Here is a 115,343-nt window from a genome sequence, read left to right as displayed (position 1 = left end):
GACGGTGAAGACTGACAAGGGAGAGTACCAGGCTCCCGGCATCGTTCTGGCGGTGGGAGCCAATCCCAGAAAGCTGGGCTTTGCGGGCGAACGGGAATATCAGGGTCGCGGCGTTGCCTACTGTGCTACCTGTGACGGTGAATTTTTTACGGGAATGGATGTCTTCGTCATCGGCGGAGGATTTGCGGCGGCGGAAGAGGCTGTATTCCTGACGAAGTACGCGAGAAAGGTTACGATCATCGTCCGTGAGGAGGATTTCACCTGTGCGAAGGCCGTAGCGGACAAGGCGAAAAATCATGAGAAGATCGAGGTACACTACGAAACGGAGATTTTAGAGGCGGCTGGAGACGGACTGCTTCGGCGCGCTCGTTTTAAGGACAACGCATCCGGGAAGGAGTGGAGCTACGAAGCACCGGAAGGAACCTCCTTCGGGATTTTTGTATTTGCCGGATACGTCCCGGATACGAAATGGCTGAAGGGTCTGGTGGAGCTGGATGGACAGGGCTATATCATCACCGACCGGGACCAGAAGACGAGTGTGGATGGCGTCTACGCGGCCGGGGATGTCTGCGTAAAGAATTTGCGTCAGGTGGTGACCGCTGTCTCGGATGGAGCCGTGGCTGCGACTTCCCTGGAACGGTACGTTTCGGAGACATACGAAAAACCGGAGCTGGCCGGATGGAAAGCGGATATAGAAGAAAAGCGGACAAAGAATGTAGAACACACCTCTGTTTCTGACTTAAACGACGGTGTATTGATTACCGGGGAGATGAAATCCCAGCTTGCGGACTTATTTTCCGGGCTTCAGAATAGAATAGTCGTTGAGGGTGTCCTCGACGGCAGTCCCATGGCGGATGAAATGGAGCAGTTTCTTGAAGAACTCGGCGATATTTCGGATATGGTGGAATGCAGATCCCGCCGTGAATCGGATAAGGGCAAAGAGGATGAAGAGTATCCGGTGCTCCGCATCTTAAAGGAGAACGGAGATGAGACCGGGATTCGTTTCTATGCGGTTCCGGGCGGCCATGAGTTCAATTCTTTTGTTCTCGCAATCTATAACGCGGCCGGGCCGGGGCAGCCGATTACGGACGAAGAGAGAACCCGGATCGGGAAGCTGAAGGGACCGGTGAATATAAAGATTGCGGTCTCCCTGTCCTGTACCATGTGTCCGGCCACGGTTATGGCGGCGGGCAGAATCGCCGCGGAACATGATGGTGTGGAGGCGTGGGCCTTCGATCTGGCCCATTATCCGGAGATGAAAGAAAAGTATCAGATTATGAGTGTGCCGTGTACGATCATCAATGACAGGAAGGTGGTATTCGGCAGAAAAACAGTGGATGATCTGCTGACGGTTCTGGAGGAATCCTAAAAGGAACGGGCAGATGAAAGGAGAATGAATATGGACTATCTGGAAATAGAAAAGGTTATCGGACGGGAAATCATTGACTCAAGGGGAAATCCGACCGTGGAGGCAGAGGTATGGCTCGCTGACGGAACCATCGGAAGAGGCGCGGCGCCGAGCGGTGCATCTACCGGTGAATTTGAGGCTCTGGAGCTGAGAGATAAAGATAAGAAACGTTTTGGCGGAAAAGGCGTCAGGAAGGCTGTCGAAAATATCAATACGGTCATATCCGGTGTCCTGACAGGCATGGATGCGTCGGATATTTACGCGGTCGATCACGCCATGATCCAGGCGGACGGAACGAAGGACAAATCAAAGCTGGGCGCCAACAGCATTCTGGCGGTCTCCATCGCCTGCGCGCGGGCCGCGTCCATATCCATGGGAATCCCGTTATACCGTTTTCTGGGCGGAATCTCAGGAAACAGGCTTCCGGTGCCGATGATGAATATCTTAAACGGCGGCGCTCATGCGGCGAATACCGTTGATGTACAGGAATTCATGATTATGCCGGTCGGCGCTCCCACATTCCGTGAGGGACTCCGCTGGTGTACCGAGGTATTCCACTGTCTGGCGTCTATTTTAAAAGAGAAAGGCCTGGCTACCTCTGTCGGTGACGAGGGTGGTTTCGCTCCGGACTTAGGAAGCGACGAGGAAGCCATCGAGCTGATCTTAGAGGCGGTAAAACGCGCCGGATATGAACCGGGACACGATTTCGTTCTGGCTATGGATGCGGCTTCCAGTGAGTGGAAGAGCGGAAAAAAGGGCGAGTACCTGCTTCCGAAATGCAAGAAGCATTTTACTTCGGAGGAACTGATCGGACACTGGAAACAGCTCTGTGAGAAGTACCCGATCTGGTCCATCGAGGACGCTCTCGACGAGGAGGACTGGGAAGGCTGGAAGAAGCTGACGGCCTCTCTGGGCAGCAAAGTACAGCTGGTCGGCGACGACCTCTTCGTAACCAATACAGAGAGACTGAAGAAGGGAATCGATTCCGGATGCGGCAATTCCATTCTGATCAAGTTAAATCAGATCGGCTCCGTGTCGGAGACGTTAGAGGCTATCAAGATGGCTCATAAGGCCGGATATACGGCGATCGCTTCCCATCGTTCGGGTGAGACGGAGGACACGACCATTGCAGACCTTGCGGTGGCTCTTAATACGTGCCAGATTAAGACAGGCGCGCCCAGCAGAAGTGAGCGTGTGGCGAAGTATAACCAGCTTCTCAGAATTGAGGAAGAGCTGGGCGAGACGGCTGTTTACCCTGGAAGAAATGCATTCTGCATCAAACGGTAAAATGCGGCCAGTAAATTAAGAAAATAAAGAGAACGGCTGACAGAAGACATCTCCTGGTTCCTATAAAACGGAATGGAAGAGGCGGCTTCTGCCTGCCGTTCTTTTTATGGATCGTCCTGATGAATGCGGCTGAGTGAAGGCTGCATCTGCATTTCAATGTGACATTTGCCGCAGACTATGGTAAAATGAAAGGAAAATTGGTTGAAATACAGAAGTTGGAGGCACTATGGTCTGGATTTATCGCGCTTTTTTTGAACCGGGGACAGGGGGCAATAAGAGAGAGACTGAGCATGAGCAGGGACTTTTGCTCCTGCGGAGAGCCTTAAGGGAGCAGTATGGGATTGACGGTGGAGATGGCCGAAAGCCGGATCTGATTGAGGGAGCACACGGAAAGCCATACTTAAGGGAGTATCCGCAGATTCAGTTCAATATCAGCCACTGTATGGGACTGGCCGTGCTTGCCGTCGGGGATTGCTCCGTGGGAATCGACGTGGAATATGTGCGGCCGTACCGGGAGCCGCTTTTAAAGAGAGTGCTTTCTGAGGCGGAGCTCCGACAGATGGAGGCAGCGGGAGAAGCCGGGCGGGAGGAGCTGTTCTTCCGGTTCTGGACTCTGAAGGAGAGCTGCGTGAAAGCGATGGGATGCGGTATTACTGTGCCTCTGCAGGACATTTCCTTTCAAATTGGTGATGACGGGGGAATCACATGTGAAAAGACCGGATGGAAGTTCCGTCAGTGGATTCTGGCAGGGGGGTATGTGTTATCGGCCTGTGTATCGGGGGAAGGGGAAATTCGTCTGGCAGAACAGGAGGAACGGCCTTGAACGGTGAGAAAAAGGACTTGCGTTACAGCAGAACGGACAGGCTCCTGCAGGAGGCATTTTTAGAGCTTTTGAAGGCCAAATCCGTCGACCGGATTACGATCAGGGATTTGACGGAACGGGCGAGGATCAACCGCTGTACGTTCTACCATCATTACCAGGATATCTATGATCTGCTGGAACAGATCGAGGATGGGGTCATGGAGCACGTGCTGGAAATGATGCGGGGCTTCCATCCGAACCGGGAAGAGGATGTCAGCCGCCGTTATTTTGAGTGTTTCTGTCAGTATATCTATGAAAACCGGACCGTATACTGCGTGCTGACCAATGGCCAGGAAAGCCGGTTCATCAAAAAGCTTCTGAGGATGATCTCGGAATACATGGCGGGATTATCCGGGAAGGAGAATGACGGCGACAAGCTGAGCCGTGAGTACGCGGTTGCCTATTCCATCGGAGGAGTGGTGGGCGTCCTGCATAAGTGGATGAAAGAGGATTTTGAAAGCCCTCCCGAGGTGGTGGCCGGATTTATCAGCAGCGTATTTCTAAATGGGATGAAGGATATTCTGTGAGAATAGTAATAGAAGTCAGGAAAGAAGCGGTTTCGGGAATGATACTCCCGAAACCGCTTCTTTCAAGTATCTGCATTCACTCATACGCTGCAGAAGCGTTTGCCTTTTGTGACACGGCGTAATGTTCGATATAGTGCAGTGCGTCTCCTACCGTTGTAATCTCGAGTAAATCACTGATGTCCATCTCAATCTGAAAGTGCTCTTCGATGTCTCCGATCATCGCTATAAAATCCAGAGAGTCAAATTCTAAGTCTTCAACGAAGCGGGAATCTCTGGTGATGGATTCCGGGCTGACATCCACATACTGGGTGACGAGTTCCTTTAACTGCTTATACATATTCATTCCTCCCTGATTCGCCGCCGGAAACTGTCCGATGGTTTGAATTTGAGTCCAAGTTTAAGCAGATTTCCTTCAAATATCAAGCAACAGATTGGAGAAACTGTTGCTTAAACAACAGATTTGGGAAAGTGTTGCATATTGTCTCCTCAGAAAATGATCCTGACGTAGAGTAAAGAGTCTGACGAGCCGGACTCTCGCGCTGAAGTGCAGCTGCTTCAGCTGCCATACTTCCTTAGCGCGGAGCACTTTCCTATTACACAAAAAAGGGAACCGTCTGTTCCGGCTCCCCTGTGTTTTATTCCTGTTGACTGAGTACCTCTGCGTTGATGCCCATAATTTTCAGATATCCATCTTCCGCTAAGGAAAAGAAGAGACCGGGCGATCCGGATTCGCTGCCTACGAAGATGCCTGCCTGTGACGGTGTCAGACGATCGGGATCGACACCGGCGACCGCCTGAAGCATGGCGTCTGTAAAAATGTCGTCCTTCTGGGCCTTCAGACCGGCGGCATCTGCGACATCCAGCCCCTCCGTGTTGGCTTCTGTCGTCACGTAAACGGGATAGGCGCAGAGCCGGGCCAGCGCTTCGATATCGCGCTCCGAGAAAATATGCTGAATCTGTTCGGCAAAGCCTTTATAGTCCGATTCTTCCAGGGACGCAGCCCGGCTGCCGGGGACTTCGGCATTCGCTTCTGCTTGGCGGGGGCTGTCGGAGTCTGCGCTGTTGGCGTTATCGCCGCCGGAGCCGCTGCTGCCGGAGCTGCCGCTGCTGGAACTGCCGCTGTCGGAGCCGCCGCTGCCGCCGCCAGACTCTCCGGACCTCTCCTCGGACTGATTCTCCGCAGACATGCGCTGAGTCATCAGCTGTATCTTTTCGGCGGAAGCACTGCCGCTTCCGGCCTTCTTCACTTCCGACTCCCTTAGATCGATCGTCACCTCATCTCCGGCCAGCAGATCCCCCAGTTTCATTTCCGTCAGTTCTTCTGTGCCGAGGCCGTAATAGTATAACTGGGCGTGGGAGCAGTCGATAAAGCAGCGTTCCCCGAACAGGGAATCGCCGCTTGCGCCGCCATTATCCGCATCCTTTACGTAAAGTCCGTTCCGGCCTTCATCGGTTTCCAGAACAATGGCATTATTGCCGAGATAGAGCGGGTCTTCTTTAGGCTGGCAGCCCGTCAGGCACAGCAGGGCCGCGGCGGCCGCAGCGGCAGTCAGTAAGCGGATATTTATCATGGGGCAGATTCTCCTTTGTAATGACAGGTTTGATCAGTTTATCTGATCCGTTACCTTCATTTTAAGGTCTGTCCATACCGATGTCAACCGAAGGTTTTCGGGAGGACTGTTTTAATGGGAACCGGCTCTCTGAGATCATGAGCCCAGCCAGTGTCAGCACGATTCCGCATACGGACTGCCAGGTGATAACCTCATGCAGGAAGATTAAGGACGTGATCACCGTAATCACCGGAACCGCGTAAATGTAGACACTCGTCTTTACGGAGCCCAGAGCCCGTACCGCGAAGTTCCAGGTGACAAAGCAGAGCGCGGAAGCGCCGAATCCCAGGAAGAGAATATTGAGCGCGTTCTGCATCAGCATGAAACGAGCCGGAGCGATCCGGAAAGGCAGGAAGAACAGCGCCGGTACCATGAAGAGGAGGCCGTAGAAAAAGGTTCTGCGGGTGCTCTCGATGGTTCCGTACCCATAGCTTCCGATCTTTTTCGTGAGTATGGAGTAGGCCGCCCAGGTGATGGCCGCCGCCAGGGCCAGAAAATCTCCTTTGGGGCTCAGCTGTACACCGGTATCCTTCTGGAAGCTTAAGAGGGAGATTCCAAGCATGGCCGCCGCGAAGCCGGTTAAGAAACGGCGCCCGGGCTTTTCTCCCTTCATGAACAGCCAGTCGAAGAGGCTGGTGAAGAACGGGGCCACGGAGATGATAATGCTCACGTTGGCTGCCTGGGTCAGGGTCAGTGCGAAGTTTTCCATGAGGAAATAGAGGGTGACGCCGCAGAGGCCGGCCGCTGCGAAGAGCAGCTCCGCTTTTCTGTCTCCGGTATGGAGGAGGCGGGGGGCTGCGATCCACAGCGCTGCGTACCCGATAAAAAAGCGGAAAAACAGGATTTCCAGCGGTGTAAAGGATACCAGCAGAACCTTGGTTGAGATAAAGGTGGTTCCCCAGATGAAGATGGTGACGGCGGCCGCAAGATGGCCCGTCATGTTAGACTTTTCTGACATTTGTTTATTCCTCCGTGCCGGCGGTGGTGTCCCTGCCGGATTCTGTAAATATTTTCTGATACTGCTTCGGAGTCAGCCCTGTGAAATCCTTAAAAAAACGGGTGAAATGACTCTGGTCGGTGAAACCGGCCCTGGCGGCCGCGTCGATGGGAGGTACCGCCTGCTCTAACAGCTTCTTCGCCTCTTCTAAGCGGATGGACTGGAGATAGCGGTACGGGGATACTCCCGTCTGCTTTGTAAAGGTATGGAGCAGCCACGATTTGCTCAGATGAATCTGTTCGGTCAGCTCTTCCAGCGTGATATTTTCGGAATAATGTTCCTTTAGATATTCACACGTATCGGCGATGGCGCTGTCCAAAAAGACTCCGTTATGCTCTTCGTAAGGAGCGCTGTGCTCCTTAAGGATCTGCTCCAGCAGGAAAAAGAATGCTTCCTCTTTTTCAAAGGGGGACGCGTCGGTTACAATGGCATTGTAGACATCGGCCAGCGATGTGGTGATATCGCTGTGATAGACTACATTTACGGTGAATTGTGGGACAAATTCTTTTCCAGTGATGTCGGCGGCCGCTTTTTTCATGACAGGCACGGGTATGTTTAACGCCCTGTAGTCCAGCAGCTCTCCGTTCATGGGAGAACAGAAGTGATTGTCTTTGGGATTAAAGAGGATCAAATCCCCTCTCGACAGATCGTACTCGGATCCGCGGCACCACAGATGGCGGCAGCCGCCTTCTATAAAGCCGATGACGTAGCATTCGTGAAAATGATTGGGGAATTTCTGTACGATGCCGCTCAGCTGGTATGCCTCGATACCGAGACAGCTGTCGTAGAATATATGGCGTTGTTCCTGTGATGTTGTCATGGCGTGCTCCTTTCAAACTTTTTTGATTTTATCACAATAAAGTAAAAAAGTCTTGTATGATGTTGCAAATCTAGTACTGCACTGCATAAATTCCTTAACTTTACAGGTTTACTTATGAAATCCTGAAAAACTGGAAAGAATTCATTAGAAAGAGAGTGACAAAAGATTGAAAATTTGAGAGTAAACGGTAATATGGAGGAACTGCACATGAAGACCATGACAGATAATTTTATGATTTCTTTTTTACAGCGATTTGACGAGCACCCGTTTGATGTGAAGATCCATGGGAAAACCCATCATATCGGAAATGGAAATCCGACCTTTGTGGTGGATTTAAAAGAGGATATCGAGGGGAAAGAGCTTTTGACGAGCACCTCCCTGGCGCTGGGCGAGGCGTATATGAAGGGAAATTTAGAGGTGGAAGGGGATTTGTTCGAGGCTCTGGACTCATTTTTGGGACAGATGGACCGATTCTCCACAGACCGATCCAAATTAAAGAAGCTGATGTTTACCTCCCAGTCAAAGAAGAATCAGGAGAAGGAAGTCACCTCCCATTATGACATCGGCAATGATTTTTACAGCCTGTGGCTGGATGAGACCATGAGCTATTCCTGCGGTTACTTTAAACATGAGACCGACACCTTATACGAGGCGCAGTGCAATAAAGTGGAGCGTATCCTGGAAAAACTCTGTTTAAAGAAGGACATGACCCTGCTCGATATCGGATGCGGCTGGGGGTATCTGCTGATCCGGGCTGCGAAGGAGTACGGTGTAAAGGGGCTTGGAATCACCTTAAGCCACGAACAGCAGAAGGAATTCGAAGAGCGGATCGAAAAAGAGGGATTGACGGGACAGATTGAGGTAGCGCGGATGGATTACCGCGAGCTGGAGAAGAGCGGCAGACAGTTCGACCGGGTGGTCAGCGTCGGGATGCTGGAGCACGTAGGGCGGGCGAATTACGAGCTGTTCGTAAAAAATGTGGATTCCGTGTTAAAGCCGGGCGGGCTCCTTCTGCTTCATTATATCAGCGCGCTCAAAGAGTATCCGGGGGACCCGTGGATCAAGAAATATATCTTTCCGGGCGGCATGGTGCCCAGCCTTCGGGAAATAATCCATTTATTCGGCGACTACCGGTTCTACACCCTGGATGTGGAAAGCTTAAGACGCCACTACTATAAGACCCTGCGCTGCTGGGAACAAAACTTCAGCGGCCACAGGCAGGAGGTGGAGGAGAAGATGGGGACTGAGTTTGCGAGAATGTGGGAACTCTATTTAAGCTCCTGTGCCGCGACCTTCCACAACGGTATCATCGACCTTCATCAGATCCTTGTCTCCAAGGGCGTAAATAACGAGCTGCCCATGACAAGATGGTATTAACTGGAAATGAGGAATTCTCTCAAAAAAAGTGGTTGCATTTTTAGTTAGCATATGCTAATATATATTCAGTTAGCAAACACTAACTACATGTGAATATTCTATACATTAACCCTCTGGGTTTTCCTTCATTGACCCGTGAAGGAATCATGACTCCTATGAGAACCGCCTCTGTTACCGCATGACAGAGGCGGTTTTTCATGTCATAGTAAAAGGGGGATGCGCACTCCGTGCTAAGGAAATATGGCCGCTTTAGCGACCGCGCTCCGGCGCGCCAGTCCGGTTTACCGGACTCTTTATTCTGTCCTGCAATGATTTTTGCAGGCAGCGGAGTATTTGAATCTTGTGTATTGATATGCAGAAGAAATAATGATAAAATAGTGAAACAGTATGAGAAAGCAGGGATTGATTGCAGATTTCCGGAAAGGAACGGCAAGAAGGGATAGAACCAGAAAGGATGGAATACAGATGAAAAAGGTACTGATGATGATACAGGAATCGTGTCCTTACTGCCGGCAGGCACTTCGCATGATGGATGAACTGAAGGCGGAGCGGCCGGAGTTTCAGGCAGTCGAGGTGAAAATTGTGGATGAGAACAGGGAGAAGGCGTTTGCGGATTCCCTGGACTACTGGTATGTACCGACGTATTTCGTGGATGGAGTAAAGGTGCATGAGGGTGTGCCGACCGTAGACAAAGTGCGGAAGGTTTATGAGAGAGCGCTTGACCTGTGAGAGGAGGGCCGGGAAGCGGGGGAATTTGCTGCTGACTGAGTGATCGTATGGTATGATTCCCGTGGACATCGAGTGACTGGATAGAAAGGTACATAATTGTGACGTTATATGAGTAAAGGGAAGAAAAACTGGCTGATGATCCTGATTTATGCGGGACTTATAGCTATGTGCCTCGGCATCGTCTGGTTTGTGGGAAAGATCTCCTCACCGACAAAACCGGGCAGAGAAAGCAGCAGCGAGACGACGATGGTGCAGACCGGAGAATCGCAGGAAGAGGAACGTGAAGAGGAGGAGAGCGAGAGCGCGGAAGCGACGCCATCCGAGGCGGAGACACAGGAAGAAAGCAGGCAGCAGGACGAAAGCGGGAGATGGTACGGCGGCCGCACAGAGACGGTCCGGCCGGAGATAGAGGAAGAACTGCCGGTGGAAGAGTACCGGCCGCCTTCCATAGTAACGGTCTCTGATATCCATTATTTCGCCCCATCCATGACCGATTACGGCGAGGCGTTCGACGAGATGGTGAAACGGGACGATGGAAAGCTGGTTCCTTATATTTCCCAGCTGATGGATGTATTTACGGAAGAGATGACAGAGCTTATGCCCGATGCCGTGATTCTGAGCGGTGATTTAACATTGAACGGCGAGAAGGGGGCTCATGAGGCGCTTGCGGAAAAGCTGAAGGTGCTTGCGGACCAGGGCGTGCGGGTCCTCGTGATTCCGGGAAATCACGATATCAATAATCCCAACGCTGCCTCCTATTTCGGAGAAGTGAGGGAGGCGGCGGAATCGGTCAGCGCGGAGGAATTCCTGGACATTTACCATGAATTCGGATATGACCAGGCGATCAGCAGAGATGAGACCTCCTTAAGCTATATCTGTGAGCTTGACGAGAAAAACTGGCTGATGATGCTGGATTCCGCCCAGTATGAGCCGGTGAACCTGGTGGGAGGAAGAATACGGAGCACCACCGTCAAATGGATGGAGGAGCAGCTGGAAGCGGCGAAGGAACTGGGGATCTCGGTAATTCCCATAGCCCATCACAACCTGCTGAAGGAGAGTATTCTGTATCCTGTGGACTGCACCCTGGAAAACAGCGATGAGGTTATAAAACTGCTGGAACGGTACCGTGTGCCGGTCTTCATCAGCGGACACCTGCATCTGCAGCGGACCAAGAAATACAAGCCTGAGCCGGGAGAACCGGAGGATGCCTACCATATCAGTGAGATCGTGGCGGACTCCTTTGCCATTCCGCCCTGCCAGTACGGAATCCTGTCATGGGGAGACGGCGGGCAGCTTCGCTATACGACGAAGGAAGCGGATATGGAGCGTTACGCGGCGGCTCACGGCCTGACCGATGAAAACCTGCTGAATTTTAAGGAATACGGAACCGATTTTCTGGTGGGCGTGATAAGCCAGCAGATCTATAAGAAGATGAGCAGTCTGCCGGAGGAGCATATGCGCAAGATGGCGGAGCTGTACGGCCAGCTGAACCGTGATTACTGCGCCGGGACGCCCATCGACGTGAAAGAGATAAAATCAGATGAGGCATTCCGCTTATGGGAGCGTAACCTTCCGGACAGCCGGATGTTCGAGGAGATCGACGATATTCTGCGCGATACCAGGAAGGATCACAATACGTGGGATTTCCCGGGAGAATGGTAAAAACTTCCTTTACAAATTATTTCATATCGTGCTATAATGATGAAATAAAATTACATGCGTGACAGGAACGGAGGAAGAGGAGCCATGCAGGATCATATCAACGTTTCGGGAGTCCTGTGTTCTTCTTACGATACCTTTTTTGAGGCGGAAAAGAAGATTGCGGATTATATACTGGAGCACAAAAGTGAAATCATCGATATGACTGTCGCGGAGCTGGCTTTGGCAAGCGGAACCAGCGACGCGACGGTATCGCGTTTTTGCAGGCGCTGCGGATTTAACGGTTTTCATCATTTAAAGATTACTCTGGCGAAGGAGGTGGCGGAGGAACGCGGGAAATCCGTGGAGGTATCCAACGATATCAGCCGCGATAATATCGCGCAGTCCCTCCAGAATATCCTGGCCAACAAGGCGGCGGAGCTGACACAGACGGTGTCCATGATGGACCCGGTTCAGCTGGGAAAGATCCTGGAACTGATTGAACATGCCCGCACGGTGCAGCTGGTGGCTGTGGGGAATACGATTCCGGTCGCCTTAGACGGCGCCTTCAAGTTCAATCAACTGGGCATTCAGGCGGTATCGGGTACGATCTGGGAGACACAGATGGCGTTTACCTGCAATATGGGGCCGGAAGATGTGGTGATCATCATATCCAACTCCGGTTTTTCCAAACGGCTGATGACGCTCACCGCGGTGGCGAAGGAGAATCACTGCAAGATGATTGCGATCACCAACAACGCCGCCTCGCCGCTGGGTCAGGCCAGCGATTACCACATCACAACGGCGACCAGGGAGAAGCTGCTTTTGGGTGAGTTCTGCTTCTCACGGGTATCGGCCACTATGGTGGTCGAGATTCTCTATCTGTTTCTGGCTGTGAGCAAGAAGGATTCATACGACCATATCCGACGCCATGAGATCGCGATTTCCGAGGACAAGAATAACTGATCCGGCGAAACGGGATTATACGAAAAATATGGATATACCATCTATCTTTTCCAGCAGGCATTGAAAACAGGAGTGAGTGTCAGGGAGTATACGGTGAACATGCCGTACCGGACATTGGCTCCTGTTTTTTTCGTGGAAGGAAAATATTGTTCCCATGACAGGAAAATCCCGTCCTCATAAAAGGAAACAAACGATGATGCATGAAATCAGCAATTATTGGAAAAATACATAGTAAAAAAGTACAAAAAACACGCGGGGAAACAGGGAAAATGGAATGGAGATTTATGGAAATTGACGAAACTTTATAAGAAATAATATTTCTTGTGAAAATGTATTGACGAAAATACTAAATCATAATATAGTATAGCAGAGGGAAGAAATAAAATTTTATAATAATGAGGAGAGGTGACATATGATTTACACAGTGACATTTAATCCGGCTTTGGATTATGTAGTAAAAGTAAATCACTTCACGCTGGGAATGGTCAACAGAACCGTGCAGGAAGACATTTATTATGGGGGCAAGGGCATCAATGTATCGGCGGTACTGAAGACGCTGGGCTTTGGGAGTACCGCGCTCGGGTTTGTGGCTGGATTTACGGGAGACGAGATTGAACGGGGAGTGAAAAATCTGGGATTCCAGTCCGATTTTATCCGGGTGGAGAACGGTATGTCCAGAATCAACGTAAAGCTTAGATCGGAAGAGGAATCGGAGATCAACGGCACCGGTCCGGAGATTACCGGAGCGGATGTGGAAAAGCTTTTTGAAAAGCTTGAGAAGCTGAGGGCGGACGATGTCCTAGTCCTGTCGGGAAGCATCCCGCATTCCATCGACGACGGAATCTATGAGCGGATCATGGAGCGGTTAGACGGAAGGGGCATCCGCATCGTAGTGGATGCGACGAAGGATTTGCTGATGAATGTCCTTCCCTATCATCCATTTATGATTAAACCGAATAACCATGAGCTGGGCGAGATGTTCGGTACGGTGCCAAAGGATGAGGAGGAAATCATATATTACGCTAGACAGCTGCAGAAAAAGGGCGCGGTGAACGTGCTGGTCTCCATGGCGGGGGACGGAGCCGTCTTAATTGCTGAAAATGGAGCGGTATTTTCCATGGGAGTTCCAAAGGGAACGGTGAAGAATTCTGTGGGCGCCGGAGATTCCATGGTGGCGGGATTCATCGCCGGATATCTGGAAAATGGAAATTACGAGCACGCTTTAAGGCTTGGAAGTGCCTGCGGAAGCGCCAGCGCATTTTCCGAGGGGCTGGCCTGTAAGGAAGATATTTTGAAACTTTATGAGGAATTACGATAGGAGGGGTTTTTAGATGAGAATCACGGAATTATTGAAAAAAGAAAGTATCGAGCTCGGCGTAAAAGTCTCTGGCAAGGAAGAGGCCATTGATAAGCTGATCGGTCTGATGGCGGCTGGCGGAAGGCTGAACGACAGAGCCGGCTATAAAGAAGGCATTCTGGCCCGCGAGGCGCTGGGAAGCACTGCGGTAGGCGAGGGGATTGCGATTCCTCACGCCAAGGTGGCCGCGGTTAAGGAACCGGGACTGGCAGCCATGGTGGTGCCTGATGGCGTGGATTACGTAGCGTTTGACGGTTCGCTGGCCAATTTAATCTTCATGATTGCGGCGCCTGAGGGCGAAGCGGATGTTCATCTGGAAGCGCTGTCCCGTCTGTCCACGCTTCTTATGGATCCTGACTTTAAGAATGATTTGATCCATGCGGAGTCAAAAGAAGAATTTTTACAGCTGATCGACGACAAGGAATCCGAGCGCTATGAGAAGAAAGTGCGGAAAGAGGAGAAGATAGCGGAGGACGCGGCGCCTAAGGTCCAGGAGCCTTTAAAGAGCGCAGCCGGATACCGTGTCCTCGCAGTGACCGCGTGTCCTACCGGCATCGCCCACACCTTTATGGCGGCTGAGAATCTGGAGCAGCTGGGAAAGAAGCTTGGCATTCCTGTAAAATCGGAGACCAACGGAGCCGAGGGTGCGGCTAACGTTCTGACGAAGGAAGAGATCGCCGCTGCCGACGGAATCATCATCGCAGCAGACAAGAATGTGGATATGGCCCGTTTCGATGGTAAACACGTAGTGAAGGCCTCTGTCTCCGACGGAATTCAAAAAGGTGAGGAACTGATTAAAAAGGCTGTGAGCGGCGAAGCTCCCGTCTACCACCATACAGGTGCCGCTGCTTCAGAGGAGGGCGGAGAGAGCGAGGGCATCGGCCACACCATTTATAAGCATCTGATGAACGGCGTCTCCCATATGCTTCCGTTCGTGATCGGCGGCGGACTTTTAATCGCCCTGGCGTTCCTGTTCGATGATTATTCCATCAATCCGGCTAATTTTGGTAAGAATACACCGATAGCGGCCTATTTAAAGACGATCGGCGAGCAGGCATTTGGCATGATGCTTCCGGTTCTGGCCGGTTATATCGCCATGAGTATCGCGGACCGTCCCGGTCTGGCGGTTGGTTTCGTAGGCGGCATGGTGGCAAAGATGGGAGCCACGTTCATGAATCCGGCAGGCGGGGACGTGAACTCAGGATTTTTAGGCGCGCTTCTGGCTGGTTTTATCGGCGGTTATATTGTTGTCCTGTTAAAGAAAGTATTTAAAAAGCTTCCAAAATCTCTGGAAGGCATCAAACCGGTTCTCTTATATCCGCTGCTGGGCATTTTCCTGGTCGCGGTGGCAACAACATTTATCAATCCGTTTGTCGGTGCGATCAATGACGGTCTGACCCATTTCTTAAACGGCATGGGCGGCACCAGTAAGGTGATCCTCGGAGCCGTTGTCGGCGGCATGATGTCCGTAGACATGGGCGGCCCGGTCAATAAGGCGGCATACGTGTTCGGCACGGCGCAGCTGGCGGAAGGAAACTTCGATATTATGGCAGCGGTTATGGCGGGCGGCATGGTTCCTCCCATTGCGATCGCATTGTGCAGCACATTCTTTAAGAAGAAATTTACGGAGAAGGAACGCCAGTCCGGTCTGGTAAACTATATCATGGGCCTGTCCTTTATATCCGAGGGCGCCATACCGTTTGCGGCATCAGATCCTCTGCGCGTGATTCCGTCCTGTATCATCGGTTCGGCCGTGGCAGGCGGGCTTTCCATGGCGTTGAACTGTACGCTGCGCGCACCTCACGGCGGTATCTTCGTACTTCCGACGATCGGAAATCCGTTCGGCTATCTTGCCGCGGTTGTGATCGGATCGGTGGTCGGCTGTGTGATACTGGCGGCGCTTAAGAAGAATAAGGCTGGAGAGGAATAAGCCCGTTAAAAAATCGAAAAGGGAAAGATCAGTTGGGGAAAACACTGGTTTTTCCCTTTTCGATTACAATCTTGTCATCCGCGCAGCTCCCAAATGTTTCCCGTGCCATTTTGCCAGCAGGATGGTATAATTGACAGAAAAAGAGAGAATGCGGTACGTTCACATCAGGTGGGGATCGCATGGGAAGGCAGGAGGAAGATGGCTGAGTTCGAAGAAAACGGGAGCGGGTCCATTTGCAGCTTAAAGCAGTCCATCACAGGCAGTCCTTTCTGTTTTTTTGGTGGGATTAAGCGGAGAGACAGAGAAAGGAAATGAGAGAATGATAACAATAAAGCGAGTGAGCCTGGATATTCCGCGGGGACGCCGGATTCTGGCGGTCAGCGATATCCACGGCCATGTCCATTTTTTGAAAAAGGTGCTGGAAAAGGCGGGGTTCTGTGAGGATGACGAGCTGATAATCGATGGTGATATCATTGAAAAGGGACCGTATTCCTTAGAAACGCTCCGTTATGTCATGGAGCTTGATAAAAAACCTAACGTCCATGTGATTTCGGGGAATGTGGATTCATGGCAGCTGGAGCTGATTGGAAGCCGCGAACCAGAGCGGACAAGGGCACTGGCGGAATTTATACGAACGGCAAAGAAACGATGGGGAGGAAGTCTTTTTCTGGATTTCTGTGAGGAAATGGGGATCGGGCATCCGCAGACGGAAGCGGAGACAGCCGCTGCCAGGGAAAAGGTGATAGCCCACGGGCAGGCGGAACTGAAATTTTTATCAGAGCTGCCTTCCATCGTGGAAGCGGGCAATTTTATTTTTGTTCACAGCGGCCTTCCTGAGCGGTGGGAGGAGATGGATGGGCAGGAGGCCACTCCGGTTCTGAAGTTCGATGACTTTCGAAACAGGGGCGGAAGCTTCGACCGGTGCGTGGTGGCAGGCCATTGGCCCGTCTGTCTCTACCGCCATGAGGTGGCGGAATTCAACCCGTTTTTTGACCGGAACAAGAATATCATCAGTATCGACGGGGGCTGCGGCCTGAAGCGGGATGGACAGCTTAACTGCCTGATTATTCCGGATGCAGAGGGGACCATGGAAGAAGTCAGCTGGACCTCCTACGGGGGATTCCCGGAAATGACGGCTGTCGACAGCCAGCAGGAGAGGAAGGCCCGGATATCGGTCCAGTACACGGACAACCGTGTGGAACTTCTGCCAGGGCAGAGTCCGGGTGCGGGGCTGGTGCGCCTTCGCCACCTGACCACGGATACCGTGCTTGACGTACCGGAAGACTATTTATATGAGCGGGATGGGACGCTCCGGTGTGACGATTTCTGCGACTATCATATGGAAGTAAAGGCAGGAGAGCGGGTGGAACTGGTGGAGACTGGCGCCATGGGAAGCCTCATTAAGAAGAACGGGGTCAGCAGCTGGTACCACGGAAGGCTGGAGCCGGTATAGAATAGAGGAGAAAACAATATGAGCGAAGCTGGTAAGAAACAAACGGAAGGCGAAACCACGATCAGCGAAAACAGGGCACTGTCCGGCGTACCTGTGATGGAAAGGGAGGTAACCGCACTTCTGGAAGAGATATCCTCGTGCCCGGAAACGGCAGCGGTGGCAGTGGGCGGCTCCAGAGCCACGGGAAAGGCCGACAAGAAGTCGGATTACGATATCTATGTGTATGTGGAAATGGAGATAGCAAAAGAGCGGCGTAAGAGTATCCTGGAAAAGTACTGCGGCGTCATGGAGATCGGAAATCACTATTGGGAGTCAGAGGACAACTGCACGCTGAACAATGGTGTGGACATCGATATTATTTATCGGAAGCTTCAGGATTTCGAGGGAGATGTGGCAGCGGTTGTGGAGCAGTACCGGGCTTCCAACGGCTACACTACCTGTATGTGGCATAATCTTGCCACGTGCAGGATCCTGTATGACAGGGACGGAGCACTGGAAGCAATGAAGAAGCGTTTTGATGTCCCCTATCCGGAGGTGTTGAGGGCTGAAATCATTCGGAAGAACAGAGCCCTGCTAAGCGGCGTACTCCCGTCTTACGATGCACAGATACGGAAGGCAGCGTCCAGGAGAGACCTCGTCAGCATCAATCACAGGACGACGGAATTTCTGGCCAGCTACTTTGATATTCTATTTGCCATGAACAGGCAGACCCATCCGGGGGAGAAACGGCTCGTGAGTCTCTGCAAAGACAGATGCAAAAATTTGCCGGACCGGTTTGAGGAAAATCTGAACCATTTATTTTCCGTTATGTACGATCCTGACGGGGCTGTCAATGATGTGATCGCCTGTATGCTGACAGAACTGGACCAGGCTTTGCTGAAAGCAGAAAATGGGCAGCCGTAAATATAGACCACAGACGAATACGGGAAACTTAAAAATCCCGGGCGGCGCTGAATGCGTGCCCGGGATTAAACGTTCCTGTGTTCTTTTTTGCATATCCCATCTATTTTATGAGGTGAATTCCTTCATCTCTTCGATCTCTTTTTCCTGAGCATCGATGATGTTCTGGGCGAGAGTCCTGATCTCCTCGTAATTGGTGTACTCGAGGATGGATTTGGCCATGTCAACCGCCATCTGGTGATGCATGATCATGCCCTCAGCAAATGCATGATCGAGGCTGTCGGTGCCGGACTTACTCATGGAATGGTCGTGCTCCAGCATCTTGTCGTATTCGTCTAAATATGCGCTTTCCTGGTCTGCATCGTTATGGCCTTCCGCCTCATACTTTTTGATCAGATCCTTCATCTGCTGAATCTCTTCTGTCTGAGTGGTTTTGATGTTTTCGGCCAGTTTTTTCAGCTTTTCATTGCTTCCGCCGTATTCGAGGTAGCTGTCGGCCATATCGATGGCGGACTCATGATGAGGAATCATGCCGTTTAAAAAGTCGATGGATGCATTTCCTGTCTTGGGGATGTTCTCCATGTCATGCATCATGTCCATCATGATCTCATCCTGGCGCTGTAAGTAGCGGTTGGTGTCGTCGTCAGAGGCTGCATCACTGCCGCCGTGGCCGTTATGGTCCATACTGTTTTTACTTTCCGCCGAACCGGACGACTGTTCCGCGGTCTGGCTGCTGCTTTCCATCTCCGTCGGTGCGGGTGGAATCGGCGCCTTTTTTCTGCTTCCGGCCGCGGCAAAGGCGGCTATTGCAAGGATAACGATGGCGGCAATGATTCCAGTCGCCCAGTATTTCATATTTTTGTTCATAATCCCATTTCCTCCATTTCTTATCGGTAATCTTAGTATGAGGTAGTGATGGAAGGTTTATGCACGATGGAAAATCTAATCTTGTGCAGGAATGGATGCTCTGGTAAAATAAGGATAAAAAGGAGGCGTCTTCTATGCGAACCGAACAGGAAATGTATACAATGATAATCGATACGGCAAAGGCGGACGACCGCATTCTCGCCGTTTATATGAATGGATCCCGGGTGAATCCGGAGGCGGAAAGGGATATTTTTCAGGATTATGATATCGCCTTCGTCGTGAGGGAGACGGAAAGCTTTCGGAAGGACAGAACGTGGATCGACCGGTTTGGAGACCGCCTTTACATGCAGTATCCGGAGGAGAACGACGAGTTTCCCTCGGATGTGGAAAACTGCTACGGATGGCTTATGCAGTTTGCCGATGGAAACCGCCTCGACCTTCATGTACAGACGCTTTCCTACTCCCTGCAGATGATGGAGGAGGACCGGATGTTCCGGATTTTGTATGATAAGGCTGGCTGTCTGGCTGAAGCGCCGGAACCGACGGCGGAGCAATACCGGGTGAAACGGCCGGAGGAGAGCCAGTTTCTCTTTGTATGCAATGAATTCTGGTGGTGCCTGAACAATGTAGCGAAGGGACTGTGGAGAAAAGAGGTGCCGTATGCGCAGGACATAGTGAACCTCCATGTGCGCCCCCAGCTCATTACGCTTCTGTCCTGGAAGGCCGGGATTCAGACGAATTTTACATGCAGTGCGGGGAAATCCGGAAAGTATCTGTACCGCAGCTTATCACAGGAGGACTGGGACCGGCTGATCCGGACGTACGCGGGCGGCAGGCTGGATGAGATGTGGGAGGCGGCCGATACCATGTGCGTGCTGTTTCATGAGACTGCTCTTACGGTGGCAGAACAGTTGGGATTGCGGTACGATGTGAAGGAAGCGGAGGCGAGCCTGGGGTTTTTCCGTCATGTAAAGGGACTGCCGGAGGATGCGAAAGAGGTTTTGTGAGTTTGTAAGTTTTATAGGATTACAAGTGATTTTCCGCTGCTGAATAAGGATTTTGGCTGATCTGAAATTATAATCAGAGCGGAAAATCTTTCTGCTTTTTAACATTGATATAATGATTATAGAGCCTGGCAGATATCAATGTTCACGATATCAAAGAATCGTTTTATATTTCTTGCAATTTCTAACCATATATGGTAACCTGTAACATACAACCAACAAGGCTGCCGGTTTATTCAAATGATTCAAAATATTTTCGTTTATTCTTAGTAACGGCATATCGCCGGAGCAATTCCAAAAAGTAAAATTTAATAAAGTAAGTTATAACGGCAGATTGCGTAAAATTGGCTCCTGTACTTGTATTTTACACAGTATTTTTATATAATCATACTGAAGGCCCCATAGCCTCTCTGCGTTGTAAAAGGAACAGGAGGTGTGCATATGGGGAAAAGAGATATTGCATTAGCCAGGTATTTTGAAGACGAGGACCGGTATGCGGATTTGATTAATGGTTTTGTGTTTCGTGGCGAACCAGTCATATCCGGCGAGAATATTTTAGATAAAAATACTCGGATAACAGGTTTTGTAGTAATAGCGTTGGAACATCAGGATCAGATTCACTACAGTATGCCAGTGCGTGTAATGCTTGAGGACGCAGCCGGATATGATGAGCAGATGAGGAGAATCCAGAAGAAGAACCAAAAGGTTAAGGGGCTGGATAAGGGGGAGTTTCTCGGCAGTTTCAGGAAGGAAGACAGGTTAAACGCTGTTTTTACCATTGTTCTGTACTATGGTGAGAAAACATGGGATGGTGCAAAGGACCTTTATTCGCTTATTAATTTCGATGAAGTTCCGGAAATGCTGAAAGATCTGTTTAACAACTATCGTCTGCATGTTCTGGAGGTCAGACGTTTTAAAGATATCGACCAGTTTAACACTGATTTGAGGGAAGTATTCGGATTTATTGGCTTTTCCGGAGATAAAACTGCGGTACGTAATTATGTCGCAGAAAATCAGGACAGCTTTGAACAGCTGAGCGAAGATGCCTATGATGTAATTGCTGTCATGGCTCATTCGAAAGAACTGGAAGACGTAAAGGAAAGGTACAGAGAGAAAGGCGGGAAGATTAATATGTGTGAAGCCATACGGGGAATGATTGAAGACGGCAGACTTGAGGGAAGGCGTGAAGGTGAATTAAAGGCAAAGCAGATTGTTGCCAGAAATATGTATTTACGTGGAATGTCAGAGGAGGATACGTCCGGCCTGTGTGAGGAAGATATAGAACTGGTAAGACAATGGTTCCATAAGTGGAGAAAACAGGACACGCGGTAACGCAGAGGATTAAATTTGTCAGTAAGGAGGCATAAATTATGAAAACATATAACTGGGGAATCATAGGAACCGGATTAATAGCGCGGGAGATGGCGTCGGCCCTGACTGCGTGCCGCGGCGCCGTCTATGGTGTCTGTGGAACGAGCAGAGAGAAGGCGGAGTGTTTTGCGGCGGATAACGGAGTTCTGCACGCGTTCGCGGACGCAGATGCACTGCTTTCGGATGAAAATGTGGACATTATATACATAGCAACGCCTCACAACATGCATTTTGAATTCATCAGGCGGTCGGTCCTGGCTGGAAAACATGTTCTCTGCGAGAAGGCCATTACGGTGTCGTCCGCGGAGATGGAGGAAGCGGCTGCGCTGGCTGAGGAAAAGGGTGTGGTGGTAATGGAGGCCATGACGATTTTTCATATGCCTCTCTATAAAAAGCTTAAGGAGATCGTAGCTTCGGGGGCGATCGGGCCAGTGAAGACGATTTCCGTCAATTTTGGAAGCTGTAAGCCTTACGATGTGACCAGCCGGTTCTTTTGTAAAGACCTGGCCGGGGGAGCGCTTCTCGATATCGGAACGTACGCCGTGTCCTTTGCCAGGTATTTTCTGGATGAGAGACCGGATACCGTTCTGTCAGCCGTGAAGCGTTTCGAGACCGGAGTGGACGAACAGTCCGGAATTGTGTTCATGGGCGAGAACGGACAGATGGCGGTTATCACGCTCTCCATGAGGGCCAAGCAGCCAAAACGCGGCGTGGTAGCCGGAGAACTGGGATATATCGAGGTCGCGGAGTATCCGAGGGCGGACCGCGCTGCCATCGTCTATACGGCAGACGGACGGAGAGAGGAGATCGCCTGCGGCAACAGCAAGAAGGCGCTGGAATACGAGGTGGAGGATATGGAAAAAGCCGTGTCAGAGCACCTTGTGTCAGAGAGCATGGCCCTTTCCAGAGATGTTATGTGGCTTTTAAGCGGTGTGCAGAAGCAGTGGGAAGAGCAGGACGAACAGGCTGGAACACAGAAGTAAGGACAGAATATGGAGGACAAAATCATGTATCAGTGTTGTATTTTTGATTTGGATGGAACGATTATCAATACACTGCATTCTTTAAAGAAGACGGTGAATGAGACGATAAAACAGTTTGGCTACGGCCCTATTGATGAGTATCACGTCAGGTATTTCGTGGGAGACGGTTATAAGAAGCTGGTGGAACGGACACTGGTTTACTGTGGGGACACAGAGCTTACGCACTACGAGGAAGCGCTGACGGTCTACGACGAGATGTTCAAGAAATACTGCTTATATCAGATGGAACCGTATGCAGGGATGCCGGATTTTTTAAAGATGCTGAAGGAAAAGGGAATCAGGATCGCGGTGGTGACAAACAAAGCCCATGACCGAGCCGTTGAGTGTGTGGAGACCGTCTATGGTCCTGGCTTTTTCGATAAGATAACCGGGGAGGGAAAGGGCATGAAGTGTAAGCCGGACCCCGAGGGCGCCCTTAAGACGGCGGAGGAATTCCATGTGGAGCCGTCGGAATGCCTCTACTTTGGAGATACGAACACCGACATGAAGACGGGAATCAACGCAGGTATGGACACCGTAGGTGTGCTGTGGGGATTCCGGGACAGGGAAGAGCTGGAAGCCTTTAAGCCGAAATACATCATCAGCCATCCGGATGAAATCAGATCCCTGTTTAACGAAACAAGCGAGAATTCTCCCGCCTTTGCAGGGGAATGATGAAACAAATAAACAATGAATAAAATTAAAAAAAGACAGGAAACTAAAGAGAGATGCTCTGAGCTGAAAGAGAGGTCTCTCTTTTTTGCTGCATAGGGAAGCTCTTTCTGTGCAGCAAAAAGTCCCGGGGACGGCGCGTTACGCTTTACCGGGCGTCCTGCTCCGGTGCAAGAGCCTGGCCAGCCGGCTCAGAAACGATATTTTACGGGATAACTCATCAATCCAAGGAGGAAACATGGCAAAGCACTGGAAATGGGGATTTGTGATACTGGCCGCTGTATGGGCCGCACTTTTCGGAAACATGCTGGGGTATGCCTGGAATGTGACGCATCGGGAGGAGCCAATACCTGAAGTGCCAATGGAACAGATCCAGAATACGAATATAAGCGAGGTGGCCCAGGAGACGATGGACCGGTTCTGGACGGTGGCTGTGTTTGGGGTGGATTCCAGGGAAGGAAAGCTTGGAAAAGGCACGCGGTCCGATATGGAGATGGTATTAAATATCAATCTGGAGACTGGAGAAATCCGAATGGTGTCGGTTTACCGGGACACCTACGTTAAGATTGATGAAAAGAATAAATACGATAAGATCAATCAGGCCTATTTTGAAGGCGGTCCGGCTCAGGCCATATGGGCGCTGAGCGAAAATATGGACTTAAATATCGACGATTACGTTTCCTTCAGCTGGAAGGCCGTGGCAGATGCGATTAACCTGTTAGGAGGGATTGACGTGGAGATCAGTCCGGAGGAGTTTAAGGTCATCAATGGCTTTATTACAGAGACCGTGGAGTCCACAGGAGTCGGTTCCCACCATTTGAAGAAGGCGGGAATGAACCATTTGGATGGGGTGCAGGCCGTAGCGTATGCAAGGCTGCGGAAGATGGATACGGATTTTATGAGGACAAAACGGCAGCGGCTGGTGGCGGAGCTGGTGCTGGAGAAGTTAAAGCAGGCAGATTTGGGAACTGTGCGTCAGCTGGCATTTTCCATACTCCCTTCCGTGTCCTCCAGCGTGGGGATGAAGAATATTCTCTCCCTGGCGGGCACTGTGTCGAAATTCCATTTAACGGAGACCGAGGGCTTCCCATTTGAACTGAAGGATGCACTGGTGGGAAAGAAGGACTGCGTCATACCGGTCACTCTGAGAGACAATGTAATCCGTCTTCATCAGTTTTTATTTGACGAGGAGGACTATGTGCCGTCGCAGCAGGTGGAGGAGATCAGTGAGCAGATCGAGCTTCACACCAAAAAAAAGTAAGTGTTCAGCTTCCGCAAAAGCCATAAAAAGTAAAAAAACACTTGAAAAAACAGTTAGCATATGCTAATCTATATGAAGTTAGCAACAACTAACTTATGGCTTTCAAAAATCTGGATAGATAAAATAAGTTTACTCCGGGGATAATGAGAAAGCGGAAGGAGTGAAACGGATGTCAACAGACGCAATTATGTCATATATTTCAGAGTGCAGCCACGCAGGAAGGCTGGAGTTTCAGGTTTCCATCCAGTGCGCCCCCGTATTAAAGGGAATTAAGGCGTCTAATCTTGTGACCATGGCAAAGGGATCGCTGCAGACCGTAAGAAGCGCCCTTGCAGGCACAGAAATTACTGCGGTCATGCTGGCAGCCGGTGACAGGACAGAGGTTCTGTTTCTGTACCGCTTCCCCATGCTGAAAGCACTTCTGGCAAATAAGGAAATAAGAAAATTTTTAAAATCCTGCGGATATGTGCAGTTTGATCTGGCTTCCATTCTTATGGGATTAAAACGCAAATATACCGCGTATCTGGCCGGCAGCGGAGAATTTCCACACGAACTGGGCGTTCTGCTGGAATATCCGGTCGAGGATGTCAAGGATTTTATCCGTTACAGCGGAGAAAAATTCCTGTTTACCGGTTACTGGAAAGTATATCACAATCCTGCGCAGGCCAGACTTAAATTTACCCGGTATGACCGGGCGAGAGAGGCCGCCATGCAGCAGATCATAAATGGAAGCCGCCTGTATGAAGTGGCGGTAAGAAAAGGAGAATAAAACATGAGCGATATTTATGTAGTATATTTTAGTTCAACAGGAAATACAGAGGAAATGGCAAAGCACGTTGCAGACGGAATCGAGAGAAAGGGTGGAAACCCGATACTTACAGAGATTGGAAGCGCAGATCCGGATCACTTAAAGGAGGCTTCCGCCTTTGCACTCGGCTGTCCTGCCTGCGGCGCAGAGGAGTTAGATGAGAGCATGGAGTCCTTAATCGAGGAGATATCCGGTTCTCTGGAAGGCAAGCACGTCGGGCTGTTCGGCTCCTACGGATGGGGCGGCGGCGACTGGATGCGCGAGTGGGAGAAGCGCATGGCGGAGCGCGGCGCGAAGATCGTCGGCGGTGAGGGCGTCATCGCTCTGGAATCCCCGGACGGAGACGCGGAGAAGCAGCTTAAGAACCTGGGTGAAGCGCTGGCGGAGCTTGGCGCTCAGGCTTAACCTGAGATTAAGATTAATGCCGCCGGACTTAATAGTTGGCCGGCAGGAATTGTTTCAAATAATTCCTGCCGGCCATTTTTTTTAGGAGCATTTGGCAGTGCTTCCTACGGTGTATTTGGCTCCAGCACCACGAATGACTGCGGTTCCAGAACGATTTGTCCGTTCTCCCATCTGCCGCTGCCGATGGAGTAGATGGCAGACTTCTGACCATCAGAAGGTACTGTGACTGTCTCGCCTGACGGATTGACCGCAATGGTCAGTGCGCCGCGGCGGTATACGAAGGGCATCGCTCCCTTTTTAGCATAGAGCGGCTCAAATTCCGCGTCGGCCTGTAAATCTGCCTGATCATGGCGCAGGGCCAGCAGGGCTTTTACGGTGTGGAGCAGGGAATCCGGATTGGATTCCTGATTTTCCACGGTGGGCGCGTCGGAGGCTTCATCAACTGGGAGATAGAGGCTGTCTTTATCCGCATCGGAGAAGCCCGCATTTTTTCCGCTGTTCCACTGCATCGGTGTGCGGGAACCGGTTCGGAAGTAGCCGCCTTCCTTTGTCGCCAGCTCTAAATAGCGCATTCCGATCTCATCGCCGTAATAGAGATAGGGAACGCCCGGCATGGTAAAAATGAACGCAAAGGCCAGCTTCAGCTCAGTCTCATCCAGATTATAGCGGGGACGGAGTGTGTCGTGATTGCAGGTCAAAAGACAGAAGTAACCGTCCTCCTTCGAAGCTTCATATTTGGGCAGGTAATCGTCTAAGAACCTTGTAATATCTCCGTGGCTGTCCTTTTTGAAGAAGCTGTGGTCCTCCTGGCTCTCATAGTCGCGCATCAGGGTGCTGTAACCATTGCCGCGTCCATTTAAGAAGAAATCCATGTGGAAGCCTGCCTTCAGCGCGAGCCGCGGATTGCCCCATTCGGAGACCATGGCGGCTTCCGGATAGTCGCTGTCCAGCATTTCCCTGACATCTCGCCAGATGGCACAGGTGCCGGTCTTTTCCTCATCGTCGTTCTTCACCAGGGAGGCGGCCATGTCCACACGGAAACCGTCACACCCCCGGTCGAGCCAGAAACGCATGACGTCCTTCATGGCCTCTCTGGTGGCGGTACAGTCCGGATGATCGGTGGGGAGCTGCCACGGCTCCTTCGGATCTAAGAAGCCGTAGTTTAAGGCCGGCTGGCATTTAAAAAAGTTGAGTACATAGACGCCGCTGCGTTCGCTCTCTCCGCCGATATACGGAAAGCCCTTGGCGCCCTCGAAACAGTGATTGGTCCAGATGTAGCGGTTGGAGTATTCGTTGGTCTCCGCCTTCTGGCTCATGGTAAACCACTCGTGTTCCTCGGAGGTGTGGCCGGGAACGAGGTCCAGCAGCACGCGTATGCCCCTTTTGTGGGCCTCCTCAAACAGATGGTACAGATCTTCGTTGGTCCCGTAGCGGGGGGCTGCCTTCTTATAATCCCATACATCGTAGCCCGCGTCCTTAAAGGGGGAGTCGAAACAGGGATTGATCCAAAGGGCATTGCAGCCCAAGTCCCTTATGTAGTCCAGCTTCCCGGTGATTCCCTGAAAATCACCGATCCCATCCCCGTTGGTATCCTGAAATGACTGGGGATAAATTTCGTAAAATACTGCGTCTTTTAACCATTGCGGCATGACCATTTCCTCCTTTTAATGTAACAGCTCAGATGGCTCATTCATAATTCCTGTTTACGATGCTATTGACATCTGCTATATTGATAATATACTATAAAAAAGAAAGGAAATCTTGCAAAATAATACCGGATAGTAACACAATTCTATGATAATGGGGAGGATAAATGGAAATGGAGAGAACGGGGCTTAAGACTGGGAGCACAGGCGGCCGGATGCCGGACTATAAAGAGAAGACAAATCACGGGGATGCGCTGATGCCGGTCCGCTATTACCACTGTTCCGTGCCGAATTCGTACAGAAATCTCTCCCTGCACTGGCATGAGGAGATGGAGATCACCCTGATCCGGTCGGGGGCCATCTATTACGATATCGATTTTGAGACATTTTCGGTGGAGGAAGGGGATCTGCTTCTGATTTCTCCTCACATGCTCCATTCTGCCCATGAGATGCCGGGAAAGGACATGGTGTCGGACAGCCTCGTGTTTCATCTCGACTTCCTGGGCTACCAGGTTCCGGATGCCTGTACCCTGAAGTTCTTAAACCCGGTCCAGTCCGGGAAGCTGCGTTTTCTTCCGGTCGTGAAGCCGGGGACAGCTGGCTATGAGGAGATGAAGGCGTGTTTTGTCCTTCTCTTAAAATGCTTTAATGAGAAGCAGTATGGGTACGAGCTGTACACGAAGGAACTGCTCATGCGGTTTTTCCGCCTGCTGTACCAGTACGGATGTGCGGCGAAGCACGAGGGAAGCAACGGAGAATCCGGCGCCGAGGAGAAGTTAAAAGAGGTTCTTTCGTATATTCAGTCAAATTACAGGGAAACGTTATCCATAGAGGAGCTGGCATCGGTCTGCCATTTCAGCCAGACTCATTTTATGAATTTCTTTAAGCGGTATGCAGGCATGACCTGCATAGAGTATATCAACCATTACCGGATCACCAGGGCGGCGGCCGATTTGGTGGAGACGGAACGGCAGGTGATGGATATTGCGCTGGAAAATGGCTTCCGGAACATTTCTTATTTTAATAAGGTATTTAAGGAACGGTTCGGAGTGACGCCGGGGAGCTACCGGAAAAACAGCCTGGAAAACCTTTCCCTGTCCTGTAAAATGTGATATACTATGCAGATGGAATCAGATAGGAGACGTAATGAATGAAGAAAAATAGAAGAATCCCGCGGAAGTTCTGCATCGGAACCGTGATTCTGGCTATGATTTTAACGGGATGTGCCGGGCGGCAGATTCCTTCAGCGGAGCCGGAAGCAGAGGGCGGGAAGCTGAATGTGGTGACAACGCTGTTTCCTTACTACGATTTTACCAGGCAGATTGCCGGTGAACATATTAACCTGACCATGGTGGTTCCGGCAGGCATGGACAGCCATTCCTTCGAGCCGACGCCGGCCGACATGATCACGATTCAGAACGCCGATGTGCTGATCTGCAACGGCGGAGCCATGGAACACTGGCTGGAGCGGGTCCTATCGGCGGTCGATACCTCCCACATGGCTGTCATGACGGGGATGGATTACGTGGATACCGTTCAGGAGGAGATTGTGGAAGGCATGGAAGAGGAGGCGCATGGCCACGACCACGACCATAGCGTTGACCACGACCACAGCCACGATGACCTTTACAGCCATGATCTGTATGACGACGACGGCCATGGAGAAGAGATCGAATACGACGAACATATCTGGACCTCGCCTGTGAACGCCATGAAGCTGGTGAAGGGCATCGAAGAGACCCTGGCTTTAGCAGATCCCGGGAACCGGGCGGCCTATGAAGCGAATGCGGAGAGCTATCTGTTGAAGCTTGAGAAGCTGGATCAGGAGTTTCGTGACGTGACAGCCAATGAAAAGAGGAACATGATAATCGTGGGGGATAAGTTCCCTTACCGTTATTTTGCGGATGAGTATGGTTTGCGCTACAGGGCTGCATTTTCCGGATGCAGTACGGATACGGAGCCAAGCGCCAAAACCATCGCTTACCTCATCGATAAGATGAAGACAGAACAGATTCCGGTCATCTACTATCCGGAGCTGACCAGCCACCGGGTGGCGGAGATCATCTCCGAGGAAACGGGCGCAGAACCGCTCTTACTGCATTCCTGTCACAATGTGACCAGGAGGGAATTTGACAGCGGCGTGACCTACTTAGACTTAATGGAACAGAATGTGATTAATTTGAAAAAAGGACTGGAATAGATGAATTCATTGATACAATGCAGCCATGCGGATTTCGGCTATGAAAACCAGGATGCCGTGGTGGACGTCACCATGGAGGTGAATCCTGGTGATTACGTCTGCATCGTCGGAGAGAACGGTTCCGGAAAGAGCACCCTGATGAAGGGAATGCTGGGACTCTTAAAGCCGACGAAGGGCACCATATCCGTGTCGGATGAACTGAAAAAGAGCGGGATCGGTTATCTCCCGCAGCAGACGGCGGCGCAGAAGGATTTCCCGGCTACGGTCGGGGAGGTCGTACTGTCCGGCTGTTTGAGCAGGCGCGGAAACAAGCCTTTCTATTCAGGAAAGGAAAAGGCGCTGGCGGAAAAGAACATGGAGCGGCTGGGAATCGCAGAGCTGGCAGGCCAGTGCTACCGCGACTTATCGGGCGGACAGCAGCAGCGGACCCTGATTGCCCGGGCCCTGTGCGCCACGGACAAGCTGCTGATCCTGGATGAGCCGATTACGGGCCTGGACCCTTCGGCAATCCTGGAATTTTACGAGATTATCCGAAAATTGAATCAAAAAGAGGGCGTGGCGATCTTAATGGTATCCCACGATATTGCAAATGTGGTGAAGCAGGCGAAAAAGATTCTTCATTTAAAGAGAGAGGTGCTGTTCTACGGCACGACGGAGGAGTATTTGAAGAGCAGCGCGGGCCACATTTATCTGGGAGGTGAGCTTTGATGGAAATGGTGAGAGAGATGCTTTCATACCCGTTCCTCGTCAGGGCCTTGGTGGGCGGAATTCTCGTCTCGCTCTGCGCGTCCCTTCTGGGTGTGAGCCTTGTGCTGAAACGGTATTCCATGATTGGGGACGGTCTGTCCCACGTGTCCTTCGGCGCGCTCTCCATCGCGGTAGCGGCCGGATGGTCCCCCTTAAAGGTATCCATCCCCGTGGTGGTTCTGGCGGCGTTCTTCCTCTTAAGGATCACGGAGCACGGGAAGATCAAGAGTGACGCGGCCATCGCCATGATATCGGCGGCGGCCCTTGCCATCGGTATTATCGTCACCTCCATGACGACCGGTATGACGACCGATGTGAGCAGCTACATGTTCGGAAGCATTCTGGCCATGAGCAGGACGGATGTCAGCTTAAGCGTGATCTTAAGTGTCGTGGTTCTGGGGCTGTTTCTGATCTGTTACAATAAGATTTTTGCAGTGACCTTTGATGAGAATTTCGCCAGAGCCACGGGAGTGAACGTCTCGTGGTACAATGTGCTCATTGCGATTCTGACGGCGATCACCATCGTCCTTGGAATGCGGATGATGGGAGCGATGCTGATTTCCAGCCTGATTATCTTTCCGGCGCTCACATCCATGCGGCTCTTTAAGAGCTTCCGCGGCGTGGTGCTGTCCTCCGGCGTGCTGGGCGTGGTGTGCTTCTGTATCGGCATGGTGATGTCCTACCGGTTCTCCACACCGGCGGGAGCCAGCGTCGTCGTCGTCAATCTGGCGGCATTTCTGCTCTTTACAGGGGCAGAGTGGGCGCTTAAATTCCGAACCGGCGGAAAAAAGCCGGAATTAAGTGAAAATACGGAAGCAGAAAGGCAGTAGCAGCAAGATGGATGAGAAAAAATTAATTCATGCCCGGCGCCATGTGAGCCAGACACAGTTTATTGCATATGGATTTTTCTGCGTTATCATAACGGGAACACTTCTTCTCATGCTTCCCTTTGCCAGCCGCGACGGACAGTCGGAGCCATTTTTAAACTGTCTGTTTACGGCTACCAGCGCGTCCTGTGTGACGGGCCTTGTGGTGGCGGATACCTGGAGCCAGTGGTCCTTATTTGGCCAGCTCGTCATCCTGACCATGATTCAGATCGGCGGTCTGGGCTTTATCACGGTGGGCGTCTTCATATCCATCGTGCTCCGCCGTAAGATCGGGCTGAAGGAGCGCGGACTCATGATGGAGAGCGTCAATACCCTGCAGATCGGCGGGGTGGTGCGCCTGGCAAAGAAGATTATCATCGGCACGTGTATCTTTGAGGGAACGGGCGCGGTGCTTCTGGCAATCCGCTTTATCCCCCAGTTTGGTTTCTTCCGGGGACTGTTCTACGGTATTTTCCATTCCATATCGGCCTTCTGCAACGCGGGCTTCGACCTGATGGGAGGGCAGACACCGTACAGCTCTTTTGTGGCCTATTACGATGACTGGCTGGTGAACTTCGTCATCATGTCCCTTATTATTATCGGCGGTATCGGCTTTATCGTCTGGGATGATTTAAGCCGGAATAAGCTGCATTTCCGAAAATATATGCTTCAGACGAAGATTGTACTCGTCACCACCGCGATCCTGGTCTTCGGCGGAGGACTGCTGTTTTATCTGCTGGAGAGGAATCATCTTCTGGTGGGAATGAATACCAGCGGAAAGATCCTGACCTCCTTATTCAGCTCCGTGACGGCCAGAACGGCCGGCTTCAACACGACGGACACGGCGGCCTTAACCGATGGAAGCAAGCTGCTGACCATCATCCTGATGTTCATCGGAGGAAGCCCTGGCTCCACTGCCGGCGGCATCAAGACGACGACCCTGGTGGTCCTTCTCTTGTGCGTACATTCCAATATCAAGCAGACGTACGGGATCAATATCTTCGGCCGGAGGCTGGAGAACGACGCGGTCAAGCGTGCCGGAACGATTCTGACGATCAACCTTTTGCTGGCAGTCACGGCGTCGCTGGCCATCATGGCGATACAGCCGCTGGGATTTTCCGATATCCTGTTTGAGACGTTTTCCGCTATCGGCACCGTCGGAATGACCACGGGAATCACGAGAGCTCTGCATCCGATATCGCGCTGCATCATCATTCTTCTAATGTACTGCGGCAGAATCGGAAGCCTTTCCTTTGCCCTGGCCTTTGTCCAGTCCAAGAGAAAGCCCCATGTACAGCAGCCTGCGGAGGCGATCAACATCGGGTAAGCCCGCAGCCGGTGCCTGGAAGTGAAGAGATCATGTATTGAATAATATGCTGCGAAGCAAAGGAGAATATCATATGAAATCAATTTTAATCATAGGAATGGGACGGTTTGGCCACCATCTCTGCGAGAATCTCGCCATGCTGGGAAATGACGTCATGGTGGTGGATCAGAAGGAAGAGGTGTTAGAGGACCTGCTTCCCATCGTGACCAGCGCCAAGATCGGAGACTGTACCAACGAGGCGGTCTTACGAAGCCTGGGAATCGCCAACTTCGACATCTGTTTCGTCTGTATCGGAACGAATTTCCAGAGCAGTCTGGAGATCACCAGCCTTGTAAAGGAGCTGGGCGGACGCCGTGTCATCAGCAAGGCGAACCGCGACATTCACGCCAAGTTCCTTCTCAGAAACGGCGCGGATGAGGTCATCTATCCGGACCGTGACATTGCAGAAAAGATGGCGGTCCGCTACAGCGCCAACCACGTATTTGACTACATTGAACTGACACAGGAATACTCCATCTACGAGATTCCGCCTCTTCCGGAATGGATCCACAAGACCATCCGCGAGGCCGATATCCGCAACCGTTACCACATCAGCGTCCTGGGCATCAAACGCGAGGGAAAAGCCCAGCTCATGCCCCCGGCCGACTATGTCATTCAGGCGCAGGAGCATCTGATGGTAATTGGAAAAAAGATGGATATTGACAATATCCTGGAAAAGATGAAATGATGTGCTCAAGGTTCGAGTAAATGATATCGCCGCCCCACCGGTCAGCTTCTGGTGGGGCGGCGTTTTTGTGTTTCATAGGAAAGTTCATCCGATATGGCCGCTGAAGCGGCCGCGCTCCGGCGCGAGAGTCCGGCAAGCCGGTCTCTTTATTCTGTAACAGGAACCTTTGCTATAAGAATTTTAAGTTGCTGGACTGCCCCTCGGTGGTGTAGGTGGCGATATTTTTCACATATTTGCCGGGGGAGACTCCCATGATTTTATGGAACACCTTGACGAAATGGGAGTAATCATTAAATCCGCATTCGTAACAGGCGTCTGTGATGGAGGCCCCCTGTTTTAAGAGGATTCCGGCGTGCTGGATGCGGCGTGCGATGATGTAGTTCCACAGGGATGTTCCGGTATAGTTCTTGAATATATGGCTCAGACGGGAACCGCTGATATTCAGTGCGGCGGCGATCGTCTGTATGGATATATCATGGGTCAGATTGTTATTGACATAGCCCAGGGCCTGGCGGATTATCTCAGGGGATACGTCACCCGCAGAGGCGAATTCTGAACGGATGGCCTCATTCGCACAGAGGAGAATCCAGGAGAGACAGGACCGGATTCGGATATCATACCCGAATTCTTTTTTGTTTAAGCTGTTGATAATGGTATCCACACACGCTTCGTATTGCTGAAGCTGCCGGCTGTCCAGATGGCAGGGATGGTCCGGAGTGAACTTCCGAAAACAGGCGAAGAGATCTGTTTCCGGGGTTGACAGGGAGGCGGCAAAGCTTTCTTCGAAATGGACAGGCATACGCTCATAAGGCGTCTCATCGCTGATGAACAGGCCGTGTATGTCATTCGGACAAATGAAAATCAGATCGCCGGGCATAAGGCGGAAGGTGACATCATTAATAAAATAGTCTACATTACCGCTTTTAAACAGCAGAAGCTCGTATGCATTGTTGTGCATATGCAGGGTACGGTCCTGCTTCTGGCAGGTGCGGTGATGGGAAATCAGCAGCTGGTTAATGGATTGTGTGGTGATTTCAAACATTGGAAGCTCTCCTTTCTGACGATATGCGCAGCATGATATGACATAAATATAGCATAAAAAACAATATTATGAAAAGAAAATTATGATATGATAAGTCATATGGTTAATATAGACAAAAAAAGAAAGATGAAAGTGGAAAAGATGGACATAATTATGAACTCGAGAAATGATATGGTTCAGCTGTTTCTGGATTTTATAAGGCCGCTGAAAGCATTTTACAGTCCGAAGAGGGCATTTCTTCATGTGGGGAATACAGGGGCCCATTACGGTGAAAAGTCGGCCAGGATGGAAGGATGGGCCAGGGTGCTCTGGGGATTGGGGCCGCTCTGGTCAGCGGATAACTCCGGGCTTTCCGCAGAACAGCAGGAGGAGATAAGGGAGTGGCTTGTACTCTATCGGACCGGTATCATCCATGGAACGGATCCCGGGGACAGCGAGTACTGGGCCGACATATTTGATTATGATCAGAAGATGGTGGAGGTGGCGGCGCTCGTATTTTCGATAACGGTCAACCGCGGGGAACTGTGGGACACGCTGACTGACGGCCAGAAGGACAACCTGTACCGGTGGCTGAGACAGATGAATGACTACGACATGCCGAAGAATAACTGGAGGTATTTCAGAATTCTCACGAATATGACCTTTCGGCTGCTGGGGCTGGAGTGGCGGGAAGATAGAATGGAGGAGGACTTTGCGCTGATCGAAGGCTCCTATACCGGCGATGGCTGGTATTACGACGGCAATCCGGGCCAGGTCGATTATTATGTGGCATTCGCGATCCACTATTACGGACTGATCTACGCACAACATATGGAGGCGCTGGAGCCAGAGAGATGCCGGATCCTAAAGGAACGCAGTACGAAGTTCTTTGATGATTTTGTCTACTGGTTTGCGAATAACGGGGAAGAGATTCCTTTTGGAAGGAGCCTGACCTACCGTTTTGCACACAGCGGCCTGTTCGGAGCGATGGCCTACGCCAGACTCGATGTGGATTACGGCGTGCTGAAGAATCTGGTTTTAAGGAATATCGAGGTGTGGATGCGGCGCCCCATTTTCGACAACACGGGGATTTTGAGCATTGGGTACGGTTATCCGAATCTTTTGATGAGTGAGAGTTACAATGGATGCGGTTCCCCCTACTGGTGCAATAAGGCGTTTATCGTGCTCGGACTAAATGAGGACCATCCATTCTGGACGGCTGAGCCCAAGGTGTACCCTTATGAACCGGTGAAATATTTAAAGCACCCGCACATGATTGTTACCCATGATGACAACGATCACGTGCTGGCTTACGTGACGGGGCAGCATTTGGGGCTGGATCACGGCAGGGGCGCGGAAAAATATGAGAAATTCGTATACTCCAACCAGTTTGGCTTCAGTGTTTCGAGAGGGACCAGCCTGGAACAGGGGGCGTTTGACAATACTCTGGCATTTTCCGTAAAGGGAGAGAACCGTTACTGCATGAGATACGGCCAGACAGACTTTTCTTCGGATGAGGAGAAGCTTTCTGCAAAATACAGCCCGTTGACCGGTGTGGAGGTAATAAGCACAGTGGTTCCCTGCTCCCCCTGGCATGTGCGGATTCACCAGATTACCAACTGCGTACCGGTTACGGCAGCAGACGGCGGTTTTTCCATTGCTCGGGAGCGGTGCTTTGAAGTGACGGAGGGAGCCGGGACGGGCAGACTGGAAGCGGAGAATATCGAAATCACGGAAGCTTCTGCATTTGTAAGGGCTCCATGGGGAGTAAGCGGAATTGTGACCGAAACTGAGGGGACGACAAAGCTTGTGACGCCGTTTCCGAATACCAATTTATTCTATAATCTCACGGTTATTCCGACCGTGACAGCGGAACTGGAACCGGGCAGCCATTTACTGATTACCAGTGTGTTCGCAGACCGCTCCGCCAGTGCCGGGGAAATGGCCGGGCAGAAGCCTTTCGTGAGTGTGGAAGAGGGAAGCGTTACAATTGCATACAGAGGCAGGACAGTGACTGTCCCCCTTTTATGACATAAGAAACAAGAGAAAGGAGAATGCAATGTATTTATCACAACAGGATGCGGCATGGGCTGCTGAGACAATGGAAAAAATAAAAATGAAGATGAAGCCTGTGACAGAACGCAGCCGCGGCAAGATACCGTATACCACGGTGGACGGCGTCTTCGATGACCGGTCCGGAAGCCGGGATATCTCCTGGTGGACCAACGGCTTTTGGGGCGGTATGATGTGGCAGCTTTACGCTCTGACAGGTGATGAGCTCTACCGGGAGACGGCTGAGGAGCTGGAGACGAAGCTGGATGCGGTGCTGATGCGTGCAGACGGCCTGGACCATGACAATGGTTTTAAATGGCTGCCAACCGCGGTGGCGGACTACAGGCTGACGAAGAATCCAGAGTCCCGGAACAGAGCCCTGCTCGCTGCCAATAACCTGGCAGGCAGATTCAATCTTGCCGGTAACTTTATCCGGGCATGGAATGACTGGGGAGAGGATGATCACCGCGGATGGGCGATTATCGACTGTATGATGAATCTCCCGCTGCTTTACTGGGCCTCCGAGGAGACGAAGGACCCCAGATTTCAGCAGATCGCTGTGGCGCATGCCAATATGGCGCAGCAGTGTTTCGTGAGAGAAGACGGTTCCGTCAATCATATCGTGGAATTTGATCCCTTTACCGGAGAGATGGTGCGAAGCCATGGGGGCCAGGGCTATGAGACCGGTTCTTCCTGGACCAGGGGACAGAGCTGGGGCTTATACGGCTTTGTGCTGAGCTACATACATACCGGTGACGGGCATTATCTTAACACGGCAAAGAGAATCGCCCATTACTTTATGGCCAATACGCCGGAGAACGGCCTGATTCCCGTTGATTTCCGGCAACCGGCTGAATGCGCCTGGGAGGATTCCACTGCGGCGGCGATCGCGTCCTGCGGTCTGATCGAGCTTTCCAGGCACACGGAGGGCAGAGACAGCAGCCTCTATAGGAATGCCGCGGTGAAGATGTTAAAGGCCCTCGACGCGTCCCGCTGCAGCTGGGGAACGGAGAAGGATCATCTGCTGGAGCGGTGTACGGCGGCTTACCATGATAAAGAACATGAAATTGCCATTATTTACGGTGATTACTATTTTATTGAGGCAATATGGAAGCTTGCTGGTGAAGATTTGTTTATTTGGTAATACAAAAGTTGCAGTTACTGCCGATAATACGAATTATGTCATGTATTATCGGTATTTTTATGCCTAAATAGGACGGCAGCCGATTAGAAATCTGATTATTCTGACTCTTTTATCTGGAAAACGCACTTCCTTTCTCGCACAATGCAAGCTATTCCCCAATCTCGTAAAATTAAGTCCACCATAATTCGTATTATATTTCCAAAATCAAAACCTGGTTTTTCCAGGTAAAGATAAATGAAGAAAATGGAGGATTAAAAAATGAAGAAAAGAAGATTGGCAGCGGGTGTTATGGCGGCGGTTATGGCAGCAGGTATCGTTGCAGGATGCAGCAGTACAGGCGCTGGGGCCAAAGGAAGTCAGGAGGAGAAGGTGACCATTAAGGTTGCCCTGTGGGATTATTCCAATACCGAATATTACAAGACCATGTTTGATGCATTTACGGCAAAGTATCCCAATATTACCGTTGAACCGGTCGAATTCTCTGCGGATGAGTACGATAACACGGTGATCACACAGCTGGGCGGCAAACAGGACTTTGATGTTGTGTTCACAAAGGGAACACCTGCACTGAGCGCGCTGGTGGAACAGGGACACGTTCTGGCGCTGGACGATCTTATGGGGAAGGACGCCTCTTTTCAGAAGGATGCGTATTCCGGTCTTGTGGACCAGCTTCAGCTAAACGGCAAGACGTATGGAGTTCCGTTCAGAAAAGACAACAATATGATATTCTATAACAAAGACTTATTTGACAAGGCCGGCGTCCCTTATCCCGAGGACGGCATGACGATGGGGGAATACCATGAGCTGGCTGCCAAAATGACGAGCGGAACAGGAAATGATAAGGTCTACGGCGCCCATGTCCATACGTGGCCCAGCAATGTGTCTGAGTTCGCCAGACGAGTCGAAGAGTTTGACGTTCTCGATACGGACAGCTATGAAAACCTGGTGCCGTATTATCATGAGATTCTGGCCATGCAGGACGAAGAAGTTGTTCAGGACTACGGTATGCTTAAGTCCTCCAACATCCATTATTCCGGCGTATTCTATAACCAGCAGGCGGCCATGCTTCAGATTGGAACCTGGTTTATCAACATGTGCGTGGAAAATGTAAAAGACTTCAACTGGGGTGTCTGCAGCCTTCCAAACGACAAAGGAATCGGCAATGAGGCCGCGATCGGCGGCGTGACTCCGGTATCCATCGGGGCGTACGCAAAGCATCCGGAAGAGGCGTGGACCTTTATCAACTATATCTGCGGAGAAGAGGGGGCAGAGGTCCTTGCAAAACAGGGAATTGTCCCAGGCTACAACTCCGATCAGGTCAGCCAGATCTTTGATGATATTCCCAAAACATCGCCCAATGCTCCGGAAGGCTTATCAAAGTATATCGATATAGATAAGTATGTAGTGGAGCAGCGTATGGACAGGCTTGCCAAGGAAATTGATAACATTTACCAGGAACAGCACAGCGCCATCATGACAAAGAGTGTGACGGTGGAGGATGGTCTCCGGAAGATGGCAGAGAGAGTTAAGGAAGCGCAGTCCAAGTAACTGGAGAAAGGCGGACATATGAACAGAGAAAACAGCGCGGCCCAAATTTCGAAGAAACGGTCTCTGGCCAGAAAAAAGAACTTAGTCGCATACTCATTTATCCTACCTAATTTAATCGGATTTTTCATTTTTACATTTATACCGATCGTCTTTTCCCTGCTGCTCAGTTTTTGCGAATGGGATTCCGGGAATCCGGTTAAATTCGTAGGTTTAAAGAATTTTATCACGATGTTTACCAATGATACAAGCTTTTGGATTGCTTTAAAAAACACCCTTTATTATACGGTCGTGACAGTGCCTGTAACGCTGGCCTTATCGCTGTTTCTGGCCATTCTGATGAACAAAAACTTAAAGGGCCGGGTGTTTTTCCGCTCCGTTCTCTTCTTCCCGTACGTGGCTTCCCTGGTAGCCGTGGCCGTGGTCTGGATGGCATTATTCAATCCGGACCGCGGCCCGGTCAACGGGCTTTTGATGGCGCTCGGTGTGTCCAATCCGCCGAGATGGGCGGCGTCTACGACCTGGGCCATGCCGACGATCATCGGCTTGACCGTGTGGAAGGGGATGGGGTACTACATGATTGTCTATCTGGCCGCGCTCCAGGGCGTATCGGGCGATTTGTATGAGGCGGCTTCCCTGGACGGAGCAGGCAGATGGCAGCAGTTCCTTCACATTACGTGGCCCTGCGTAACCCCTACTACGTTCTTTATTCTGATGATGCTGATGGTATCCACCTTCAAATCCTATGATATTATGTATATCACGACACAGGGAGGACCCGGCGAGGCCACTAAGGTTCTGGCTTACCATATTTTCAACAGCGCGTTCGTAAGCTCCAGGTTCGGTTACGCCAGCGCGGTGGCCATGGTTCTGTTCGTCATTATCATGGGTGTGACACTGATTCAGTTTAAAGGTGAGAAACGATTTACAAGTTACTTATAAGGAGGCAGCAGTATGAAGCAGGCAGATAATAAAAATTCGGCTGTCTCTGCGGTTAAGACAGCGTTTATGTACGCAGCACTGATTATTATGGCAGTTATTATGCTTATTCCCTTTGCATGGATGCTGTCGGCATCCCTGAAGTTCGAGAAGGATGTATTTTCCTTTCCGATCGTATGGATACCGCCCGTTCCCCAGTGGAGCAACTATGCAGAAATATGGAAGAAGGTTCCGCTTCTGACGGGCTTTTTCAATACGACGAAGCTGACGGTATGTACCACCGTTTTGCAGCTGGTCACGTCGAGCTTTGCAGCTTATGCATTTGCGAAGCTGAGCTTTAAGGGGAGAGATACTATTTTCATGATGTACGTCATGACGATCTCAATCCCATGGCAGGTGTACATGGTTCCCCAGTACAAGATGATGACGTTGTTTGGCCTGACCGACAGCCATCTGGGCATTATTCTGATGCATGCGTTTACAGCTATGGGCGTATTCCTGATGAGACAATTTTTTATCGGAATCCCCAACGAACTGCTGGAGGCGGCGAGAATCGACGGCCTGAGTGAGTACGGAATCTGGGCGAGGCTGATGCTTCCGCTGTCGAAGCCGGCGATCGCCACTCTGTGCATTACCTCATTTACCTTTGAGTGGAACGATTTTATGGGGCCGCTAATCTATTTGTCTTCCCAGAAAAAGAAGACCATTCAGCTGATGCTCCGCATGTTTAACAGCCAGTATTCTTCCAACTATGCCCAGATTATGGCCGCGGCCACAGTTGCCCTGATCCCGGTCCTGATTCTGTTTATCTGTTTACAGAGGTACTTCGTGGAGGGCGTGGCGAGTTCCGGTATCAAGGGATAGAAGCTAATTCAGGAAAGAAAAGGAGACGGTATGAAATACTCTTTATTTACGGTCAGTGTACCGGAAATGACGCCGGAACAGGCGCTTAAGAAGATGAAGGAATACGGGTACGACGGTGTGGACTGGAGGGTGACGGATCTCCCAACAGATCCCGGGACAGCAAAGGAGGCGCCGTCTTACTGGAAAAACAACTATTGTACGGTGGATATCGCCACGATAGATGAGAAAGCGCAGGAATTAAAGGCGCTGTCTGATCGGTATGGGATCAAGGTAAATGCCCTGGCAACGTATTTAAACTGCGCCGACAGTGAGGCCAGGATTGAGTCGTGTATGACGGCAGCCGTGAAGATGGGCTGTAACCGGATCCGCGTCAATTCTCTCCCCTATCATAAAGGGCAGAATTACCTGGAGACCTTTGAACAAGCGGCAGCCGGATTTAAAAAGGTGGAAGTGCTTGCCAGGAAGCATGGGGTAAAAGCTGATTTTGAAATGCACATGGGGACGATCACACCGTCCGCCAGCGCCGCATACCGCCTTGCCTGCCTCTTTGATCCGCGGTATATTGGCGTGATCTACGATACGGGAAATGTGATCTATGAAGGCTTCGAGGAGTATCAGATGGCCTTTGAGATACTTGGACCGTATCTCGACCTGGTACATATTAAGAATGCGTGCTGGGTGAAAAAGAACGTGGATGGAAACGAAAAATACGTCCCCGACTGGGCCCCGTTTACAGACGGATATGCCGATTTTGAACGGTGTTTTCAAGCGCTTAAAGCGGTGGGGTATGACGGCTATGTGACCTTTGAGGATTTTTCCTCCGCGGAAAGCTCAGAGCAGAAGCTGAAGACAGATATTGACTGCATCAGGAGAATCGTGGACGCCGTGGAGCGGCAGGAGGAGGGAGCGCATGATTAGGACATTCTGCACCCATGAGATCCGAAAGGTCCGGGAATTGAGCGGCAGCCTGTGGGAATTTTCGCCCTGTACAGGTGATCTGGCAGGCAGAAAATACCGGACGGCTGTTCCGTGCTGCTGGGAATCCATGCCTGATTTTTCCTCTTACAGGGGAGTCGGCGTGTTTTCCAGAGAGATTGAGACGGAAGGGGCGTTCCGGCTGGTATTCAAGGGCGTCAGTCATACGGCAAGGGTCTGTCTGGATGGAAGGGAGATAGGCAGCCATTATAATGCTTATACGCCATTCGCCGTGGCTGTCACAGATGTGATGGCCGGAAGGCACCTGCTGGAGGTCTATGCAGATAATACGTTCGGCGAGGCCAGCGCACTCCACATACCCAATGACTACATGAGCTACGGCGGCATCAGCCGCGGTGTCCTTCTGGAGGAATTGACGGATACGTACATTGAATACATTCACGCAGTCCCGGTCATGGAGAAGGACGGCTGGAAAGCCCTGGTTTCATTGAAGGTTAAAAATTGGTCCGCGGCCGGGAAAGCATGCAGACTTTATCTGGACCTGGCCGGGATTGCCTCTGAAGCCATGGAACTGACACTGGAGGCCGGCGGGGAGAAAACCGTGGACTTTCAATTGTCCGCGGCAGAGGCGGAGGCCTGGGAGATCAAAAACCCGAAGCTCTATACAGTCCGGGCCACGCTTTCGGATGAAAACGGAGCGTTTGACGACCAGATCGACCGCATGGGATTCCGCGAGATCAGGACGGAGGGCAAAGATATTCTTTTAAATGGGAAGAAGCTGCGTATCAGGGGGTTCTGCCGCCACGAGGACCATCCGATGTTCGGATGCGCCCTGCCCTATGCGGCGATCCAGCAGGATCTGGAGACGGCCATGGATTTAGGGGCCAATGCCATCCGTACCGCTCACTATCCCAACGACGAACTGTTTCTTGATCTGTGCGATGAGCAGGGAATTCTGGTATGGGAGGAAAACCATGCCCGGGGGCTGACGCTGGAGCATATGCAGAATCCGAATTTCGAGCGCCAGGCGGAAACGTGTATCGAGGAAATGATCACGGCTCATATCAATCACCCGTCTGTCATTATCTGGGGTATTTTAAATGAGTGCGCCAGTGATACGGAGTACGGCTATGAGTGCTATAAGAAGCAGTACGACTTGATTAAGCACATGGATTTTTCCAGACCGAGGTCGTCTGCAAGCTGTAAATTTAAGACGGACATCTGTTTCGGACTTCCGGAGATTGTCTCTTATAATCTTTATCCGGAGTGGTATCATGAGACGCCGGCCAGTGAGTATGTGAAGGATATCTATGACTGGGTTCAGCGTGAGAGCGAAGGAAGCGGCAAGCCGTTTCTGGTTACTGAGATCGGTGCGGGCGCCATCTATGGTTTCAGAAGCCACACTCTGTGCAAATGGTCGGAGGAATATCAGGCAAAGGCTCTGGAGGACCAGATTACGGCGGTTCTTGAGCAGGAAGGCTGCTGCGGTATCTTTATCTGGCAGCTCTGCGACGTGAGGGTCAGTGACGAGTGGTTCGCCAGCCGCCCCCGCACCATGAATAATAAGGGGATTGTGGATGAATACAGGCGGCGCAAGCTGGCCTATGACGTGGTAAAACGGATTTACCACGCTTACGAGGATAAATGACAGGGAGAGCAGCAGGGGAAAAACGTGTTTAGAAAACGCGGCTTTCCCCTGCTGTTTTTTTTAAAGCCTGTTCCTCTTTCCTTTAAAAATTTCCGCATAGTTGGATTTATTTTCCTTATTGAGAATTATTTTCAATAAAGTACTTGATTTTTTATTTGGATTAGCATATACTAACTACTGTAAAGAAAATGAAATTGAGAATAATTTTCAAAATTAAGCAGAGGTGGTGAATATGATGCCTTTAACCATGGTAAGAACCGGCGAAGCACAGGTAATACGTAAAATCGGCGGGAACGAAGAGACGAAACGTTTTCTGGAGAATCTTGGTTTTGTAACGGGCGCAGTGGTCACCGTGGTATCGACGATCAGCGGAAATATGATAGTCAATGTCAAGGATTCCAGAATCGCAGTGAATCAGGATATGGCAAAAAAAATTATGGTTTAGTAGGAGGAAAAGAGGATGCAGACCTTGAAGGAAATTCCATGCGGCACGACCGTAACCGTGAAGAAGTTAAACGGAGAGGGCGCAGTCAAACGCCGGATTATGGATATGGGGATCACAAAAGGCTGTTCTGTATTTGTCAGGAAGGTTGCGCCGCTCGGGGACCCGGTGGAAGTAACGGTGCGAGGGTATGAACTTTCTTTGAGAAAACAGGATGCGGAACTGATTGTGGTAGAGTAAAAGATCAGGGAAGGGCGGACGCCCTATATTTTAAGAATGAGAGTTAGAGATGGCTAACTAAAGGAGGAACAAGAGTATGGCAATCCGTATTGCACTGGCAGGTAATCCAAACTGCGGAAAAACCACCATGTTTAATAACTTAACAGGCTCCAACCAGTATGTTGGAAACTGGCCTGGAGTTACGGTTGAGAAGAAGGAAGGAAAACTGAAGGGAAAGAAAGACATCATTATCACCGACCTTCCGGGAATTTATTCCCTGTCACCGTATACACTGGAAGAGGTCGTAAGCCGTGACTATTTAATCAATGAGAGACCGGATGCGATTATTAACCTGGTGGACGCCACGAATCTGGAACGTAACTTATATTTGACGACACAGCTGCTGGAGCTGGGGATTCCGGTTGTCATCGCCCTGAACATGATGGATCTGGCGGTGAAGAGCGGCGATAAGATCGACGAGAAGAAGCTGGCGGCAGCGTTTGGCTGTGAAGTGGTTGCTACCTCCGCCTTAAAGGGCGAGGGACTGACTGAAGTGGTGGACCGTGCGGTTCGTCTGGCAAATGCCAGGACCATTCAGGTGCCGAAGCATGAGTTTTCCAGAGAGGTGGAAGGCTATCTGGCCGATATCGCAGACCTCCTTCCCAATTCCGTTCCGGACCATCTGGCGCGCTGGTACAGCATTAAGCTGTTCGAGCAGGATGAGAAGGTCCTGGGTACGACCCCGCTTTCTGCCGATTCCTCGAAGCGCATCGTGGAAATCGTGAAGGATGCCGAGAAACAGATGGATGACGATGCGGAGAGTATCATCACCAACGAGAGATACGAATACATATCGAAAATCATTACGGGCTGTTTAAAGAAGAACCGAAAGGGAATGACCGTTTCGGACAAGATTGACAGGATTGTAACGAACAGAATCCTGGCGCTTCCGATCTTCGTGGCCGTGATGTTTGTGGTCTATTACGTTTCCGTCACATCGCTCGGAACCATTGTTACCGACTTTACCAACGATACGCTGTTTGGCGCATGGATCCAGCCGGCCGTTCAGGGCTTGATGGAGACCGCAGGCGCTTCTGAATGGCTCGTTTCCCTGGTTGTGGATGGTATCATCGGAGGTCTGGCGGCTCCAATCGGATTCGCTCCTCAGATGGCGATTCTCTTCCTGTTCTTATCTGTCCTGGAGGACTGCGGATACATGGCGAGAGTTGCGTTTATCATGGACCGTATTTTCCGCAGATTCGGATTATCGGGAAAGAGCTTTATCCCGCTGCTTATCTCTTCCGGATGCGGCGTTCCGGCGATCATGGCCACTAAAACCATTGAAGATGATAAAAACCGCCGTATGACCATTATGACATCGACCTTCGTTCCCTGCGGCGCAAAGCTTCCGGTTATCGCACTGGTAGCAGGTGCGATCATGGGTGGGGCCTGGTGGATGGCACCCAGCATGTATTTCATCGGAATTGCATCGGTTATCGTATCCTGTATTATTTTAAAGAAAACGAAAATGTTTGCAGGTGATCCGTCACCGTTCGTAATTGAACTTCCGCAGTACCACGTTCCGTCAGTGAAGACCGTGCTGCTTCACGTATGGGAGCGTGTATGGAGCTTCTTAAAGAAAGCGGGAACAATCCTGTTCCTCTGCTGTATGGTGATGTGGTTCCTGGCTACGTTTGGCGTGGAAAACGGCGCCTTCGGCATGGTTGAGGATATGGAAGCTTCCTTCCTCGCGATCATCGGCACCTTCCTCGCTCCGATCTTTGCTCCTCTGGGCTTCGGCAGCTGGCAGGCGGTTGCATCCTCCCTTTCCGGATTCGTGGCAAAGGAAGGTATCGTCAGCACCATGGGTGTCCTTGCCAATATGGCGGAAGCGACGGAGACTGACGCTGCTCTGTGGCAGTACGTTATGACTGATTTCTTCCACGGAAGCGCCCTTGCAGGATTTACCTTCTTAACCTTTAACTTACTGGATTCTCCGTGTCTGGCTGCAATCAGCACCATGGCGAAGGAGATGGGAAATAAGGGCTGGACCGCGTTTGCAGTTATCTTCCAGAATGTATTTGCTTATGCGGTATGCTTAATGATCTATCAGCTGGGATCATTCGCCATGGGCGGTGGTTTCGGTATTGGAACAGCCGCTGCTGTTATTGTTCTTGCTGTAACTCTGTATCTGCTGTTCCGTCCGGCTCCGAAGGCTGACAAGAAGACAGGAGCCGTAGCGGCCAGAATTTAAGCAGATGCACAGCACCATCGTAATGACCTGGAGGACGGACTGCCAGGAGACTGAATAGAAAAGAGGGATACTTATGGTAACTTGGATAGCTGCCAATGCGGCGACAATTATGATATCACTGATATTACTCGTATTGACGGGACTTGCGATCCGTTCCGTGTATAAGAACCGGGGAACCTGCAGCTGCGGAAGCAAGAGCGGCTGCGGAGGACAATGCAGTTGCTGCCATGGCTGCGCTCCAAGCCATAAGCCGCGCTCATAACGGGGAGGTTGATAAGATGAATCAGGCTGATATCCTCGAAGAGAAACGCGCCTATGTGATTCGGGAATTAAAGAAAAACGGATGCAGAATCACAAACCAGAGACAGATTCTGATCGACGTGATTCTGCAGGACGAATGCTGCTGCTGTAAGGAAATGTATTATCAGGCACTGGAAAAGGACCCCACGATTGGAATGGCCACTGTTTACCGGATGGTGAAGACCCTGGAGGAGATCGGACTGATCCAGAGAAAGAACCTTTACCGGATAGACGGAGACAGCGCCAGCGCCTGAAGGGATCAAAAACCCGGGCAGGAGAAGAGCTGACGGTGCTCAATGAGAATAACAGGAACCGGCCGTGGTACCCGTGCAGACAGCTGCAGGGCGCCGCGGCCGGTTCCTTCGTTTTCGGAATACGGGCCAGGGGTGGACTTATGGGAAAAAATCGTATATGATAGAAACGATACACACGGGATGGAATGGGGAGGAACTGCCATGTATGAGTCCGGAGAAAATTATCTGGAGACGATCCTGCGTCTGAGAGAGAAAAATGGGACGGTGCGTTCCATCGATATCGCCCACGAACTGAATTTCAGCAAACCGAGCGTGAGCCGTGCCATCGGAATCCTGAAGGAGGACGGCTTCCTTGTGGTGGGAGCGAGGGGAGATATCGAGCTGACGAAAGAGGGGCTTGAAAAGGCGGAGAGTGTCTATGAGCGCCATAAGCTGCTGACTGCATTTTTACAGAAGGTCGCAGGGGTCGGCAGGAAGGCGGCAGAGGAAGACGCCTGCCGCATGGAACATATTATTAGTGAGGAAGTATTTTTGGGAATTAAAAGATTTATGAGCGAGCAGAGCCTGTAGGTTTCTGCTTTTCTTTATCTTTGGATGTAACTTTTTGAGAAAAACGGAGTCTATATAGGTGAAGGCGGTTTCGAGTGAAGAAAAAACAAAGGAGAGACGTCCGTGGGAGTGAGATTTGAAGAAGTTTACCAGAGGCAGAAAAACGCGGTATACGGTTACCTTTCCTATATGACGAAGGATAAAGATACGGCGGAGGATTTGGCGCAGGAGACCTTTTTGAAGGTCTATCTGGGGCTTAAGGGCTTTAAGGAGGACTGCAGTGAAAAGACGTGGTGCCTGACGATTGCGCGGAACACCTTTCTTTCCTTTGCCAGAAAGAAACAGCCGGTTCTCCTGGAAGAGGCCGACATGGAACGGCTGGGGGCCGGGTATGAGAGCGGACCGGAGGAGAAGCTTTTGAAGGAAGAGAAGGCAAAACTGATCCGGGAGGTGCTTTCTTCCTTAAATGCCGACGACAGGACGATCATCCTGCTTCGCGATTATGAAAAGATGGCGTACGCGGATATTGCCAGAGTGACAGGGCTTTCGGAAACCGTGGTAAAGGTCAGGTTTCACAGGGCCAGGCTTAAGTACCGAAGCCGGTATGAACAGAGAGGAGGTGACAGCTGTGGCATGTGATTACAGAGATCGGGTACTGGAGTATCTGCGGGGCAATACCGAGGACCCGGAAGTGGAAAAGCACCTGGAGGAATGCGGAGAATGCCGCGCGCTGGTCGAGGGGTATCTGGAGAAAGGGAAGGAGCTGGACATACCGGAGGCTGGATATGGCGGTACGGATGAGGGGCTTAAGGAGCGGGTGGTCCATTTTGAAAAAGGAACCAGGAGGATCCTGGTGTTCACCCTGGTGGGATTCGTGCTGGGCTGGTTTTCCATCACTTATTTTACGGATTCCTTTCTTGTGACAAAGGTGATTCTGGCCATCCCGTACAAGGCCAGTGAGATGCTGCACAATCTGTTTCATGCGCAGCCCTACGGCTATTACAGTGGGAACGGCATGTTTACGGAGTTCAATGAATTCTTCCCGGGAAGAGGCCTTCTTACGTTTCTGGCAGAGCGGATTACGCCGGTCATGATCGGGGGCGCTGTCTATGGCAGCCTCGCCTATTTTACCGGAGATTCGAAGATCTTTACGCTGCGGCGCTATCTGAAGTTTGCAGCCGTCTGGGCGGCTGTAGTCCTTCTGTGGACGGGGGCGCTGTTAAAGGCGGACACTGTAATGGCGGCAAAGGATGACCGTATGGAGGACGTAACCGGATTCTTTCTGGCGACCGAAATCCAGGGAAACGGCTACTATGAAGAGGATGAGCCGGGAGGGATTGACACCATTTTCCGCATTCTTCGGGATGCACTTTACCAGGACGGGAATCCCCTGGAACGCTTAAGCCCTGATGTGCGGGTGCCCGAGGATGAACTGCAGCTTCAGATTTTTCTTGGAAAATATCGGCAGGATTCCATGATCTGCGAGGTGAATCCGAAGGAGCATTATCTGGTGACGGAGCACGGTACGGTATACCGGGTGCCGGAAGAATTCTCCAGATATATGGTTCAGTACCAGGAGGACTGTTTGGAGTCCTTATATGATGAATACGACGGGGAGGAGACGATGACAGATGAAGAAACTGGCGGAATGGAGAATTAAAACGAAGAAAGACTGGATCCTTGCGTTCCTGTTTACGGCCCTGATGGTCTATGTGGTGGCGGTCCGCTTTTTTCACTGGAAGATCCTCAATTTTATGCAGAAGTTCATGCCGGATAAGATGAGTACCATGAACCTGCCGGAGGGATATGGAACGGTGCTGTTCTGCGCTTTAGGCATGGCGGTGATCACGATGGCAGTGCTTGCGCTTGAGCACCAGAAAAAGAAGTATATAGCGGCGGCGGGGCTGGCCGGATTCCTGATTGCCGACTGCGCGCTGGGCGGCTTCGTATTACACTGCCGCCTGATCGTACAGCGGGGTTATGAGGAACCGGCGGCTTCCGCCTGGATCGCCTTACGTGATGAGAATGAGAATGTGAATCTGGCGTCCGGAGACGAGACTCTGGCGCGGCTTCAGATGCTGGCATTTTCCCTGGAGAGGCAGCCGGCCGAGAGACAGGCGGAGCTAAAAAAGCTGGTGAGAGAAGGGAAGCAGGCCCGTTCGTTTGTCTGGTTCTCCTTTCCGGAGAAATATTTTCACGGATACGATCCCATATTTAATATAGAAGAAGGACTGATTTATATGGACCGCGGGGATCAAAATATGGTGTTTTACAAGGATAACGGTTTCATTGAGTGCGTAGAAGAACTGAAAAACACCATGATTGAGAAAAAATGATAAAGTACAATAAGGGTCTCCGGCTTGACTTTACAGGCGGTTTGTGACAAAATAGGTAGTTGTAGTGAATGAAAAACCTGGAAAGAAAAGAGGTCCTTAAACGATATGACAAAGATTGATATTATATCCGGCTTCCTTGGAGCCGGTAAGACGACTTTTATTAAAAAACTGCTGGAGGAGGCCATCTCCGGTGAGCAGGTGGTTTTAATTGAAAATGAGTTCGGGGAGATCGGCATCGACGGCGGATTCTTAAAGGATTCCGGAATCGAGATCCGTGAGATGAACAGCGGCTGCATCTGCTGCTCCCTGGTCGGTGATTTTGGAAAGTCCCTGGCGGAAGTGCTGACCAAGTACAAGCCGGACCGTGTGATCATCGAGCCGTCAGGCGTGGGCAAGCTTTCTGACGTCATGAAGGCGGTCAGAGACGTGGCGGCGGAGATCGAGGTTACCTTGAACAGCGCGGTTACCATCGTGGATGTGGCGAAATGCCGGATGTATATGAAGAATTTCGGCGAGTTCTTTAATAATCAGATCGAGAACGCGGGAACGGTTGTTTTAAGCCGTACCGACATTACTGCCATGGACAAGGTAAACCAGGCGGTGGAACTGATCCGTGAGAAGAATCCGAAGGCCGTGATCGTTACAACGCCATGCGGCCAGTTAAGCGGCGCCCAGCTTCTGGAAATCATCGAGAAGCCGGATACGATGGCGGAAGACTTAATGAAGGAAGTTGAGGAGCACCGTCATCACCATCACGACCATGACGGCGGGGCGTGCGGCTGCGGGCATGATGAGGAAGCGTGCGGCTGTGGCCATGACCATGAGCACCACCACCATCACGACCACGATCATGAAGCAGAGGAGTGCGGCTGCGGCCATGACCACGAGCACCACCACCATCACGACCACGATCATGAAGCAGAGGAGTGCGGCTGCGGCCACGACCACCATCATCACCATGACGGCGAGGCCTGCAGCTGCGGTCACGATCACGATCACCACCATGCGGACGAGGTATTCACCAGCTGGGGCCTTGAGAATGTTGCGGCCATGAAGAGGGAAGACTTAGACCGGATTCTGGACGAACTGGCATACGGTGACCAGTACGGCGAGGTGCTTCGCGCCAAGGGCATGGTTCCTGGAGAGAAAGAGGGAAGCTGGCTCTATTTCGACCTTGTACCGGAGCAGTATGAGATCCGTGACGGATCACCGGAATATACCGGCAAGGTATGCGTGATCGGCGCAAAGCTGAAAGAAGACGAATTAAAGAAAGCGTTTGGCAGGTGAGAAGATGGAGTACACGGATACATTAGATGACGATTTTATGCCGGTGTTTCTGATCAATGGATTTTTAGAAGCCGGTAAGACCCAGTTTCTCCAGTTCACCATGCAGCAGGATTATTTTCAGACCGATGGAAAGACCCTGCTGATCGTCTGCGAAGACGGTGATACGGAGTACGATACAGAACTGTTGAAACGCACCAAAACGGCAGGTATATTCATCGAGAGCATGGACGAGCTTACGCCGGAGCGTCTTCTGGAGCTGGAGCTTCTCTATAATCCGGAGCGCGTCTTAATTGAGTGGAACGGCATGTGGAATCAGGATGACTTACAGCTGCCGGATGACTGGCGTGTATATCAGCAGATTACCATTATTGACATGTCCACCTTTGACTTATATGTGGCTAATATGAAGCCTCTGCTGTATGCCATGATTAAGAATTCTGAACTGGTTATCTGTAACCGGTGTGACGGGATCGAAGATTTATCAGGCTACCGCAGGACCCTTAAATCCATGTGCCAGAGAGGCGAGATTGTCTTTGAGGATTCGGAGGGAGAGATCGACGAGATCGCGGACGAGGATCTGCCTTACGATATGAGTGCGGACGTGATTGCAATTTCGCCGGAGGCCTACGGCATCTGGTATATTGACTGTATGGACAGGCGGGACCGCTACGAGGGAAAGATTGTGGAATTTACGGCCATGGTATTAAAGAGCCCGGAATTTCCGAAAAATTACTTTGTCCCGGGACGTATGGCCATGACCTGCTGTGAAGCCGACATGACGTTCCTCGGATTTGTCACGAAGGCCAGAGAAGCGAAGGACTTACAGACGAAGCAGTGGGTAAAGGTCCGGGCCAGGATCGCCTACGAATTCTGGAAGGACTATGAGGGCGAAGGCCCTGTGCTCTATGCGGAGTCCGTCCAGCCGGCGGAGCCCATCCGGGACGTGGTACAGTTTTAATAAAACAAGCTTAACGGCAGTGGCGGGCGGAGAGAAATCGGTATCCCTCACTGACATGAAGTCAAGCCGCGCATCTATAAGAGGTAGTCGCACTCTGTGAAATGATCGAGCGTGGATTGAAACAACGAAACAAAGATCGGGCAGGCCGTCTCAGCGCCATATTTCCTTCGTGTGGAGTGTGCGGCCCCCGGAGGGTTTTTGTCTCATAGGACAGCTTTTCTATGAAATAAAAAAGAGCCTTGAGGCGGAACTGTCATGGTCCCGCTTCAAGGCTCTTTTGAGTTTGCAGTGTTTTGTAATGAATGATAAAGCTACATCTGTGGTACCGGTGTCGGCCTGGCCGGATCGAATACGTCCGGGACGCTGAACAAGTCGCTTAAGCTGTCCGGATAGTAATACATGCGGTAGCCATCCAGATTCCGTCTGCCCTGGCGGAAATGGTCCGGTCCCAGCTGCATCCAGTAAGGCGTGCTGGCATCCACGTTGCAGAAATATCGGAATCCCAGTGATTTTAAATAGGTAAAGCGTTCATTATCATCCGTATAAGGCTTCCAGGTCCCGATATCGCTGCCAAAGGGGTAGAGAATGATATCGGTAGGACCGATCAGGGATTCCACGTTCTTTTCCCATTTATCCGCGTCCAGCCTGAAGTGTTCCATGGAGATCGTGCCCAGGTTGCGGTGGCCCCAGCTGTGGGAAGCCAGTTCCCAGCCGTGGTCTCTCAGGCACTGTGCGACTGCGGCCGCCTGTTTGCGGTCCTCCTCGTAATTGGGATTGGTGTCCTTATAAGATTCATCTGTCCGGTATCCAAGAATTCCATTGTAGCCCGTAAATGCGATAATGGCTCTTGCGCCCTTATAAGAAAATCCCGGGTGTTCTTTAATGAAGGTTTCCAGTATGGGAACGAGATCGAAATCTCCGGTGACGACGCTTCCGTCATCCTGTTCCATCTCTGTGGTGGGATAGCCGTCTTCCCCGATCACCATGCGGGTGGCGAAGCCGTCTCCCTTCATATATTCATAGTAGCACACGTCATCCTGTGACATGACGAAGGCCTTTTTCCCTTCGGGAAGCATGATGTCGCCGTAGACGAACTTCGGATTGCCGTTTTCGTCTGTCGTCTCATAGGCGAGATCGTGGACCTTTACGAGGACGTAGCCCTTATCGTACATGGACTGCATCATCTTGATAAACTCGTCTTTCGTCGTCATCATCTGATTGTATCCGCCCTCCCGGTTGTCTCCGTCGAAAGCCTTGGAGGTATCGACGATCAGAGAGTGGAAGAACACGTGGGTGACTTCCTGGGGATTGACGCGGACCAGCCGGCTCATCTGATCCGTGTAGGCGGCGACGGCGTCTGCGGCTTCCTTCGCGGAGGCGTAGCGGCTGTCGGAGGTGATCAGATTGATGGCGCCTTCATAATCGTACTGCAGGGCCAGGCTTTCCGCCTGTGTAAGGAGATCGATCAGGCCGGTGTCCTCTGTCTCCGGCGCCGTGGTGATGACCTCCGGAGGGGATGCCTCCGCCGTGGTCTGGGTAACGGATGCCTTGATCGCCCCCAGCCCCTTGCGTTGCCGGCCCAGTATAATGCCGCCCGTGACTAAGGCGGCAACCAGTAAAATTCCTATCATAATGACAATGATATTATGTAACGTGCGGCGGCGCTTTTCCTGCTGACGCCGTTCACGGTATTCTTCCATATTCATGCGATAACCTCTTTTTCCAGTGTATTGAAGGAGCTCTGGGCGGCCGGATCAGACAGATGCTTCACAGAAAGTGACACACTGCTGTACCCGAAACCGGCCCGGATACCGGACACAGTACAAACTCCTGAATCAGTATACCATACTTTCAGACAGGATGAAATCGTATCAAGGGAAAATTAAGGAAAAATTTTTGGCAAAAAGTGGCATAGGAATGGAAATCCCACCCATACAATGAAACAAAGGATTTTATCAGGGGAAATTATGAAACGATTGTTAGCTCTTGTTTTAAGCATGCTGCTTTTCCTCTGTCCGTCTCATGCCGCGTGGGGGCAGGAGCCGGACATTGCCGTGGCGTCGGACATGGTAATCCGGTCGGAAGAGGCGAAGACTGTAAACGCCGAGGGAGGTCCATCCATACAGGCGCCCAGCGCTCTGCTGATGGAAGCTTCTACCGGACAGGTAATATACGAAAAAGATGCGGATACGAAAAGGAGTCCCGCCAGCATTACGAAAATCATGACTCTGGTCCTGATTTTTGATGCCCTGGATTCCGGAAAAATAAAAATGACCGACGAGGTGGTCACCAGCGCACATGCCAAGTCCATGGGCGGCTCCCAGGTTTTCCTGGAAGAGGGGGAGACCCAGACGGTGGAAACCATGATCAAATGCATCGTGGTGGCCTCAGGAAACGACGCTTCCGTGGCCATGGCGGAATACATAGCTGGAACAGAGGAAGAATTTGTGAAAATGATGAACGAGAGGGCGGCCGGACTTGGCATGACCAACACCCATTTTGAGGACTGCTGCGGCCTGACCGATTCGCCTACCCATGTGACGACGGCCAGAGACATCGCCCTCATGTCGAGAGAACTGATCAACAAGTATCCCCAGATCCATAATTACTCCACCATCTGGATGGAGAACATCACCCACGTGACGAAACAGGGAACGAAGGAGTTTGGTCTCTCCAACACGAATAAGCTGTTAAAAATGGCGACCAACTTCAATGTGACCGGTTTGAAGACGGGTTCTACGTCTCTGGCTAAATACTGTCTGTCGGCGACCGCAGAAAAAGACGGTGTCCGCCTGATCGCTTCCATTATGGCGGCTCCTGATTACAAGGCCAGATTTGCAGACGCCCAGACGCTGCTGAACTACGGCTACGCAAACTGCCGCCTGTACGAGGATAAGGAGATGCTTCCGCTTCCGGAGCTGGTGGTGGATAACGGCGTCGTGGACAGCGTCCCCTTAAAATACGGCGGCACCTTCTCCTATCTGAGCTTAAACGGGGAAGACCTGGCTGCCATAGAGAAGGAACTGGTACTGCCGGAATCCATAGCGGCGCCGGTGGAGGAAGGCCAGAGCGTGGGCGTGATCAAATACAGCCTGGCGGGAAAGAAGCTGGGAGAGGTTCCGGTACTCACGGCTGGAGCGGTGAAGGAAGCCGGGTTCATGGATTACTTTAAGAGAGTGCTGGCGGGATTCGCAGTTTGACAGCGCGGCGCCGGAAAGAAAACGAAAAACGGGAGGAAAAGCGTCTCATGCTTTTCCTCCCGTTTTTTATAGAAGACCTCCAAACTGTAAGAACAGCGGAGCGAATACCAGGGATACAATGGTCATCAGCTTGATCAGGATATTGATAGATGGTCCCGACGTATCCTTGAACGGATCGCCTACCGTGTCGCCGACGACAGCCGCCTTGTGCGCGGAGCTGCCCTTTCCGCCGTGGTTGCCTGTCTCGATGTATTTCTTCGCGTTATCCCAGGCGCCGCCTGCGTTGGACATGAAGATGGCGGTGAGAACACCGGTCACCAGGGCTCCGGTCAGGAGTCCGCCCAGGGCTTCCGGCCCGAGAATCAGCCCGACGGCCAGAGGGACGAGCACGGCCATGAGGCCGGGAAGAAACATTTCGCGGAGCGCGGCAGTGGTGGAGATGGATACGCAGGAGGCGTAGTCCGGCCGGTCGGTCCCTTCCAGGATGCCCGGCTTCTCGTGGAACTGCCTGCGCACTTCCTCGATCATCTGGTGGGCCGCCTTCGACACGGATTCCATGGTCATGGAAGAGAAGAGGAAGGTGAGCATTCCGCCGATGAACAGTCCGACGATCACATGAGCATTTAAAATATCAATCGTTTTTAAATTGACTGCTTCCGCATAGGAGACGAACAGGGCCAGGGCGGTTAGGGCGGCGGAACCGATGGCAAAGCCCTTTCCGATCGCTGCCGTGGTGTTGCCGACAGAGTCCAGCTTGTCGGTGATTTCGCGGACCGAATCATCGAGACCGGCCATCTCCGCGATGCCGCCGGCGTTATCTGCGATAGGACCGTATGCGTCGATGGCGACGGTAATGCCGGTGGTGGAAAGCATGCCGACCGCGGCCAGGGCGATTCCGTAGAGGCCCATCAGGCGGAAGGAGACGAGAATGCCGATGCAGACCAGCAGGATCGGAATCGCGGTGGACTGCATACCAACGGCAATTCCGCTGATCACGGTGGTAGCGGACCCGGTCTCAGACTGTTTGGCAATCTTTTTCACAAAACGATAGTCGCCGGAGGTGTAGATCTCCGTGACGAATCCGATCATAACGCCCACAAGGAGTCCGGCGATGATGGCAAAGGCGGCGTTGAAGCTGCCGAAATATATGTAGCTTAAGAGGAAGGAGGCGGCCACGACCAGGGCTGTGGCGCTGTACTCTCCGCTCTTTAACGCACGGTGCGGATTGGAATTGTTGCCGGCTCTCACGATCAGGGCTCCGATGATGGACGCCACGACTCCACAGGCGGAGAGCAGCAGCGGGAAGATGACACCCGCTTCCTGGTAGAATACGACACCCAGCGTCAGAGCTGAGATCAGGGATCCTACATACGACTCGAACAAGTCAGCCCCCATACCGGCCACGTCGCCCACGTTATCGCCTACGTTGTCTGCGATGACGGCCGGGTTCCGGGGATCATCCTCAGGAATTCCGGCTTCCACCTTGCCGACTAAATCGGCGCCCACATCGGCCGCCTTGGTGTAGATTCCGCCGCCCACACGGGCGAATAAGGCGATGGAGGAGGCGCCGAGGCTGAAGCCTGCAAGCACTTCCACATCCTTTGTAATAAGGAAAAGCGTTCCGACACCGAGAAGTCCCAGTCCGACGACGGCCATACCCATAACACTTCCGCCGGAAAACGCCACGGATAAGGCCCGGCTCATACCGGAGGTCCTTGCGGCGTTGGCGGTACGGCAGTTGGCGCGGATCGCCGCGCTCATGCCCAGATAACCGGCGATGGTGGAGAAGGCGCTGCCCACCAGGAAGCAGACGGCCGTAGTCCAGCTTCTCGTACCAAAGCCGATCACGACGAAGAGGATAGCGACAAAGATGATGAGGACACGGTATTCCGCGGTCATAAATGCCCTTGCACCTTCCGCGATCGCGTCCGCAATCTCGCGCATCCGGTCATTTCCCGGGTCCTGCTTAATCACGTGAAGACGCAGAAAGATGGCGAACAAAAGGCCGATCAGGCCGATAACGGGTACAGACAGTATCATTTTTTCCATAATAACCCTCCCAATTTTCATGATATTTGTGCAAATTGATACCTGTGTAAACCATTGTAGCAGATAAACTGCGAGAATACAACAAAAAGTTTTAGATAACCTAAAAATAATTTAGAATAATTTATTCTGCAATTTAGTTGACAAACAATATTATACGATATATAATATAACCATACTATACAAGATATAATATAGAACACAAAATAATATTATACTAAACAATAAGAGAAAGGTCGAGTGAGTATGGAGACGAAACGTTTATACCGATCAGTAAAGAATAAGGTGATTTGCGGCGTGTGCGGCGGCATCGGAGAGTATTTTAATGTGGACCCGGTTATTATAAGGCTTATATGGGTAATTCTGATGTTCTTCCAGCCATGGCGTCATATGTTCCATTCGTTTGCGGGATTTTCCCTCATCGGCGGCAGCTTGGTCGTTTATTTCATCGCGGCAGTGATCATACCGCGGGCACCCTCAGATGACGGAAGCCGTTAAAGGCCGTTCGGGAGTTACTGTTCACGGCCAGTATCCCGCGAGGTGTTTTTGCCGTTTCTGTGCATTGCGAAGCGTGTTGCTGGTCACGGAGTGAACAGTAACGTTCGGATCTGACTGAATGAGAAGATAGGAGTGGGAATATGGTTTTTAACACAGGTGCAGCCCTCCTTGACGCGATCGTACTGGCGGTTGTGTCAAAGGAACAGGAAGGGACTTACGGATATAAAATCACACAGGATGTGAGGAGTGTCATCGACATTTCGGAATCGACCCTTTACCCGGTGCTTCGCAGGCTTCAGAAGGAAGAGTGCCTGGAAGTCTACGATATGGCTATCGACGGCAGAAACCGCAGATATTATAAGATTACGGAAAAGGGCAGAGTACAGCTGAATTTGTACAAAGGTGAGTGGGCAGGCTACTCCCGGAAGATATCTCAAATCTTTGAGGAGGCATTAATATGAACAGGGAAGAGTTTATGAAGGAGCTGGAATATCTGCTTTCCGATATTCCGGATGAAGATAAGGCGGAGGCCATCGGCTACTACAGAGATTATCTGGAGGAAGCCGGAGATGAGAATGAGGAAGTGGCTATCAAGGAATTTGGAAGCCCGGAGCGCATCGCGGCGATTATCCGTTCCGATCTGTCCGGGCATTTGGAAGACGGCGGAGAGTTCACGGAGAAAGGGTATCAGGATGAACGGTTCCGCGACCCGAATTACCAGGTGGCGAAGCGGTATGACCTGCCGGACGCTGTGGAAGGACAGAAGACAGAGGAACATGAGGAAAAGAGAGAGAATCAGCCGAGAACCAACCGGACAGTGAAGATCATCCTGTGGATTATCTTAATCATTGTGGCGTCTCCGGTCCTGTTTGGAATCGGTGGCGGGATGGTCGGGATGTTCGGCGGCCTCTTCGGACTGCTGGTAGCGGCTGTAGTGCTCGTGGGCGTCCTTACCGGAGTGCTGTTTATCTGTGGGATTGCACTGCTCATAGTGGGCATCGTGTCGATGGTGATTCATCCCTTAAGCGGGATACTGGTTATCGGAATTTCCGTACTGACGCTGGGATTTGCCTTTGCATGTCTGGCTTTATGCGGAGTGTTTTACGGTAAGTTTCTGCCGTTTCTGTTCCGGTCGATTGTGAACGGAATCAGTGGTTTACTCTATGGAAGGAGGAGTCGCTCATGAAGAATTTTACGAAGGCATGCCTGATAGCAGGCGGCGTCTGCATTCTGATCGGAGGTGGGATTACCACTGTGGCGGCCGCCATGGGCGGCAGACTGTCGGATGTGTCTGCTTACCATTACAGCTGGCTCGGCCATGATATCGCCGACGGCATTACCCGTGACATCAGGTCGGGGATGGACGATTTAAGCCGCGACCTGTCGGATAATTTCGACGACAGCTTTGACGAGCTGGGCCGCGAATTTGATGATATCGGCCGCAGCATCCATGACAGACTGGATGATGGGGAATTAAACGAGAGTACATTTTCTGAGATCTACGCCAGGAAGCTGGATCTGGAGGTTCGAAGAGGAAAGGCCGTTATAGTATATGATGCTCCGGCGGATAAGATTGTTGTCTCCAGTGAGGAAGATATGGCGCGCTGGAATGTCTACAGCGAAGAGGATGAACTGAAGGTAACGGTTGGGTCCAAATCCTGGGATTCCCATGATTATAAAGATACGGTGATCTATATCCACGTTCCGGCAGATTACCGTTTCGAGGAGGTCGAACTGAAGGTCAAGGCCCCGAGTAACAACAAGATAATCAACAGCGATGATGGTCCTGCCATTGTGGCGGAGGGCTTGAAGGCCGGCAAGATAGAGATCGATGCATCTGTCGGCGCAGTAAGAGTGACCGGAGCCGACACGGGAAAGCTGGAGGTTGATTCCGATGTGGGAGCTGTGCAGTTTGAAGGATCGGTAGACGGCGATGTGGACACGGAATGCAGCGTCGGCGCTGTTAAACTCGACCTGGCGGGAGCGAAGGCAGACTTTAACTACGAGATCAAGTGCAAGGTAGGCAGCATTACTGTTGGCGGCGAGGGCTTTTCCGGTCTGTCCAGGGAAAGAAAGATCAATAACGGGGCAGCCAAAAAGATGGAACTGGACTGCAACACAGGCGCGATTGAAGTTAAATTTCACTAATTCAATGGAAAACATAGAGAGAACAGAGAGGAGATTCGAAGATGGATGACAGAGAGACAAGAAGATTATATCGTTCTGATACAGATAAGATGATTTGCGGCGTATGCGGAGGAATCGGTGAGTATTTTAACGTTGACGCCACGCTGATCCGGCTCTTATGGGCGGTGCTGGCCTGTTCCGGCACGGGCGTCGTGGCCTATTTCATCGCGGCGATCATTATTCCCCGCAGATAGGAATTACGCGGATACGATTACCATTCTGGCTCCGGCTGCTTTTGCGGCCCGGAGCTTTTTTTCATTTCATAGGAACGTTCGTCCCATGATATAAAAACCCTCCGGGGGATGCGCACTCCGCGTTAAAGAAATATGGCCGCTGAAGCGGCCGCGCTCCGGCACGAGAGTCCGGCTTGCCGGACTCTTTATCCTAAAATGAACCATTTTATCCCCTGGAGGCTCTTATATACAGGTGCACCAAAAACGGAAGGGAGAGAAGCGATGAACGAAACTGAAATCGTAATACAGATGCAGCAGGGTAAGGAAGAGGCGTTTGACCTCCTGTTTGATACGTATAAGAATAAAGCGTTTCGGCTGGCGTATCTTATTTCCGGCAGTTACACAGACAGTGAGGATATTGTTCAGGAGGCATTTGTAACATGCTATGTGAACAGGGAGCAGTTGAAGGAACCCGCCTGTTTTTCGAAATGGCTGTATCAGATCATCACGAGGTCGGCATGGCGGTACTGCAGGAAGCGGAAAAAGGAACAGCCGGTGGAGGAGGTCTTTGACGAGTTTAAGGAAGACCCGTCCGAGGCGCCCTGCGAACAGGTGATCCGGCAGGAAGAAAAGGACCGGGTCTATGAGGCCGTATGCGCCCTGGACAGAAAGCAGAAGACCGTGGTCATCTTTTATTACTATCAGCAGCTGACGACGAGAGAGATCGCGGATATTCTGGGCTGTATGGAAGGAACGGTTAAATCGCGGCTTCATACGGCCAGGAAAAAACTTTCAAAGGCTCTTGAAGACATGGGATGGCAAGAGGAGGAGAAAATATGGATGAAAAAAAACTGGATTCTCTGATCACGGATACACTTGTTGAGAGGGCAGAGCGCCTTTCTGTATCTCCTGAAGTAAAGCAGCTTGTGAGACAGAAAATTTCTGAGGGAAAAAAGGAGAAAACGAATATGAAACATCGGATCAGCGGAAAAATAGTAATTCTGGCGGCGGCCCTGTGCCTGCTTGGAACCATGGGTGCGGTGGCGGCAGGAAGGGCAGCTGGACTTGTCAGCCATTCCAATGGGAACGATCCGGTCTATGGAAGCTACGGGGAACTGAGAAGTAATGTGAAGCAGGATCTGGGATATTCCGTAAAAACGGTGGAGTCGCTGGGAGAAGGATGGGATTTCCGGAGGGCTTCCATTGGGAGCGTGCAGGCTCAGGATGAGACGGGAAATGTGATCGGCACGTATCTGAACCTGAAGGTCTGTTACGGCGCCTCTAAGAAGGAGGAGGTCAGCCTGATCGTCAGACGGCCGGGAAGCCTTGTCAGCGAAGATGTGAGGCAGCCTGACGCGGCAGGGGAACACGAGGGAATCGAACTCCGCTATTACTGTGACAGGTACAAATTCCTTCCGGTTGGAACCGAGATATCAGAGGAAGACAGGCTGGCCGAGGAACGGGGAGAACTGTTCCTTTCCTATGGGTCCGATCAGACAGAGATAAACGATTACTATACCGTATCGTGGAAGGACGATGGAATCAGCTACTCCATCATGTCCTTGGATCGGAGCTTTACTGCAGATGAGATGTTTGCAATGGCGGCGGAAGTCATTGATGGGAAATAATCGTAGTTTCCCTGTCTGCCGCAGCGCCTGACGGTTCGGGGTTCAGCAGGACGGAAGTCTCAAAGACGCCGTCTTCATACCGGAACCGGGCGATGCCGTGGTACTGGTCTGCGATGTGGCGTACAGACATGGTACCGATGCCTTCCCCGGCGTGATGGGAGGAGAGGAAGACTCCGTTCTCTTCCCGGATCTCCCCGGAGTAGGAGTTGACCACAGACAGTGTGACCATGGAGCGGCCCGCCATTCCCAGCTTCATGCGGATAAAGCGTTCCCCTTCCGTCTGTTGGAGGCATGCATCCACGGCATTGGACAGTAAATTCCCCAGTATGGTGCAGAAGTCTACCTCGGGAACTGTCAGAAGAGAGGGAAGCTGGATCTCGATGGAGACGGCAACCCCGCTGCTGACGGCTGTGTTTTCATAATAGCTGATGATGGAATTGACCGCATGATTGTCACAGTACTGTTTCAGGGCGTAGCTGTCGGTCTGCTTTAAAAACTCTTCAATGTAGCGGAGGCATCCCTCATAGTCCCGGCGCTCGGCGTATCCCCGCATGGCCAGCAGATGGTGGCGGAGATCGTGACGGGCCTTCCGGGTTCCCTCAATGTTGTCCTGCAGAAGGCTGTACTGCTTCTTCTCCATCTCTGTCAGCAGTTCGGCGGTGTGAAGCTTTTCCCGCAGAACGATGTTCTGGGAAGTCTCCGACAGCAGCCGGAAGATGCAGAGCTGGCAGAAAAACATACCCGGATACCAGACCAGGGGAAACAGCAGCATGGAATTCTTATTTCCGGTCTCAATGGCGGTATAGTACGGATTGAAGCCGAGCCGGTAGAGAAAGAAAAAGGACACGGGAATAATCCATAAATAGTTCCAGATATTCATGCTTTTTGTGCTGGCGATGGCCGGATGGATACACACCTTGAAGAAGTGGTAGAGTACCGGTACGAGGAGAATATAGACGGTCAGACGGCACAAAAAAACGGTGGCGGTCTGGCTGCCGGAAAAGGAAGCTGAATGCCAGATCACACTCACCAGGTCGGAGATCATATTGGTTCCATCCAGATAGTTGCGCGCCGCAAACACCATGAAGATGGTGACGAATATACTTTCGCGAAAAAGCCAGGACAGAAAGAGGATGATAACTGCCAGACAGTAGATGGAATATAAGGTCTTAAATGAGTCTCCGCCCCCAAACAGGGGGCGGAGCAGAAAGTAAGAACCGGTCGTAACAAAGAATAAAAGAACCAGAATAAAAAAGCTCCGTACGCCGTTTACCCGTAAACGGCCCCGGAAGAACAGCAGGATACAGAAAATAATCGTCAAAAGTTCGAGCCCGACGGATAAGACGGAAAAAGGGAACTCCATTATACGCCTCCGCTCAGCCGCAGAAACTGATAGTCCGCGTAGCGCTGGTGAATTTCCTGACGGTTCTTCCGCGTAATCGGCACCCGCTCATCGGTATCCATGATAAAGTCATTCTTTTCTAAAGAAATCACCCGGTCCATGTTGACGATGCAGTTTCTGTAACAGCAGAGAAACTGGGGATAACAGAGAAGATAGGGTGAAAATGTCTCAAATTTCATGTAGGAACGGATCGTTCTCGTTTTGGTGTGAATCTGAATATAGTGATTAAAGTAATCTGTAAATATAATATCATCGAGCCGGATCTTAATCATGGTCCGGCTTTCCTTGACTTCTATGTACCGCGCGTGGCTGCGCATGGACCGTTCGCAGTATTTTAACGTGTCTTTAAATTTCTCATAGGAAAAGGGCTTTACAAGATAATCAGAAACCCGCAGTTCAAATCCCCTGACCGCAAAGTCACTGCTGTTGGTAGTAAAGACCATCAGGCAGTCCGCATCGCTGTTTCTTACCTTCTCCGCGATCTCCAGTCCATTTATTCCATCTAAAAAAATGTCGATAAAAAGCAGATCATAAGCCCCCGGCCTCCAGCATTCCATAAACTGTTCACCGTTTTCAAATAGGTCGACCTGCCTGTATATGGGATTTCCTGAATAATATTCCTTAATATAGCCGGATAACTGTTCCCTCTGTGCTGAAGAGTCATCTATGACTGCAATACGCAATGTTATCACTCTCCTTCGTTCATATAGCATACCTTTAAAATTATATCATATTATCGACAGACCTGCTGGAAATTTTGGGTAAAAACAGGGTAAATACAGTAAACTATGGTATATTTTGGTAAAATGTGTCATTGGTGCTGTCGAAAACTGGCACACAGAGCCGCCGCCCCATCCTGCAAATCAGAAAACCCTCCGGTCTGGATGTTTAAGGGGTCTCATAACGGGCATACTCTCCTTAGATTCGAGAAAGGAGCAAGCCTGTAATCATGTCAAAAGGAAAAAAGAACGAACCATTCGATCCTCACAATTTAAAACCAGAGGAAATACTTAAATTCGAAATTGCCACGGAGTTAGGTCTCAGTGACAAAGTAATCAACGGCGGCTGGCGTTCCCTCACCGCGAAAGAAAGCGGCCGCATCGGCGGTCTCATTACGAAACGCAAACGCGAATTGAAACAAGAGGCTTTAGAAGAAAAGTAAGAACTGCGCCACAGCGCTTAAGGAGAGGGGAAGGGAGACCGGAGCTGACAAACAGACGGTTTCCCCTCCCCTCTCCTCAAGCTATATGGCTAAGAATTGGATTTGTAAGGGGAAACGCCATAGGGGCCCCTGTTTAAAAAAACTTGCCACCCCCCTCGCTATCCATTATAATATACGGGAAAGAGGAAACAGCGATGGAAGAGAAAAAGTTGAGAAGTGGTTTTACCACGGGTACGTGTGCGGCCTGTGCGGCGAAGGCTGCTGCGGTTATGCTGCTGCAGCGGGAAGCGGTGGAGTGTGTCCAGGTGATGACGCCGGGAGGAACGAGAGCGGAGCTGTTGCTGCATGATGCGGAACGGACAGAGCGTTCGGCCTTGTGCGCCGTCAGAAAAGACGCGGGAGATGACCCGGATGTGACGGATCAGGCTTTGATTTATGCTTCGGTAGAGTACATAAAAGACAGCGGTGACCCGGAGAGGTGTTACCGGAACAATCATATTTTCTTAACCGGAGGCCCTGGAGTCGGGATTGTGACGAAGCCGGGCCTTGCGTGTCCTGTGGGGCTTCATGCCATCAATCCGGTACCGAGAAAGATGATCTTTGAAGAAGTGGAGGCGGTGGCGCGAAGCGCAGGCTGCGAAGGACGCCTCCTTGTCCGAATATGGATTCCGGAGGGCGCGCGTCTGGCTCTCAGCACCTTTAACCCAAAGCTTGGAATCGAGGGCGGGATCTCTGTGCTCGGAACCAGCGGGATCGTGGAGCCGATGAGCGAGGCCGCTTTAAGGGCCACCATTCAGCTGGAACTCCATATGAAAGCCGTGGCAGGGCAGCGGGAAGTGATCTTAACACCCGGAAATTACGGGGAGAATTTTTTGAAGGAGACGTTAAATCTCTCCCTGGCCCAGGGGGTCCAGTGCAGCAATTTCGTACAGGATTCCGTGAAAATGGCGGCGGACGAGGGGATGAACGGTCTTCTTTTTGTCGGCCACGTCGGAAAACTGATCAAGGTGGCCGGCGGTGTCGGAAATACGCATTCAAAGTACGGGGACAGGCGTATGGAAATTATGTGGGACTGTGCCCGGATACACTGTGAGGAGATGGCGGAGAGTGACAGGAACCGGTTGAAAGACCAGGTGCTCGCATCCAATACGACGGAGGAGGCGGTAATCTGGCTGGAAAAGGCCGGAGTCCTGAAACCGGCGATGATGACTGCGGTGGAACGGATGAAGCAGTACGTAGAAGAGTGGAGCGGGAGAACCGTGTGCGCCGAGGTGGTGACATTTACGAACGGATACGGTATACTTGGTATGACCTGCGGGGCAGAGAATATGATTGAGGCATTTCGCATTCGGGAAGAAGCAAACGAAATGCAGAAAGAATAGAAGAGAGAACAAGAACAGGAGAGACAAGCATGTCTGGAATACTATACGGAATCGGAGTCGGTCCGGGAGACCCGGAATTAATGACCATAAAAGCAGCAAAGCGGATAAAGGAATGTGCGGTGATCGCCATTCCACACAGGGAAAAGGAACTGTGCACGGCTTACCAGATCGCGCGTCAGGCGGTGCCGGAGATTGAGGAGAAAGAGTGCCTCTACCTCCCCATGCCGATGACAAAGGATAAAAAGGTGCTGGATGAAAGCCATGATCTGGCGGCCGGCGCTGTGATGGAACGGCTGGACAGAGGGGAGGACGTGGGCTTCATCACGCTGGGTGATGTGAGCATCTACTCGACCTGCAGCTATCTGCTGGAGCGCCTGTGGAGTAAAGGGTATGCGACGAGGCTGGAATGCGGGATTCCCTCCTTTTCAGCGGCGGCGGCGAGACTTGGCATGCCGCTGGTGTCCGGAGCGGAGGAGCTGCATGTGATACCGGCTACGTACCAGGTGAAGGAAGCACTTAAGCTTCCAGGCGTCAAGGTGCTTATGAAGACGGGAAAACAGATGAAGGCAGTCAAGGAAGAGATCCGCAAATGCGGGGCCAGTGCCGTTATGGTGGAAAACTGCGGCATGGACGATGAACGGATTTTTATGTCCCTGGAGGAAATTCCGGATGAGCCGGGATATTATTCACTGTTGATTGTGAGGTAGAGATGGTACATATCGTAGGAGCAGGTCCGGGAGCACCGGATCTTATTACCGTTCGTGGGAAGGAACTGATCTCACAGGCGGATACAATCATTTACGCAGGCTCGCTGGTAAATCCGGCGCTGCTGGAATACAGAAAAGAAGGCTGCCGCGTGTTAAACAGCGCGTATATGACGCTCGATCAGGTGGTAGAGGCGGTCCGTGAGACCGAGGCAGAGGGAAAGATGACTGTCCGCCTGCACACGGGGGACCCCTGCATCTATGGGGCGATCCGGGAGCAGATGGATGAATTTGACCGTTTGGGGATCTCCTATCAAGTCTGCCCGGGAGTCAGCTCCTTCTGTGGAGCCGCCGCAGCCTTGAATATGGAATACACGCTTCCGGAGATATCCCAGAGCGTGGTGATCACCAGGATGGCAGGGCGGACTCCGGTTCCGGAGCGGGAATCCATCGCTTCATTTGCGGCGCATGGGGCGACCATGGTCCTGTTCTTAAGCTCAGGCATGGTGGCAGAGCTGGCGGATGAGCTGATGCGCGGCGGATACGGCGCGGACACTCCGGCAGCCATCGTTTACCGGGCTACCTGGGATGATGAGAAGAAGGTCGTCTGCACGGTGGGAACGCTGGCAGAGCGGGCGGCCGGGGAGCAGATCAGGAAGACAGCCCTGATCATCGTGGGAAACGCGGTGAGCCAGAGCGGGTATGCCCTTTCGAAGCTGTATGATTCGGGATTTACGACGGAATACAGGCAGGGAAGTGATTCTGAGGGGGCACAGAAAGAGAGGAAATGATGAGGCTTTCGCTGATTTGTTTTACAGGAGCGGGGGCGAAGCTTGGCGCCCGGCTGTTGAAGGAACTGAAACTCAGCGGCCATGAATGCCGCGGGTACGTGCTGGAGAAGTTTTTGAACCCGTTTCACGAGACAAATGGTCTGGAACCCTTAAAATCCAGCCTTCAGGAATGGACCGGGAACCAGTTTGAGACGCGGGAGGGGCTGATTTTCATCGGGGCCGCAGGGATCGCCGTCAGGGCCATTGCACCGTGGGTAAAGGACAAGAGGACGGATCCGGCCGTTGTGGTCATCGATGATAGCGGCCGCTTTTCCATTTCCCTTCTGTCCGGCCATTTGGGAGGAGCCAATGGGCTGGCGGAAGAGACGGCGAAGCTGACGGGAGGAATCCCCGTCATCACCACGGCCACGGATATCCATGGCCGCTTTGCGGTGGATAATTTTGCAAAGGAGCAGGGGCTTTGGATCTCGGATATGAAGACGGCAAAGGCGGTGTCCGCCGATGTACTGGCCGGTGAGCCGGTGGGATTTTTCAGCGATTTCCCCGCAGCGGGAAGCGTACCGGAGGGCTTTACCCAGAAGGAAAGCTGTAAAAGAAATGTCTGGATTACGGTGAAGCGTTATCCGGAGAACCATGACTTTCTGAAGCTGTTCCTGCCGGAAGGCGGGGAGGTGCTCCGTCTGGTACCGCGGATTGTAATCCTGGGAATCGGCTGTAAGAGGGGCACGGAAAAAGAAAGAATAGAAGCAGCCGTGGAGGAGGCATTAAGCCGGTGGAACATCGAGCCGGAGAGTGCGGCCGCCGTGGCGACAATCGATATAAAGAAAGAGGAAGCCGGACTCCTTTCCTATGTAAGGGAGCATGGCCTCTCCTTTCAAACGTATCCGGCCGAACGGCTGCTGCAGGCGAAGGGGGAATTCTCCCCGTCTTCTTTTGTTAAGGAGATCACAGGCGTGGATAACGTCTGCGAGCGGGCCGCCGTAAGCCTTGTAGAGGACCTGGGCGGAGGAAGACTGATGATGAGAAAACAGGCGGGCGGCGGCGTCACGGTGGCGGCCGCGGTCCGGGATTGGAAGGTGAAGCTGTGAAGCAGACAGGAAAATTATATGTGGTGGGAATCGGACCGGGTTCCTACGAACAGATGACGATAAAGGCGGTTCGCGCTATGGAAGAGAGCCAGGTGGTGGTCGGCTATACGGTGTATGCGGATTTGATGCGGGAACATTTTCCCGGAAAAGAGTGGATCACCACGCCCATGAGGCAGGAGACAGAACGGTGCCGTATGGCAATCGAGAAGGCGGAGGCCGGCATGACGGTGGCGCTGATCTGCAGCGGGGACGCCGGTGTGTACGGAATGAGCGGCCTTATTCTGGAGCTGGTGGGAGAATCGGATTCCCCGATCGTGGAGGTGATTCCCGGAGTGACGGCGGCGTTAAGCGGCGGCGCCTTGCTCGGCGCGCCTCTGGGGCACGATTTTGCCGTGATCAGCTTAAGCGATTTACTGACTCCGATGGAGCTGATCGAGGACAGGCTTTTGCACGCGGCAAAGGCGGATCTGGCCATATGCCTCTATAATCCCTCCAGCCGGAAGCGGTCGGATTACTTAAGACGGGCGTGTGACATCATGCTCACCGCCAAGAAGCCGGAAACGGTCTGCGGCATTGCAAAGAATATCGGCCGGGAAGGGGAGTCCATGGAGCTTATGACGCTTTCCGAATTAAGGGATACATCCACTGACATGTTTACCACCGTGTTCATCGGCAATGAGAAGACAAAGGCGGTAAACGGGAGGATGGTAACGCCGAGAGGATACCGGAATGTGTAGGATTTTAATCTTCGGAGGCACTACGGAAGGCCGTCTTCTTGCCGAATACTGCCACCAGCAGGAAATAGAGGCGTACGTCAGCGTTGTCAGCGGTTACGGTGCGGACCTGCTACCGGAAAGTGAATATCTCCATGTGCTTTCGGGCCGTATGGCCGGGGAGGCGATGGAGGGCTTCATGAAGCGGGCCTCCATCCGCGCCGTCTTTGACGCGACCCATCCGTATGCTGCGGAGGCAACCAGAAATATAAAGGAAGCCTGCGGCCGCGCCAGGGTCTCCTATCTGCGGGTGACGCGGGAGTCTGCTGCAGCGGAGAATCCTGGAGGTGACAGCGGCAAAGGCCCAGCCGCAGCATTTGCATCTCAAGTCGTATACGTGCATTCCGTAGAGGAAGCCGTCTGTTACTTGAAGGACAGGGAGGGAGACATCCTCGTGACTACGGGGAGCAAGGAACTTGCCGCCTATACAGCGCTTCCGGGATATGAGGAAAGGCTTTACGTGCGGGTTCTTCCCTCCTGCGCCGCCATATCCGCCTGCGAAGACATCGGAATAAGGGGAAAACGCATCATCGCCATGCAGGGCCCGTTTTCCGAAGAAATGAACCGGGCCATGATGCGGCAGCTGGGAGTCCGCTATTTAGTGACAAAGGAAGCGGGGACAGCGGGAGGCTTTTTAGAGAAGCTCTCCGCAGCGGAAGCACTCTCCGTGACAGCGGTTGTGATTGGAAGACCGTTGGAGGAGAGAGACGGAATTACATTGGACGCGGCGAAAATACTCCTGAAAGAAGCGGGAACCGTATCCGCCAAACGGAAGCTTTCTCTCATCGGGACAGGGATGGGAGGCCCGGGCCAGATGACGCTTGCGGCCGCTGAGGCGCTGAAACGGTGCGATGTCTTATTTGGCGCCAGACGCATGACGGACGCGGCGGAGACGCTGGGAGAAGCGGCGTCGAAAATCCTGCGGGTTCCGATTTACGGGAACCGTGAAATCCTGGAATGGCTTGAGAGCCATCCGGAGCATAAAAGAGCCGGTGTCCTGTATTCCGGCGACACGGGGTTTTACAGCGGCGCGTCCGGTATGGCCGCCGTGCTCTCGGAAAAACCGTACTGCGATTCCTATGAATTCACCACTTACCCGGGGATTTCGTCCGTGTCGTACTTATGTGCCAAAATGGGACGAAGCTGGGAGCATGTGAAACTGATCAGCCTGCACGGGCGGGACTGCGACGCGGCCCAGGTGCTGGCTCAGAATCCGGCGGTATTTACGCTGCTGGGCGGGGCGCACACGGTAAAGGAACTCTGTAAGCAGCTTTTAAGAGCCGGGCTTACCGACGTGAGAATCACTGCGGGGGAGCGGCTCTCCTATGCCGATGAGCGGATTGTGACCGGAACGCCGGACCAGCTTGCAACCATGGAATTTACAAGCCTGGCTGTGGTTCTGATGGAACGGAACGAAGAGAGTGAGGGTGTCAGATGAGAGACGAATGGTTTATCCGGGGAGAGGTCCCCATGACGAAGAGCGAGGTTCGTGCCGTTTCGGTGGAGAAGCTGGAGCTTTCGCCCGATTCGGTCCTCTATGATATCGGAGCGGGGACCGGTTCCGTGTCGGTGGAGGCCGCGGCTTTTATGCCGGAAGGCACAGTCTATGCGGTCGAGAAGAAGCGGGAGGCCGTGGAGCTGCTGGAGAAAAACAGGAAAAAGTTTCAGGCGGAGCAGATTCGAATCATAGAAGGCGCGGCCCCGGAGGCTTTAGAGGGTCTGGAGGCGCCTACCCATGCATTTCTGGGAGGCACCTCCGGCAAAATGGCAGATATTCTTTCTCTGCTGCTGGCAAAGAATCCAGAGGTCCGGGTGGTGGTGAATGCGATCACGCTGGAATCCGTTTCGAAGGTGATGGAATGGACTGCCGCCCGCGGGATTGAGGCCGATATCGTTCTGGTGTCAGTTTCACGGGCGAAGGCGGCGGGCCGGGTCCACATGATGATGGCTCAGAACCCTGTTTATGTGATTTCCTTTGGGGGGAGAGAGACAGGGGGCGTGAAAGCGGCAAAGCAAGCGGTGACAGCCGAAAAGGCCTCCGGCTCAGAAACCGCATATCCGCGTTTGATGCTTGCCGCACCGAAGAGCGGCAGCGGAAAAACGATGATGACCTGCGGACTGCTGGCTGCATGGAAAAAGCGGAAGATAGAATGCCGGGCGTTTAAGTGCGGGCCGGACTACATCGATCCCATGTTTCACAAGTATGTACTGGGAATTGACGGTGGGAATCTGGATACTTTTTTCCTGCCTGAGGAAGAGGTGCGAAATCAGTTTAAGGACCTGGCAGCCGGTGCTGACCTTTCGGTGGTGGAAGGCGTGATGGGATATTACGACGGTGTCGGAGGAAATGACACTTGGGCCAGCTCCTACGACACGGCCCGCGCCCTTGACGCGCCCGTCGTACTGGTTCTGGACTGCAAGGGAGCCTCACTTTCCCTGGCGGCAGAAATAAAAGGATTTCTGGAATATAGAAAAGACAGCCGTATACGCGGCGTTATCCTAAACAGGATCTCTCCGGTGATGGCGGAACGTCTCGTGCCGGAGATCGAAAAGCTGGGAATTTCCGTGTTCGGCTATCTGCCGGAATGCGACGCGGCAAAAGTAACCAGCCGTCATCTCGGACTTGTGATTCCGGAGGAGTCCAAAGCCCTGCGGGAGCGGCTGGAACTGCTGGCTTTAGAGATGGAGAAGACCGTGGATGTGGAGGGGCTTTTACGGCTGGCAGGCGGTGCCGGGGAATGGAAGGACGACGGTGAAGCGGCGGAGGGCGGTGCGGAGGCCGTAATCGCCATTGAAGCGCCCGGAACGGAACGCATCCGGATCGGTATCGCCAGAGACGAGGCTTTCTGTTTTTACTATCAGGAAAATATAAAGCTTTTTGAGAGTCTGGGAGCCGAGTTCGTGGAATTTGATCCTATGCGGGATGAGCATCTGCCAAAGGATATTGCCGGGCTGATGCTCGGCGGCGGTTACCCGGAACTCTATGCCGAAAGATTGTCGGCCAACGGCTCCCTTTTAAGAGAAATAAAAGAAGCGGCGGCCGGCGGAATGCCCATACTCGCGGAGTGCGGCGGTTTCCTCTATCTTCATGAGGAGCTGGAGACGAAGGAGGGGGAGGTCTTTCCCATGGCGGGAGTTATCGCGGGGCGGGCATTTCCAACCGGAAAACTGTCCCGATTCGGATACATCGGGCTCGTGCCCTATGGGGACACCCCGCTTTTGAAAGAAGGGGAAGAGATCCGCGGCCATGAATTCCACTACTGGGACAGCACGGCCTGCGGCAATGCGATGAAGGCCGTGAAACCAGGCGGAAAGAGAAGCTGGGACTGCATTCATGCAGATGGCGGTCTGCTGGCCGGTTTTCCCCATCTTTATTATCCATCGAATCCGTCTGCCGCAGAGCGGTGGCTGGAGCTTTGCAGGAAAGGAACTTAAGTCATGACAGAAGAATTAAACATACGGCGGGGCGTCTCAGAGGACATTCCCGAACTGGTGCGGTTATACGACGAGACGGTCGGGCATCTGGAAAGCCATGTCAACTATCCGGGCTGGAAAAAGGGAGTCTATCCCGGAAGGGACGCGGCGGAAGAGGGTGTGGAGACAGGCACACTCTATGTGGCGGAGACTGGAGGCCGCATCATCGGTTCCATCATATTAAATGGAAAGCAGGAGGCCGCATACAACGGTGTCTCCTGGGGCGTGGAGGCGGAGCCGGATGAGGTAATGGTGATCCATACATTTCTCGTTCACCCGGATTTCAGGAAATCCGGCGCGGGGAAATTCCTGATGGAGTTTGCGGAATTGCAGGCCCTGAGGGAAGGAAAGAAGACGATCCGCCTTGACGTATACGAGAAAAATGAACCTGCAGTCCGGCTCTATGAGCGGCAGGGATACCGTTATGTGGCGACTGTGGATCTGGGACTGGGCTCCTGGGGCCTTCCGTGGTTTAAACTCTATGAGAGAACGGCGGAAGAATGCTTAAACGGGGTGTTGTCCAGGATATCCCCTCTTTCGGCAGGTGCCGCGGAACTGGCCTCTCTCACATGGAGCCATGTGGCGAAGCCGCTCTACAGCCTGGGGATTCTCGAAGAGGACGTGATAAAGATCGCCGGAATATCAGAGACCCAGCATGTTGATATCGGTAAACGGGCGCTGATTATCATGTGCAGTGATAACGGCATTGTAGAAGAAGGTGTAACGCAGACCGGACAGGAAGTCACTGCCGTGGTAACTGAAAATATGACGGATGGAAACAGCAGTGTCTGCCTCATGGCTGACCGGGCGGGAGTGGACGTGTTTCCGGTGGATATCGGAGTCTCCAGAGATCTGTGTTCCGGCGCCAGAAACCCGCTGATACGGAAAAAACTGGCTTATGGAACAAAGAATTTCCATAAAGAACCGGCCATGACCCGGGAAACCGCAGTATCGGCCATTGCCGCGGGAATTAGCGTGGCTGGGGAACTGAAGGAAAAAGGGTACCGTCTGATCGCCACCGGAGAGATGGGGATCGGCAACACGACGACGAGCAGTGCCGTGGCGGCCATGCTGCTGGATCGTGATCCGGCTGAAATGACGGGCCGCGGGGCGGGACTGTCGGACGAGGGCCTGATGAAAAAAATATCCGTTATCCGGGAAGCTGTGAAGCGGTACGGACCGGAATGCAGCGATGCCATCGATGTGATCGCCCATGTGGGAGGCTTAGATCTCGCCGGCCTTACCGGCGTCTTTTTAGGGGGCGCGGTCTACCGCATTCCCGTTCTGATCGACGGCTTTATCTCGGGTACTGCGGCGCTTGCCGCAGCAAAGCTGGCACCGGCCGCCCGCGATTATATGCTGGCCACCCACGTTTCGGCGGAACCGGCGGGCCGCCTGCTCCTGGATGAACTGGGCTTAAAACCATTTGTGGCGGCAGGAATGTGTCTGGGGGAGGGAACCGGCGCGGTTGCGTCCATCCCGCTTCTCGATATGGCGCTGGAGGTTTATACCAAAATGAGCACATTTCAGGATATTCAGATTGAGGAGTACAAGCCGCTGGCGCCTCAGACTAACTCCGGGGCACATTAGCAGTGCATCCCGGCACCACCAGGGCGTGCTGGTGCTCACAGCGAGGAGGAAGAGGATGGTAACACTGGTAACGGGAGGCAGCGGTAGCGGAAAATCGGCCTTTGCCGAGCAGGAGATTGTCAGACTGGGAAAACGGAGGCGGATCTACATTGCGACCATGAAGCCTTGGGATGAGGAGTGCAGACGCCGGATTGAACGTCACCGTCTGATGCGGGCAGATAAGCAGTTTGAGACTGTGGAGTGCTACCTCGGCTTAGAGCGGCTGAAGCTGCCTGCCGCAGGAAAAGACGGAGAGCTGACCGGAGCAGCGGAGTATGCAGTTCTTTTGGAATGCCTCTCCAACCTGGTTTCCAATGAACTGTTTGGAACCGGGGAGGACGACTGTCCGGACAGCATTTCCGCCGAATACGGTTCTGCGGCGGCGGATTCGGTAGTAGACGGAATTCTGAGTCTGAGTAGGAAAGTATCTGATCTCGTCATCGTGACCAACGAGGTGTTTTCGGCCGGCGATTACCGCAAACAACCGGTCTGCATAAAATGGGACGAAAACGGGGAAAATCCGGATACCGGAGATCTCTGCGGCTGGGATGAATCCACGGCTCTCTATCTAAAGGTTCTGGGAGAAATCAACTGCCGTCTGGGAATGCTTGCAGACCGCGTCATCGAGGTGAGCGCAGGAATTCCCGTTGTAATTAAATAATCATGTCATACAGTTGTCGTGTTTACTGTGTTACACTCATAAAAAAGTAAGGAGGCAGCAGTATGACACCATTTGATTATAAAAAAGAGTATAAGGCATTGTATCTTCCGAAGGAGATGCCATCCATCGTGGAGGTACCTTCCATGCAGTATGCGGCGGTGAGAGGACACGGAGATCCGAACGAGCCGGAAGGGGAATACGGAAGGGCGGTTGCCGTTCTGTACGGGATTTCCTACACGATTAAGATGAGCTATAAGGGAAGCCGGAAGGTTGACGGCTTCTTCGAGTACGTCGTTCCGCCGCTGGAGGGCTTCTGGTGGATGGAAGGCGGCGCGCCGGGCGTCGATTACAGGAACAAGTCCGGATTTAACTGGATTTCCATAATCAGAGTGCCGGAATTCGTCACAGAGGAGGTATTTGCCTGGGCGAAGGAGGAGGCGCAGCGAAAAAAAAGGATCGATACGAGTCTTGCGGAGCTGATTACAGTTTCGGAGGGCCTGTGCGTCCAGTGTCTCCATATTGGAAGCTATAATGAGGAACCGGCCACCGTTGCAAAGATGGACCATTATAGGATGGAACAGGGCTATGAGAACGATATTTCTGATCGCAGGCGTCACCATGAGATATACTTAAGTGATCCGAGGAAGGTTTCTCCGGAGCGTATGAAAACCGTAATCAGGCATCCGGTGAGACCGAAGATTGATTAGAGCGTATCTGGATATGAATTTTCAGACATGCTCTGGGAGAGGAAGGAAAAAATGATAGTCATGATTTGTGTTGACGACCATAACGGCATGATGTTCAACCACCGGCGTCAGAGCAGAGACAGCGCAGTGCAGGAGCGGGTGCTCCGGTGCTCGGAGAACAGCAGACTTTGGATGAACGAGTACTCCAGTAAGCTGTTCCCGGAGCCTAAACCGGACTGGCTGTCCGTCGATCCGGCATTTCTTGACAGGGCGGGAAGCGGAGAGTACTGCTTTGTTGAGGACCAGGACATTCGGCCATATGAAGATGAGCTTGAATCGATCATTCTGTTTCAATGGAACCGCAGTTATCCGGCGGATTTCCATTTTCCGGCGGATATCCTGTCTCATGGATGGACCATGACGGAATCCGAGGAGTTTGAGGGAAGCTCCCACGAAAAAATAATAAGAGAAGTGTATAAAAAAGATGAAGAGAATAAGTAATTATATTGCAGTTTTAGTCATGACGGCGCTGCTCCTTGCCGGCTGCGCCCAGTCACCGGCCCCGATTCCGGACCAGGCGCTGGCTCAGACATCGGCTCAAATGTCAGACCAGACATCGGCTCAGACCGGCGAAAGCCAAAGCACTGCCGGTGTATTGGCCAATGAGACAGAGCTTGTGGGTAGTACAGGACCGAAGCAGTTCAAAGTATCCGATATTCCCGCCTATTCGGGAGAAGCGTATGCCGCGGTAAACGGGAATGTCCCCTATTTCGAAACGTCAGATTTCACGACAGAGTCCTTCGAGACTTACAGTGATTTAGACAGCCTCGGAAGATGCGGCACGGCCTATGCCAATGTAGGCACAGACCTTATGCCGACAGAAAAACGCGGGTCCATAGGCAAGGTGAAGCCTTCCGGGTGGCAGACCATAAAATACGATTTTGTAGACGGTAAGTACCTCTATAACCGGTGCCACTTAATCGGCTTTCAGCTGACGGCTGAGAATGCCAATGAAAAGAATCTGATCACAGGTACCCGGTATATGAATGTGGACGGCATGCTGCCGTTTGAGAACATGGTGGCCGACTACGTCAAGGAAACGAAAAACCATGTCCTGTACCGTGTTACTCCGGTTTTCCAGGGTAATAATCTGATCGCTGACGGCGTACTGATGGAGGCAGAATCCGTTGAGGACGAGGGCGACGGAATTTTATTCTGTGTATTCGTCTATAACGTGCAGCCCGGAGTCACCATAGACTACGCTACCGGCAGCAGTCAGCGATCAGAGAGTGCACCACAGGAGACCGCAGCGCCCGAGGACGGCAGCACAGCCGGGAAAAAAGCTGAGAGCAGCGCAGAAAGTAAAAACGAAAGTAAATCCAGTACCGAGACCACTTATATTTTCAATACCAATACTCACAAATTTCACTATCCTTCCTGTTCCAGTGTTTCACAGATGAATGAATCAAACAAGCAGAGCTTCACCGGCAGCCGGGATGAAGCGATCGCGCAGGGCTATGAGCCGTGCGGGAGATGTAAGCCTTAATTCCTTTTTCTGACGGCTGGTATCTTTAGCTATAAAATTTACAGTTGTAGTGGGGGAGAGGCTCTGTGCCCCTCCTCTTTCCCGTCTTCACTCCAGGTCTCTCCCAAGCGTATCTTTCAGCCTCCAAATCCAATTCTGCGCCGGTAAATACGAATTGAAACTGTGATATTTTTTAAAATATTATAGACTTTATACGCCCGTGTATGGTATTATATACATAAGAAACACGTCACTAAAAGTTAATAATTGGATTGTAAAAAGTATGGTTCAATTTACTTGTATGGAGGTATATATGACAGATACAGAAAAAATTGATCAGATCCTATTAAAAATGGAAAGTTTTGCGACAAAAGACGATTTGAAAGCCTTTGCGACAAAAGACGATTTGAAGGCCTTTGCAACAAAAGACGATTTGAAGGTCTTTGTAACAAAAGACGATTTGAAAGACTTTGCGACAAAAGCAGACTTAAGGCATGAAACCAATTTGGTGTTGGAAGAGTTGGATAAAACGGAGCAGAGACTCAACCGAAGGATTGATTCAACCAACAAAGACCTGCAAGAGTTACGTCAATATGTCACAGCTGTGCGATATAACAATGAGATTGTCGAAATTCTGATGAAACGACAGGACAATGTAGAACAAAGATTGCAAAAAGTGGAAAGAAAGGTGTTGTGTTCATAAGTTGTAACAGTTCAGACGGCGGGATAATTGGCGCATAAGTTGTTTGGAACTGTAAAAGGCAGAAAACAATTGAAAATATTTACAGCTCGTGATATGCTATTACTGTATCCTGACGCCAAAAACATGCTTTGAGGCGAAAGGTTCGGCTCGAGATAGGAAATATAACATGGAATGCAGATCGCATTCTTTTCTTGCCGTACCTTTTGGGGTGCGGCATTTTTGCTTTGATATTTGAAATATTATAAGATTCCGGAGGTGTAACGATGGAAACAAGGATCGCGGTGGTGGGAATCGTTGTGGAAGCAGAGGAATCCGTAGAGGAACTCAACGAAATTCTTCATGAATACCGCCAGTACATCATTGGCCGTATGGGGATTCCCTATCATGAGAAGAAGATCAGCATTATCAGTATTGCGGTGGACGCTCCCCAGAGTATTATATCGGCTCTTTCCGGCAAGGTGGGAAAATTGAAGGGAGTCAGCTCGAAGACCGCCTACTCGGGAGTGAAATCATGAGCGACGCTGCAAAGAAGGTCATGGACTTAGCCGTGCGGCTGGCGGAGAATCACGATCTGCCGGATGACGCGCTGTATACGCTGATTACGGAACGGAATGAAGAGACAGCCCTGTTTTTGAGAAACGAGGCCAGAGCACTGTGCGAACGGATCTACGGACGCTTCGTCTATATCCGAGGACTGATTGAATTTACGAATTACTGTAAAAATGACTGCTACTACTGTGGAATCAGGAGAAGCAACCGGGAGGCAGAGCGGTACCGGCTGACAGAGGAGGAGATTCTGTCGTGCTGTGAGGCTGGCTACGGCCTGGGATTCCGCACTTTTGTGCTTCAGGGCGGAGAAGATCCCTATTTTACGAATGAACGGCTTGGCTCCATTGTGGCGTCAATCCGAGGGTTGTGTCCGGACTGTGCCATCACCCTGTCGGCAGGGGAGCGAAGCCATGACAGCTATAGACGCCTCCATGATGCGGGGGCAGACCGTTACTTACTCCGCCATGAGACGGCCGATCCGTGCCATTACGGAAGGCTTCATCCGGAGTCGATGAGCTTCGATAAGCGGATGGCGGCGCTGAAGGATCTGAAGGAAATCGGTTATCAGACTGGCTGCGGCTTTATGGTTGGGTCACCATACCAGACCGCGTCCATGATCGTAAAGGATCTGCGCTTCATGAAGGAATTCGGTCCTCATATGATTGGGATCGGACCGTTTCTCTCTCATAAGGACACTCCGTTTTGTGATATGGAAAATGGGACAGCCGAATTGACACTGTATCTGCTGTCGGTTATCCGTCTGATGATGCCGAAGGTGCTGCTTCCTGCTACCACGGCACTCGGAACCGTGACGGAAGGCGGCAGAGAGGCGGGAATCTTAAGCGGCGCCAATGTGGTCATGCCGAATTTGTCCCCGGCAGGCGTCCGAAAGAAGTATATGCTGTATGACAACAAGCTGTCCTCCGGCTCCGAGGCCGCGGAGAGCCTGGAACTCTTAAGGGAATCCTTAAGTAAAATCGGTTATGGGATTGCCGTCTCGCGGGGCGACAGTCTTGTAATATAAAAATGAATGACTGACGGAGAAGCATTTGCTGACCCGGAAGAAAGGAAGGAATCATGTATAATCCAGAATCGTTAAAAGCAGAGGAATTTATTTCACACGAGGAGATCCAGGAGACACTCGACTATGCGGAAAAAAACAAAGAAAACGTGGAGCTGATCGACTCGATCATCGAGAAGGCAAGGCAGCTGAAGGGACTCAGCCACAGGGAGGCGTCCGTGCTGCTGGCCTGCGAGATGCCGGACAAGATTTTAGAGATGTATAACCTGGCGGAAGAGATTAAGAAGAAATTCTATGGAAACCGTATCGTCATGTTTGCACCTCTCTACTTATCCAACTACTGTATCAACGGCTGTACGTACTGTCCGTACCACGGCAAGAACAAGCACATCGCCCGCAAGAAGCTGACGCAGGAGGAAGTGGCAAAGGAAGTAATCGCCCTTCAGGATATGGGCCATAAGCGTCTGGCTATCGAGGCGGGAGAGGACCCGGTGAGGAATCCCATCGAATACATATTGGAATGTATCGATACAATCTATTCCATTAAGCATAAGAACGGAGCTATCCGCCGTGTGAATGTGAATATTGCCGCTACCACGGTTGAGAACTACAGGAAGTTAAAGGACGCGGGAATCGGAACCTACATTCTGTTTCAGGAGACGTATCACAAGGAGAGCTATGAGAAGCTTCATCCGACGGGACCGAAGCACGATTACGCCTACCATACCGAGGCTATGGACCGGGCCATGGACGGCGGAATCGATGATGTGGGACTTGGCGTACTCTTCGGACTGGAGCTCTACAAATATGAGTTTGCAGGCCTTTTAATGCATGCCGAGCATTTAGAGGCGGTTCACGGTGTGGGCCCTCACACCATCAGCGTTCCGCGTATCAAGCATGCCGACGATATCGATCCAAGCGCATTTGACAACAGCATCAGCGACGACATCTTTGCAAAGCTCTGCGCATTGATCCGTCTTGCTGTGCCATATACGGGAATGATCATATCCACAAGGGAGAGTCAGCAGGTGAGGGAAAAGGTGATCCGCCTCGGTGTGTCCCAGATCAGCGGCGCTTCCAGAACGAGCGTAGGCGGTTATCAGGAGGAGATCCGGCCGACCGATACGGAGCAGTTTGACGTTTCCGACCAGAGAAGCCTCGACGAGGTGGTGCGCTGGCTGATGGAGATGGGGTATATTCCGTCCTTCTGTACCGCGTGCTATCGGGAAGGCAGGACCGGTGACCGTTTCATGAGCCTCTGTAAGAGCGGCCAGATTCAGAACTGCTGCCATCCCAACGCGCTTATGACGTTAAAGGAATTTTTGATGGATTACGCCTCCGAGGACACGAAAGCCATCGGAGAGAAGTTAATCGAGGCAGAGCTCGCCAATATTCCAAAAGACAAGGTACGGGATATCTGTAAGGATCATTTGGAAAAGATCGAACAGGGAATCCGGGATTTCCGGTTCTGAGATAGCATGCAGGAATGAATTTTCAAACATGCTCCAGGTCTCTGTCAGCGATGGCGGAGTGGACAGAAATAAATAAAAGACAACTCAGAGGACTGTGGGGTGAAGAAATATGGGACTAAGTGATACGCCGGGCGGCGAGCGCATACACATCGGCTTCTTCGGCCGCCGCAATGCGGGAAAATCCAGCATAGTAAACGCGGTCACGGGCCAGGAACTGTCCGTGGTATCTGATATCAAGGGAACGACGACGGACCCGGTCTATAAATCCATGGAGCTGCTTCCCATGGGCCCTGTGGTGATCATCGATACCCCGGGCTTTGACGATGAAGGCGCTCTCGGAGAGCTGCGCGTGAAAAAGACCCGGGAGATTTTAAACAGGGCGGACTGTGCCGTGCTGGTGGTCGATTCGGTTTTGGGAAAGACGAAGGCCGATGAGGAAATGCTTTCACTATTTAAAGAGAAACAGCTTCCATATCTGATCGCTTATAATAAATGGGAGCTGCTGGACGAAAAAGAGCATAAAGCAAAAGAGCAGACAGCGGACGAAAAATCTGTTTTTGTCAGTGCCGAGACGAATTACCATATCCAGGAGCTAAAGGAGAGGATCGCCGGCCTCGTAAAAGAGAAGGAAAATGGCTGCCGTCTGGTGGGAGATTTCTTAAAACCTCTCGATCTTGTGGTCCTTGTGGTCCCCATTGATAAGGCCGCGCCGAAGGGACGGCTGATCCTGCCGCAGCAGCAGGCCATCCGGGATATTCTGGAGGCAGGGGCCATGTCCGTGGTGGTGCGCGACACGGAGCTTTTAGCAGCGCTTAAGAAGCTGGGCCGCGATCCGGATCTGGTGATCACGGACAGCCAGGCATTTTCCGAGGTGGCCGAGGTGGTACCGGACCATGTACTGCTCACCTCCTTTTCCGTTCTGATGGCAAGATATAAAGGATTCCTGGATGCGGCGGCAAGTGGAGTGAAGGCCGTGAACCAGCTGCAGGACGGGGACCGGATTCTCATATCTGAGGGATGTACCCACCACCGGCAGTGCAATGATATCGGCACGGTGAAGATTCCGGCCTGGATTAAGAAATACACGGGGAAGAATGTCATCATCGAAACGTCCTCGGGGCGAAGCTTTCCGGAAGACTTATCCGGTTACCGCCTGGTGATCCACTGCGGCGGCTGCATGCTCAATGAGAGGGAAGTCAGATACCGCATGCAGTGCGCGGGGGACGCGGGCGTTCCCTTTACGAATTACGGTATGGTCATTGCGCAGATGAAGGGGATTCTGGAGCGAAGCATGGAAATCTTCCGGAAGGTTCAGTGATTAGTCCGGGAAAAATATTTCCGGCTTGCGGGAATAACAGCAGAGCAGGAAGGATAACGGAATCCGCGTTATCTTTCCTGCTTTTTGTATCATAAAAAAAGGACTCTTAGTACAGGAATGATTTACAGAGAAGGAACCGGCAGTGCAGACCGGGCGCTGAGGCGGTTCGTCGTCTGTGAACACGGCGGGAAATGGAAAAAAATACCATATATGGAGTTTAAGGACTACTCAGCGTGCGTTCCAAATACTGATTATTTCATGTAAAATAATAAAAGAAGTATTTTACATCAGGAAGGATTTATTTTACATGAATGATAACAGAAGTAAAAATCAGCCGCGAGTACGGAAATTTCCATCAGAGCCGACCGGGGAGAAGGGCCCGGGACGTGCATCAAAGGGCGGACGAAACAAAGAGGAACTGCTGCGTGAAATGGGGAACCGCCTGAGGCAGATCAGGCTGGAAAAGAACTGGACTCAGGATAAGATGGCGGAATGTCTCGGTATTACGAAAGCATTTTATGGAAAAATCGAGAGGGGAGAGAGCAGTATTGCCCTGGAAAAACTGGCCCTGTTGAATGAAACCATGGACATTGACTTAAACTATCTGATAACCGGGGAGACAATTCCGGTACTTCCGATCAATTTTCAGGATGTTCCCCGCGAGAAACGATACAGCATGGAACAGCTTATCAAGTATGCCGTCAGTCTGGCATCATCAAAAGAGGAGTGACAGAGAAATGAGAATTTTATCGTTGACAATCAGACTTCACGCCCCGTGGGTCCATTCTTTAAAGGAGAAGCGGATGGTGGTGAAGAGTCTGACTGCAAAGCTTCGCAATAAATATAACGTATCCGCAGCAGAGACCGATGAACAGGATATTCACCAGATTATCGTCATCGGAGTGGCCTCGATTGCTGCAAACCACGCTCAGGCCGACAGCATGGAGGAGGAGATTCTGCATTTTGTGGAGTCGAATACGGAGGCAGAGCTGGTGGAACACGTGAAAGAAGTATTTTAAAGGCAGAGATAAAAAAGAGCATTGTAAAAAACGGGCTTGACAGAAGCGGAAAAAAGGAATATAGTTACTATACTGTAAAGCTACTTAACAAGATCGGAGGCAGCTACATGAACGATTATTCGCAGATGACGGTACTTATGGAACGGATCATTCATAAATACAATCAGTGGGAGAACAGAAAACGCACGTATGGCACAAAGATGCTGCTGACCCGATCAGAGATTCACACGATCGCGGCCGTAGGAGACAATCCGGGAATCAATATCACGGCTCTGGCCTCTGCGCTGGGAGTTACGAAAGCAGCCGCCTCGCAGATGATCTATAAACTGGTGGATAAAGGCGTCGTGGAGAAGGCGGTATCCCCCTATTCGGACACGGAGGTGGTCTTAAACCTGACGGAGGAAGGCCAGAAGAATTATATCGCCCACAGGGAGATCCACACCCGCTCGGATGAAGAATCTCTCCGGCTGATTCAGGAGATGCCGGAGCCGTTCTGCGGAGAGATGATTCAGTTTCTGACCGCGTTTGAAGAAATTATGGATAAGAGATTAAAAGAAGAATAGGCTGTCACTGACAGCATTTCTTTTTTTTACTATGTTAAGTATATTTACAGTAAACCATATTAACATAGCGTTACATTGACAGCACGCCACACTAACAGGGGAAGCACATTAACATGGGAGGCACATTAACGAGCACCACACTGAGAGGAAAGCACAAGGAGGAAATCATGATGCAGGAATATCGCACAAAGGAACTTTACGCAGATTTTTATGAGAATGAAGGAAAACCGCTGGTGGTAATCATAGGCGGCAGCAGGCCGGGACTTCCGGCGCCTTTGAACAAAGATTTTTTAGAACGATTAAAGAAAGATTTTCAGGTTCTGCTGCTGGCGTACTTCGGCGCCGGTGATCTTCCGGAGAGTCTTGAGTGCCTGCCGATGGAATACTTTGTAAATACGGTATCCGCCGTAAAACAGGAGTACGGCATCGGCGACAGGGAGGTGATCGTAATCGGCCAGTCGAAGGGAGGGGAAGCAGCGCTGCTGCTGACAAACTATATGAGATCGGCTGTGACAATCGCGCTGGTTCCTTCCTGCTATGCGTTCCAGGGACTGCCCGCGGAATTCACCCTGGAGAGCTTTACAAACAGGAAGTCCTCCTGGTCCTTTCAGGGAAAAGAACTGCCCTATATCAAATTCTATTTTGACCAGGAGATTGTAAAGGAGATTATGGCTGGAAATTACTGTACGTGTTATGAAGCGTCGATAGAGAAAAACGGGAATGAAGACGCACTCATCCGCGTTGACGGATACACCGGGAAAATACTTCTGATTTCTGAGGAAAACGACAGGTACTGGCCGAGCCGGGCGATGAGTGAGCAGCTGGTTAAGAGAAGCGGAAACAGAGAAAATATGAGACATATTTCCATGAAGCTGGACGGCCATTATCTCATGAATTATGAGGAGTCTGCCGGGGAAATCGTGAAGTACCTGGAAGAGTATCTGGCCGGTAAAAGGTGATGCTCCCTTAAATTTTGAAAGAGAGAGGCTAAAAAAATTCCAGATAATTTACTAAAAAAGTTTATTTACTAAAAAATTTGAATACTTAAAATTAATGGATTGGCAAGAAACGACATTATTGTTATACTAATCCCAACAAATGCAAAGAGGCAGAAAATGGAGTTCATTTTCTGCATTTTTTGTAAATATTTGCTTTAGCGAACTAAAGCGAAAAGCATAGGAGGACTCGTTATGAGAAAACGTAGAAGTGTACTTGCAGCAATATTACTGTCCGCGATGGCTCTTACAACCGCATGTGGTGGGAGCGGCGGCACGACAGAAACGAGCGGCGGCGGGAACGTTCAGGCTGAAGCAGGATCGGAAGCGGGAAATACGGGGGAGGAAACCGTAGTACAGATTGGCCAGACCTCTGAGGTAGCCAATTTAAACCCGACGATTCAGCCGAGAACACCAGACAGCAACGTGCAGTGTATGATCTTTAACTATCTGGTTATTCCGGACGAAGAACTGAACTACGTGGGGGATTTGGCAGAAGGATGGGATGTATCGGACGACGGCAGGACGTATACCTTCCATTTAAGAGACGGCGTAAAGTGGCATGACGGAGAACCGTTTACCTCCGCCGACGTCGCATTTACATTAACCTCTCTGGCGGCACCGACCTACAAGGGCGGCGCGGACAGCCGTATCGTCTCCATCGTCGGAGCCAAAGCGTACCAGGAAGGCAGCGCAGACAGCGTATCCGGCATTACCACACCGGATGACAAGACGGTTGTTGTGGAACTGGAAGAGGCGAATGCCGCGTTTATCGGCAACATGTATACCTGTATTCTTCCGAAGCACATTCTGGAGAATGTGGATCCAGGCACATGGGATACCGACGATTTTAACCGTCATCCCATCGGAACCGGCAAGTACAAATTCGTTGAGTGGAAGTCGGGCCAGTACATCGAACTGGAGAAGAACGAAGATTACTTCGGCACAAAGCCAAGCATTGACCGCGTCTATGTGAAGTTCGGCGACGAGACAACACTGACCGCTTCCTTAATCAATGGCGAGCTGGACGTTCTGTATGGCTTAAGCGCTTCCGAGATTGAGACTGTTGAGGCCATGGGCGGCGTCAGAGTGGAAGCGTACGATATGTTAAGCGTATACTATATCGGCTTAAACCAGTTAAATGAAGACTTAAGTGATTTAAAGGTACGCCAGGCACTGGCTTACGGGATTGACAAAGATAAGATCGTAGCGACGATTTATGGAGAGACCGGTTACGTGCAGGACAGCATTTTCCCGAGCAACCACTGGACCTACAGCGACGATGTAACGAAGTATCCGTACGATCCGGCGAAGTCGAAATCTCTTCTGGAAGAGGCTGGATATACTATGAATGCATCGACCGGATTCTACGAGAAGAACGGCAAGACGCTTCATCTTACCTATGACCTCGTAACAAGCACAGACGGCAATTCCGTAGCTCAGCTGATCCAGCAGCAGTGGAAGGAGATCGGCGTGGAGATGGAGATCATCGAGCAGGATTTCTCCACACTGGCTTACACGAAGCTGTTCCCATCCGATGACAACGGCAGCCCACGCCGTGTAACGGCGGACGATTTCGCCTGCTACACCTTAGGCTTCGGCATGGAGGCCGATCCGGACGAGTACAGAATGTACTTAACCACAGCAGATGCACCGGGTACCTGGAATTTCGTTACATACAGCAACTCCAAGGTGGATGAATTATTTGAGAAGCAGCTCTACTCCACAAAACCGGAGGAGAGAGCGGCCTGCTACCATGAGATCGGCAAGCTGATCTCCGAAGATGTTCCGTGGATTCCGTTATACGGTAAAAAGAGCCTTGCAGGAGTCAGCGAGAAGGTACAGAACTTCGCAGCAGACTTCCGCGGAATTACATTCCAGATTGAAAAATGGAACATTGCTCAGTAAATCAAACACCCCGCCGCAAGCTGCGGGGTGTTTGCCCCCGCGGGCAGTCGTCAAATGGACATGCCAGCATGCCCACCTGGCTCGTTGCCTTCGCGAGAATAAATGAATGAGGTAAATGGCCCAAAGCATATTGTTTTGGGCCATTTCACCAATGGAGACCCAAATGAAATACGATTATACAGAAGTTTTAAAGGACCTGGTCAGGATTGATACCACCAATCCACCGGGAAATGAAAAAAGGGCGCTTGATTATATTCAAAAGATTCTTGAACAGGAAGGGATCGATTCGACGATTTACGAGAGCGCTCCCGGCAGGGGCAATCTCCTGGCCTGCCTTCCGGCTGACAAAGATGTGTCTGATGAAGGTGGGGCAGACTGCGCGGCGGCTGAACGGCCGCTGATTCTCCTGAGCCATATTGACGTGGTCCTGGCAAAGGAATCCCAGTGGAAGCATCCTCCCTTTGCTGCGGTGGAGGAGGACGGCTTCATCTATGGGCGCGGCACCGTGGACACGAAGCAGCTGACAGTCATGGAACTGGCTGCCCTTCTGGCGCTGGCGGAAAATGGAGAGCAAAGGAAACGGGATGTCTTTCTTCTTGTGACCTGTGACGAGGAGAGCGGCAGCGCACTCGGACTATCCGCATTTCTCGAGGAAACAGTCTCCGCAGGCGGCCGTACCATCACGGGAAAGGAACTCTTCGAAAACAGTGAGGTAATCAGTGAAGGCGGAGGCTTCCCGATCCTGGTGGGAGACACGGCTTTTTACTTATGTGAGTCGGGCCAGAAGGGATGCGGCACCGTGGAATTTACCGTGGAGGCCAGAAATGCCAAAGGCCCATTCTTCGGAAGCGGAGACGGGATGGTAAGAGCCATGAAGCTGGTGGCCGATATCGGGGCCCTGGAGCTGGAGCAGAGGAAGCTGCCTACGGTAGCGCGCTTCGAAAAACGGCTTTCCGAATGTGCGGACGGCAATTGCCACGGTGACTCGGGCGCAGAGCGCGCGAGTGATCATTTCAGAGAGGCGCTGTCCCCGGTCATGAACAATATTCTGACGGCCATGAACCGGAATACCATGACCGTGACCATGATTCAGGGAAAAAGCGTCAATCAGGTAAAGGTGATCTGCGACGTGCGCCTTCTGCCTGGTTACGGAACCGCATATCTGAAAGAAATTACGGACCGCCTGGCGGAAAAATGGGATGCCGAATGCCGGATTCTATCCTTCAGCGAGGGCTATGAGAGTCAGCCGGAGGGCGGACTGATCGGATGCCTGGAGGAAGCGACAAGGATAGAGCTGGGAGAAGACGGGAAACGGGCGGAAGTGCTTCCGTTCATTTCCATGGGATCCAGCGACGGACGTTTTCTGGTTCCCATGAAGGCGAAGGTATACGGCTACAGTCCGGTCCTTTCCTGGGACATGACCTTTGATCAGGCCGTTTCCATGGTTCACGGCGTCGATGAAAAGATTCACCGGGAATCGGTGCTGTTCGGATGCCGGGTACTTGAAAATGCGGTCTGCAGGGCGGTCTGCGGCCGGATTCACCAATGAAAATGAAATCGAAAAGAAAGAAGGGGAACATTATGGTAGACAGAAAAAATGTAGCGGTTGAAAAGATGGACCGCGCAGTCCAGATGTTAAAAGAAAATCAGATCGATATGTGGATGTTTTATTCCAGACTGAATCAGGATCCGTCACTGGAACTGATGTTCAATACCGATACGAAGAACGAGGTCCTGTTCGTGCTGACGGCAGAAGGGGATAAGATGGCGTTTGCGGAAGCGTCCGACGCGGCGGTATATGAAGCGGCCGGGATCTTTACCAGTGTGAGGACCGTGACACCGGATACGGTAATGAAGGAATTTGCAGCAGTGTGTGACGAAAAGAAGCCCAATCGGATCGCGGTCAACGATTCCACCGAGGATTCCCGCTGCGACGGCCTTGGACTGGGACTCTATAAAAAAGTATGCGGGGCTCTGGGTGAGGAACGCATGAAAGCGTTAAAGACCGGAAGCTACCGGATGCTGGAAGAGCTCCGTGCGGTAAAGACCCCCAGCGAGATTGCCATCATGGAAGAGTGCAGCCGCTTAACGACCGATATTTACGACGCACTTTTTGCGCGCCTCCATGTTGGACTCAGTGAAATCGATGTGGGAGATATTATGATGGAAGAGTGTGCGAAGCGTAACGTTATCACCGCCTTTGGAAATCCGCCGGAATATCCGCTGGTTCTTCTCGTCAAGGGAGGCATGTCCCACAGGAAGCCGAACGCGAAGAATATCTGCCTTCCGGGTGATATGCTGGTCATCGATTTCAGCATCCGCTTTAACGGCTATACCTCCGACATCGCGCGTACCATGTATTTCTTAAAGCCAGGCGAGGAGCATGCGCCGAAAGAGGTTACTGACTGCGCAAACGGGGCAATCCGTGCCGTCGGTGAGGTCATGAAGGTGATCAAACCGGGCATGAAGGGCTACGAGGTGGACGCGGTCGGAAGACAGTCCATTCTGGACAGCGGTTATCCCAATATCCCTCACTCCGTAGGCCATCAGGTAGGCCTGGAAGTGCACGACGGCGGAACGACCCTCGGGCCAAATAAAGCCAGGCTAAGCTGCCAGGGCGTCTTGAGAAAGAATGAGATCTACGCGTTGGAACCGACCGTACTTCAGCCGGATGGACTTCCCTGTGCGATCATCGAGGACGACGTAATCCTGACCGATGATGGATGCAGACTGATCAGCAAACGCCAGACAGCGTTGATCGAGATCCCATACAGAGAGGCTTAATTCATGGAAAATGTGAAAGAGACACTGATGCATCTCATTTCAATTCCCTCGGTAACCGCATCTCCCTCCGAGAAGGAGGCCGTCATCTTCCTCGAACGGATTTTGAAGGAGGAGGGGATCGAGACTGAGCGGATCTTTAAAGATCCGGAACGGTTAAACCTCCTCGCCCATTTACCGGCCGAACAGCCGGAGGAAGGGCCCCTCGTGCTGATTTCCCATGTGGATGTGGTGGACGGCGATTCTGACAAATGGAACTGGCCGGTCTTCGGCGGAGTGGAAGAGGGGGGCAGAATCTACGGGAGGGGAACTCTGGATACGAAGCATTTAACCGTCATGGAGCTGAATGCATTTCTGAACCTGAAGCGGTCGGGAAGGAAGCTGAGACGCGACGTCTGGTTCCTGGCTACCATCGATGAGGAAGCGGGAAGTAAATTCGGTATGGAGTACGTGAAAGAGGCCAGGCCGGAGCTGTTTCAGAATGCCATGGTAATCAATGAAGGCGGCGGATTTCCCCTCCGGATTAACGGAAATGACTACCTGATGCTGACTGTGGGAGAAAAGGCTGTGTGCCGGGTAAAGCTTACGGCCTCGGGCCGCGGCGGCCATGCCAGTGCGCCCGGTGACGATCAGGCCATCTTAAAGCTGGCAGCCGTGCTGGAAGAGATCTTTGGAGCGGAGGATGAGCTGTGTTTCGGAAGCCACGCGACACAGGAAACCATGGCCCGGATTCTGGGCGGCCGCACCTGTGACAATCCGGTGGCGGCCGATATCTTCGGATACGCGGGACAGAATACCATCGGTCTCCGGGATTACCAGATCGGAGACCGGAGCAATGTGATTCCGGCCGCGGCGGAAGTGGTTCTGGAATTTAAAGTGCTTCCGGGCACGAGGGAAGAGGAGATCGAGGCGTTTGTAAAACGCCATGTGAAGGCCGGTGTGCAGTATGAGATCCTGAGCTTTGAGAGGGGATTTGAGAGCAATTTCGACAATTCCGCCTTAAAAAGCCTGATCGGGGATTTGAGGACGATCAGCAGGGAGGAGGGCTTCTCCTGCGAGGTACTTCCCATGCTTGCGCTGGGACGCACGGATGGCCGCTTCTTCGGTTCGGAAGGCAGCATGGTTTACGGATGCTCCCCCCTGTTAATGGACGATTCCTTCGACGCAGTGCTTCCGAAGGTTCACGGAAATGACGAGAGCATATCCACGGAATCCTATCTCTTCGGATGCAGGGTGTTGGACCGCTTAATTGAGAAAAACTGTTTGTGAGCCGCAAAAGAGCGGCCTGCTATTACATAATATGGAGGAAAATATGAAGAACTTTGAATTTCATAATCGTGTGATCCACGACGTGACTGAGAAACTGAAAGAACTGGACATAGACTTATTTTTAATCATTACCAGCGAGGGAAGCGATAAGATGACCCGGTTCATCCCCGGAGTCGATACCGTGGGTTCCGGAGCGTTCTTCTTTACAAAGGAAGGAAAACGCTACGGAGTGGCGTCTGCCATAGACGCTCAGGATGTAGAGGAATCCGGCCTGTTCGACGAGGTGATCCGCTATCAGGACTACGACAGCACGGTTGCCGGGCTGCTGAAAAAGCTGAATCCGAAGCGGGTAGCCCTTGATTTTTCCGAGACGGATGCGGAATGCGACGGGCTGACACTGGGGCGGTATGAGTATTATAAGGCTCATATCAAGGGACAGCTGGAGTTTTTGGAGGTCAGCTCTGATTTGTTTATTCCACAGGTGAAGGCTGTAAATCACCAATAAGATCAGGAGGTTATCGATGGGAAAATACATAAGAAAACGGTTAATACAGTCAATTCCCGTGGTGTTCGGCATTACGATACTGACCTATTTCATCATGAAACTGGCGCCGGGCGGCCCCCTGGCCAATATGATCAATCCGCGTACTTCTGCGGAGTCTATCTTAAGGGCCAAGGAAGCGATGGGCTTAAATAAGCCGATTATCATTCAGTACGTCAACTGGCTGAGGGAGTTGCTGCAGGGCAATTTCGGCTACAGCACCAATTCGGGACAGCAGGTTCTGGCCATGATTTTAGAGCGCCTTCCCGCGACGCTGCTACTTACGGTAACGGCGTTTGTCATCAGCTTTGTGGTGGGAATTCCGCTGGGCGTATACTCTGCGACCCACAAATACTCGGCAGGAGATTACGGCCTTACCATCTTCTCCTTTATCGGTATTTCGATTCCCAGCTTCTTCTTCGGCATGGGCCTGATCTACATCTTCGCCATAAAGCTGAAATGGTTTCCGACGTCGGGCTTTGGCGATACCACCTTTAAGGGGACCGGGATGGCTCTGTTCCTGAATAAGATGAAGTACCTTGTCATGCCTGCCCTTGTGATGTCCCTGGCCAATCTGGCCACGGTCATGCGCTTTACCCGGTCGAGCATGGTGGAAACGCTGAACCAGGATTATATCCGTACGGCCAGGGCCAAAGGGCTCTCGGAGAAGGTGGTCATCTACCGCCACGCGCTGAAGAATTCCCTGATTCCCGTTATCACCATCTTCGGTTTATCCATCCCGAATTTATTCGGCGGCGCCTATATCACGGAAAAAGTGTTCAGCTGGCCGGGTATGGGGCTTCTGGGCGTTGACGCCATCGCAAACAGAGACTACGCAGTGCTTATGGGTCTGACTCTGTTTACGGCGATTCTGGTTCTCGTGGGCAATCTCGTTGCGGATATTCTCTATTCCTTCGTAGACCCGAGAATACGATACTAAGGAGGCTTCCATGGAGAAAAAAATTACATATAAAAAACGGACTAATCTCTTCAAGACGGATGCGTGGAAGCGGTTCAGCAAAAATAAACTGGCTCTGATCGGAAGCGTCATCATTCTTCTGATGATTGCCGCGGCCATACTGGCGCCCCTCATCGTACAGAATGATCCGTATGTGTCTTTAACCGATGCAAACGGCCTCATTTTAAAGAACAGCTCTCCTGCGAAGAGCGGCACGTTTCTGGGGACGGACAGCCTGGGACGCGATACATTCAGCCGGGTGATCTACGCGGCCAGAGTGTCCATGAGCGTTGGCGTGGTGGCAGTCGGCATTTCCACCGGTATCGGTATTTTATTAGGCGCGCTGGCCGGTTATTTCGGCGGGTGGGTGGATACCTTTATCATGCGTGTGGTCGATGTGGTCTACTGCTTTCCGGTGCTTTTCCTGGTCATTATTATCGCAACCATCTTAAAGCCCAGCATCTATAATATTATGATTATCATCGGCCTCTGTAACTGGACCGGAACGGCGAGGTTCGTCAGAGGCGAGATTTTAAGGGTCCGGGAGCTGGAGTATGTGCAGGCCTCCATCTCGCTGGGGGCGACGGATGGACGCACTATTTTCCATCATATTATTCCGAATATCATGGCCCCGATTATCGTGGAAGCCACCCTTCAGATGGCGAGGGCGATCCTGACAGAAGCTTCCTTAAGCTATCTGGGTGTCGGTGTTCAGATGCCGACGGCCAGCTGGGGGAACATGCTGATGAGCGCCAACAACTTATCCACGCTGACGCTGCGCCCGTGGCAGTGGGTGCCGCCGGGAGTCTGCATTTTCCTGGCAGTGCTGAGCATCAACTTTATCGGTGACGGCTTAAGAGACGCGTTTGACGCAAGACAGAAGAAGTAACCGCGGGACAGGAGTTTAGATGAAGAAGATACAATATGAAAAGAGGCTGTCGGGCCTCAGAGCTTACATCGAGGATCACGGCCTTACGGGAGCTCTGATCACTTCGTATGAAAATCGCAGATATTTCTGCGGATTTACAGGGAGCAGCGGTTACCTTCTCGTCACGCGTGACCACACCGTTCTCATAACGGACAAACGGTATACGACCCAGGCGAAGGAGCAGACTGTGGACTGCGAGATCGTGGAGCACAGCCAGGACCGGCTGGGACTGGTGGCGGACACCATGAAGCATCTTGGAATCACTTCTTCCGTCATGGAAAGCGGCATGACCGCCGGAGAGTATTTTTCCTTAAAGGAGCACTTGGGAGACCACAGGACCGTACTGGAGGATGAGTACTTCCTGGAGCTGCGCATGGTGAAGGACGAATGGGAAATAGAAGCCACCAGGGAGGCCATCCGGCGCGCCGAGGCAGGCTTTGACCGGCTGATTCCGAGACTTAAAATCGGTATGACGGAAAAGGATTTAGCGGACGAACTTCATTACCTGGTAAATAGAGAGGGCGCCGAGGCCATGAGCTTTGGAACCATTGTCGCCTCGGGGGCGCGAGGAGCCATGGCTCACGGATTTCCGACGAACAAGGTCATCGAAAACGGTGATATGGTGGTGGTTGACTTCGGCGTCATGTACGACGGTTACTGCTCCGATATGACGAGGACGCTGCTTTTCGGAGATATTTCCCAGGAAAACAGGAGGATTTTTAATCTGGTCCTGGAATCCGGAAAACGGGCCGTGGAAGCGGTTCGGCCGGGTGTGCACTCCAGCGAGGTGGAGGCGGCTCACAGGGATGTATTTATCAGAGAGGGGCTGGACGATTACGCGCTTCGCGGATTGGGGCATGGAATCGGCCTTCAGATCCACGAATGTCCGAGAGTCCAGATTGGAAAGGACACGGTATTGAGGCCGAATATGATATTTACCATAGAGCCGGGCCTCTATTTCCCGGGAGTCTGCGGCGTCCGCACGGAGGATGACGTACTGGTGACGGAAAGCGGAGTGGAAAACCTTTCCCATACGCCGCATGAGATTCATATTGACTAGGACATGACAGAATGCAATTTTTCGATCATGCTCAAGGAGAGGAGACCGTTAATGAGCTTATTGGAAGTAAAAGACTTAAAAACATATTTTTATACGGATGCGGGCTGCGCAAAGGCGGTGGACGGTGTATCCTTTTCCCTGGACAAGGGGAAGGTGCTGGGCATCGTGGGCGAGTCCGGATGCGGCAAGAGCGTGACCAGCTTATCGATCATGGGGCTGGTGGACCCGGTGACGGGAAGGCATGAAGGCGGGGAAATCCTGTTTCACGGGGAGGACTTAAGCAAGCTTTCGGAAAAGGAGAAGAGGAAGATCCGCGGAAATAAGATCTCCATGATCTTCCAGGAACCCATGACCTCTTTAAATCCCGTGTTTACCGTCGGCTACCAGATCGAGGAGGCGCTGATGCTGCATCTCGGTATGGATAAGAATGCGGCCCGCCAGAGGGCAGTTGAACTGCTGAAGCTGGTGGAGATCCCGGAGGCGGAAAAGCGGGTGGATGAGTATCCCCACCAGCTGTCGGGCGGAATGAGACAGAGGGTGATGATCGCCATGGCGCTGTCCTGTAACCCCGAGCTGCTGATCGCCGATGAACCGACCACGGCTCTCGATGTGACCATACAGGCGCAGATCCTGGAGCTGTTAAATGAATTGAAGGACAAGCTGGGCATGGCCATCATCTTTATTACCCATGACCTGGGCGTGATCTCGGAGATGGCCGACGAGGTGGTCGTCATGTATGCGGGGGAGATTGTGGAAAAGGCGGAGACACGCCAGCTTTTTGACAACCCCATGCATCCTTACACGGAGGGGCTCATGGCCTCCATCCCCGACATCGATCAGGAGGTGGACAGGCTCCAGACTCTGGAGGGACTGGTTCCCAGCCTCTATGATATGCCGTCAGGCTGCCGGTTTGGCCCGCGCTGCAAGTATTATACGGAAGAGTGCGGAAAGAACCACAGCCAGTTGACCCGGCTGGAAGGCCAACGAGAAGTCAGATGCAGGAGGTATCAACATGAGTGAAATCCTGATTCAGGCAAAAAATATAAAAAAATACTTCCCTACCAGTGACAGAGGCAAGGTCGTGAAGGCCGTGGATGATATCAGCTTTGATATTTACAAGGGCGAGACCCTGGGCGTGGTGGGGGAATCCGGCTGCGGAAAATCCACTACGGGCCGCATGGTCTTAAAGCTCCTCGACTGTACGGAAGGAACTGTTCTGTACAAGGGGAAAGACATCGGAAAGATGAAGGGAAAAGAGATGCGCTCTTTAAGAAAGGAGATGCAGATCATTTTCCAGGATCCTTATGCGTCGCTGGATCCGAGAAAGACGGTATTTCAGATCCTGGCGGAGCCGTTCTGGATTCACCACCCGGAGATGAGTAAGGAAGAGATCTACCGGGAAGTGGAAAAGCTGATCGAGTGCGTGGGGCTGCGTCCCGAGCATATCCTTCGGTATCCCCACGAATTTTCCGGCGGCCAGCGCCAGCGTGTGGGCATTGCGAGAGCGATCGCCCTTCATCCGGAGTTCGTGGTCTGTGATGAGCCGGTCAGTGCCCTGGATGTATCGATCCAGGCCCAGGTAATCAATCTGATGCAGGACATCAAAAAAGAGTACCAGCTGACCTACCTTTTTATCTCCCATGATCTGCGGATCATCAAGCATTTCTGCGACCGTGTCATGGTCATGTATCTGGGTAATATCGTAGAGCTTGGAACCAAAGAGGCGATCTATGGGAACCAGAGGCATCCCTATACAAAGGCGCTTTTATCGGCAGTATCCAACGTAAAGGGGCACGGCAGCAAGAACCGGATTATCTTACAGGGCGATATTCCCAGTCCGGTGAATCCGCCCAGCGGCTGCCCGTTCCATACGAGGTGCAGCTACTGCATGGATATCTGCAGGGAAAAGAAACCGGAATTAAAGAAGATGGCCGATGGCACGCTGGTAGCCTGTCATCTGGATATGGAATAAAACTACAACTATTTGGAGGATGGAACAATGAACAAGATCGTAACAGAAAACGCACCGAAGGCGATAGGACCGTATTCACAGGGAATGGTATTTGAAAATCTGGTATTTTCCAGCGGACAGATACCAGTCAATCCGGCGACCGGCGAAACAGAAGGAACCACCATCGAGACACAGGCGGCCCAGTCCTGCAAGAATGTGGCGGCGGTGCTGGAAGCGGCCGGAAGCAGCATGGAGCGCGTGATCAAAACCACCTGCTACCTCGCGGACATGGCGGATTTCCCTGTGTTTAACCAGATTTACGAGACGTATTTTGTCAGCAGCCCGGCGCGTTCCTGTGTCGCGGTGAAGACGCTGCCGAAGAACGTGCTGTGCGAAATTGAAGCGATCGCTTATAAGGAATAGAAGAGGAGAGGACCATGGCTTTATTCGATGGAAATAATATAAAACTGGATGTGCTGAAAAAATGGGCTTACAATTACCGCTGGGCGGAGGTGCCGGAGGGAACCATTCCCTTGACGGCCGCCGATCCTGACTATCCGGTGGCGCCGGAGATCCGTAAGGCGCTTCGCGATTACGTCGACAACGGCTACTTTTCCTACACGCCGAAGATGGGCTATCCGGAGTTTATGGAGGCGGCCTCCAAAGCGCTGTGGGAGCGGAAACACGAGAAAATCAGTGAGGATTGTATCCTTCCGATTGACAGTGCGGCCAGAGGGATGTATATTATCGCTGAGACGTTTTTAAAACCAGGCGATGAGATGATCGTGTTTGACCCGGTGGATTACTTATTTAAAGAGTCCTGCCTCGCTGCCGGCGGCGTGCCGGTTCTGTTCCCGGCGAAGCTGAAAGACGGTTATATTGACTTGAGCGAGCTGGAAAACTATATAACGCCAAAGACGAAGATGATCGGGCTGTGCAATCCTCACAATCCATACGGTGTTCTGTACCGTCAGGAGGATTTGGAACACATCATGAGCCTCTGCGAGAAATACGGTCTGTATATCATGAATGATGAGATCTGGTCCGATATCGTGTATCCGGAGAATCAGTTTTTAAGCATTCTCTCTCTCGGAGAGGAACGGACGGGACGTGTCATGAGCGTCTTTGGCTTCTCCAAGAGCTTTGGTATCGCGGGACTTCGGGCGGGAATGATCTACTGTACAGACAAAGCGGTGTTTGACCGCCTTGTGGATAAGTCCGCGGTGATGACTACGGCGGGCGGTATCGCTTCTGTCTCCCAGATTGCGGGAATTGCGTGCTTAAAGGAGTGTTACTACTGGGTAGATGAATTTATCGGCCATCTGGTAAAGAACCGGGATTACGCGGTGGAGAGAATCAACCGCATGCCGGTGATCCGCTGCCATAAGCCGCAGGCCACGTATCTTCTGTATGTGGATATCAGCGGTCTGGGTGTGCCTTCCTCTCAGTTTACCGATTACCTGATCGAACACGCCGGCCTTGCACTGGTTCCGGGAGGGGACGCGTTCTTTGGCCCGGGATCAGAGGGCTGCATGAGAATCTGTTTTGCCACCAGCCATGAAATTCTGGAAGAAGGCTTAAACCGGCTGGAAAAGGGATTAAAGATGTTTCTGGAAGAAAAAAAATAAGGAAAAGGTCGAGTTAATGATGCATGAAAATCTTCAGGTAATTCAAAAAATGTTAAGGAGCATCCATCAGATGCTCGGCGACAGGTATGAGGTCATTCTGCACGATTTAAGCCATGTGGAAAGCTCAATCGTGGGAATAGAAGGAAGCATCACCCACAGAAAGATTGGGGGACCGGCGACGAATTACCTGATTCAATTGCTGAGAGAGTACGGGGATGAGGCAAAAGACAGCATCAATTATAAAAACGTTATGCCTGACGGGCGTGTACTGCGTTCCTCCACCATTTTTATCAGAGACAACGATGGGAAAATCATCGGTTCGCTCTGCATCAACCAGGATCTGACGGATTTTATGGTTGCCAACCGGCTGCTGGAGCGGCTGGTGGAATTTAAGAATGAGGAGCACGAAGTGCCGAAGGAGATGTTTGCCCAGGATATTTCTGAGGTCATGGAATCCATGGTCGGCAGCGAGCTGGCCCTGGTGAATAAGCCGGTGGCCTACATGCAGAAAGAGGACAAACTGGCCCTGGTGGACGATTTGGAGCACAAGGGAATCTTTGATGTCAAGGGCTCTGTGGAATACGTAGCGGAGTGCCTGGGCGTGACAAACTTTACTGTTTATAATTATTTAAAAGAAATCAGAACGAAGCATAAGTAACCGCGTCAAGCGGAGTGGGAGTCCCTGCAGGGTAAATGGCTGCAGGGGCTCCTTCTTTATTCTGTTACTGTTGACGGCCAGCTGAAATCCTCCGCCAGGCATCGCGGTACGTGGGCGGAACAGGAGAACGAACCGTTTCTTGTTTCCTCAGTGGCAGGAACTAAAGCAGAAAAGCAGGAAAAAGAGGCGGATCGCGCAAACTACGGCGAACTCCTGAAGGACTTCACCTCCGTGTCCGCTTGAAATCTGGCTTGGAGGCCAGATTTCACCACCCCTTTTTCCTGCTTTTCTGCTTAAGTTCCTGCGAACCTCGGAAAAGGAAACGGTTCCTTCTCCTGTTCCGCCCACGTACCGCGATGCCTGGCGGAGGATTTCAGCGGGCTGTCAATAGCAGCTTTATTCTATACTGCCCGATATAAAATGTATCTGCTCTCTGTACGAAATCCCTGTTTTGTTGTATGATAATAGAGATAATTTTTATAATGGGAGGAATTGAACGATGAACTTACTGGGCAGCCTCGCAATCGCGTTTTCCATGTACTCCAGAATCCCCATGCCCCAGGTATCCTGGACGAAGGAGCGGATGAAATACGCCATGTGCTTCTTCCCGTTAATCGGTGTGGTGATCGGAGCCTTGACTTACGGTTCCGTGCTGGTGCTTACGGTGCTTAAGCTGGACTGGATGGCTAAAATATTACCGGTCCTGGTACCTCTGATTGTTACGGGGGGAATCCATATGGATGGGTTTCTCGACGTGACGGATGCCAGAGCCTCGCACGCGCCGGTGGAAAAGAAACTGGAGATTTTAAAGGACCCACATACGGGGGCTTTCGCCATAATCGGCTGCTGCGTGTATCTGCTGCTCTACGTAGCGGTTTTCGGAGAGATGAAACCGGTGCTTCTGGGAGCCTACGGAGGGATTTTTGTGATATCGAGGGCGCTTTCCGGACTTGCCGTGGTGACCTTTCCGATGGCGAAGAACAGCGGACTCGCCGCGTCATTTTCCGGACAGGCACAGAAGAAGACGGTCGCCGTGACCATGTGGTGCTGTCTGGTTCTGGCAGAAGGCTGGATTCTGTATGCGGGAGGGGCCGCAGCCGCATCGATGACAGCGGTTGGCGCCGCTCTGACATTTTTGTACTATTACTGTATGGCGAAAAAAGAATTCGGCGGAATTACGGGAGACCTGGCGGGGTATTTCCTTCAGGTGTGTGAGCTGGTACTGACGGCGGTGCTGGCGGCTGTGGCCCGGTTTGCCATATAAAGAACCGGACAATAACATGAAACGAAAATGATGACAGGAGAATATTTATGATTTTTATTACAGGCGGTGCGTGGCAGGGAAAGACGGCATTTGCGGAAACACTTGCAGCAGGCCGGGCCACGCCGGGAATAGGAGAACACGTACTGTACGCCGGTCCCAAAACGGAAGAGAGAACGCTTCCGGTGGCCAGCGGACGGAGGGATCCGTTCGAAACGGCCCTTGAGCGGCCGGTTATCAGCGGATTTCATTACTTTGTGAGAAGACTGCTCTGGGAAGAGCGGGATGTCAATGAATTTATAGCCGCGATTGAGGCGAAGAATCCGGAGGTCGTGATTACCGCGGACGAGATGGGATGCGGTATCGTTCCGGTGGACCCGGAGGAGCGGGCATGGCGGGAGGCAGCCGGGAGGGCGGCCGAAAAGCTGGCGGCAGATTCCGAAGCAGTGTACCGCATGGTCTGCGGCATCGCCACCAGGCTGAAATGAGGGAGAACAGATGATACGTTACCATATACTGGCTGCATTTGCGGGCTGTGCCCTCGATGCGCTGTTTGGAGATCCACGGAATATACCCCATCCGGTCTGCGGCATCGGTAACCTGATCGCATGGCTGGAGGCACGGCTCCGCAAATGGTTTCCGGCAAACGAAAAGTCGGAGAGAAGGGCGGGAACCGCGCTGGTTGTCGCTGTTCTTCTGATCACAGGACTTGCCTCGGTGCTCGTTCTGGCTGCCGCGTACACGGTTCATCCATTGGCTGGAGTGGCGGTGGAAAGCATGATGTGCGGGCAGATGATGGCGTGGCGTTCTTTGAAAAAGGAGAGCATGAAGGTGTATGACGCGCTGGCCGCCGGAGATACAGAGGGCGCAAGAACCGCAGTCTCCATGATCGTAGGGCGGGATACCAAAGATCTCACAGACCTGGGAATTACGAAGGCTGCGGTGGAGACTGTGGCGGAAAATACCTCGGATGGAATTATTGCCCCGCTCTTTTACATGGTGCTGGGAGGCGGAACCGGGATATTTCTCTATAAGGCGGTTAATACCATGGATTCCATGGTTGGATATAAAAATGTCAAATACATAAACTTCGGAAGAACAGCAGCCAGACTGGACGATGTGTGCAACTATATTCCGGCCAGGCTTTCGGCCTGTTTCATGATCGCGGCGGGTTATGTCCTGGAGGCGGCAGAAGGAGCCGAAATCCGTCATTACAGCGGAAGAGGCGGAATCCGGATCTTCAGACGTGACCGTTATAACCATAAGAGTCCCAACTCCGCCCAGACGGAATCGGTCTGTGCCGGCGTACTGGGGATTCAGCTGGCGGGAAACGCGTTCTACTTCGGAAAGCTGTACGAGAAACCGACTATCGGCGATGCAGACCGGTCCGTGGAATATGAGGATATCCGGCGGGCAAATACGCTGATGACGGGAACGTATGCGGCGGCGCTGTTTGCAGCGGCGGTTCTTTGGCTTCTGGTTACAATACCATTTATTAGATAATCCGGCACTGTAGAACAGACTGTAAAATGACAGAATGGAGATATACATCATGGAATACCAGCATGGAGGAGACATATATACGAATCAGGTGGAGCTGGATTACTCCGCCAACCTAAACCCGCTCGGGCTTCCCGAGGGTGTGAGAAATGCTTACATAGGGGCGGCAGACTGCTGCAGCGTGTATCCGGACAGCCGGTGCCAGGCCCTTCGAACGAAGCTGGCGGATTACCACCGGATCGGAAGGGAGGCTGTTCTCTGCGGAAACGGCGCGGCGGAGCTTATCTTTCTGATTGTACAGGCGAAGCGTCCGAAGCGGGCGCTGTTAATCGCCCCCTCCTTTCTGGAATATGAGCAGGCGTTAAAGGCCGCAGGATGCGGGCTGTCCTGGTTCGACTTAAAGGAAGAGGAAGACTTTGCCCTTTCGGTACCGGAGCTCCTCGCGCATTTAAAGGAGGCAGAGGCGGCCGGACAGCGGCCGGATATCCTGTTCCTCTGCAATCCCAATAATCCCACCGGATTTGCGGTGGAACGGGAAGCGCTGATCCCTCTTCTGGAGTACTGCGAAGAATGCGGCATTGTCTGTGTGGTGGATGAGTGTTTTATTGAGTTCCTGGATGAGCCGGAGCGCTTTTCCGTGATGAAGGAACTGCGGTCGGGACGTTTCCGCCGGCTGTTTATTCTGAAGGCATTTACGAAGCTTTACGCCATGGCCGGGCTGCGGCTGGGCTACGGCATTTCTCTGGACCGGGAACTTCTGGAAGCAATGGACGGCTGTCGCCAGCCGTGGAGTGTCTCCGGTCCGGCTCAGTCGGCGGGCGAGGCCGCGCTTGGGGAGACGGAGTATGTGAACCGGGCGAGGGAGCTGGTGAAACGTGAGCGGAGCTGGCTGAAGGCGCAGATGGAGGGCCTGGGGCTTTTCGTCTACGATTCCAGGGCCAACTATCTGTTTTTCAGGGATCCGGCGCAGGCCAGGGCCCGGACGCCGGAATCCCGCAGCCTCTATGACGCCTGCTTGAAAAACGGTGTCTTAATCCGCTCCTGCGCCAACTACCGGGGGCTTGACGGACGTTTTTACCGGATCTGCGTAAAGGACAGGGCCAATAATGAGACATTTATCCGGGTGCTGAAAAAGGCGATGGAAGAGAGGGATTAGATCAATGGCAAAATCAATTATGATACAGGGGACGATGTCCAACGCGGGCAAGAGTCTGATTGCGGCAGGGTTATGCCGGGTCTTTAAGCAGGACGGCTACCGGGTCGCCCCTTTCAAATCGCAGAATATGGCGTTAAACTCTTATATAACGGAGGACGGGCTGGAGATGGGACGCGCCCAGGTGGTGCAGGCGGAAGCCGCCGGTATTAAACCGCAGGCGGACATGAATCCGATTCTGCTGAAGCCGACTTCCGACTCCGGTTCCCAGGTCATCGTCCACGGCGTACCGATCGGAACGATGCCGGCGAAAGAGTATTTTGCATATAAAAAGACGCTGATTCCCGAGGTGGAAAAGGCATACCGGAGACTGGAGGAGGAGTACGATATCATCGTGATCGAGGGCGCCGGAAGCCCGGCGGAGATCAATCTGAAGAAGGATGATATCGTGAACATGGGCATGGCGAAGATGGCGGATGCTCCGGTCCTTTTGGTGGGAGATATCGACCGCGGCGGTGTGTTTGCCCAGCTTTACGGGACTGTGGCCCTGCTTTCGGAAGAAGAGCGGGCGCGGGTGAAGGGGCTCGTCGTCAATAAATTCAGGGGAGACAAGACCATTCTGGAGCCGGGGCTGGACATGATCGAGGACCTGTGCGGCATACCGGTTACGGGAGTGGTTCCTTATGCTGATGTGGACATCGAGGATGAGGACAGCCTGGGACACCATTTAAGCGGAACAGAAAAAGGGAAAAAGACGCTGGTGGACATTGCCGTCATACGGCTGCCCAGAATTTCCAATTTTACGGATTTCCAGGTCTTTTCCTGTATGCCGGAAGTCGGCCTTACGTATGTGAACCGTTTGTCGGATCTGGGAAAACCGGACCTGATCCTGCTTCCCGGGACGAAGAACACGATAGAAGATTTACTCTGGATGCGGGAGAACGGCCTGGAGGCGGCAGTACTGAAGCTGGCGTCCGCCGGCGTTCCGGTGTTCGGAATCTGCGGCGGCTTTCAGATGCTGGGAGAAAGCCTGGAGGACCCGTTCGGTGTGGAGACGGAAACCTACAGAGGGCGGCCGGTGGAAGGGCTTAAGCTTCTTCCGGTAAGGACCGTATTCGGGAAAGAGAAGACGAGAACCCGGGTGACCGGTTCCTGTGCCTCCGTGGGCGGAATCCTGGAGGAGCTTTCGGGCATGGAGATCGAGGGATACGAAATCCACATGGGCGAGACGGTCCGCGCGGTGCCGCCCCTGTCCTATGTGATGGAGCAGAACGGCTCTCACCTGGCCAAGATGGATGGATGCCAGAGAAATCATGTCTACGGCACGTACATCCATGGATTCTTTGACCGGGAGGGAATCGCAGAGACGGTTGTGAGCGCTCTCCTTGAGAAAAAGGGGCTGACCGCAGTGCGAAACGAAGAGTTTCATTACGCCGCCTACCGGGAGCAGCAGTACGACCGTCTCGCGGCAGTCATCAGAGAGAGCTTTGACATGGCGGCGGTTTACGAAATGATGGGAATCGACGGCAATCGCATGACGGACAGCAGAAAGGAAGATTCAGAATGATAAAGACGGAACTGGAACGGGTGCTTCCCGGTGACATAGAGAAAAGGAGCTTTGAGATTATCACAGAGGAGCTGGGGGACCGGGTCCTGGACCCGGAAAATGAACTGGTCATCAAACGCGTAATCCACACGACCGCCGACTTCGACTATGCGGACAGCTTAATCTTTTCCGAACACGCAGTGGAGCTGGCGAAGGCGGCGATTAAAGAAGGCGTCCGCTTCATCACAGACACCAATATGGGGAAATCGGGCGTCAACCGGGCGGCCCTCCAGAAATGCGGCTGTACGGTGGACTGTTTCATGGCCGATGAAGACGTGGCGGAGGCGGCGAAGCGGCTCGGAACCACCAGAGCCTGCGCCAGCATGGAGAAGGCGGCCGATTTGGGCGGAGACTGTATCTTTGCAGTCGGCAATGCCCCTACGGCACTGGTCCGGCTGTACGAGCTGATTAAAGAGGGCAGGCTGAAACCGAAACTGGTGATCGGTGTGCCGGTAGGCTTTGTCAACGTGGTCCAGTCGAAGGAGATGATCCTTTCACTGCCCGACACGCCGTTTATTGTGGCGAGAGGACGGAAGGGCGGAAGCAATGTGGCGGCCGCCATCTGCAACGCGCTGCTGTATCAGTGCATATAACGGGACTGCATAGAGACAAAATCTTATTATTTACAGGAGAGAAGGGGTATAGATCATGAATTTATACAGCATTATTTTGGTGGACGACGAGGAAGAGGTCCGCAAGAGCATTATCAAACAGATTGACTGGGAATCAGCCGGATTCAAGGTGGTGGGGGATGCCGAGAACGGAGAAGACGCGCTGGAAAAGATCGAGGTCTTAGAGCCGGATGTGGTTCTGACCGATATCCGCATGCCCTATATGGATGGCCTTACGCTGGCGGAGAAAATCCGGCAGAGGTATCCTTCCATGAAGGTGGTTATTTTCTCGGGCTACGACGATTTCGAGTACGCCCAGAAGGCAATTAAGCTGAACGTGACGGAGTACATTCTAAAACCGGTCAACGTGGAGGAGCTGACATCCATCCTGAAACGGATCAAGTCTAATTTAGATGAGGAGATCGAAGAGAAGCGCAACGTGAGCCGCCTTCGTGAAAATTACAGAAAGAGCCTGCCGATTATCCGCGAGCAGTTTTTCAACGACATGGTGCACCGGAGGCTGTCGGATGATTTGATTGAGTCGAAGCTGAGGGAATACGATATCCCGATTACAGGAGCCAGGAAATGGGTGATCGCGGCCGTCGATGTGGAAAAGAGTGATGACAGAAGCAAGAAGACGCTGTCACTCCACGAGGAGGAAGAGCTGATTCCGATTTCCGTCATGCAGATCGTGCGGGAAAAGCTGAAAAGCTACTGCCGGTTCTCCTTATTCCAGTCCACGGCTGAAGCCGAAATGGTGGTGATCGCGGCGCTCGACGACGACAATACGACGACGGGGCTCATCGATGTTCTGGGAGATATCTGTAAGGAGGCCAAACGTATTCTGGAGGTTCCGGTCACCATAGGCATCGGCCACAGCGTGACCGGCCTGTCGAAGATCGCAGGCTCCTACCAGTCGGCAGTGGAAGCCCTGGGATATAAGGCGGTGGTAGGCAGCGGAATCACGATCTACATCAACGATATGGAGCCGGTAGGCAGCGGCAAGCTGGAATTTGACAATGCAGACGAGTCTGATTTTATTTCCGCCGTCAAGTTTGGACCGGATGAGAAGATCGAGGCCGTAACGGCCAGAATCTCCGGCAAGCTGGAATCGGCAAAGGTGCATTACCGTCAGCAGCAGGTGTATGTGTTCGGCGTCCTGAACACCATCATTCAGATGATCCAGCAGTATGACTTAAACCTGGAGGAGATTCTGGGCGGCGAGCTGGAATACTTAAGCGTCATCGACAAGCTTCAGAAGCGGGAGGAGTTCGGCGAGTGGCTGTTAAAAACGGCGCACAAGATGAACCAGGCCATCAATCAGGAGCGTGACATAACGACGCGCCAGGTGATCCAGCAGGCGAAGCAGTATATTATGGACAACTATCAGAACCCCGATCTGTCCGTGGAGATGATCTGCCGCCACCTGCACATGAGCCCGGCTTATTTCTCGACCATGTTCAAGAAGGAGACGGGGCAGGCCTACATCGCCTATCTCACGGAAATCCGCTTAAATAAGGCCGTGGAACTGTTAAACAAGACGGACGACAAGACGTACGTCATCGCCTCCAAGGTGGGTTACCAGGAGCAGAACTATTTCAGCTACGTATTCAAGAAAAAATTTGGAGTGTCACCGACGAAATTCCGTGGAGCCAGATAAATGAATAAAAAGAAAAACGGCAAGAGGATTCATAACAACAGCATACGGTATACGATCTTTACGTATTTTACCGTGACTGCCCTGGCGGCCAGTCTGCTCATTACGTTTTCCATCTACCAGCGTCTGTCGAGCCAGGTGTCCGAGACGGTTATGGAGGAAAACCAGAGCCTGATCGGCCAGGTGGCGCGGTCTGTGGAGAGCTATCTGCGCACGGTCATGAAGCTGTCGGATTCCCTGTATTACGGTGCGGTAAAGAACGCGGACCTGTCCTCGGAGTCCATCAACAGCGAGATCACCCTGCTGTACGACAACAACAAGGACAATGTGGACAACATTGCCCTGTTCTCCCAGGATGGGACTTTAAAGGAGGCGGTGCCGGCAGCCAGAATCAAGACGAATCTGGACGTGACCGGGGACGGCTGGTTTTCCAATGCCCTGGAGAAAACGGAAAACCAGCATTTCTCCAATCCTCACGTCCAGTATATTTTCGACGGCAATGAAAGCCAGTACCGGTGGGTGATCTCTCTGTCCCGGGCGGTGGAGCTGACGGAAGGGACATCGACGGCGCAGGGCGTGCTTTTGGTGGATTTAAGCTACTCCAGCCTGGCGCATCTGTTTGAGGGCGTGACCACAGGCACCGGAGGCTACGTCTACTTAATCAGCAACGACGGGGAAATCCTCTACCATCCGAAGATCCAGCTGATTGATTCCGGACGGGTCTCCGAGAATAATTTAACGGCGGCCGGATACAAGGACGGAAACCATCTGGAAAAGTTCGAGGGGCGTGAGCGGATTATCACCGTGAAGTCCGTGGGCTACACGGGCTGGAAGGTCGTAGGGGTGACGCCAAAGAACGTGGTATCCCTAAACTCCATAAAGACGAGGCTGTTTATCATTTTTCTGATCACCCTGATTCTCTTTATTTTAACAATTATCAACTCCTATATATCGTCCAGAATCACGAATCCCATCAAGGAACTGGAAAAATCCGTGGGAATTCTGGAGGAGGGAAATTTGGAGACGCCGGTCTATATCGGCGGATCGTATGAGATTCAGCATTTGGGAACCTCCATCAATAACATGGCCAGACAGATCCGGGTGCTGATGAACGATATTGTGACAGAGCATGAGGCCAAGAGAAAGCAGGAATTTGATACGCTGCAGTCTCAGATCAACCCGCATTTCCTCTATAACACCCTGGATATCATCGTCTGGATGATTGAAAATGAGCAGAAGGCGGAGGCGGTTAAGGTAGTGACGGCGCTTGCGCGGTTCTTCCGTATCAGCCTGAGCAAGGGTAAGAGCATCATCACCGTGCATGACGAGCTGGAGCACGTGCGCAACTATCTGATGATTCAGCACATGCGTTTTAAGAACAAATTTTCCTACTACATCGACGCCGCGGACGACTGCCTGGAGCTGGCCAGTTTAAAGCTGATGCTCCAGCCGCTGGTGGAGAACGCGATCTACCACGGGATGGAGTTCATGGACGGCGACGGCGAGATCACGCTCAAGGTGTGGAAGGAAGGGGAGGACTTATACTTCACGGTCCGCGACAACGGGCTGGGCATGACCCGGGAACAGGTGGAAAGCCTGTTTTCCGACACGATTTTAGTGACCTCCAAAAAGGGCTCCGGAATCGGTGTAAAGAATGTGAATGAGCGGATCAAGCTCTATTTTGGCGAGGAGTACGGGCTTAGGATCGATTCAGAACCGGACGAGGGGACGGAGATTACCATCCACCTTCCTGCCGTTCCCTACAGCCGGATTCTGGCGGAGGGCGGAGAAAGATGAAGATGACAAGGCGGGAAAAGATGATATGGAGTCTGCTTGCGGGAGTTTTAGTCCTCCTGTTTCTGCTGTCCTCCACGGATTTGATTATCAAAGAAAAGAAGACGGAGATTTATCCGATATCCATCGTGATCGGAGATACCACAGATGATTACTACACAAATTTCCGCAAGGGTGTGGACAAGGCCGCGGATGAGTACAACGTGGATGTCAACTTCATCACCCTGTACGAAAAGGGAGATGTCACGGAGCAGATGGAGCTGTTAAAGCGTGAGATTGACGACGGGGCGAAGGCGGCGGTGCTGGTGCCCTTAAAGCAGCAGGAGTGCAGCGCGATACTGGATGGGATGGTCCTCAGCAGCCCGCTGATCGTCATGGGAACCATCTTCCCGGGCGACTGGGCCATGAGCGGTATCTCACAGGACTACCAGGAGACGGGGAAGATGCTGGGGGATGCCATAGCAAGGGAAAATACCCCGGACAAGCCGGTTCTCGTATTCTCCGAGGGGCTGGAGTACGGCTACAACAAAGAAGTGTACAAAAGCCTTCTGGCGGCGCTCTCCCAGGCGGGCTTCCATGTGCAGCTCTACGAAAAGTACAGAAACGGCGCTTCCGGCGCCTCCGCGGCGGAAAGTGAGGATGACTTTCACCGGACGATTGAAGAAAACGCGGTTTCCGGCAGCGGGGAGGAGATTCTCGTCGCCCTGGACGTGCAGAGCCTGGATCAGGTGGCGGATGTCATCGCGGGAAGCCCGGTTTATGGAAAAGACACTCCGAACCTCTATGGCTTCGGCAGCACGACGAAGATATTAAATCAGATGGACCGCGGCGTGATAAAGGGCCTTGTGACGACAAACCAGTTCGATGCCGGATACTTAAGCATTGTAAAGGCAGTGGAGGCCATCGAAAAGCGCGGCGACCGGGATCAGATCGTGCTGGAATCGTATTACATCGAAAAAGATGATTTGAAAGAGACGCGTTTCGAGAAGATTCTTTATCCAATCGAGTAAGGAACAGAGGAGGGCCAATGAAAAAGAAATATTCATTTATTGCAGTACTGCTCATAGCTGTTATTCTTGTGTTCGGCTGTCTGTTTTTCCAGAACCGGAGCCATGAGGAGAAGGAGGAGAAAAAGACGCTGCGGGTCGGGGTGACTCTGTACCGGGGAGACGATTCCTTTATTAATAATCTCTGCGGAAAGATGGAGGAGAAGGCGAAAGCCTATGAGAAGGAGACCGGCGTCAAAGTGATTCTCGACGTTGTGGATGGAAAGGGCAATCAGAACACGCAGAACAGCCAGGTGGACCGGTTTATCTCCCTGGGTGTGGACGTGATCTGCGTCAATATGGTGGACCGGTCCGCAGCCTCCTATATCATCAGCAGGGCGATGGAGGGCGACATTCCCGTGATATTCTTCAACAGGGAGCCGGTGGAAGAGGATATGAACCGATGGGAGAAGCTTTACTATGTGGGGGAAAGCGCTAAGGAATCCGCGGTCCTGCAGGGGAACATCCTGGTAGACGCCTATAAGAAGGATCCCGCTTCCCTGGATTTAAACGGCGACGGCAAGGTAAGCTATGTACTCCTTGAGGGCGAGACAAGCCATCAGGATTCCTTAATCAGAACGGAATGGTCGATTCAGACCTTAAAAGACGGAGGCGTTCCCCTGGAAAAGATCACCGGAGGCATTGGAAACTGGGAGAAGAGCCAGGGCTCTGCGTGGATGGAGAAATGGCTCGATGAGTATCCGGATGAAATCGAACTCGTGATCAGCAACAATGACGATATGGCGCTGGGTGCGGCTGACGCGCTGGAGCGGAAGAAAATCACAAGGCCCATCAAGATTGTGGGGATCGACGGAACACCACAGGGAATCGAGGGGCTGAGCTCCGGGAAGCTCTTTGGAACCGTGCAGTGTGACAGCGATGAGTACGCCAATGTGATGTTCCAGATCGCCGCTGCGGCCGGACTTGGACAGAATGTACAGGAAATCGTGAGTTTGGAAGGGGGAAAATACTATAATTGCAGTCAGACTGCACTAACAGCTGATAAAAACTAAAATGTCTTGTGCATGTTGCGATCCAGACCATGGAAAAATGGGTAAAAAACATAAAATCTAAGAAATTTTATATAATAACGAAAAAAATCATATGGAAATATGCCTAAAATAAAGATATAATATGGGTGTCGATGAGGAAAAATGACGAATCGGCAAATACTATACTATATCTAGGGAGGATTTATCATGAGATTACTCAAAAAAGTAGTAGCAGTAGGTATGGCGTCCACTATGGTATTTTCCATGGCAGGATGTGGCTCCAAGACAGCAGAAACACCAACAACAGCAGCTCCGGCAGAGACAACAACCGCAGCAGCAGGAGAGACAACAGCAGCTCCGGCAGAGACAAAAGCCGCTGATGCAAAAGTGGAGAACAAGGATAAGCCCTTAGTATGGTTTAACCGTCAGCCATCCAGCAGTGCCACAGGCCAGCTTGATATGACGGCGCTGAATTACAATGCGGATACATACTATGTAGGATTCGATGCAAATCAGGGTGCTGAACTTCAGGGTACCATGGTAAAAGAGTACATCGAAAAGAATATTGACACCATCGACCGTAACGGTGACGGAATCATCGGCTATGTTCTGGCGATCGGCGATATCGGACATAACGATTCCATCGCTCGTACAAGAGGCGTTCGTAAGGCCCTTGGAACAGCGGTAGAGAAAGACGGCAACATTGTCAGTGACCCGATTGGTACAAACACAGAGGGCAAGGCAACAGCCGTACAGGACGGAACACTTGAAGTTGGCGGAAAGACATATATCGTTCGCGAACTTGCTTCCCAGGAGATGAAGAACTCCGCAGGAGCTACATGGGATGCAGCGACTGCAGGCAACGGAATTGGCACATGGTCTTCTTCTTTCGGCGATCAGATTGATATTGTTGCTTCCAACAACGACGGTATGGGAATGTCCATGTTCAACGCATGGTCCAAGGACAACAAAGTTCCTACATTTGGTTATGATGCAAACAGTGATGCAGTTGCCGCTATCGCAGAAGGCTACGGCGGAACCATCAGCCAGCATGCAGATGTTCAGGCTTACTTAACACTTCGTGTTCTCCGCAACGCTCTCGATGGAGTTGATATTGATACTGGTATCGGTACAGCGGACGATGCAGGCAACGTTCTGAGCAGCGATGTATATGTATACAAAACAGATGAGCGTTCTTACTATGCATTAAACGTTGCTGTTACAGCAGATAACTATAGCGATTTCATGGATTCCACAATGGTTTATGCGCCAGTAGCAAATCAGCTTGATGCTGCTGCCCATCCGGAAAAGAATGTATGGCTGAATATTTACAATTCAGCTGATAACTTCCTGGGTTCAACCTACCAGCCACTTCTTCAGAAGTACGACAAGCTGCTTAACTTAAAGGTTGAGTACATCGGCGGCGATGGCCAGACAGAGTCCAATATCACAAACCGTCTTGGAAATCCGAGCCAGTACGATGCATTTGCAATTAACATGGTTAAGACAGATAACGCAGCTTCTTACACATCTTTACTTGATCAGTAATATTCACTAATATTAAAGATGGGCAGGCTATCAGGGAGAAGAAATTCTCCCTGATAACCTCTTTTAAATAAGCGAGAATTTCCACGCATCTGTAAGTGGAGGTCTGAATTACCAAAATAAGTTTAACGGTAGTGGCGGGCGGAGAAAAATCGGTATCCCCCACTGACATGAAGTTAAGTCACGCATCTTAAAATGTAGTCGTACTCTGTGAAATTACCGAGAGTGGATTGAAACAATAATCAGGTGTTTTTATAAGCAGAGGAGTAAAAACAATGGCAGATAAGAAAGATGATATCGTCTTATCAATACGCGGTATGAGCAAGTCCTTTGGCCGAAACAGGGTTCTGGACCATATCAATCTGGATGTGAAGCGCGGAACCGTTATGGGGCTTATGGGTGAGAACGGCGCCGGTAAGTCCACCATGATGAAGTGCCTGTTTGGTACCTACCAGAAGGACGAGGGAAATATCTTCCTGAAAGGAAAGGAAGTAAGCTTTTCCGGACCGAAGGATGCCCTTGAAAACGGAATTGCAATGGTTCACCAGGAACTGAATCAGTGTCTGGAAAGAAATGTTATTGACAATCTGTTCCTCGGTCGTTATCCGGTCAATTCCATGGGGATTGTTGATGAAGGCAGAATGAAAAAGGAAGCTTCCGAGCTTTTCAGAAAGCTGGGCATGACCGTTGACCTTACTCAGCCCATGCGGAACATGTCTGTATCACAGAGGCAGATGTGTGAGATTGCCAAGGCAATCTCCTATAATTCCCAGGTAATCGTTCTCGATGAGCCGACTTCCTCCTTAACGGTACAGGAAGTGGATAAACTTTTCGAGATGATGAGAATGTTAAAAGAGCAGGGAATTGCCCTGATCTACATCTCTCATAAGATGGATGAGATTTTTGAAATATGTGATGAGATATCGGTGCTTCGTGACGGCAACCTGGTTATGACAAAGAGTACCAAGGATGCGAACATGAATGAGCTGATAGCGGCCATGGTAGGCCGTTCACTTGACAACCGGTTCCCGCCGGTTGACAATACCCCCAAGGATGTGATTTTGTCCATCCAGCATTTATCCACGAAGTTTGAACCCCATTTGCAGGATGTTTCCTTCGATGTAAAAGAAGGGGAGATCTTCGGGCTGTATGGACTGGTGGGAGCAGGGCGTACGGAGCTTCTGGAGACGATCTTTGGTGTCCGTACCCGAGCGGCAGGGCGTGTTTACTTTAATAAGCGCCTTATGAATTTCGGAAGTGCGAAGGAAGCTATGGAGCATGGATTTGCCATGATCACTGAGGAACGAAAGGCCAACGGGCTTTTCCTGAAGGGTGATCTCACGTTTAATACCACCATTGCAAACCTGGAACAGTATAAGACCGGAATCGCACTCTCTGATGTAAAGATGGTAAATGCGACTTCGAAGGAAATCAAAATCATGCATACCAAGTGTATGGGGCCGGACGATATGATATCGAGCCTTTCCGGCGGTAACCAGCAGAAGGTTATTTTTGGAAAATGGCTGGAACGCGAGCCTCAGGTTTTCATGATGGATGAACCTACAAGAGGTATCGATGTCGGCGCGAAATACGAAATATATGAGTTGATCATCAATATGGCGAAGCAGGGAAAGACGATCATAGTTGTTTCCTCTGAGATGCCGGAGATTCTGGGAATTACGAACCGTATTGGTGTTATGTCCAATGGACGGCTGTCTGGAATTGTGAATACAAAAGATACAAACCAGGAAGAGCTTTTAAGACTCAGTGCAAAATACCTATAATGGGGGAGATTGATGGATATGGCGAATGGAAATGGTAAGACTCTTACAGCTGAACAGGAACTTAAGCTGCGCCAGCCAATTGAGGATTATGTTGGTAAGATACAGAGTAAGATCGACAGCCTCAGAGCGGACGGCACAAACAGAGCAGTCGCTCTTCAGAATTCGATTGACGCAATAAAGAGAGACCGCAGCATCACGAAGGGTGAAAAAGAATCCAGGATTACAGCGTATAAGGCTGAGCTGGATAAAGCAAAAGCAGTTGAAGCAAAAAATAAAGATGAGATTTCAAAATTAATTTCTGACGCAACAGCGTATCTGAAGGCACACTTTGATAAGGATTATTATCAGCCGCTGAAGGAGAGCTGTGAGCAGGAAAAGGTGCTCGCAAAGGAAAAGTACAACAAAAAGATTGCGGAGCTGGAGAAAGAACACCAGAGCACCATGTCAAAGCTTTCTGACCATCAGGAAGTGAAGGATGAAAAGTATGTTCATAAGAACCGGATGTTTGATGCGAAAATGGATTTGGAAAAGGAACTTCAGCAGATCAAGGACAGAAGACACGCGGCATTTGTCTGGCAGTATCATCTGATCGACTTACTGCGCATCTCCAAATTCACCTTCACGGAGTCCAGGGCCCAGAAATGGGAGAACTATAAATATACGTTCAACCGCAGGGAATTTTTACTGCAGAATGGTTTGTATATAGCGATTATCCTGATTTTTATCGGGCTGTGTATCGCCACGCCGATCATAAAGGGCGTGCCGCTGCTTACCTATAACAATATTTTAAATATTCTACAGCAGGCTTCCCCGCGTATGTTCCTTGCACTCGGTGTAGCGGGACTCATTCTCCTTACCGGTACGGACCTTTCCATTGGCCGTATGGTTGGTATGGGTATGACGACTGCAACCATCATTATGCACCAGGGCGTCAATACGGGTATGGTTTTCGGCCATGTATTTGATTTTACGGGTCTTCCCATCGGTGTAAGAGTTGTTTTCGCTCTGTTTATGTGTATCGTTCTGTGTACATGTTTTACCGCAATCGGAGGCTTCTTTACAGCCAGATTCAAGATGCATCCTTTTATTTCAACCATGGCAAACATGCTGGTAATCTTCGGCCTTGTTACGTATGCGACAAAAGGTGTATCCTTCGGTGCAATTGAATCATCGATTCCGAAGATGATCATCCCGAGACTGAATGGTTTCCCGACCATCATCCTTTGGGCGGTAGCTGCAATTGCAATCGTATGGTTTATCTGGAACAAGACAACATTCGGCAAGAATTTATACGCAGTCGGCGGAAACCCGGAGGCAGCGGCTGTTTCAGGTATTTCCGTATTCTGGGTAACCATGGGCGCATTTATCCTGGCTGGTATTCTTTACGGCTTTGGCGCATGGCTGGAATGTGCAAGAATGGTAGGCTCCGGCTCCGCGGCTTATGGCCAGGGCTGGGAGATGGACGCGATCGCAGCCTGTGTAGTAGGCGGCGTATCCTTTACCGGTGGTATTGGTAAGATTTCAGGCGTAGTAGTCGGCGTACTTATTTTCACCGTACTGATCTACTCCCTTACAATCCTCGGTATCGACACAAACCTCCAGTTCGTATTTGAAGGTATCATCATTATCACGGCAGTAACACTTGACTGTCTGAAATACGTTCAGAAGAAATAAAACAATAATCCACCCAACAGCATGAAAGAATTTGCTTATGCGCCAGCGCACCGCAAATTCTTTCATGCCTTTTTTATTTCTATTAGGAAAGATGGCCGCTGAAGCGACCGCGCTCCGGCGCAGGAGTCCAGCTTGCCGGACTCTTTCTTGTAAGGGGAAGAATAAAATTTCTCCCCAAAGCATGGTCCCCAGGCTCAAAGCAGCTCCATACCTGCCAGCCCCGACAACCGGCTGTTCTGATACTCCCCGGAGTATGTCACATCCCTTCCAAACCATTCCGGAGGAACAAACGCATTCGCCTCCTCCTCCGTCTCAAACTCCACTTCCGCCAGCATAAGCCCCTGAAACTTCCCTTCAAACACATCGAATTCGATAGTCAAATGCGATCCCTCGACAGGAATCAAGTACCTTTTCTTCGTAAGAATATTCCCATCCGCCTTCCCGATCAAATGCTCATAAGCCTCCTTTGTAAGAGGCAGATTATACTCCTCTCTGGCCAGCTTCCCTCTTGACTTATACGTAAGATAATACGTATCATCCTCCCGTCTCACCCGCACCACCGGCTCTGTACACAGGTATCCCTGCTCAATCGCATGATAAGGATACTCCTTATATCCGGGCAGTGGATCATTTATAAAAAATTTACGTTCTATTTCCATCGATTTCCCTCCATTAACAATACGTGTAACCATTGCAAAAATAGTATACCATATACCATAAAGAAAATGTAGTCAAGCCTTTTATTTATTATTTAATATTGTTTTAATATTGTTTTTCCCAGCACAGCCAGTACACAGCCCCAGGGTTTGCGGTTAGGGCGAGGGGGACGGGGGAGAACCTGCGACAGCTTCCTTTTC

111 protein-coding genes (1 of these 111 running past the window's edge) are annotated in these 115,343 nt (G+C 51.7%); 99 read left to right on the top strand and 12 right to left on the bottom strand.

The genetic code is table 11. The features are described 5' to 3' along the window. The 4 genes from H8S80_RS20380 to H8S80_RS20365 form a co-directional block, all read left to right on the top strand. Positions 1-1,369, top strand: the 3' portion of a protein-coding gene (locus H8S80_RS20380) for an FAD-dependent oxidoreductase (RefSeq protein WP_117630897.1). The gene continues 275 nt to the left of window position 1, outside the view; only the last 1,369 of its 1,644 coding nucleotides appear in the window; its start codon lies off the left edge, out of view; it ends in the stop codon at positions 1,367-1,369. A 30-nt stretch (positions 1,370-1,399) separates the two neighbouring features. Beyond that, positions 1,400-2,695, top strand: coding sequence for a phosphopyruvate hydratase (gene eno, locus H8S80_RS20375; RefSeq protein ID WP_002603423.1), 1,296 nt, complete (start codon positions 1,400-1,402; stop codon positions 2,693-2,695). A 226-nt stretch (positions 2,696-2,921) separates the two neighbouring features. Next, complete coding sequence (locus tag H8S80_RS20370; RefSeq protein WP_117630896.1) at positions 2,922-3,518, top strand: 4'-phosphopantetheinyl transferase family protein; 597 nt, start codon at positions 2,922-2,924, stop codon at positions 3,516-3,518. Then, complete coding sequence (locus H8S80_RS20365) at positions 3,515-4,084, top strand: TetR/AcrR family transcriptional regulator (RefSeq protein ID WP_117630895.1); 570 nt, start codon at positions 3,515-3,517, stop codon at positions 4,082-4,084. The genes H8S80_RS20370 and H8S80_RS20365 overlap by 4 nt, the downstream gene beginning before the upstream one ends. A gap of 76 nt (positions 4,085-4,160) precedes the next feature. Here the strand turns inward: H8S80_RS20365 and H8S80_RS20360 are convergent, their stop codons facing one another. The 4 genes from H8S80_RS20360 to H8S80_RS20345 all read right to left on the bottom strand — a co-directional run bounded on the left by H8S80_RS20360 (position 4,161) and on the right by H8S80_RS20345 (position 7,511). Beyond that, a complete protein-coding gene (locus H8S80_RS20360) occupies positions 4,161-4,421 on the bottom strand; it encodes an acyl carrier protein (RefSeq protein WP_002603426.1) in 261 nt (86 codons plus the stop codon). A 298-nt stretch (positions 4,422-4,719) separates the two neighbouring features. Beyond that, entirely contained in the window at positions 4,720-5,655 is a 936-nt protein-coding gene (locus H8S80_RS20355) for a hypothetical protein (protein ID WP_147335868.1), read from the bottom strand. 61 nt (positions 5,656-5,716) lie between these two features. After that, entirely contained in the window at positions 5,717-6,652 is a 936-nt protein-coding gene (locus H8S80_RS20350) for a DMT family transporter (protein ID WP_002603428.1), read from the bottom strand. Between the two features lie 4 nt (positions 6,653-6,656). Next, complete coding sequence (locus H8S80_RS20345) at positions 6,657-7,511, bottom strand: AraC family transcriptional regulator (protein WP_002603429.1); 855 nt, start codon at positions 7,509-7,511, stop codon at positions 6,657-6,659. Positions 7,512-7,718: 207 nt separating this feature from the next. Between H8S80_RS20345 and H8S80_RS20340 the strand changes: the two genes are divergently transcribed. The 8 genes from H8S80_RS20340 to H8S80_RS20305 all read left to right on the top strand — a co-directional run bounded on the left by H8S80_RS20340 (position 7,719) and on the right by H8S80_RS20305 (position 17,864). Then, the gene (locus H8S80_RS20340) at positions 7,719-8,888 is read left to right on the top strand and encodes an SAM-dependent methyltransferase (protein WP_002603430.1); all 1,170 of its coding nucleotides are present in this window, start codon (positions 7,719-7,721) and stop codon (positions 8,886-8,888) included. Positions 8,889-9,353: 465 nt separating this feature from the next. Continuing rightward, positions 9,354-9,617: a thioredoxin family protein gene (locus H8S80_RS20335; RefSeq protein WP_002603431.1), complete on the top strand. Its 264-nt coding sequence runs from the start codon at positions 9,354-9,356 to the stop codon at positions 9,615-9,617. 108 nt (positions 9,618-9,725) lie between these two features. After that, entirely contained in the window at positions 9,726-11,279 is a 1,554-nt protein-coding gene (locus H8S80_RS20330; RefSeq protein WP_181987885.1) for a metallophosphoesterase, read from the top strand. An 84-nt stretch (positions 11,280-11,363) separates the two neighbouring features. Further along, entirely contained in the window at positions 11,364-12,221 is an 858-nt protein-coding gene (locus H8S80_RS20325; RefSeq protein WP_025530610.1) for a MurR/RpiR family transcriptional regulator, read from the top strand. Positions 12,222-12,633: 412 nt separating this feature from the next. Next, positions 12,634-13,539 (top strand): 1-phosphofructokinase, encoded by a 906-nt coding sequence (gene pfkB / locus H8S80_RS20320; RefSeq protein ID WP_002603434.1) that lies wholly within the window; start codon positions 12,634-12,636, stop codon positions 13,537-13,539. Positions 13,540-13,552: 13 nt separating this feature from the next. After that, complete coding sequence (locus tag H8S80_RS20315) at positions 13,553-15,508, top strand: PTS fructose transporter subunit IIABC (RefSeq protein ID WP_117630893.1); 1,956 nt, start codon at positions 13,553-13,555, stop codon at positions 15,506-15,508. 319 nt (positions 15,509-15,827) lie between these two features. Beyond that, positions 15,828-16,961 (top strand): metallophosphoesterase, encoded by a 1,134-nt coding sequence (locus tag H8S80_RS20310; RefSeq protein WP_117630892.1) that lies wholly within the window; start codon positions 15,828-15,830, stop codon positions 16,959-16,961. 18 nt (positions 16,962-16,979) lie between these two features. Next, the gene (locus H8S80_RS20305) at positions 16,980-17,864 is read left to right on the top strand and encodes a DUF4037 domain-containing protein (RefSeq protein WP_117630891.1); all 885 of its coding nucleotides are present in this window, start codon (positions 16,980-16,982) and stop codon (positions 17,862-17,864) included. Positions 17,865-17,969: 105 nt separating this feature from the next. Here the strand turns inward: H8S80_RS20305 and H8S80_RS20300 are convergent, their stop codons facing one another. Then, positions 17,970-18,728 (bottom strand): DUF305 domain-containing protein, encoded by a 759-nt coding sequence (locus H8S80_RS20300; protein WP_002603438.1) that lies wholly within the window; start codon positions 18,726-18,728, stop codon positions 17,970-17,972. A 134-nt stretch (positions 18,729-18,862) separates the two neighbouring features. Here H8S80_RS20300 and H8S80_RS20295 point away from each other — a divergent pair, with 134 nt between their 5' ends. The 7 genes from H8S80_RS20295 to H8S80_RS20265 all read left to right on the top strand — a co-directional run bounded on the left by H8S80_RS20295 (position 18,863) and on the right by H8S80_RS20265 (position 25,271). Next, the gene (locus H8S80_RS20295; RefSeq protein ID WP_002603439.1) at positions 18,863-19,735 is read left to right on the top strand and encodes an aminoglycoside 6-adenylyltransferase; all 873 of its coding nucleotides are present in this window, start codon (positions 18,863-18,865) and stop codon (positions 19,733-19,735) included. A gap of 438 nt (positions 19,736-20,173) precedes the next feature. Further along, positions 20,174-21,064 (top strand): transposase, encoded by an 891-nt coding sequence (locus H8S80_RS20290; RefSeq protein ID WP_117630890.1) that lies wholly within the window; start codon positions 20,174-20,176, stop codon positions 21,062-21,064. A 38-nt stretch (positions 21,065-21,102) separates the two neighbouring features. Beyond that, positions 21,103-22,086: a Gfo/Idh/MocA family protein gene (locus tag H8S80_RS20285; protein WP_117630889.1), complete on the top strand. Its 984-nt coding sequence runs from the start codon at positions 21,103-21,105 to the stop codon at positions 22,084-22,086. Positions 22,087-22,110: 24 nt separating this feature from the next. Next, positions 22,111-22,800, top strand: a complete 690-nt coding sequence (locus H8S80_RS20280) for an HAD family hydrolase (RefSeq protein ID WP_117630888.1) — start codon at positions 22,111-22,113, stop codon at positions 22,798-22,800. A gap of 235 nt (positions 22,801-23,035) precedes the next feature. After that, positions 23,036-24,058 carry an LCP family protein gene (locus H8S80_RS20275; protein WP_117630887.1) on the top strand — a complete coding sequence of 341 codons (1,023 nt, stop codon included), beginning with the start codon at positions 23,036-23,038 and terminating at the stop codon, positions 24,056-24,058. Between the two features lie 169 nt (positions 24,059-24,227). Further along, positions 24,228-24,827 carry a DUF3793 family protein gene (locus H8S80_RS20270; protein WP_025530600.1) on the top strand — a complete coding sequence of 200 codons (600 nt, stop codon included), beginning with the start codon at positions 24,228-24,230 and terminating at the stop codon, positions 24,825-24,827. Between the two features lie 3 nt (positions 24,828-24,830). Then, positions 24,831-25,271, top strand: a complete 441-nt coding sequence (locus H8S80_RS20265; RefSeq protein ID WP_002603445.1) for a flavodoxin — start codon at positions 24,831-24,833, stop codon at positions 25,269-25,271. Between the two features lie 104 nt (positions 25,272-25,375). On the opposite strand, the gene H8S80_RS20260 is transcribed toward H8S80_RS20265, so the two are convergent. After that, positions 25,376-26,920, bottom strand: coding sequence for an alpha-amylase family glycosyl hydrolase (locus H8S80_RS20260; RefSeq protein WP_117630886.1), 1,545 nt, complete (start codon positions 26,918-26,920; stop codon positions 25,376-25,378). A 164-nt stretch (positions 26,921-27,084) separates the two neighbouring features. Between H8S80_RS20260 and H8S80_RS20255 the strand changes: the two genes are divergently transcribed. The 6 genes from H8S80_RS20255 to H8S80_RS20230 all read left to right on the top strand — a co-directional run bounded on the left by H8S80_RS20255 (position 27,085) and on the right by H8S80_RS20230 (position 32,784). Next, complete coding sequence (locus tag H8S80_RS20255) at positions 27,085-28,029, top strand: helix-turn-helix transcriptional regulator (protein WP_243007847.1); 945 nt, start codon at positions 27,085-27,087, stop codon at positions 28,027-28,029. Between the two features lie 38 nt (positions 28,030-28,067). After that, positions 28,068-29,117, top strand: coding sequence for a metal ABC transporter substrate-binding protein (locus H8S80_RS20250; protein WP_002603448.1), 1,050 nt, complete (start codon positions 28,068-28,070; stop codon positions 29,115-29,117). Next, entirely contained in the window at positions 29,118-29,825 is a 708-nt protein-coding gene (locus tag H8S80_RS20245) for a metal ABC transporter ATP-binding protein (RefSeq protein WP_025530599.1), read from the top strand. After that, complete coding sequence (locus H8S80_RS20240) at positions 29,825-30,694, top strand: metal ABC transporter permease (protein WP_025530598.1); 870 nt, start codon at positions 29,825-29,827, stop codon at positions 30,692-30,694. The genes H8S80_RS20245 and H8S80_RS20240 overlap by 1 nt, the downstream gene beginning before the upstream one ends. 7 nt (positions 30,695-30,701) lie before the next feature. Beyond that, positions 30,702-32,057, top strand: coding sequence for a TrkH family potassium uptake protein (locus tag H8S80_RS20235; RefSeq protein WP_002603451.1), 1,356 nt, complete (start codon positions 30,702-30,704; stop codon positions 32,055-32,057). A gap of 73 nt (positions 32,058-32,130) precedes the next feature. Further along, on the top strand, positions 32,131-32,784 hold the full coding sequence (locus H8S80_RS20230; RefSeq protein WP_002603452.1) for a potassium channel family protein: 654 nt from the start codon (positions 32,131-32,133) through the stop codon (positions 32,782-32,784). 169 nt (positions 32,785-32,953) lie between these two features. On the opposite strand, the gene H8S80_RS20225 is transcribed toward H8S80_RS20230, so the two are convergent. Next, on the bottom strand, positions 32,954-33,826 hold the full coding sequence (locus H8S80_RS20225) for a helix-turn-helix domain-containing protein (RefSeq protein WP_002603453.1): 873 nt from the start codon (positions 33,824-33,826) through the stop codon (positions 32,954-32,956). A gap of 153 nt (positions 33,827-33,979) precedes the next feature. Here H8S80_RS20225 and H8S80_RS20220 point away from each other — a divergent pair, with 153 nt between their 5' ends. The 18 genes from H8S80_RS20220 (at position 33,980) to H8S80_RS20135 (ending at position 51,532) form a co-directional block, all read left to right on the top strand. Continuing rightward, positions 33,980-35,836 (top strand): DUF2264 domain-containing protein, encoded by a 1,857-nt coding sequence (locus H8S80_RS20220; RefSeq protein WP_181987884.1) that lies wholly within the window; start codon positions 33,980-33,982, stop codon positions 35,834-35,836. A gap of 28 nt (positions 35,837-35,864) precedes the next feature. Then, positions 35,865-37,001, top strand: coding sequence for a glycoside hydrolase family 88 protein (locus H8S80_RS20215; RefSeq protein WP_002603455.1), 1,137 nt, complete (start codon positions 35,865-35,867; stop codon positions 36,999-37,001). Positions 37,002-37,259: 258 nt separating this feature from the next. Continuing rightward, positions 37,260-38,549 (top strand): ABC transporter substrate-binding protein, encoded by a 1,290-nt coding sequence (locus H8S80_RS20210; protein ID WP_117630884.1) that lies wholly within the window; start codon positions 37,260-37,262, stop codon positions 38,547-38,549. 18 nt (positions 38,550-38,567) lie between these two features. Continuing rightward, positions 38,568-39,488: a carbohydrate ABC transporter permease gene (locus tag H8S80_RS20205; protein ID WP_002603457.1), complete on the top strand. Its 921-nt coding sequence runs from the start codon at positions 38,568-38,570 to the stop codon at positions 39,486-39,488. Between the two features lie 12 nt (positions 39,489-39,500). Further along, entirely contained in the window at positions 39,501-40,349 is an 849-nt protein-coding gene (locus H8S80_RS20200; RefSeq protein ID WP_002603458.1) for a carbohydrate ABC transporter permease, read from the top strand. A gap of 30 nt (positions 40,350-40,379) precedes the next feature. Continuing rightward, complete coding sequence (locus tag H8S80_RS20195; protein WP_117630883.1) at positions 40,380-41,267, top strand: sugar phosphate isomerase/epimerase family protein; 888 nt, start codon at positions 40,380-40,382, stop codon at positions 41,265-41,267. Continuing rightward, a complete protein-coding gene (locus H8S80_RS20190) occupies positions 41,260-42,933 on the top strand; it encodes a glycoside hydrolase family 2 protein (RefSeq protein WP_117630882.1) in 1,674 nt (557 codons plus the stop codon). The genes H8S80_RS20195 and H8S80_RS20190 overlap by 8 nt, the downstream gene beginning before the upstream one ends. A 232-nt stretch (positions 42,934-43,165) precedes the next feature. Then, positions 43,166-43,378, top strand: coding sequence for a FeoA family protein (locus H8S80_RS20185; protein WP_002603461.1), 213 nt, complete (start codon positions 43,166-43,168; stop codon positions 43,376-43,378). A 15-nt stretch (positions 43,379-43,393) separates the two neighbouring features. Continuing rightward, positions 43,394-43,615 (top strand): FeoA family protein, encoded by a 222-nt coding sequence (locus H8S80_RS20180; protein ID WP_025530593.1) that lies wholly within the window; start codon positions 43,394-43,396, stop codon positions 43,613-43,615. Positions 43,616-43,691: 76 nt separating this feature from the next. Continuing rightward, the gene (gene feoB / locus H8S80_RS20175; RefSeq protein ID WP_025530591.1) at positions 43,692-45,848 is read left to right on the top strand and encodes a ferrous iron transport protein B; all 2,157 of its coding nucleotides are present in this window, start codon (positions 43,692-43,694) and stop codon (positions 45,846-45,848) included. Positions 45,849-45,921: 73 nt separating this feature from the next. Beyond that, positions 45,922-46,110 (top strand): FeoB-associated Cys-rich membrane protein, encoded by a 189-nt coding sequence (locus H8S80_RS20170; protein ID WP_002603464.1) that lies wholly within the window; start codon positions 45,922-45,924, stop codon positions 46,108-46,110. A 16-nt stretch (positions 46,111-46,126) separates the two neighbouring features. Continuing rightward, positions 46,127-46,402 carry a transcriptional repressor gene (locus H8S80_RS20165; protein ID WP_002603465.1) on the top strand — a complete coding sequence of 92 codons (276 nt, stop codon included), beginning with the start codon at positions 46,127-46,129 and terminating at the stop codon, positions 46,400-46,402. A 42-nt stretch (positions 46,403-46,444) separates the two neighbouring features. Then, complete coding sequence (locus H8S80_RS20160) at positions 46,445-46,972, top strand: metal-dependent transcriptional regulator (RefSeq protein WP_412300056.1); 528 nt, start codon at positions 46,445-46,447, stop codon at positions 46,970-46,972. A 102-nt stretch (positions 46,973-47,074) separates the two neighbouring features. Beyond that, positions 47,075-47,590, top strand: coding sequence for an RNA polymerase sigma factor (locus H8S80_RS20155; protein ID WP_117630881.1), 516 nt, complete (start codon positions 47,075-47,077; stop codon positions 47,588-47,590). Then, the gene (locus H8S80_RS20150; RefSeq protein ID WP_029466513.1) at positions 47,580-48,611 is read left to right on the top strand and encodes a zf-HC2 domain-containing protein; all 1,032 of its coding nucleotides are present in this window, start codon (positions 47,580-47,582) and stop codon (positions 48,609-48,611) included. Before H8S80_RS20155 ends, H8S80_RS20150 begins: the two co-directional genes overlap by 11 nt. Further along, complete coding sequence (locus H8S80_RS20145) at positions 48,583-49,287, top strand: hypothetical protein (protein ID WP_025530587.1); 705 nt, start codon at positions 48,583-48,585, stop codon at positions 49,285-49,287. The genes H8S80_RS20150 and H8S80_RS20145 overlap by 29 nt, the downstream gene beginning before the upstream one ends. A gap of 105 nt (positions 49,288-49,392) precedes the next feature. Then, complete coding sequence (locus H8S80_RS20140) at positions 49,393-50,574, top strand: CobW family GTP-binding protein (protein ID WP_117630880.1); 1,182 nt, start codon at positions 49,393-49,395, stop codon at positions 50,572-50,574. Between the two features lie 4 nt (positions 50,575-50,578). Continuing rightward, the gene (locus tag H8S80_RS20135) at positions 50,579-51,532 is read left to right on the top strand and encodes a TIGR03943 family putative permease subunit (protein ID WP_002603471.1); all 954 of its coding nucleotides are present in this window, start codon (positions 50,579-50,581) and stop codon (positions 51,530-51,532) included. A 311-nt stretch (positions 51,533-51,843) separates the two neighbouring features. On the opposite strand, the gene H8S80_RS20130 is transcribed toward H8S80_RS20135, so the two are convergent. Then, positions 51,844-53,238 (bottom strand): polysaccharide deacetylase family protein, encoded by a 1,395-nt coding sequence (locus tag H8S80_RS20130; protein WP_117630879.1) that lies wholly within the window; start codon positions 53,236-53,238, stop codon positions 51,844-51,846. A gap of 261 nt (positions 53,239-53,499) precedes the next feature. Here H8S80_RS20130 and H8S80_RS20125 point away from each other — a divergent pair, with 261 nt between their 5' ends. Continuing rightward, complete coding sequence (locus tag H8S80_RS20125) at positions 53,500-54,732, top strand: D-alanyl-D-alanine carboxypeptidase family protein (RefSeq protein WP_117630878.1); 1,233 nt, start codon at positions 53,500-53,502, stop codon at positions 54,730-54,732. Positions 54,733-54,798: 66 nt separating this feature from the next. Here H8S80_RS20125 and H8S80_RS20120 read toward each other — a convergent pair whose 3' ends face one another. Beyond that, positions 54,799-56,781 carry a sodium-translocating pyrophosphatase gene (locus tag H8S80_RS20120; RefSeq protein WP_117630877.1) on the bottom strand — a complete coding sequence of 661 codons (1,983 nt, stop codon included), beginning with the start codon at positions 56,779-56,781 and terminating at the stop codon, positions 54,799-54,801. A gap of 243 nt (positions 56,782-57,024) precedes the next feature. On the opposite strand from H8S80_RS20120, the gene H8S80_RS20115 reads away from it, so the two are divergent. The 7 genes from H8S80_RS20115 to H8S80_RS20085 all read left to right on the top strand — a co-directional run bounded on the left by H8S80_RS20115 (position 57,025) and on the right by H8S80_RS20085 (position 61,264). Beyond that, positions 57,025-57,276, top strand: a complete 252-nt coding sequence (locus tag H8S80_RS20115; protein ID WP_002603475.1) for a PspC domain-containing protein — start codon at positions 57,025-57,027, stop codon at positions 57,274-57,276. Positions 57,277-57,416: 140 nt separating this feature from the next. Continuing rightward, the gene (locus H8S80_RS20110) at positions 57,417-57,737 is read left to right on the top strand and encodes a PadR family transcriptional regulator (RefSeq protein WP_002603476.1); all 321 of its coding nucleotides are present in this window, start codon (positions 57,417-57,419) and stop codon (positions 57,735-57,737) included. Next, complete coding sequence (locus H8S80_RS20105; RefSeq protein ID WP_117630876.1) at positions 57,734-58,462, top strand: HAAS signaling domain-containing protein; 729 nt, start codon at positions 57,734-57,736, stop codon at positions 58,460-58,462. The genes H8S80_RS20110 and H8S80_RS20105 overlap by 4 nt, the downstream gene beginning before the upstream one ends. Beyond that, positions 58,459-59,424 (top strand): DUF4097 family beta strand repeat-containing protein, encoded by a 966-nt coding sequence (locus H8S80_RS20100; RefSeq protein ID WP_117630875.1) that lies wholly within the window; start codon positions 58,459-58,461, stop codon positions 59,422-59,424. Before H8S80_RS20105 ends, H8S80_RS20100 begins: the two co-directional genes overlap by 4 nt. 41 nt (positions 59,425-59,465) lie before the next feature. After that, the gene (locus tag H8S80_RS20095) at positions 59,466-59,657 is read left to right on the top strand and encodes a PspC domain-containing protein (RefSeq protein ID WP_002603479.1); all 192 of its coding nucleotides are present in this window, start codon (positions 59,466-59,468) and stop codon (positions 59,655-59,657) included. Positions 59,658-59,918: 261 nt separating this feature from the next. Continuing rightward, entirely contained in the window at positions 59,919-60,500 is a 582-nt protein-coding gene (locus H8S80_RS20090; RefSeq protein ID WP_117630874.1) for an RNA polymerase sigma factor, read from the top strand. Beyond that, positions 60,473-61,264, top strand: coding sequence for a hypothetical protein (locus H8S80_RS20085; protein WP_117630873.1), 792 nt, complete (start codon positions 60,473-60,475; stop codon positions 61,262-61,264). The genes H8S80_RS20090 and H8S80_RS20085 overlap by 28 nt, the downstream gene beginning before the upstream one ends. On the opposite strand, the gene H8S80_RS20080 is transcribed toward H8S80_RS20085, so the two are convergent. Next, entirely contained in the window at positions 61,248-62,627 is a 1,380-nt protein-coding gene (locus tag H8S80_RS20080; protein WP_117630872.1) for an ATP-binding protein, read from the bottom strand. The two genes, H8S80_RS20085 and H8S80_RS20080, sit on opposite strands and share 17 nt — an antisense overlap. Further along, positions 62,627-63,358: a LytR/AlgR family response regulator transcription factor gene (locus tag H8S80_RS20075; protein WP_333490792.1), complete on the bottom strand. Its 732-nt coding sequence runs from the start codon at positions 63,356-63,358 to the stop codon at positions 62,627-62,629. The genes H8S80_RS20080 and H8S80_RS20075 overlap by 1 nt, the downstream gene beginning before the upstream one ends. A 257-nt stretch (positions 63,359-63,615) precedes the next feature. Between H8S80_RS20075 and H8S80_RS20070 the strand changes: the two genes are divergently transcribed. The 48 genes from H8S80_RS20070 (at position 63,616) to H8S80_RS19835 (ending at position 114,486) form a co-directional block, all read left to right on the top strand. After that, entirely contained in the window at positions 63,616-63,828 is a 213-nt protein-coding gene (locus tag H8S80_RS20070) for an alpha/beta-type small acid-soluble spore protein (RefSeq protein ID WP_002603484.1), read from the top strand. 194 nt (positions 63,829-64,022) lie between these two features. Then, positions 64,023-65,210 carry a cobalt-precorrin-5B (C(1))-methyltransferase CbiD gene (gene cbiD, locus H8S80_RS20065; RefSeq protein ID WP_117630871.1) on the top strand — a complete coding sequence of 396 codons (1,188 nt, stop codon included), beginning with the start codon at positions 64,023-64,025 and terminating at the stop codon, positions 65,208-65,210. A 29-nt stretch (positions 65,211-65,239) separates the two neighbouring features. Continuing rightward, on the top strand, positions 65,240-65,917 hold the full coding sequence (gene cobI / locus H8S80_RS20060) for a precorrin-2 C(20)-methyltransferase (protein WP_002603486.1): 678 nt from the start codon (positions 65,240-65,242) through the stop codon (positions 65,915-65,917). A 2-nt stretch (positions 65,918-65,919) separates the two neighbouring features. Beyond that, positions 65,920-66,705: a precorrin-4 C(11)-methyltransferase gene (gene cobM / locus H8S80_RS20055; protein WP_117630870.1), complete on the top strand. Its 786-nt coding sequence runs from the start codon at positions 65,920-65,922 to the stop codon at positions 66,703-66,705. After that, a complete protein-coding gene (locus tag H8S80_RS20050) occupies positions 66,702-67,793 on the top strand; it encodes a cobalt-precorrin 5A hydrolase (protein ID WP_333490791.1) in 1,092 nt (363 codons plus the stop codon). Before cobM ends, H8S80_RS20050 begins: the two co-directional genes overlap by 4 nt. Further along, the gene (gene cobJ, locus H8S80_RS20045) at positions 67,790-68,530 is read left to right on the top strand and encodes a precorrin-3B C(17)-methyltransferase (RefSeq protein WP_029466496.1); all 741 of its coding nucleotides are present in this window, start codon (positions 67,790-67,792) and stop codon (positions 68,528-68,530) included. Before H8S80_RS20050 ends, cobJ begins: the two co-directional genes overlap by 4 nt. Next, positions 68,523-70,004, top strand: coding sequence for a precorrin-6A reductase (gene cobK, locus H8S80_RS20040; protein WP_117630868.1), 1,482 nt, complete (start codon positions 68,523-68,525; stop codon positions 70,002-70,004). The genes cobJ and cobK overlap by 8 nt, the downstream gene beginning before the upstream one ends. Next, positions 70,001-72,001, top strand: coding sequence for a cobyrinic acid a,c-diamide synthase CobB (locus H8S80_RS20035; RefSeq protein WP_243007846.1), 2,001 nt, complete (start codon positions 70,001-70,003; stop codon positions 71,999-72,001). Before cobK ends, H8S80_RS20035 begins: the two co-directional genes overlap by 4 nt. A 3-nt stretch (positions 72,002-72,004) precedes the next feature. After that, positions 72,005-73,630, top strand: a complete 1,626-nt coding sequence (gene cobT / locus H8S80_RS20030) for a nicotinate-nucleotide--dimethylbenzimidazole phosphoribosyltransferase (RefSeq protein WP_118519138.1) — start codon at positions 72,005-72,007, stop codon at positions 73,628-73,630. Between the two features lie 55 nt (positions 73,631-73,685). Beyond that, positions 73,686-74,330 (top strand): bifunctional adenosylcobinamide kinase/adenosylcobinamide-phosphate guanylyltransferase, encoded by a 645-nt coding sequence (locus tag H8S80_RS20025; RefSeq protein WP_117630867.1) that lies wholly within the window; start codon positions 73,686-73,688, stop codon positions 74,328-74,330. Between the two features lie 62 nt (positions 74,331-74,392). Continuing rightward, positions 74,393-75,037, top strand: coding sequence for a GyrI-like domain-containing protein (locus H8S80_RS20020; protein ID WP_117630866.1), 645 nt, complete (start codon positions 74,393-74,395; stop codon positions 75,035-75,037). 51 nt (positions 75,038-75,088) lie between these two features. Beyond that, positions 75,089-75,517, top strand: coding sequence for a hypothetical protein (locus tag H8S80_RS20015; protein ID WP_025530724.1), 429 nt, complete (start codon positions 75,089-75,091; stop codon positions 75,515-75,517). Continuing rightward, positions 75,501-76,562 carry a DNA/RNA non-specific endonuclease gene (locus tag H8S80_RS20010; protein ID WP_117630865.1) on the top strand — a complete coding sequence of 354 codons (1,062 nt, stop codon included), beginning with the start codon at positions 75,501-75,503 and terminating at the stop codon, positions 76,560-76,562. Before H8S80_RS20015 ends, H8S80_RS20010 begins: the two co-directional genes overlap by 17 nt. Before the next feature lie 292 nt (positions 76,563-76,854). Further along, positions 76,855-77,244 (top strand): hypothetical protein, encoded by a 390-nt coding sequence (locus H8S80_RS20005; protein ID WP_117630864.1) that lies wholly within the window; start codon positions 76,855-76,857, stop codon positions 77,242-77,244. A gap of 263 nt (positions 77,245-77,507) precedes the next feature. Beyond that, complete coding sequence (locus tag H8S80_RS20000) at positions 77,508-77,759, top strand: TM1266 family iron-only hydrogenase system putative regulator (protein ID WP_002603498.1); 252 nt, start codon at positions 77,508-77,510, stop codon at positions 77,757-77,759. After that, the gene (gene hydE, locus H8S80_RS19995) at positions 77,756-78,817 is read left to right on the top strand and encodes a [FeFe] hydrogenase H-cluster radical SAM maturase HydE (RefSeq protein ID WP_117630863.1); all 1,062 of its coding nucleotides are present in this window, start codon (positions 77,756-77,758) and stop codon (positions 78,815-78,817) included. Before H8S80_RS20000 ends, hydE begins: the two co-directional genes overlap by 4 nt. Positions 78,818-78,870: 53 nt before the next feature. After that, positions 78,871-80,286, top strand: a complete 1,416-nt coding sequence (gene hydG / locus H8S80_RS19990; protein ID WP_002603500.1) for a [FeFe] hydrogenase H-cluster radical SAM maturase HydG — start codon at positions 78,871-78,873, stop codon at positions 80,284-80,286. 109 nt (positions 80,287-80,395) lie between these two features. Further along, positions 80,396-81,604 (top strand): [FeFe] hydrogenase H-cluster maturation GTPase HydF, encoded by a 1,209-nt coding sequence (gene hydF / locus H8S80_RS19985; protein WP_002603501.1) that lies wholly within the window; start codon positions 80,396-80,398, stop codon positions 81,602-81,604. Between the two features lie 307 nt (positions 81,605-81,911). Then, positions 81,912-82,334, top strand: coding sequence for a helix-turn-helix domain-containing protein (locus tag H8S80_RS19980; RefSeq protein WP_002603502.1), 423 nt, complete (start codon positions 81,912-81,914; stop codon positions 82,332-82,334). A gap of 7 nt (positions 82,335-82,341) precedes the next feature. Beyond that, on the top strand, positions 82,342-82,623 hold the full coding sequence (locus H8S80_RS19975; protein WP_025530730.1) for a DUF503 domain-containing protein: 282 nt from the start codon (positions 82,342-82,344) through the stop codon (positions 82,621-82,623). A gap of 107 nt (positions 82,624-82,730) precedes the next feature. Next, the gene (locus H8S80_RS19970; RefSeq protein ID WP_002603504.1) at positions 82,731-83,186 is read left to right on the top strand and encodes a MarR family winged helix-turn-helix transcriptional regulator; all 456 of its coding nucleotides are present in this window, start codon (positions 82,731-82,733) and stop codon (positions 83,184-83,186) included. A 167-nt stretch (positions 83,187-83,353) separates the two neighbouring features. Beyond that, on the top strand, positions 83,354-84,145 hold the full coding sequence (locus H8S80_RS19965) for an acyl-CoA thioester hydrolase/BAAT C-terminal domain-containing protein (RefSeq protein ID WP_181987883.1): 792 nt from the start codon (positions 83,354-83,356) through the stop codon (positions 84,143-84,145). A 231-nt stretch (positions 84,146-84,376) separates the two neighbouring features. Next, a complete protein-coding gene (locus H8S80_RS19960; RefSeq protein WP_002603506.1) occupies positions 84,377-86,089 on the top strand; it encodes an ABC transporter substrate-binding protein in 1,713 nt (570 codons plus the stop codon). Positions 86,090-86,252: 163 nt separating this feature from the next. After that, positions 86,253-87,638: a M20/M25/M40 family metallo-hydrolase gene (locus H8S80_RS19955; RefSeq protein ID WP_117630862.1), complete on the top strand. Its 1,386-nt coding sequence runs from the start codon at positions 86,253-86,255 to the stop codon at positions 87,636-87,638. Between the two features lie 32 nt (positions 87,639-87,670). Further along, positions 87,671-88,873, top strand: a complete 1,203-nt coding sequence (locus tag H8S80_RS19950; RefSeq protein WP_025530736.1) for a M24 family metallopeptidase — start codon at positions 87,671-87,673, stop codon at positions 88,871-88,873. A 3-nt stretch (positions 88,874-88,876) separates the two neighbouring features. Then, positions 88,877-90,139: a M20/M25/M40 family metallo-hydrolase gene (locus H8S80_RS19945; RefSeq protein WP_025530737.1), complete on the top strand. Its 1,263-nt coding sequence runs from the start codon at positions 88,877-88,879 to the stop codon at positions 90,137-90,139. Between the two features lie 43 nt (positions 90,140-90,182). After that, positions 90,183-90,644 (top strand): aminopeptidase P family N-terminal domain-containing protein, encoded by a 462-nt coding sequence (locus H8S80_RS19940; RefSeq protein WP_002603510.1) that lies wholly within the window; start codon positions 90,183-90,185, stop codon positions 90,642-90,644. A gap of 16 nt (positions 90,645-90,660) precedes the next feature. Continuing rightward, positions 90,661-91,620 (top strand): ABC transporter permease, encoded by a 960-nt coding sequence (locus tag H8S80_RS19935; RefSeq protein WP_025530738.1) that lies wholly within the window; start codon positions 90,661-90,663, stop codon positions 91,618-91,620. A 10-nt stretch (positions 91,621-91,630) separates the two neighbouring features. Then, positions 91,631-92,527 carry an oligopeptide ABC transporter permease gene (gene opp4C, locus H8S80_RS19930; protein WP_117630861.1) on the top strand — a complete coding sequence of 299 codons (897 nt, stop codon included), beginning with the start codon at positions 91,631-91,633 and terminating at the stop codon, positions 92,525-92,527. Between the two features lie 19 nt (positions 92,528-92,546). After that, positions 92,547-93,626 (top strand): M24 family metallopeptidase, encoded by a 1,080-nt coding sequence (locus H8S80_RS19925; RefSeq protein ID WP_029466487.1) that lies wholly within the window; start codon positions 92,547-92,549, stop codon positions 93,624-93,626. Between the two features lie 51 nt (positions 93,627-93,677). Beyond that, positions 93,678-94,646 carry an ABC transporter ATP-binding protein gene (locus tag H8S80_RS19920; RefSeq protein WP_002603514.1) on the top strand — a complete coding sequence of 323 codons (969 nt, stop codon included), beginning with the start codon at positions 93,678-93,680 and terminating at the stop codon, positions 94,644-94,646. Continuing rightward, positions 94,639-95,598 (top strand): ABC transporter ATP-binding protein, encoded by a 960-nt coding sequence (locus H8S80_RS19915; protein WP_002603515.1) that lies wholly within the window; start codon positions 94,639-94,641, stop codon positions 95,596-95,598. Before H8S80_RS19920 ends, H8S80_RS19915 begins: the two co-directional genes overlap by 8 nt. Before the next feature lie 27 nt (positions 95,599-95,625). Further along, positions 95,626-96,000, top strand: a complete 375-nt coding sequence (locus tag H8S80_RS19910; protein WP_002603516.1) for a RidA family protein — start codon at positions 95,626-95,628, stop codon at positions 95,998-96,000. 14 nt (positions 96,001-96,014) lie between these two features. After that, positions 96,015-97,205: an aminotransferase class I/II-fold pyridoxal phosphate-dependent enzyme gene (locus H8S80_RS19905; RefSeq protein ID WP_002603517.1), complete on the top strand. Its 1,191-nt coding sequence runs from the start codon at positions 96,015-96,017 to the stop codon at positions 97,203-97,205. A 16-nt stretch (positions 97,206-97,221) separates the two neighbouring features. Next, on the top strand, positions 97,222-97,863 hold the full coding sequence (locus H8S80_RS19900) for a helix-turn-helix transcriptional regulator (RefSeq protein WP_025530740.1): 642 nt from the start codon (positions 97,222-97,224) through the stop codon (positions 97,861-97,863). 499 nt (positions 97,864-98,362) lie between these two features. Further along, entirely contained in the window at positions 98,363-99,127 is a 765-nt protein-coding gene (locus tag H8S80_RS19895) for an adenosylcobinamide-GDP ribazoletransferase (RefSeq protein WP_117630860.1), read from the top strand. 47 nt (positions 99,128-99,174) lie between these two features. Continuing rightward, positions 99,175-99,612: a bifunctional adenosylcobinamide kinase/adenosylcobinamide-phosphate guanylyltransferase gene (locus H8S80_RS19890; RefSeq protein ID WP_117630859.1), complete on the top strand. Its 438-nt coding sequence runs from the start codon at positions 99,175-99,177 to the stop codon at positions 99,610-99,612. Positions 99,613-99,622: 10 nt separating this feature from the next. Further along, positions 99,623-100,627: an adenosylcobinamide-phosphate synthase CbiB gene (cbiB, locus tag H8S80_RS19885; protein ID WP_117630858.1), complete on the top strand. Its 1,005-nt coding sequence runs from the start codon at positions 99,623-99,625 to the stop codon at positions 100,625-100,627. Between the two features lie 49 nt (positions 100,628-100,676). Next, a complete protein-coding gene (locus H8S80_RS19880; protein ID WP_117630857.1) occupies positions 100,677-101,780 on the top strand; it encodes a pyridoxal phosphate-dependent aminotransferase in 1,104 nt (367 codons plus the stop codon). 4 nt (positions 101,781-101,784) lie between these two features. Further along, on the top strand, positions 101,785-103,344 hold the full coding sequence (locus H8S80_RS19875; RefSeq protein WP_117630856.1) for a cobyric acid synthase: 1,560 nt from the start codon (positions 101,785-101,787) through the stop codon (positions 103,342-103,344). Then, positions 103,341-103,976 carry a precorrin-8X methylmutase gene (locus H8S80_RS19870; protein WP_110324492.1) on the top strand — a complete coding sequence of 212 codons (636 nt, stop codon included), beginning with the start codon at positions 103,341-103,343 and terminating at the stop codon, positions 103,974-103,976. Before H8S80_RS19875 ends, H8S80_RS19870 begins: the two co-directional genes overlap by 4 nt. Positions 103,977-104,031: 55 nt before the next feature. Continuing rightward, positions 104,032-105,654 (top strand): response regulator, encoded by a 1,623-nt coding sequence (locus H8S80_RS19865; RefSeq protein ID WP_002603525.1) that lies wholly within the window; start codon positions 104,032-104,034, stop codon positions 105,652-105,654. Continuing rightward, on the top strand, positions 105,655-107,448 hold the full coding sequence (locus H8S80_RS19860; RefSeq protein WP_117630855.1) for a sensor histidine kinase: 1,794 nt from the start codon (positions 105,655-105,657) through the stop codon (positions 107,446-107,448). Beyond that, the gene (locus H8S80_RS19855; RefSeq protein WP_002603527.1) at positions 107,445-108,455 is read left to right on the top strand and encodes a substrate-binding domain-containing protein; all 1,011 of its coding nucleotides are present in this window, start codon (positions 107,445-107,447) and stop codon (positions 108,453-108,455) included. The genes H8S80_RS19860 and H8S80_RS19855 overlap by 4 nt, the downstream gene beginning before the upstream one ends. Positions 108,456-108,472: 17 nt before the next feature. Then, on the top strand, positions 108,473-109,504 hold the full coding sequence (locus H8S80_RS19850) for a galactose ABC transporter substrate-binding protein (RefSeq protein WP_002603528.1): 1,032 nt from the start codon (positions 108,473-108,475) through the stop codon (positions 109,502-109,504). A gap of 219 nt (positions 109,505-109,723) precedes the next feature. Then, the gene (locus tag H8S80_RS19845; RefSeq protein WP_412300096.1) at positions 109,724-111,031 is read left to right on the top strand and encodes a substrate-binding domain-containing protein; all 1,308 of its coding nucleotides are present in this window, start codon (positions 109,724-109,726) and stop codon (positions 111,029-111,031) included. 272 nt (positions 111,032-111,303) lie between these two features. Continuing rightward, entirely contained in the window at positions 111,304-112,812 is a 1,509-nt protein-coding gene (locus H8S80_RS19840) for a sugar ABC transporter ATP-binding protein (RefSeq protein ID WP_117630853.1), read from the top strand. 18 nt (positions 112,813-112,830) lie between these two features. After that, complete coding sequence (locus H8S80_RS19835) at positions 112,831-114,486, top strand: galactose/methyl galactoside ABC transporter permease MglC (RefSeq protein ID WP_110324535.1); 1,656 nt, start codon at positions 112,831-112,833, stop codon at positions 114,484-114,486. Between the two features lie 194 nt (positions 114,487-114,680). On the opposite strand, the gene H8S80_RS19830 is transcribed toward H8S80_RS19835, so the two are convergent. Beyond that, a complete protein-coding gene (locus tag H8S80_RS19830; RefSeq protein ID WP_025530743.1) occupies positions 114,681-115,145 on the bottom strand; it encodes a CYTH domain-containing protein in 465 nt (154 codons plus the stop codon). Positions 115,146-115,343 lie beyond the last annotated feature (198 nt).

Source organism: Hungatella sp. L36, assembly GCF_014288035.1.
The sequence above is the reverse complement of the archived record's forward strand: the minus strand, read 5'-3'. Positions and strand labels throughout refer to the sequence as shown.

Bases quoted from the DNA above. Each gene is read 5' to 3' on its own strand.
- H8S80_RS19830 (WP_025530743.1), bottom strand. From the start codon at position 115,145: ATGGAAATAGAACGTAAATTTTTTATAAATGATCCACTGCCCGGATAT.
- H8S80_RS20190 (WP_117630882.1), top strand. From the start codon at position 41,260: ATGATTAGGACATTCTGCACCCATGAGATCCGAAAGGTCCGGGAATTG.
- H8S80_RS19945 (WP_025530737.1), top strand. From the start codon at position 88,877: ATGGAAAATGTGAAAGAGACACTGATGCATCTCATTTCAATTCCCTCG.
- H8S80_RS20205 (WP_002603457.1), top strand. From the start codon at position 38,568: ATGAACAGAGAAAACAGCGCGGCCCAAATTTCGAAGAAACGGTCTCTG.
- H8S80_RS20330 (WP_181987885.1), top strand. From the start codon at position 9,726: ATGAGTAAAGGGAAGAAAAACTGGCTGATGATCCTGATTTATGCGGGA.
- H8S80_RS20240 (WP_025530598.1), top strand. From the start codon at position 29,825: ATGGAAATGGTGAGAGAGATGCTTTCATACCCGTTCCTCGTCAGGGCC.
- H8S80_RS19940 (WP_002603510.1), top strand. From the start codon at position 90,183: ATGAAGAACTTTGAATTTCATAATCGTGTGATCCACGACGTGACTGAG.
- H8S80_RS20260 (WP_117630886.1), bottom strand. From the start codon at position 26,920: ATGCCGCAATGGTTAAAAGACGCAGTATTTTACGAAATTTATCCCCAG.
- H8S80_RS20050 (WP_333490791.1), top strand. From the start codon at position 66,702: ATGATGAGGCTTTCGCTGATTTGTTTTACAGGAGCGGGGGCGAAGCTT.
- H8S80_RS20145 (WP_025530587.1), top strand. From the start codon at position 48,583: ATGAAGAAACTGGCGGAATGGAGAATTAAAACGAAGAAAGACTGGATC.
- H8S80_RS20280 (WP_117630888.1), top strand. From the start codon at position 22,111: ATGTATCAGTGTTGTATTTTTGATTTGGATGGAACGATTATCAATACA.
- H8S80_RS20230 (WP_002603452.1), top strand. From the start codon at position 32,131: ATGAAATCAATTTTAATCATAGGAATGGGACGGTTTGGCCACCATCTC.
- H8S80_RS20350 (WP_002603428.1), bottom strand. From the start codon at position 6,652: ATGTCAGAAAAGTCTAACATGACGGGCCATCTTGCGGCCGCCGTCACC.
- eno (WP_002603423.1), top strand. From the start codon at position 1,400: ATGGACTATCTGGAAATAGAAAAGGTTATCGGACGGGAAATCATTGAC.
- H8S80_RS20105 (WP_117630876.1), top strand. From the start codon at position 57,734: ATGAACAGGGAAGAGTTTATGAAGGAGCTGGAATATCTGCTTTCCGAT.
- pfkB (WP_002603434.1), top strand. From the start codon at position 12,634: ATGATTTACACAGTGACATTTAATCCGGCTTTGGATTATGTAGTAAAA.
- cobT (WP_118519138.1), top strand. From the start codon at position 72,005: ATGACAGAAGAATTAAACATACGGCGGGGCGTCTCAGAGGACATTCCC.
- opp4C (WP_117630861.1), top strand. From the start codon at position 91,631: ATGGAGAAAAAAATTACATATAAAAAACGGACTAATCTCTTCAAGACG.
- H8S80_RS20370 (WP_117630896.1), top strand. From the start codon at position 2,922: ATGGTCTGGATTTATCGCGCTTTTTTTGAACCGGGGACAGGGGGCAAT.
- H8S80_RS20310 (WP_117630892.1), top strand. From the start codon at position 15,828: ATGATAACAATAAAGCGAGTGAGCCTGGATATTCCGCGGGGACGCCGG.
- H8S80_RS20035 (WP_243007846.1), top strand. From the start codon at position 70,001: ATGAGAGACGAATGGTTTATCCGGGGAGAGGTCCCCATGACGAAGAGC.
- H8S80_RS20275 (WP_117630887.1), top strand. From the start codon at position 23,036: ATGGCAAAGCACTGGAAATGGGGATTTGTGATACTGGCCGCTGTATGG.
- H8S80_RS20300 (WP_002603438.1), bottom strand. From the start codon at position 18,728: ATGAACAAAAATATGAAATACTGGGCGACTGGAATCATTGCCGCCATC.
- H8S80_RS19900 (WP_025530740.1), top strand. From the start codon at position 97,222: ATGATGCATGAAAATCTTCAGGTAATTCAAAAAATGTTAAGGAGCATC.
- H8S80_RS20210 (WP_117630884.1), top strand. From the start codon at position 37,260: ATGAAGAAAAGAAGATTGGCAGCGGGTGTTATGGCGGCGGTTATGGCA.
- H8S80_RS20020 (WP_117630866.1), top strand. From the start codon at position 74,393: ATGACACCATTTGATTATAAAAAAGAGTATAAGGCATTGTATCTTCCG.
- cobK (WP_117630868.1), top strand. From the start codon at position 68,523: ATGTGTAGGATTTTAATCTTCGGAGGCACTACGGAAGGCCGTCTTCTT.
- H8S80_RS19920 (WP_002603514.1), top strand. From the start codon at position 93,678: ATGAGCTTATTGGAAGTAAAAGACTTAAAAACATATTTTTATACGGAT.
- H8S80_RS19840 (WP_117630853.1), top strand. From the start codon at position 111,304: ATGGCAGATAAGAAAGATGATATCGTCTTATCAATACGCGGTATGAGC.
- cobI (WP_002603486.1), top strand. From the start codon at position 65,240: ATGTCTGGAATACTATACGGAATCGGAGTCGGTCCGGGAGACCCGGAA.
- H8S80_RS20170 (WP_002603464.1), top strand. From the start codon at position 45,922: ATGGTAACTTGGATAGCTGCCAATGCGGCGACAATTATGATATCACTG.
- H8S80_RS19895 (WP_117630860.1), top strand. From the start codon at position 98,363: ATGAACTTACTGGGCAGCCTCGCAATCGCGTTTTCCATGTACTCCAGA.
- H8S80_RS20285 (WP_117630889.1), top strand. From the start codon at position 21,103: ATGAAAACATATAACTGGGGAATCATAGGAACCGGATTAATAGCGCGG.
- H8S80_RS20165 (WP_002603465.1), top strand. From the start codon at position 46,127: ATGAATCAGGCTGATATCCTCGAAGAGAAACGCGCCTATGTGATTCGG.
- H8S80_RS19860 (WP_117630855.1), top strand. From the start codon at position 105,655: ATGAATAAAAAGAAAAACGGCAAGAGGATTCATAACAACAGCATACGG.
- H8S80_RS19880 (WP_117630857.1), top strand. From the start codon at position 100,677: ATGGAATACCAGCATGGAGGAGACATATATACGAATCAGGTGGAGCTG.
- H8S80_RS19890 (WP_117630859.1), top strand. From the start codon at position 99,175: ATGATTTTTATTACAGGCGGTGCGTGGCAGGGAAAGACGGCATTTGCG.
- H8S80_RS19905 (WP_002603517.1), top strand. From the start codon at position 96,015: ATGGCTTTATTCGATGGAAATAATATAAAACTGGATGTGCTGAAAAAA.
- H8S80_RS20195 (WP_117630883.1), top strand. From the start codon at position 40,380: ATGAAATACTCTTTATTTACGGTCAGTGTACCGGAAATGACGCCGGAA.
- H8S80_RS20070 (WP_002603484.1), top strand. From the start codon at position 63,616: ATGTCAAAAGGAAAAAAGAACGAACCATTCGATCCTCACAATTTAAAA.
- H8S80_RS20135 (WP_002603471.1), top strand. From the start codon at position 50,579: ATGGAGTACACGGATACATTAGATGACGATTTTATGCCGGTGTTTCTG.
- H8S80_RS20345 (WP_002603429.1), bottom strand. From the start codon at position 7,511: ATGACAACATCACAGGAACAACGCCATATATTCTACGACAGCTGTCTC.
- H8S80_RS19965 (WP_181987883.1), top strand. From the start codon at position 83,354: ATGATGCAGGAATATCGCACAAAGGAACTTTACGCAGATTTTTATGAG.
- H8S80_RS19915 (WP_002603515.1), top strand. From the start codon at position 94,639: ATGAGTGAAATCCTGATTCAGGCAAAAAATATAAAAAAATACTTCCCT.
- H8S80_RS20335 (WP_002603431.1), top strand. From the start codon at position 9,354: ATGAAAAAGGTACTGATGATGATACAGGAATCGTGTCCTTACTGCCGG.
- H8S80_RS19865 (WP_002603525.1), top strand. From the start codon at position 104,032: ATGAATTTATACAGCATTATTTTGGTGGACGACGAGGAAGAGGTCCGC.
- H8S80_RS20200 (WP_002603458.1), top strand. From the start codon at position 39,501: ATGAAGCAGGCAGATAATAAAAATTCGGCTGTCTCTGCGGTTAAGACA.
- H8S80_RS19870 (WP_110324492.1), top strand. From the start codon at position 103,341: ATGATAAAGACGGAACTGGAACGGGTGCTTCCCGGTGACATAGAGAAA.
- H8S80_RS20270 (WP_025530600.1), top strand. From the start codon at position 24,228: ATGTCAACAGACGCAATTATGTCATATATTTCAGAGTGCAGCCACGCA.
- H8S80_RS19855 (WP_002603527.1), top strand. From the start codon at position 107,445: ATGAAGATGACAAGGCGGGAAAAGATGATATGGAGTCTGCTTGCGGGA.
- H8S80_RS20250 (WP_002603448.1), top strand. From the start codon at position 28,068: ATGAAGAAAAATAGAAGAATCCCGCGGAAGTTCTGCATCGGAACCGTG.
- H8S80_RS19950 (WP_025530736.1), top strand. From the start codon at position 87,671: ATGGTAGACAGAAAAAATGTAGCGGTTGAAAAGATGGACCGCGCAGTC.
- H8S80_RS20010 (WP_117630865.1), top strand. From the start codon at position 75,501: ATGAAGAGAATAAGTAATTATATTGCAGTTTTAGTCATGACGGCGCTG.
- H8S80_RS20220 (WP_181987884.1), top strand. From the start codon at position 33,980: ATGAACTCGAGAAATGATATGGTTCAGCTGTTTCTGGATTTTATAAGG.
- H8S80_RS20215 (WP_002603455.1), top strand. From the start codon at position 35,865: ATGTATTTATCACAACAGGATGCGGCATGGGCTGCTGAGACAATGGAA.
- H8S80_RS20080 (WP_117630872.1), bottom strand. From the start codon at position 62,627: ATGGAGTTCCCTTTTTCCGTCTTATCCGTCGGGCTCGAACTTTTGACG.
- H8S80_RS20110 (WP_002603476.1), top strand. From the start codon at position 57,417: ATGGTTTTTAACACAGGTGCAGCCCTCCTTGACGCGATCGTACTGGCG.
- hydF (WP_002603501.1), top strand. From the start codon at position 80,396: ATGGGACTAAGTGATACGCCGGGCGGCGAGCGCATACACATCGGCTTC.
- H8S80_RS20160 (WP_412300056.1), top strand. From the start codon at position 46,445: ATGAGAATAACAGGAACCGGCCGTGGTACCCGTGCAGACAGCTGCAGG.
- H8S80_RS20180 (WP_025530593.1), top strand. From the start codon at position 43,394: ATGCAGACCTTGAAGGAAATTCCATGCGGCACGACCGTAACCGTGAAG.
- H8S80_RS20100 (WP_117630875.1), top strand. From the start codon at position 58,459: ATGAAGAATTTTACGAAGGCATGCCTGATAGCAGGCGGCGTCTGCATT.
- cbiD (WP_117630871.1), top strand. From the start codon at position 64,023: ATGGAAGAGAAAAAGTTGAGAAGTGGTTTTACCACGGGTACGTGTGCG.
- H8S80_RS20005 (WP_117630864.1), top strand. From the start codon at position 76,855: ATGACAGATACAGAAAAAATTGATCAGATCCTATTAAAAATGGAAAGT.
- H8S80_RS19925 (WP_029466487.1), top strand. From the start codon at position 92,547: ATGAAGAAGATACAATATGAAAAGAGGCTGTCGGGCCTCAGAGCTTAC.
- cbiB (WP_117630858.1), top strand. From the start codon at position 99,623: ATGATACGTTACCATATACTGGCTGCATTTGCGGGCTGTGCCCTCGAT.
- H8S80_RS20090 (WP_117630874.1), top strand. From the start codon at position 59,919: ATGAACGAAACTGAAATCGTAATACAGATGCAGCAGGGTAAGGAAGAG.
- H8S80_RS20225 (WP_002603453.1), bottom strand. From the start codon at position 33,826: ATGTTTGAAATCACCACACAATCCATTAACCAGCTGCTGATTTCCCAT.
- H8S80_RS20290 (WP_117630890.1), top strand. From the start codon at position 20,174: ATGGGGAAAAGAGATATTGCATTAGCCAGGTATTTTGAAGACGAGGAC.
- H8S80_RS20115 (WP_002603475.1), top strand. From the start codon at position 57,025: ATGGAGACGAAACGTTTATACCGATCAGTAAAGAATAAGGTGATTTGC.
- H8S80_RS19960 (WP_002603506.1), top strand. From the start codon at position 84,377: ATGAGAAAACGTAGAAGTGTACTTGCAGCAATATTACTGTCCGCGATG.
- H8S80_RS20120 (WP_117630877.1), bottom strand. From the start codon at position 56,781: ATGGAAAAAATGATACTGTCTGTACCCGTTATCGGCCTGATCGGCCTT.
- H8S80_RS20130 (WP_117630879.1), bottom strand. From the start codon at position 53,238: ATGAATATGGAAGAATACCGTGAACGGCGTCAGCAGGAAAAGCGCCGC.
- H8S80_RS20255 (WP_243007847.1), top strand. From the start codon at position 27,085: ATGGAAATGGAGAGAACGGGGCTTAAGACTGGGAGCACAGGCGGCCGG.
- H8S80_RS20355 (WP_147335868.1), bottom strand. From the start codon at position 5,655: ATGATAAATATCCGCTTACTGACTGCCGCTGCGGCCGCCGCGGCCCTG.
- H8S80_RS19845 (WP_412300096.1), top strand. From the start codon at position 109,724: ATGGCGTCCACTATGGTATTTTCCATGGCAGGATGTGGCTCCAAGACA.
- H8S80_RS20125 (WP_117630878.1), top strand. From the start codon at position 53,500: ATGAAACGATTGTTAGCTCTTGTTTTAAGCATGCTGCTTTTCCTCTGT.
- H8S80_RS19850 (WP_002603528.1), top strand. From the start codon at position 108,473: ATGAAAAAGAAATATTCATTTATTGCAGTACTGCTCATAGCTGTTATT.
- H8S80_RS20000 (WP_002603498.1), top strand. From the start codon at position 77,508: ATGGAAACAAGGATCGCGGTGGTGGGAATCGTTGTGGAAGCAGAGGAA.
- H8S80_RS20340 (WP_002603430.1), top strand. From the start codon at position 7,719: ATGAAGACCATGACAGATAATTTTATGATTTCTTTTTTACAGCGATTT.
- H8S80_RS20245 (WP_025530599.1), top strand. From the start codon at position 29,118: ATGAATTCATTGATACAATGCAGCCATGCGGATTTCGGCTATGAAAAC.
- feoB (WP_025530591.1), top strand. From the start codon at position 43,692: ATGGCAATCCGTATTGCACTGGCAGGTAATCCAAACTGCGGAAAAACC.
- hydG (WP_002603500.1), top strand. From the start codon at position 78,871: ATGTATAATCCAGAATCGTTAAAAGCAGAGGAATTTATTTCACACGAG.
- H8S80_RS20095 (WP_002603479.1), top strand. From the start codon at position 59,466: ATGGATGACAGAGAGACAAGAAGATTATATCGTTCTGATACAGATAAG.
- H8S80_RS19980 (WP_002603502.1), top strand. From the start codon at position 81,912: ATGAATGATAACAGAAGTAAAAATCAGCCGCGAGTACGGAAATTTCCA.
- H8S80_RS20140 (WP_117630880.1), top strand. From the start codon at position 49,393: ATGACAAAGATTGATATTATATCCGGCTTCCTTGGAGCCGGTAAGACG.
- H8S80_RS20025 (WP_117630867.1), top strand. From the start codon at position 73,686: ATGGTAACACTGGTAACGGGAGGCAGCGGTAGCGGAAAATCGGCCTTT.
- H8S80_RS20305 (WP_117630891.1), top strand. From the start codon at position 16,980: ATGAGCGAAGCTGGTAAGAAACAAACGGAAGGCGAAACCACGATCAGC.
- H8S80_RS19975 (WP_025530730.1), top strand. From the start codon at position 82,342: ATGAGAATTTTATCGTTGACAATCAGACTTCACGCCCCGTGGGTCCAT.
- H8S80_RS20235 (WP_002603451.1), top strand. From the start codon at position 30,702: ATGGATGAGAAAAAATTAATTCATGCCCGGCGCCATGTGAGCCAGACA.
- H8S80_RS20360 (WP_002603426.1), bottom strand. From the start codon at position 4,421: ATGTATAAGCAGTTAAAGGAACTCGTCACCCAGTATGTGGATGTCAGC.
- H8S80_RS20185 (WP_002603461.1), top strand. From the start codon at position 43,166: ATGATGCCTTTAACCATGGTAAGAACCGGCGAAGCACAGGTAATACGT.
- H8S80_RS20315 (WP_117630893.1), top strand. From the start codon at position 13,553: ATGAGAATCACGGAATTATTGAAAAAAGAAAGTATCGAGCTCGGCGTA.
- H8S80_RS19835 (WP_110324535.1), top strand. From the start codon at position 112,831: ATGGCGAATGGAAATGGTAAGACTCTTACAGCTGAACAGGAACTTAAG.
- H8S80_RS20015 (WP_025530724.1), top strand. From the start codon at position 75,089: ATGATAGTCATGATTTGTGTTGACGACCATAACGGCATGATGTTCAAC.
- H8S80_RS20325 (WP_025530610.1), top strand. From the start codon at position 11,364: ATGCAGGATCATATCAACGTTTCGGGAGTCCTGTGTTCTTCTTACGAT.
- H8S80_RS19910 (WP_002603516.1), top strand. From the start codon at position 95,626: ATGAACAAGATCGTAACAGAAAACGCACCGAAGGCGATAGGACCGTAT.
- H8S80_RS20295 (WP_002603439.1), top strand. From the start codon at position 18,863: ATGCGAACCGAACAGGAAATGTATACAATGATAATCGATACGGCAAAG.
- cobM (WP_117630870.1), top strand. From the start codon at position 65,920: ATGGTACATATCGTAGGAGCAGGTCCGGGAGCACCGGATCTTATTACC.
- H8S80_RS19955 (WP_117630862.1), top strand. From the start codon at position 86,253: ATGAAATACGATTATACAGAAGTTTTAAAGGACCTGGTCAGGATTGAT.
- H8S80_RS19970 (WP_002603504.1), top strand. From the start codon at position 82,731: ATGAACGATTATTCGCAGATGACGGTACTTATGGAACGGATCATTCAT.
- H8S80_RS20265 (WP_002603445.1), top strand. From the start codon at position 24,831: ATGAGCGATATTTATGTAGTATATTTTAGTTCAACAGGAAATACAGAG.
- H8S80_RS19875 (WP_117630856.1), top strand. From the start codon at position 101,785: ATGGCAAAATCAATTATGATACAGGGGACGATGTCCAACGCGGGCAAG.
- hydE (WP_117630863.1), top strand. From the start codon at position 77,756: ATGAGCGACGCTGCAAAGAAGGTCATGGACTTAGCCGTGCGGCTGGCG.
- H8S80_RS19935 (WP_025530738.1), top strand. From the start codon at position 90,661: ATGGGAAAATACATAAGAAAACGGTTAATACAGTCAATTCCCGTGGTG.
- H8S80_RS20085 (WP_117630873.1), top strand. From the start codon at position 60,473: ATGGATGAAAAAAAACTGGATTCTCTGATCACGGATACACTTGTTGAG.